Annotated in this window: 116 protein-coding genes, 5 tRNA genes, 1 rRNA gene and 1 other annotated feature; of the genes, 104 read left to right on the forward strand and 18 right to left on the reverse strand. The window is 36.9% G+C overall.

Annotation, left to right across the window (positions count from 1 at the left end):
• Positions 1-105: ribosomal RNA gene (gene rrf, locus LQZ75_RS07350) — 5S ribosomal RNA — on the forward strand; the annotation flags it as partial.
• A 9-nt stretch (positions 106-114) separates the two neighbouring features.
• Positions 115-187: transfer RNA gene (locus LQZ75_RS07355), tRNA-Asn, on the forward strand.
• Between the two features lie 132 nt (positions 188-319).
• On the opposite strand, the gene LQZ75_RS07360 is transcribed toward LQZ75_RS07355, so the two are convergent.
• Positions 320-2,260 (reverse strand): ABC-F family ATP-binding cassette domain-containing protein, encoded by a 1,941-nt coding sequence (locus tag LQZ75_RS07360; RefSeq protein WP_230097183.1) that lies wholly within the window; start codon positions 2,258-2,260, stop codon positions 320-322.
• A gap of 167 nt (positions 2,261-2,427) precedes the next feature.
• Between LQZ75_RS07360 and LQZ75_RS07365 the strand changes: the two genes are divergently transcribed.
• The 13 genes from LQZ75_RS07365 (at position 2,428) to tsaD (ending at position 12,374) form a co-directional block, all read left to right on the forward strand.
• Positions 2,428-3,072 (forward strand): redox-sensing transcriptional repressor Rex, encoded by a 645-nt coding sequence (locus LQZ75_RS07365; protein ID WP_230097307.1) that lies wholly within the window; start codon positions 2,428-2,430, stop codon positions 3,070-3,072.
• 227 nt (positions 3,073-3,299) lie between these two features.
• Positions 3,300-3,584, forward strand: coding sequence for a co-chaperone GroES (gene groES, locus LQZ75_RS07370; protein WP_230097184.1), 285 nt, complete (start codon positions 3,300-3,302; stop codon positions 3,582-3,584).
• 27 nt (positions 3,585-3,611) lie between these two features.
• A complete protein-coding gene (groL, locus tag LQZ75_RS07375; RefSeq protein ID WP_230097185.1) occupies positions 3,612-5,234 on the forward strand; it encodes a chaperonin GroEL in 1,623 nt (540 codons plus the stop codon).
• A gap of 168 nt (positions 5,235-5,402) precedes the next feature.
• A complete protein-coding gene (tmk, locus tag LQZ75_RS07380; protein ID WP_230097186.1) occupies positions 5,403-6,044 on the forward strand; it encodes a dTMP kinase in 642 nt (213 codons plus the stop codon).
• A gap of 42 nt (positions 6,045-6,086) precedes the next feature.
• Positions 6,087-6,416 (forward strand): cyclic di-AMP receptor DarA, encoded by a 330-nt coding sequence (gene darA, locus LQZ75_RS07385; protein ID WP_230097187.1) that lies wholly within the window; start codon positions 6,087-6,089, stop codon positions 6,414-6,416.
• Positions 6,417-6,432: 16 nt separating this feature from the next.
• Positions 6,433-7,440 (forward strand): DNA polymerase III subunit delta', encoded by a 1,008-nt coding sequence (gene holB, locus LQZ75_RS07390; protein WP_230097188.1) that lies wholly within the window; start codon positions 6,433-6,435, stop codon positions 7,438-7,440.
• A gap of 29 nt (positions 7,441-7,469) precedes the next feature.
• Positions 7,470-7,796, forward strand: a complete 327-nt coding sequence (locus LQZ75_RS07395) for a DNA replication initiation control protein YabA (RefSeq protein ID WP_230097189.1) — start codon at positions 7,470-7,472, stop codon at positions 7,794-7,796.
• 9 nt (positions 7,797-7,805) lie between these two features.
• Positions 7,806-8,696 (forward strand): 16S rRNA (cytidine(1402)-2'-O)-methyltransferase, encoded by an 891-nt coding sequence (gene rsmI, locus LQZ75_RS07400; protein ID WP_230097190.1) that lies wholly within the window; start codon positions 7,806-7,808, stop codon positions 8,694-8,696.
• Positions 8,696-9,442: an acyl-[acyl-carrier-protein] thioesterase gene (locus LQZ75_RS07405; protein ID WP_230097191.1), complete on the forward strand. Its 747-nt coding sequence runs from the start codon at positions 8,696-8,698 to the stop codon at positions 9,440-9,442. Before rsmI ends, LQZ75_RS07405 begins: the two co-directional genes overlap by 1 nt.
• A gap of 196 nt (positions 9,443-9,638) precedes the next feature.
• On the forward strand, positions 9,639-10,352 hold the full coding sequence (gene tsaB, locus LQZ75_RS07410; protein ID WP_230097192.1) for a tRNA (adenosine(37)-N6)-threonylcarbamoyltransferase complex dimerization subunit type 1 TsaB: 714 nt from the start codon (positions 9,639-9,641) through the stop codon (positions 10,350-10,352).
• A complete protein-coding gene (rimI, locus tag LQZ75_RS07415) occupies positions 10,333-10,932 on the forward strand; it encodes a ribosomal protein S18-alanine N-acetyltransferase (protein ID WP_230097193.1) in 600 nt (199 codons plus the stop codon). The genes tsaB and rimI (LQZ75_RS07415) overlap by 20 nt, the downstream gene beginning before the upstream one ends.
• The gene (gene rimI / locus LQZ75_RS07420; protein ID WP_230097194.1) at positions 10,933-11,364 is read left to right on the forward strand and encodes a ribosomal protein S18-alanine N-acetyltransferase; all 432 of its coding nucleotides are present in this window, start codon (positions 10,933-10,935) and stop codon (positions 11,362-11,364) included.
• Positions 11,361-12,374, forward strand: coding sequence for a tRNA (adenosine(37)-N6)-threonylcarbamoyltransferase complex transferase subunit TsaD (tsaD, locus tag LQZ75_RS07425; protein ID WP_230097195.1), 1,014 nt, complete (start codon positions 11,361-11,363; stop codon positions 12,372-12,374). The genes rimI (LQZ75_RS07420) and tsaD overlap by 4 nt, the downstream gene beginning before the upstream one ends.
• A 120-nt stretch (positions 12,375-12,494) precedes the next feature.
• On the opposite strand, the gene LQZ75_RS07430 is transcribed toward tsaD, so the two are convergent.
• A complete protein-coding gene (locus tag LQZ75_RS07430) occupies positions 12,495-13,181 on the reverse strand; it encodes a carbonic anhydrase family protein (protein WP_230097196.1) in 687 nt (228 codons plus the stop codon).
• 133 nt (positions 13,182-13,314) lie between these two features.
• Between LQZ75_RS07430 and LQZ75_RS07435 the strand changes: the two genes are divergently transcribed.
• Both LQZ75_RS07435 and LQZ75_RS07440 read left to right on the forward strand, forming a co-directional pair.
• A tRNA-Arg gene (locus LQZ75_RS07435) sits at positions 13,315-13,386 on the forward strand.
• A gap of 1,202 nt (positions 13,387-14,588) precedes the next feature.
• Positions 14,589-14,906 carry a magnetosome magnetite crystal formation protein family gene (locus tag LQZ75_RS07440; protein ID WP_230097197.1) on the forward strand — a complete coding sequence of 106 codons (318 nt, stop codon included), beginning with the start codon at positions 14,589-14,591 and terminating at the stop codon, positions 14,904-14,906.
• 63 nt (positions 14,907-14,969) lie between these two features.
• Here the strand turns inward: LQZ75_RS07440 and LQZ75_RS07445 are convergent, their stop codons facing one another.
• Entirely contained in the window at positions 14,970-15,335 is a 366-nt protein-coding gene (locus LQZ75_RS07445; RefSeq protein ID WP_230097198.1) for a DUF1304 domain-containing protein, read from the reverse strand.
• A gap of 1,760 nt (positions 15,336-17,095) precedes the next feature.
• Positions 17,096-17,419, reverse strand: coding sequence for a hypothetical protein (locus LQZ75_RS07450; RefSeq protein ID WP_230097199.1), 324 nt, complete (start codon positions 17,417-17,419; stop codon positions 17,096-17,098).
• Between the two features lie 630 nt (positions 17,420-18,049).
• On the opposite strand from LQZ75_RS07450, the gene LQZ75_RS07455 reads away from it, so the two are divergent.
• On the forward strand, positions 18,050-19,129 hold the full coding sequence (locus LQZ75_RS07455) for an Abi family protein (RefSeq protein ID WP_230097200.1): 1,080 nt from the start codon (positions 18,050-18,052) through the stop codon (positions 19,127-19,129).
• Between the two features lie 63 nt (positions 19,130-19,192).
• Here LQZ75_RS07455 and LQZ75_RS07460 read toward each other — a convergent pair whose 3' ends face one another.
• From LQZ75_RS07460 to LQZ75_RS07490, 7 genes are all read right to left on the reverse strand, one after another.
• The gene (locus LQZ75_RS07460) at positions 19,193-19,381 is read right to left on the reverse strand and encodes a hypothetical protein (protein WP_230097201.1); all 189 of its coding nucleotides are present in this window, start codon (positions 19,379-19,381) and stop codon (positions 19,193-19,195) included.
• Between the two features lie 20 nt (positions 19,382-19,401).
• Positions 19,402-20,829, reverse strand: a complete 1,428-nt coding sequence (locus tag LQZ75_RS07465; protein ID WP_230097202.1) for a DNA primase family protein — start codon at positions 20,827-20,829, stop codon at positions 19,402-19,404.
• A complete protein-coding gene (locus LQZ75_RS07470) occupies positions 20,829-21,722 on the reverse strand; it encodes a primase alpha helix C-terminal domain-containing protein (RefSeq protein ID WP_230097203.1) in 894 nt (297 codons plus the stop codon). Before LQZ75_RS07470 ends, LQZ75_RS07465 begins: the two co-directional genes overlap by 1 nt.
• Before the next feature lie 180 nt (positions 21,723-21,902).
• A complete protein-coding gene (locus tag LQZ75_RS07475; RefSeq protein WP_230097204.1) occupies positions 21,903-22,253 on the reverse strand; it encodes an HTH domain-containing protein in 351 nt (116 codons plus the stop codon).
• A 70-nt stretch (positions 22,254-22,323) separates the two neighbouring features.
• On the reverse strand, positions 22,324-22,596 hold the full coding sequence (locus LQZ75_RS07480) for a hypothetical protein (RefSeq protein WP_230097205.1): 273 nt from the start codon (positions 22,594-22,596) through the stop codon (positions 22,324-22,326).
• Positions 22,597-22,609: 13 nt separating this feature from the next.
• Positions 22,610-22,885 carry a hypothetical protein gene (locus tag LQZ75_RS07485; protein ID WP_230097206.1) on the reverse strand — a complete coding sequence of 92 codons (276 nt, stop codon included), beginning with the start codon at positions 22,883-22,885 and terminating at the stop codon, positions 22,610-22,612.
• A gap of 16 nt (positions 22,886-22,901) precedes the next feature.
• Positions 22,902-23,093 (reverse strand): helix-turn-helix domain-containing protein, encoded by a 192-nt coding sequence (locus LQZ75_RS07490; protein WP_230097207.1) that lies wholly within the window; start codon positions 23,091-23,093, stop codon positions 22,902-22,904.
• 118 nt (positions 23,094-23,211) lie between these two features.
• Here LQZ75_RS07490 and LQZ75_RS07495 point away from each other — a divergent pair, with 118 nt between their 5' ends.
• The 8 genes from LQZ75_RS07495 to murB all read left to right on the forward strand — a co-directional run bounded on the left by LQZ75_RS07495 (position 23,212) and on the right by murB (position 30,288).
• Positions 23,212-23,745: a helix-turn-helix domain-containing protein gene (locus LQZ75_RS07495; protein ID WP_230097208.1), complete on the forward strand. Its 534-nt coding sequence runs from the start codon at positions 23,212-23,214 to the stop codon at positions 23,743-23,745.
• Positions 23,746-23,813: 68 nt separating this feature from the next.
• Positions 23,814-24,191, forward strand: a complete 378-nt coding sequence (locus LQZ75_RS07500; RefSeq protein WP_230097209.1) for an Arm DNA-binding domain-containing protein — start codon at positions 23,814-23,816, stop codon at positions 24,189-24,191.
• A 48-nt stretch (positions 24,192-24,239) separates the two neighbouring features.
• Positions 24,240-24,995 carry a site-specific integrase gene (locus LQZ75_RS07505; RefSeq protein ID WP_230097210.1) on the forward strand — a complete coding sequence of 252 codons (756 nt, stop codon included), beginning with the start codon at positions 24,240-24,242 and terminating at the stop codon, positions 24,993-24,995.
• 644 nt (positions 24,996-25,639) lie between these two features.
• Entirely contained in the window at positions 25,640-27,340 is a 1,701-nt protein-coding gene (locus tag LQZ75_RS07510; RefSeq protein ID WP_230097211.1) for a septation ring formation regulator EzrA, read from the forward strand.
• Positions 27,341-27,419: 79 nt separating this feature from the next.
• Entirely contained in the window at positions 27,420-28,655 is a 1,236-nt protein-coding gene (locus LQZ75_RS07515) for a nuclease-related domain-containing protein (RefSeq protein WP_230097212.1), read from the forward strand.
• 29 nt (positions 28,656-28,684) lie between these two features.
• Positions 28,685-29,122, forward strand: coding sequence for a hypothetical protein (locus LQZ75_RS07520; protein ID WP_230097213.1), 438 nt, complete (start codon positions 28,685-28,687; stop codon positions 29,120-29,122).
• A gap of 48 nt (positions 29,123-29,170) precedes the next feature.
• Positions 29,171-29,243, forward strand: a tRNA-Val gene (locus LQZ75_RS07525).
• A 148-nt stretch (positions 29,244-29,391) separates the two neighbouring features.
• Entirely contained in the window at positions 29,392-30,288 is an 897-nt protein-coding gene (gene murB, locus LQZ75_RS07530; RefSeq protein ID WP_230097214.1) for a UDP-N-acetylmuramate dehydrogenase, read from the forward strand.
• A gap of 296 nt (positions 30,289-30,584) precedes the next feature.
• On the opposite strand, the gene LQZ75_RS07535 is transcribed toward murB, so the two are convergent.
• Positions 30,585-33,224 carry a KxYKxGKxW signal peptide domain-containing protein gene (locus tag LQZ75_RS07535; protein WP_230097215.1) on the reverse strand — a complete coding sequence of 880 codons (2,640 nt, stop codon included), beginning with the start codon at positions 33,222-33,224 and terminating at the stop codon, positions 30,585-30,587.
• 441 nt (positions 33,225-33,665) lie between these two features.
• On the opposite strand from LQZ75_RS07535, the gene LQZ75_RS07540 reads away from it, so the two are divergent.
• Positions 33,666-35,786 (forward strand): cation:proton antiporter, encoded by a 2,121-nt coding sequence (locus tag LQZ75_RS07540; protein ID WP_230097216.1) that lies wholly within the window; start codon positions 33,666-33,668, stop codon positions 35,784-35,786.
• A gap of 145 nt (positions 35,787-35,931) precedes the next feature.
• Here the strand turns inward: LQZ75_RS07540 and LQZ75_RS07545 are convergent, their stop codons facing one another.
• The 4 genes from LQZ75_RS07545 to mscL all read right to left on the reverse strand — a co-directional run bounded on the left by LQZ75_RS07545 (position 35,932) and on the right by mscL (position 37,940).
• A complete protein-coding gene (locus tag LQZ75_RS07545) occupies positions 35,932-36,465 on the reverse strand; it encodes a 3'-5' exonuclease (protein WP_230097217.1) in 534 nt (177 codons plus the stop codon).
• Between the two features lie 24 nt (positions 36,466-36,489).
• Positions 36,490-36,999 carry a GNAT family N-acetyltransferase gene (locus LQZ75_RS07550; protein ID WP_230097218.1) on the reverse strand — a complete coding sequence of 170 codons (510 nt, stop codon included), beginning with the start codon at positions 36,997-36,999 and terminating at the stop codon, positions 36,490-36,492.
• Positions 36,996-37,457: a tRNA (adenosine(37)-N6)-threonylcarbamoyltransferase complex ATPase subunit type 1 TsaE gene (tsaE, locus tag LQZ75_RS07555; RefSeq protein ID WP_230097308.1), complete on the reverse strand. Its 462-nt coding sequence runs from the start codon at positions 37,455-37,457 to the stop codon at positions 36,996-36,998. The genes LQZ75_RS07550 and tsaE overlap by 4 nt, the downstream gene beginning before the upstream one ends.
• Positions 37,458-37,541: 84 nt before the next feature.
• A complete protein-coding gene (gene mscL, locus LQZ75_RS07560; RefSeq protein WP_230097219.1) occupies positions 37,542-37,940 on the reverse strand; it encodes a large-conductance mechanosensitive channel protein MscL in 399 nt (132 codons plus the stop codon).
• Between the two features lie 172 nt (positions 37,941-38,112).
• Here mscL and LQZ75_RS07565 point away from each other — a divergent pair, with 172 nt between their 5' ends.
• The 75 genes from LQZ75_RS07565 to LQZ75_RS07935 all read left to right on the forward strand — a co-directional run bounded on the left by LQZ75_RS07565 (position 38,113) and on the right by LQZ75_RS07935 (position 112,445).
• The gene (locus LQZ75_RS07565; protein WP_230097220.1) at positions 38,113-38,940 is read left to right on the forward strand and encodes a Cof-type HAD-IIB family hydrolase; all 828 of its coding nucleotides are present in this window, start codon (positions 38,113-38,115) and stop codon (positions 38,938-38,940) included.
• Between the two features lie 5 nt (positions 38,941-38,945).
• Positions 38,946-39,554 (forward strand): hypothetical protein, encoded by a 609-nt coding sequence (locus LQZ75_RS07570; RefSeq protein ID WP_230097221.1) that lies wholly within the window; start codon positions 38,946-38,948, stop codon positions 39,552-39,554.
• Positions 39,554-39,772, forward strand: a complete 219-nt coding sequence (locus LQZ75_RS07575; protein ID WP_230097222.1) for a hypothetical protein — start codon at positions 39,554-39,556, stop codon at positions 39,770-39,772. Before LQZ75_RS07570 ends, LQZ75_RS07575 begins: the two co-directional genes overlap by 1 nt.
• Positions 39,756-40,454, forward strand: coding sequence for a CPBP family intramembrane glutamic endopeptidase (locus LQZ75_RS07580; RefSeq protein ID WP_230097223.1), 699 nt, complete (start codon positions 39,756-39,758; stop codon positions 40,452-40,454). Before LQZ75_RS07575 ends, LQZ75_RS07580 begins: the two co-directional genes overlap by 17 nt.
• A gap of 9 nt (positions 40,455-40,463) precedes the next feature.
• Positions 40,464-43,280: a DUF3427 domain-containing protein gene (locus LQZ75_RS07585; RefSeq protein WP_230097224.1), complete on the forward strand. Its 2,817-nt coding sequence runs from the start codon at positions 40,464-40,466 to the stop codon at positions 43,278-43,280.
• Between the two features lie 82 nt (positions 43,281-43,362).
• Positions 43,363-45,588 (forward strand): DNA helicase PcrA, encoded by a 2,226-nt coding sequence (gene pcrA / locus LQZ75_RS07590; RefSeq protein ID WP_230097309.1) that lies wholly within the window; start codon positions 43,363-43,365, stop codon positions 45,586-45,588.
• A gap of 14 nt (positions 45,589-45,602) precedes the next feature.
• The gene (ligA, locus tag LQZ75_RS07595) at positions 45,603-47,636 is read left to right on the forward strand and encodes an NAD-dependent DNA ligase LigA (protein WP_230097225.1); all 2,034 of its coding nucleotides are present in this window, start codon (positions 45,603-45,605) and stop codon (positions 47,634-47,636) included.
• A 9-nt stretch (positions 47,637-47,645) separates the two neighbouring features.
• On the forward strand, positions 47,646-48,797 hold the full coding sequence (locus LQZ75_RS07600) for a CamS family sex pheromone protein (protein ID WP_230097226.1): 1,152 nt from the start codon (positions 47,646-47,648) through the stop codon (positions 48,795-48,797).
• 339 nt (positions 48,798-49,136) lie between these two features.
• Positions 49,137-50,483, forward strand: coding sequence for a glucose-6-phosphate isomerase (locus tag LQZ75_RS07605; protein WP_230097227.1), 1,347 nt, complete (start codon positions 49,137-49,139; stop codon positions 50,481-50,483).
• A gap of 81 nt (positions 50,484-50,564) precedes the next feature.
• A tRNA-Glu gene (locus LQZ75_RS07610) sits at positions 50,565-50,636 on the forward strand.
• Positions 50,637-50,768: 132 nt separating this feature from the next.
• Positions 50,769-52,688 carry an HAD family hydrolase gene (locus LQZ75_RS07615; RefSeq protein ID WP_230097228.1) on the forward strand — a complete coding sequence of 640 codons (1,920 nt, stop codon included), beginning with the start codon at positions 50,769-50,771 and terminating at the stop codon, positions 52,686-52,688.
• 20 nt (positions 52,689-52,708) lie between these two features.
• Positions 52,709-53,509, forward strand: a complete 801-nt coding sequence (recX, locus tag LQZ75_RS07620; RefSeq protein WP_230097229.1) for a recombination regulator RecX — start codon at positions 52,709-52,711, stop codon at positions 53,507-53,509.
• 105 nt (positions 53,510-53,614) lie between these two features.
• Positions 53,615-54,166, forward strand: a complete 552-nt coding sequence (ntdP, locus tag LQZ75_RS07625) for a nucleoside tri-diphosphate phosphatase (RefSeq protein WP_230097230.1) — start codon at positions 53,615-53,617, stop codon at positions 54,164-54,166.
• A gap of 122 nt (positions 54,167-54,288) precedes the next feature.
• Entirely contained in the window at positions 54,289-55,215 is a 927-nt protein-coding gene (locus LQZ75_RS07630) for a glycosyltransferase family 2 protein (protein ID WP_230097310.1), read from the forward strand.
• Positions 55,216-55,371: 156 nt separating this feature from the next.
• A complete protein-coding gene (locus tag LQZ75_RS07635) occupies positions 55,372-56,514 on the forward strand; it encodes a D-alanine--D-alanine ligase family protein (RefSeq protein WP_230097231.1) in 1,143 nt (380 codons plus the stop codon).
• Between the two features lie 112 nt (positions 56,515-56,626).
• Complete coding sequence (gene cls / locus LQZ75_RS07640; protein ID WP_230097232.1) at positions 56,627-58,084, forward strand: cardiolipin synthase; 1,458 nt, start codon at positions 56,627-56,629, stop codon at positions 58,082-58,084.
• 33 nt (positions 58,085-58,117) lie between these two features.
• On the forward strand, positions 58,118-59,383 hold the full coding sequence (gene yfmF / locus LQZ75_RS07645; RefSeq protein ID WP_230097233.1) for an EF-P 5-aminopentanol modification-associated protein YfmF: 1,266 nt from the start codon (positions 58,118-58,120) through the stop codon (positions 59,381-59,383).
• Positions 59,370-60,674: an EF-P 5-aminopentanol modification-associated protein YfmH gene (gene yfmH / locus LQZ75_RS07650; protein ID WP_230097234.1), complete on the forward strand. Its 1,305-nt coding sequence runs from the start codon at positions 59,370-59,372 to the stop codon at positions 60,672-60,674. Before yfmF ends, yfmH begins: the two co-directional genes overlap by 14 nt.
• A 100-nt stretch (positions 60,675-60,774) precedes the next feature.
• Positions 60,775-61,713, forward strand: coding sequence for a helix-turn-helix domain-containing protein (locus LQZ75_RS07655; RefSeq protein WP_230097235.1), 939 nt, complete (start codon positions 60,775-60,777; stop codon positions 61,711-61,713).
• A 1-nt stretch (position 61,714) separates the two neighbouring features.
• Positions 61,715-62,299 (forward strand): CDP-diacylglycerol--glycerol-3-phosphate 3-phosphatidyltransferase, encoded by a 585-nt coding sequence (pgsA, locus tag LQZ75_RS07660; protein ID WP_230097236.1) that lies wholly within the window; start codon positions 61,715-61,717, stop codon positions 62,297-62,299.
• A 136-nt stretch (positions 62,300-62,435) separates the two neighbouring features.
• The gene (locus tag LQZ75_RS07665; RefSeq protein ID WP_230097237.1) at positions 62,436-63,698 is read left to right on the forward strand and encodes a competence/damage-inducible protein A; all 1,263 of its coding nucleotides are present in this window, start codon (positions 62,436-62,438) and stop codon (positions 63,696-63,698) included.
• 86 nt (positions 63,699-63,784) lie between these two features.
• A complete protein-coding gene (recA, locus tag LQZ75_RS07670; protein ID WP_284707516.1) occupies positions 63,785-64,855 on the forward strand; it encodes a recombinase RecA in 1,071 nt (356 codons plus the stop codon).
• Between the two features lie 209 nt (positions 64,856-65,064).
• Positions 65,065-65,919: a bifunctional 5,10-methylenetetrahydrofolate dehydrogenase/5,10-methenyltetrahydrofolate cyclohydrolase gene (locus LQZ75_RS07675; protein ID WP_230097239.1), complete on the forward strand. Its 855-nt coding sequence runs from the start codon at positions 65,065-65,067 to the stop codon at positions 65,917-65,919.
• A gap of 16 nt (positions 65,920-65,935) precedes the next feature.
• A complete protein-coding gene (gene xseA, locus LQZ75_RS07680; protein ID WP_230097240.1) occupies positions 65,936-67,270 on the forward strand; it encodes an exodeoxyribonuclease VII large subunit in 1,335 nt (444 codons plus the stop codon).
• A gap of 1 nt (position 67,271) precedes the next feature.
• Positions 67,272-67,505, forward strand: coding sequence for an exodeoxyribonuclease VII small subunit (locus LQZ75_RS07685; RefSeq protein ID WP_230097241.1), 234 nt, complete (start codon positions 67,272-67,274; stop codon positions 67,503-67,505).
• Between the two features lie 12 nt (positions 67,506-67,517).
• Positions 67,518-68,378, forward strand: a complete 861-nt coding sequence (locus LQZ75_RS07690) for a polyprenyl synthetase family protein (RefSeq protein WP_230097242.1) — start codon at positions 67,518-67,520, stop codon at positions 68,376-68,378.
• A 2-nt stretch (positions 68,379-68,380) separates the two neighbouring features.
• Positions 68,381-69,226, forward strand: coding sequence for a TlyA family RNA methyltransferase (locus LQZ75_RS07695; RefSeq protein WP_230097243.1), 846 nt, complete (start codon positions 68,381-68,383; stop codon positions 69,224-69,226).
• Positions 69,226-69,678: an arginine repressor gene (locus tag LQZ75_RS07700; RefSeq protein WP_230097244.1), complete on the forward strand. Its 453-nt coding sequence runs from the start codon at positions 69,226-69,228 to the stop codon at positions 69,676-69,678. Before LQZ75_RS07695 ends, LQZ75_RS07700 begins: the two co-directional genes overlap by 1 nt.
• 22 nt (positions 69,679-69,700) lie before the next feature.
• Positions 69,701-71,401 carry a DNA repair protein RecN gene (gene recN, locus LQZ75_RS07705; RefSeq protein ID WP_230097245.1) on the forward strand — a complete coding sequence of 567 codons (1,701 nt, stop codon included), beginning with the start codon at positions 69,701-69,703 and terminating at the stop codon, positions 71,399-71,401.
• Positions 71,394-71,789: a hypothetical protein gene (locus LQZ75_RS07710; RefSeq protein ID WP_230097246.1), complete on the forward strand. Its 396-nt coding sequence runs from the start codon at positions 71,394-71,396 to the stop codon at positions 71,787-71,789. The genes recN and LQZ75_RS07710 overlap by 8 nt, the downstream gene beginning before the upstream one ends.
• Before the next feature lie 111 nt (positions 71,790-71,900).
• Positions 71,901-72,030 (forward strand) — a sequence feature (ribosomal protein L20 leader region).
• 56 nt (positions 72,031-72,086) lie between these two features.
• Positions 72,087-72,584: a translation initiation factor IF-3 gene (gene infC, locus LQZ75_RS07715; protein ID WP_168722164.1), complete on the forward strand. Its 498-nt coding sequence runs from the start codon at positions 72,087-72,089 to the stop codon at positions 72,582-72,584.
• 58 nt (positions 72,585-72,642) lie between these two features.
• Positions 72,643-72,840, forward strand: a complete 198-nt coding sequence (rpmI, locus tag LQZ75_RS07720; protein ID WP_168722109.1) for a 50S ribosomal protein L35 — start codon at positions 72,643-72,645, stop codon at positions 72,838-72,840.
• A 54-nt stretch (positions 72,841-72,894) separates the two neighbouring features.
• The gene (gene rplT, locus LQZ75_RS07725; protein ID WP_230097247.1) at positions 72,895-73,254 is read left to right on the forward strand and encodes a 50S ribosomal protein L20; all 360 of its coding nucleotides are present in this window, start codon (positions 72,895-72,897) and stop codon (positions 73,252-73,254) included.
• A gap of 92 nt (positions 73,255-73,346) precedes the next feature.
• Entirely contained in the window at positions 73,347-73,679 is a 333-nt protein-coding gene (locus LQZ75_RS07730; RefSeq protein ID WP_230097248.1) for a hypothetical protein, read from the forward strand.
• Positions 73,680-73,772: 93 nt separating this feature from the next.
• Positions 73,773-74,303 (forward strand): YqeG family HAD IIIA-type phosphatase, encoded by a 531-nt coding sequence (locus LQZ75_RS07735; RefSeq protein WP_230097249.1) that lies wholly within the window; start codon positions 73,773-73,775, stop codon positions 74,301-74,303.
• On the forward strand, positions 74,296-75,432 hold the full coding sequence (gene yqeH / locus LQZ75_RS07740; RefSeq protein ID WP_230097250.1) for a ribosome biogenesis GTPase YqeH: 1,137 nt from the start codon (positions 74,296-74,298) through the stop codon (positions 75,430-75,432). Before LQZ75_RS07735 ends, yqeH begins: the two co-directional genes overlap by 8 nt.
• A 16-nt stretch (positions 75,433-75,448) precedes the next feature.
• Positions 75,449-75,763, forward strand: a complete 315-nt coding sequence (gene yhbY, locus LQZ75_RS07745) for a ribosome assembly RNA-binding protein YhbY (RefSeq protein ID WP_230097251.1) — start codon at positions 75,449-75,451, stop codon at positions 75,761-75,763.
• A gap of 42 nt (positions 75,764-75,805) precedes the next feature.
• Positions 75,806-76,441 (forward strand): nicotinate-nucleotide adenylyltransferase, encoded by a 636-nt coding sequence (locus LQZ75_RS07750; protein WP_230097311.1) that lies wholly within the window; start codon positions 75,806-75,808, stop codon positions 76,439-76,441.
• The gene (gene yqeK / locus LQZ75_RS07755; RefSeq protein WP_230097252.1) at positions 76,428-77,030 is read left to right on the forward strand and encodes a bis(5'-nucleosyl)-tetraphosphatase (symmetrical) YqeK; all 603 of its coding nucleotides are present in this window, start codon (positions 76,428-76,430) and stop codon (positions 77,028-77,030) included. Before LQZ75_RS07750 ends, yqeK begins: the two co-directional genes overlap by 14 nt.
• Positions 77,031-77,072: 42 nt before the next feature.
• Complete coding sequence (gene rsfS, locus LQZ75_RS07760; protein ID WP_230097253.1) at positions 77,073-77,432, forward strand: ribosome silencing factor; 360 nt, start codon at positions 77,073-77,075, stop codon at positions 77,430-77,432.
• A 2-nt stretch (positions 77,433-77,434) separates the two neighbouring features.
• A complete protein-coding gene (locus tag LQZ75_RS07765; protein ID WP_230097254.1) occupies positions 77,435-78,178 on the forward strand; it encodes a class I SAM-dependent DNA methyltransferase in 744 nt (247 codons plus the stop codon).
• A gap of 60 nt (positions 78,179-78,238) precedes the next feature.
• Positions 78,239-78,775 carry a 3'-5' exonuclease gene (locus LQZ75_RS07770; RefSeq protein WP_230097255.1) on the forward strand — a complete coding sequence of 179 codons (537 nt, stop codon included), beginning with the start codon at positions 78,239-78,241 and terminating at the stop codon, positions 78,773-78,775.
• Positions 78,776-78,835: 60 nt separating this feature from the next.
• Positions 78,836-78,919 (forward strand) — tRNA-Leu (locus LQZ75_RS07775).
• 174 nt (positions 78,920-79,093) lie between these two features.
• Entirely contained in the window at positions 79,094-79,978 is an 885-nt protein-coding gene (locus LQZ75_RS07780; protein WP_230097256.1) for a 3-hydroxyacyl-CoA dehydrogenase, read from the forward strand.
• A 30-nt stretch (positions 79,979-80,008) separates the two neighbouring features.
• Positions 80,009-80,896: a 3-hydroxyacyl-CoA dehydrogenase gene (locus LQZ75_RS07785; protein WP_230097257.1), complete on the forward strand. Its 888-nt coding sequence runs from the start codon at positions 80,009-80,011 to the stop codon at positions 80,894-80,896.
• A 290-nt stretch (positions 80,897-81,186) separates the two neighbouring features.
• Positions 81,187-81,654: a hypothetical protein gene (locus LQZ75_RS07790; protein WP_230097258.1), complete on the forward strand. Its 468-nt coding sequence runs from the start codon at positions 81,187-81,189 to the stop codon at positions 81,652-81,654.
• Between the two features lie 181 nt (positions 81,655-81,835).
• Positions 81,836-84,469 (forward strand): DNA mismatch repair protein MutS, encoded by a 2,634-nt coding sequence (mutS, locus tag LQZ75_RS07795; RefSeq protein ID WP_230097259.1) that lies wholly within the window; start codon positions 81,836-81,838, stop codon positions 84,467-84,469.
• Between the two features lie 15 nt (positions 84,470-84,484).
• A complete protein-coding gene (gene mutL / locus LQZ75_RS07800) occupies positions 84,485-86,527 on the forward strand; it encodes a DNA mismatch repair endonuclease MutL (protein WP_230097260.1) in 2,043 nt (680 codons plus the stop codon).
• Positions 86,528-86,561: 34 nt separating this feature from the next.
• Positions 86,562-87,158 (forward strand): Holliday junction branch migration protein RuvA, encoded by a 597-nt coding sequence (gene ruvA, locus LQZ75_RS07805; RefSeq protein WP_230097261.1) that lies wholly within the window; start codon positions 86,562-86,564, stop codon positions 87,156-87,158.
• A gap of 30 nt (positions 87,159-87,188) precedes the next feature.
• The gene (gene ruvB / locus LQZ75_RS07810; protein WP_230097262.1) at positions 87,189-88,205 is read left to right on the forward strand and encodes a Holliday junction branch migration DNA helicase RuvB; all 1,017 of its coding nucleotides are present in this window, start codon (positions 87,189-87,191) and stop codon (positions 88,203-88,205) included.
• Between the two features lie 93 nt (positions 88,206-88,298).
• Positions 88,299-88,688, forward strand: coding sequence for a preprotein translocase subunit YajC (gene yajC / locus LQZ75_RS07815; RefSeq protein ID WP_230097263.1), 390 nt, complete (start codon positions 88,299-88,301; stop codon positions 88,686-88,688).
• Between the two features lie 112 nt (positions 88,689-88,800).
• Complete coding sequence (dinB, locus tag LQZ75_RS07820; protein WP_230097264.1) at positions 88,801-89,877, forward strand: DNA polymerase IV; 1,077 nt, start codon at positions 88,801-88,803, stop codon at positions 89,875-89,877.
• 90 nt (positions 89,878-89,967) lie between these two features.
• Entirely contained in the window at positions 89,968-90,924 is a 957-nt protein-coding gene (locus tag LQZ75_RS07825; protein WP_230097265.1) for a DHH family phosphoesterase, read from the forward strand.
• A 14-nt stretch (positions 90,925-90,938) separates the two neighbouring features.
• Positions 90,939-92,306 (forward strand): DEAD/DEAH box helicase, encoded by a 1,368-nt coding sequence (locus LQZ75_RS07830; protein WP_230097266.1) that lies wholly within the window; start codon positions 90,939-90,941, stop codon positions 92,304-92,306.
• Between the two features lie 70 nt (positions 92,307-92,376).
• Positions 92,377-92,943, forward strand: a complete 567-nt coding sequence (gene efp, locus LQZ75_RS07835; protein ID WP_230097267.1) for an elongation factor P — start codon at positions 92,377-92,379, stop codon at positions 92,941-92,943.
• A gap of 105 nt (positions 92,944-93,048) precedes the next feature.
• On the forward strand, positions 93,049-93,483 hold the full coding sequence (locus LQZ75_RS07840; protein WP_230097268.1) for an Asp23/Gls24 family envelope stress response protein: 435 nt from the start codon (positions 93,049-93,051) through the stop codon (positions 93,481-93,483).
• Positions 93,484-93,485: 2 nt separating this feature from the next.
• Entirely contained in the window at positions 93,486-93,905 is a 420-nt protein-coding gene (nusB, locus tag LQZ75_RS07845) for a transcription antitermination factor NusB (RefSeq protein ID WP_230097269.1), read from the forward strand.
• A gap of 80 nt (positions 93,906-93,985) precedes the next feature.
• Positions 93,986-94,558 (forward strand): xanthine phosphoribosyltransferase, encoded by a 573-nt coding sequence (locus LQZ75_RS07850; RefSeq protein WP_230097270.1) that lies wholly within the window; start codon positions 93,986-93,988, stop codon positions 94,556-94,558.
• Between the two features lie 117 nt (positions 94,559-94,675).
• On the forward strand, positions 94,676-95,113 hold the full coding sequence (locus LQZ75_RS07855) for a universal stress protein (RefSeq protein WP_230097271.1): 438 nt from the start codon (positions 94,676-94,678) through the stop codon (positions 95,111-95,113).
• A gap of 33 nt (positions 95,114-95,146) precedes the next feature.
• A complete protein-coding gene (gene lplA, locus LQZ75_RS07860; protein WP_230097272.1) occupies positions 95,147-96,157 on the forward strand; it encodes a lipoate--protein ligase in 1,011 nt (336 codons plus the stop codon).
• Positions 96,158-96,175: 18 nt separating this feature from the next.
• Positions 96,176-96,556 (forward strand): hypothetical protein, encoded by a 381-nt coding sequence (locus LQZ75_RS07865; RefSeq protein ID WP_230097273.1) that lies wholly within the window; start codon positions 96,176-96,178, stop codon positions 96,554-96,556.
• An 8-nt stretch (positions 96,557-96,564) separates the two neighbouring features.
• Positions 96,565-97,068, forward strand: coding sequence for a hypothetical protein (locus LQZ75_RS07870; protein ID WP_230097274.1), 504 nt, complete (start codon positions 96,565-96,567; stop codon positions 97,066-97,068).
• Positions 97,069-97,458: 390 nt separating this feature from the next.
• A complete protein-coding gene (locus LQZ75_RS07875) occupies positions 97,459-98,382 on the forward strand; it encodes an aspartate carbamoyltransferase catalytic subunit (RefSeq protein ID WP_230097275.1) in 924 nt (307 codons plus the stop codon).
• A 1-nt stretch (position 98,383) separates the two neighbouring features.
• Entirely contained in the window at positions 98,384-99,640 is a 1,257-nt protein-coding gene (locus LQZ75_RS07880; RefSeq protein WP_230097276.1) for a dihydroorotase, read from the forward strand.
• 10 nt (positions 99,641-99,650) lie between these two features.
• Positions 99,651-100,730, forward strand: a complete 1,080-nt coding sequence (locus tag LQZ75_RS07885) for a carbamoyl phosphate synthase small subunit (protein WP_230097277.1) — start codon at positions 99,651-99,653, stop codon at positions 100,728-100,730.
• Complete coding sequence (gene carB, locus LQZ75_RS07890; protein WP_230097278.1) at positions 100,730-103,903, forward strand: carbamoyl-phosphate synthase large subunit; 3,174 nt, start codon at positions 100,730-100,732, stop codon at positions 103,901-103,903. The genes LQZ75_RS07885 and carB overlap by 1 nt, the downstream gene beginning before the upstream one ends.
• Before the next feature lie 29 nt (positions 103,904-103,932).
• Positions 103,933-104,646: an orotidine-5'-phosphate decarboxylase gene (pyrF, locus tag LQZ75_RS07895; protein WP_230097279.1), complete on the forward strand. Its 714-nt coding sequence runs from the start codon at positions 103,933-103,935 to the stop codon at positions 104,644-104,646.
• Between the two features lies 1 nt (position 104,647).
• On the forward strand, positions 104,648-105,286 hold the full coding sequence (gene pyrE / locus LQZ75_RS07900) for an orotate phosphoribosyltransferase (RefSeq protein ID WP_230097280.1): 639 nt from the start codon (positions 104,648-104,650) through the stop codon (positions 105,284-105,286).
• A 20-nt stretch (positions 105,287-105,306) separates the two neighbouring features.
• Positions 105,307-106,242: a dihydroorotate oxidase gene (locus tag LQZ75_RS07905; RefSeq protein WP_230097281.1), complete on the forward strand. Its 936-nt coding sequence runs from the start codon at positions 105,307-105,309 to the stop codon at positions 106,240-106,242.
• A gap of 190 nt (positions 106,243-106,432) precedes the next feature.
• On the forward strand, positions 106,433-106,888 hold the full coding sequence (nrdR, locus tag LQZ75_RS07910; RefSeq protein ID WP_230097282.1) for a transcriptional regulator NrdR: 456 nt from the start codon (positions 106,433-106,435) through the stop codon (positions 106,886-106,888).
• A 17-nt stretch (positions 106,889-106,905) separates the two neighbouring features.
• Positions 106,906-108,306, forward strand: a complete 1,401-nt coding sequence (locus LQZ75_RS07915; RefSeq protein ID WP_230097283.1) for a DnaD domain protein — start codon at positions 106,906-106,908, stop codon at positions 108,304-108,306.
• Positions 108,306-109,241 (forward strand): primosomal protein DnaI, encoded by a 936-nt coding sequence (gene dnaI / locus LQZ75_RS07920; protein WP_230097284.1) that lies wholly within the window; start codon positions 108,306-108,308, stop codon positions 109,239-109,241. Before LQZ75_RS07915 ends, dnaI begins: the two co-directional genes overlap by 1 nt.
• A 119-nt stretch (positions 109,242-109,360) precedes the next feature.
• The gene (locus LQZ75_RS07925; protein WP_230097285.1) at positions 109,361-110,488 is read left to right on the forward strand and encodes a YibE/F family protein; all 1,128 of its coding nucleotides are present in this window, start codon (positions 109,361-109,363) and stop codon (positions 110,486-110,488) included.
• Positions 110,485-111,255 (forward strand): YibE/F family protein, encoded by a 771-nt coding sequence (locus LQZ75_RS07930; protein ID WP_230097286.1) that lies wholly within the window; start codon positions 110,485-110,487, stop codon positions 111,253-111,255. Before LQZ75_RS07925 ends, LQZ75_RS07930 begins: the two co-directional genes overlap by 4 nt.
• Positions 111,256-111,479: 224 nt before the next feature.
• Positions 111,480-112,445: a peptidylprolyl isomerase gene (locus LQZ75_RS07935; protein ID WP_230097287.1), complete on the forward strand. Its 966-nt coding sequence runs from the start codon at positions 111,480-111,482 to the stop codon at positions 112,443-112,445.
• A gap of 38 nt (positions 112,446-112,483) precedes the next feature.
• Here the strand turns inward: LQZ75_RS07935 and LQZ75_RS07940 are convergent, their stop codons facing one another.
• On the reverse strand, positions 112,484-112,771 hold the full coding sequence (locus tag LQZ75_RS07940; protein WP_230097288.1) for a hypothetical protein: 288 nt from the start codon (positions 112,769-112,771) through the stop codon (positions 112,484-112,486).
• Between the two features lie 10 nt (positions 112,772-112,781).
• Positions 112,782-113,210, reverse strand: a complete 429-nt coding sequence (locus LQZ75_RS07945; protein ID WP_230097289.1) for an HIT family protein — start codon at positions 113,208-113,210, stop codon at positions 112,782-112,784.
• Between the two features lie 188 nt (positions 113,211-113,398).
• Between LQZ75_RS07945 and LQZ75_RS07950 the strand changes: the two genes are divergently transcribed.
• Together LQZ75_RS07950 and LQZ75_RS07955 are read left to right on the forward strand one after the other, a co-directional pair.
• Positions 113,399-114,127: an ABC transporter ATP-binding protein gene (locus LQZ75_RS07950; RefSeq protein ID WP_230097290.1), complete on the forward strand. Its 729-nt coding sequence runs from the start codon at positions 113,399-113,401 to the stop codon at positions 114,125-114,127.
• A gap of 2 nt (positions 114,128-114,129) precedes the next feature.
• The gene (locus tag LQZ75_RS07955) at positions 114,130-115,335 is read left to right on the forward strand and encodes an ABC transporter permease (RefSeq protein WP_230097291.1); all 1,206 of its coding nucleotides are present in this window, start codon (positions 114,130-114,132) and stop codon (positions 115,333-115,335) included.
• Positions 115,336-115,343: the final 8 nt, after the last annotated feature.

Genomic DNA, 115,343 nt, shown 5'->3' on the forward strand with positions numbered 1-115,343 from the left:
GGCGCAGATGATACACCTGTTCCCATGCCGAACACAGAAGTTAAGCTCTGTAGCGCCGAAAGTAGTTGGGGGATCGCTCCCTGCGAGGATAGGACGTCGCCATGCTTATATTATTCCGGCATAGCTCAGTTGGTAGAGCACCTGACTGTTAATCAGGTTGTCGACGGTTCGAGCCCGCCTGCCGGAGTACTTAAGACTTACAGTATTGTAAGTCTTTTTTTGTATCTAAAATAGATATTATTAAAATAATACAAAAGGGCGCTGGATGTGATATAACATCCAGCGCCCTTTTGCTACTATTACGAAAATAATTTTTAGATTAAGAGTTAGCTTCTTCTAATGACATACTTTTAATTTCCCAGTCTTCAACTAAGGTTTCCAATTCTACATTAATTGAATCGAGTTCTTTTTGCCAATCAGTTAGTTTAGCAATATCATTACTGTATTCAGGATTATTCATTAATGTTTCAATTTCAGCTTGGCGATTTTCTAGAATGTGCATTTTAGTTTCAACTTCATCAACTTGGCGTTGTAACTTTCTAATTTCACGTTGCTGTTCTTTTGATTGGTGATAGGTTTGTTGTGAAGCAGTTTCAGTGGTTAGATTAGTATCAATTTGGCCGTCATTACTTTCAGTCGGTAATTGTTGGTCTTTCTTTTCCATGTAATAGTCATAATCACCCATATACATAGTTGAACCATTAGGAGTGATTTCAATGATTTCAGTAGCGACTTGGTTAATAAAGTAGCGGTCATGGGAAACAAATAAAACCGTACCATTAAATTCGTTAATAGCACTTTCAAGAACTTCACGTGAATCAATATCTAAGTGATTAGTTGGTTCATCAAGAATTAAGAAATTATCATGGTCCATTGATAATTTAGTAAGCATAACCCGTGCACGTTCACCACCAGAAAGGCTAGTAATTTTTTTATCAATATCACTACCACTAAATAGGAAACTTCCTAGCATTGAACGAATATCCTTTTCTGATGTCATAGGATGCTCATCCCATAATTCAGCCAAAACGGTTTTGTTTTCATGTAATGTTTGTTGTTCTTGATCGTAGTAACCAATTGAAACATTGGCACCAATTTTAGCAGTCCCAGCAAGAAAAGGGATAATGTCAAGAATACTTTTGAGTAGCGTTGACTTACCAACCCCGTTAGGTCCTACGATGGCGACGGCATGGTTTTTATCGACATCTAAATTAACGGGTTCAGCAAGAACTTTGCTTGCGTCATAACCAATACTTGCGTCACGAACACGTAAAACTTCGTTACCACTTTCAAGGTCAGTTGAAAACTGCATCTGAGCTCGCGTAGTATCATTAAGCGGCTTATTAATCTTTTCCATCCGCTCAAGTTGTTTACGGCGTGATTGTGCTCGTTTAGTCGTCGAGGCACGGACGATATTACGATTTACAAAATCTTCAAGTTTTTCAATTTCCTTTTGTTGCTTAGTATAGGCTCGCATTTCTGTTTTTAAGCGTTCAGCTTTGATTTCTAGAAATTTTGAGTAATTACCATGATAATGATCAAGGTGACCAAAATTCATATCGTATACTTCATTAACAACCCGGTCAAGAAAGTAGCGATCATGAGATACGAGTAAAAGGGCACCAGTATAGTTTTGTAAATATGTTTCTAACCATGCCAATGTATTCATATCTAAGTGGTTAGTTGGTTCATCTAAAATTAATAAGTCCGGTTTTTCAAGCAACGCCTTGGCTAAAGCTAAGCGAGTACGTTGTCCTCCACTTAATGAGCTAATCGGGCTATCAAAGCGTTCTGGTGCAAAATTAAACCCATGTAAAACACTCCGGATACTTGCTTCATAACCATAACCATTTAGCATACTAAAATCATGTTGTAGTTGATCATAACGCGTTAGTAGTTGATTATATTCGTCCTCTGAAAATGCACTAGGATCAGCAATTTGGGCTTCAAGAGTGTGCATTTGGGCCTCGATGCGTCGAACATTTTCAAAAACGCTTAGCATTTCTTCCCAAAGCGTCTTATTAGAATCCAGTCCAGAATTTTGGGCAAGATAACTTAAAGTTAATTCTTTTTTAGTTGTAACTGTTCCTTCATCAGGTGCCTCAAGATTAGCTAAAATTTTGAGTAACGTTGATTTACCAGCACCATTACGGCCAACTAAGGCGACGCGTGCATGTTCTTGGATTTCCAGTTGTACATTAGTAAACAGAACTTCAGCACCAAAGCGGCGCTCAATCTGTTGAGCTTGCAACAAAATCATTTTTTTACCTCGAATTATTATCTATTACTTAAATTTTACCATACGTTTTAGTAAAAGTTTGTGAAATCAAATTTGCTTTTTGTTTCACAAAATGAATATTTGTGCTATCATCTAGTATGAGTTTAAATTCACAATATCTAAAAGTTTGTGATGTGGAGGAATGTATGATGAATGACCCAATAATCCCTAAAGCAACGGCAAAACGTTTACCAATCTATTACCGTTACCTTAAATTTTTGCTTGATGCTGGTAAAACCCGGGTTTCATCAACTGAATTATCTGACGCTGTTAAGTTTGATGCTGCAACAATTCGCCGAGACTTTTCTTATTTTGGAGCCTTAGGTAAGCGTGGATATGGATATGATGTTGCCAGTTTACTAGATTTCTTTTCTAAAATTTTGAATCAAGATACGCTTACTAATGTAGCATTAGTTGGGTTAGGTAATCTTGGTCAAGCATTATTGAATTTTAATTTTCACAAGAATTCAAATATGCGTGTTTCGGCTGTGTTTGATATTGATAGTACGTTAATTAATACGATTCAAGCGGGCGTACCAGTCTATGATATCGCCGACTTGGTTAATCAAATTCATGATCAACGCATTGAAATTGCTATTTTAACAGTTCCACAAGCAAATGCGCAAGAAATTACCGACAAGCTTGTTGAAGCTGGTATTAAAGGTATTTTGAACTTTACACCATTACGGGTAACGGTACCAAGTAATGTACGAGTTCAAAATGTTGACCTAACTAATGAATTACAGACATTAATTTACTTCATTGAAAATTATACCGATAATGAAATTAAATAGGTTTACACCTAAGAATGACAAATGATACATATAGTAGCCTAATGGGTACGTGGAAAGTGAAAGAATTTTTTTCTTTCGCTTTTTTTGTTGCAACCATAATTATTTTGACTTTATTTGACCTTTAAGTGTTGCATTCTGGGGGCATCGTGATAGTATAGATATTGTGATTAGCACTTTGATAACCAGAGTGCTAAATAAAAAGAAAAGTCATTTTGGAGGTGTGTAACGTGTTAAAACCACTTGGAGATCGCGTTATTTTACAAGTTGAAAAAGAACAAGAAAAAAGTATTGGTGGCATTGTAATTGCAGGTGCTACTGAAGAAAAGCCTATGACTGCAAAAGTGATTGCAGTTGGGACAGGTTACTTGTTGCAAGATGGAACAATTACCCACCTCGCAGTTAACACAGGTGATACTGTTATCTTTGATAAGTTCGCTGGGAGCGAAGTTAAGTACGAAGGCAATGAATACTTAGTTGTTCACGAAAAAGATATTATCGCAATTGTCGATTAATTAACCAAAGTAGACGAGGTAAAAATAATGGCCAAAGATTTAAAATTTTCAGAAGACGCCCGTAGCGCAATGCTTCGTGGGGTTGATAAATTAGCAAATACAGTTAAGACAACAATTGGACCTAAGGGTCGTAATGTTGTGTTAGAAGAATCATATGGTGCACCGACAATTACTAATGATGGTGTCACTATTGCCAAAGCAATCGAACTTGAAGACCACTTTGAAAACATGGGAGCAAAGTTAGTTGCCGAAGTTGCATCTAAGACTAACGATATTGCTGGTGATGGAACAACAACGGCAACAGTATTAACGCAAGCAATTGTGAATGAAGGCCTTAAAAACGTTACAGCTGGTGCTAACCCAGTTGGTATTCGTCGCGGAATTGAATTGGCAACAAAAGCTGCCGTTGCGGAACTTCACAAGATGTCACATGAAGTAACAACTAAGGCTGATATTGCCCAAGTTGCCTCAATTTCAGCTGCCAATCCTGAAATTGGTGAATTGATTGCTGATGCCATGGAAAAAGTGGGCAATGACGGTGTGATCACCATTGAAGAATCAAAGGGAATCGATACCTCACTTGACGTTGTTGAAGGAATGCAATTTGATCGTGGTTACATGTCACAATACATGGTAACTGACAATGACAAGATGGAAGCTGCTTTGGACAATCCATTTATTTTAATTACGGATAAAAAAATTGGTAACATCCAAGACATTTTACCTTTGTTACAAGCAATTGTTGAACAAGGTCGCTCATTGTTAATCATTGCTGATGATATTACAGGTGAAGCGTTACCAACACTTGTGTTAAACAAGATGCGCGGAACATTTAATGTTGTTGCTGTTAAGGCACCTGGCTTTGGTGATCGTCGTAAAGCAATGCTTGAAGATATTGCAACGTTAACAGGTGGTCAAGTGATTGCTGAAGACCTTGGTTTAAATCTTAAAGACACAACAATTGCGCAATTAGGGCAAGCAGCCAAGATTACTGTTACTAAAGATAGCACAACAGTTGTTGAAGGCCACGGTGAAAAAGCGGCGATTGCTGAACGTGTTGAAAACATTAAACGCCAAATTGCAGAAACTACTTCTGAATTTGACCGCGATAAATTACAAGAACGTCTTGCTAAGTTAAGTGGAGGAGTTGCCGTAATTAATGTTGGGGCTGCTACTGAAACAGAACTAAAAGAACGTAAATACCGCATTGAAGATGCTTTGAATGCGACACGAGCAGCCGTTGAAGAAGGATTTGTTTCAGGGGGTGGTACGGCCCTTGTAAATGCGATTCCAGCCGTTGCAGCGCTTGAAGAAGCTGGTGACGTTCAGACTGGTATCAATATCGTTAAACGAGCTCTAGAAGCACCTGTTCGCCAAATTGCAATCAATGCTGGACTTGAAGGTTCAGTAATTGTCAACAAGTTGAAAGAACAAGAAGTTGGTATTGGGTACAATGCGGCTGATGACACATGGGTAGACATGGTTAAGGCCGGTATTGTTGATCCAACTAAGGTTACACGCTCTGCATTACAAAATGCAGCCTCAGTTTCAGCATTATTATTAACAACTGAAGCAGTGGTTGCTGAACAACCTAAACCAGCTGGTGTAGATGCAGCTGCACAAGCTGCCGCTATGGGCGGAATGATGTAATTAAGCTAATTTAGAATATAAAAAAATGTCGTGTGAAAATATTTTGCACGGCATTTTTTACTTACTACAATAAGTGTTTGTGAATAATTCCAACTGGTATTGCAATAGACAAGCTAACTAATTTCAAGTAAAATTAATCTATTAATAGTTGAACAGGAAGTGAAGTCATTGGCGGGTATATTTATAACATTCGAAGGTCCAGATGGTGCCGGGAAAACAAGCGTATTAAATGAAATAATAGAAAAAATTTCAAATAAATTGGGGCCAGAGCTAGTTGTTACTCGGGAACCAGGCGGCACACATATTGCCGAGGCAATTCGTAATGTGATTTTGGATACAAAAAATACGTCGATGGATGCACGGACTGAAGCACTATTATTTGCGGCAGCACGACGCCAACATCTAACAGAAATTATTAAACCGGCCTTGGCTGCTGATAAATTTGTTTTTTGTGATCGATTTGTAGATAGTTCCGTTGCTTATCAAGGGGCTGGTCGAGAAATTGGGGCTGCAGAAGTGTGGGAAATGAATAAATTTGCCACAGAAGGGCTAATGCCTAATTTAACACTGTATTTTGATGTGCCATCCGAGGTCGGTTTAGCACGTATTAAAAATTTTCGGGCCGATGAAATTAACCGTTTGGATCAAGCATCGTTAAGTTTTCACCGACGAGTACGCAATGCGTATTTAAATTTACAAGCGACTTATCCAGAACGAATTGTCTTAATTGATGCAACGCAACCATTTGAAGCCGTTGTTGCTGATGCAATTAAGGTAATTACTCAACGTTATCCAGTGTTAGATTTATAAAATTAAGTAATTTATTTATATTTCAGAAAGTAGGGTTAGACAATGAAGATGGTTATGGCAATTGTCCAAGATAAGGACAGTAATAAGGTTAGTAGTGAGTTAGCCAAAGCACGAGTACAAGCTACGCGGCTTAATTCAGCAGGTAGTTTTTTACGCTCAGGGAATACAACCTTTATGATAGGTGTTGAAGATGAACGGGTTGAGGAAGTAATTGAAATTGTTAAAACGTATTCACGTGCACGTAAACAATTTATGACACCACCATTGAGTATGGATTCAATTATTGACTCAGGTTCATCATTTCCAATCGAAGTTGAAGTTGGTGGAGCAACGGTATTTGTCCTTCCAATTGAAGGATTTTATCACTTTTAATTTATTGGAGTAGATTGTGGTCCAAAATATAGATGTCCAACAAACAATGCTAGATCATCAATCAATGATGGCGCATTTCAATAAAACCATTCTAAAACAACAGCTCGCCCATGCGTACCTGTTTAATGGTCCAAAAGGTGCAGGTCAGGAAGTCATGGCACAATGGCTTGCTATGCGCCTTTTTTGTCAGGAATTAAACGGTGACCAGCCATGCAATAATTGTCGTAACTGTCAACGAATTATTGCTGGTGAACATCCAGATGTTATTAACCTAAAATCTGAAAAAGCAACGATTAAAGTTGATGAAATTCGCTTGCTTAAGCAAGAATTTACTAAAAGTGCGGTTGAAGGAAATCATAAAGTGCTCATTATTCATCGAGCCGATACAATGACGGTGAGTGCGCAAAATAGTTTACTTAAATTTATTGAAGAACCAATGGGTAATGCCGTTATTATTTTATTGACGGAAAATCGAAGCTTACTGTTACCAACCATTATTTCACGAACACAAGTGGTTGAATTTGAGTTACCAAGTTTTATCAGTGCGGAAGAACAATTGCGGGTAGAGTATCCTTTAACTGAAATTCGACTTGCGTTACGCTTGAGTGGTAATGTAAACGAGGCAACGATGTGGTTAGCAAATGGGTCAGTGACTAAATTAAATAATTTAGTTTGGCGATGGTTTAATGTACTCTTACAAAGTGATGGTGCAGCTTTTGCGATGGTGCAAACAGGTTTTATACCGTTAATGCAAGACAATGGACTACCGTTTACGGCTACTCATATCTTAGATAGTTTAATGTTTATCTTCCGTGATTTACTCTTGATTGAAGATAACCGGCAATTAATCTTTGAAGATAAGCGTCAACCGCTAACAAATTTAGGATTGAACATTGCCTTAGATAAACGCATTAATTTTGTAGATATTGTTTTACAAGCTCGGCAAGATCAACAAATGAATGTTAATATTCAAAATAGTTTAGAAGCGATTACCTTAAAAATTTTAACTAATTTACATACATGAATTAGTTAATTAATTGGAGAATTCGAGCAATGGAAAAAAACCAAATTTATGATAAATTCTCGGACGTAATTACGGAATTACAAAGCGTAATTACGGAAACTACAGAAATGAAACAACTAATTAGTACGTTAATTGAAGAAAATGCGGAACTAACGATTGAAAATGAACATTTACGCAACCAAATAATGACAAAACAAAGCGCTAAGATGCAGCCACGTTTATCACGATCACGTGAAAATTTACGCAAATTATATGAATCTGGTTTTCACATTTGTAATGCTTCATATGGTCGTCGACTTGATGATGGTGAATCATGTCTGGAGTGTTTGGACATTATTTATGGTAGTAACTCATAAGGAGACATTATGCAGACTCAAGCAAGTTTTGCTAACCAAACAACTGGCGCATTATATTTGGTACCAACACCGATTGGTAATTTGGAAGATATGACCTTTCGTGCCATCAATATTTTAAATGATGTTGATTTAATTGCCGCAGAAGATACACGGCATACGCAACAATTATTAAATCATTTTGAAATTCAGACACGCCAAATTTCATTTCATGAACATAATACCCAAATGCGGATACCTGAATTAATTGATAAAATGTTAGCTGGTGACAAAATTGCCCAAGTTAGTGATGCTGGTATGCCCTCGATTTCTGATCCCGGTGCTGAACTAGTTGAAGCGGCAGTAAAAGTTGGTATCCCAGTTATTCCTTTACCCGGCGCTAATGCTGGCTTAACAGCGCTAATTGCATCAGGATTAGTACCCCAACCATTTTATTTTTATGGTTTCTTAGGACGTAAGGCGACAGAACAAAAAATTACCTTAGCCGCGTTAGCTAATCGGGAAGAAACGATGCTTTTCTATGAATCACCATATCGCTTGAAAAAGACCTTGGCAACGATGGTCAATGTGATTGGTCCTGACCGCCAAGTTGTGCTCGCCCGTGAGCTAACAAAACGATATGAAGAATTCATCCGAGGATCATTAGCTGAAGTTAGTCAATGGGCTCAAGAAAATGAGATTCGTGGTGAATTCGTAATGATTTTAGCTGGTAACGATCATCCGGAAGTGACGTCAGAAGTTAAAGCAACGGATGATTTATCAATTAAAGATTACGTAGATGACTTAATCAGTAAGGGTAATAAACCAAATGATGCGATTAAAGCAGTTGCTAAGGATCGCGGTTTGAAGAAACAACAAGTTTATAATATTTATCATGAACTTGATGGTGATGGAGAAGAATGATGAGTGGTGATATTTTTACGCAAGAACATACGATTGTTTATTATGAAACTGATCAAACAGGAAAATTATCCCTTCCGATGATTTTCAATCTAGCAATTTTAGCATCAGCTAATCATGGTGCAGCACTTGGACAAGGTGAAGAAGAGCTGCATGCTAATAATACCGGTTGGGTGGTCTTACAATATGATTTACATATTACAAAACGTCCACAAGCTGGGGATGTCGTAATTATTAAGACACAAGCCCAAGAGTACAATCCGTATTTTGCGGTGCGTAATTTTTGGCTTGAAACCCCCGCTGGTGATAAATTAGTTGCTATTAAATCAGTCTTTGCAATGATTGATATGGAACAACGTAAAATGGTTCGTATTCCACAAAGCCTGATGGATGCTTATGAAGCAACCAAAGTACGACATATTGAAAAAATTCCAGCACCACAAGCAATCGATATTAACCAACCAACTGTCAAAAAAGAATATCACGTCCGCTATTTGGATATTGACTCTAATAAGCATGTTAATAATGCGCAATATTTTGACTGGTTAATTGATCCATTAGGGGCCGAGTTTTTACAAACCCATGAATTAGTCAATTTAAATATCAAATATGCTACTGAAGTTCGGTATGGTCAAGAAGTTGAAAGCCATTATCAAATTAGTGACGATCAATTAGTAACTTGGCATCAAATTAAAACCGATGATACACTAAACACGCAAGCTGAACTTAAATGGCGCGCTAATAATTAACTTAAAAAGATACCTAAATTCAGTAAGTCGATGGATTTAGGTATTTTTTTATAAATAAACATTAGTAATCCATGATTGCTAGCTGACTTAAGAATAAATTTGGTTTTAAGTTAAAAGCAATTTAAAGTCACCTAGTATCGTGCTATTATATACACTGAAACGATAAATCGAATGGGCACTAGAGGAGATAAAAGAAGTGAAGATACTGGCAATTGATACATCTAACCAGCCCTTGGCCGTAGCGCTATACGCTGACGGCCAAGTGTTAAGTTATCGTGAAACTAATCAAAGTCGCAATCACAGTTTGCAATTACTACCATTTATTGCAGAAATGATGACCGAAGTTCAATGGCAACCCACTGAATTAGAACGGGTAGTTGTCGCACAAGGACCAGGTTCATATACTGGTGTTCGTATTGGGGTGACAACTGCTAAAACATTGGCCACAACGCTTGGGATTGAATTGGTGGGAGTGTCTAGTTTATTAACGTTAGCGGCTAATGTTGAAGATTCACAAACGTTGGTAGTTCCTATTTTTGACGCTCGTAATGATAATTTATATGGGGCTGTTTACCAAAATCAACAAGTAATTTGGCCTGATCAACATACTAATATTAATGAATTGGTCGCATTTTTAACAACTACCACAGCACCAATTTGCGTAGTTGGTGAATATACTAATTTTGTTGAACAATTAACCACCAATTTTGGGGCTCGTATTAGCTTTGGTCAAGATGGTGAAAATCAACCCCATGGTGCTAAATTAGCCCAATTAGGGGCTACGGCAATGCCAGTGGCACTCCCAGATGCATTCGTACCTAATTACTTACGTGTCTCACAAGCCGAAGCTGATTGGCAAGATGCACATCCTGATGAAGTAGGACAAAACTATGTTGAAGAAGTTAACTAAAGAGCAATTACATAAGAAATTTAAGCAGTTATTTAATAGTATTGTCGGTGTGGATGAACAGCAACAAGCTGCCTTAGCGATGAAAGCCTATCAAGTTAATATTAATGAGGTCAAGTACTATGTTGGCCGAGCTCAAGTATCTGATATTGATGAAATTTTAGATATTGAACGAGCAGTATATGACGGTGCGACACCTTGGAATAAACAAGCCTTTACGAGTGAACTACATCGAAAGCACGACCGACTATACTTAGTCATTCGAAAAAATGATCAACTATTGGCATTTATTGGTTCGAGTTATTCACGGGCCACACAAGATATGCATATTACAAACGTCGCTGTGTTACCTGCTTGGCAACGGCGTGGGATTGGGAGCTTTTTACTGAATGTGATTATTGATAAAGCCCGTCAAATTAATGCACAGCAAGTTTCACTAGAAGTTCGTGTTTCAAATACGCAAGCTCAACGAGTATATCATGAGTTAGGATTTGAATCACAAGGAATATCAGCAGGGTATTATTTTGGTGATCATGAAGATGCATTGAAGATGGCGTTGATATTTAATGAGGAAGAAAAATAGATGAAATGCCAATATCGTCAACCAGCTGGAGCAACAGAAGTATTTGCCATTGCGGATGCTGCCTATCATGGTTCGCCTTGGAGTAGTGAGATATTTAAGCATGATTTGGCGAATGAGCATGCCAATTATTTAGTTTTGACGATTGATGATCAAGCAGTTGGATTTGTTGCGGGGACCTTAATTATTGATGAGCTATCAATATCAAATGTCGCAATTTTACCAGCCTTTCAGCGCCAACATTATGCAGAACAGTTATTGGAGCACTGGTTTAATTTATTTGATAGTGAAACTCGAGTACTACTTGAAGTACGGGCCCAAAATAAAGCGGCACAAAAACTATATAGCAAACTGGGCTTTCAACAAATTGCGATACGGCAAGCATATTATCAACATCCGGTTGATGATGCCTTAATTATGGAGAAAATATTGTGAGTATTATATTAGCATTTGAATCAAGTGCAGATGAAACAAGTGTTGCGGTTGTTAAAAATGGAACAGAAATTTTAAGTAACGAAATCGCAACACAAATTAAATCGCACCAGCGTTTTGGCGGGATTGTGCCTGAAGTGGCTAGCCGTCACCATATTGAACAAATTACCATTTTAGTTGAAAAAGCTTTAGCTGATGCGCAAGTTAGTTATGAAGACTTAGATGCCGTTGCGGTGACATATGGACCAGGTTTAGTTGGATCATTACTAATTGGCTTAACAGCAGCGAAAACGATTGCTTGGGCCCATAATTTACCCCTTGTACCAACAAGCCATTTGGCTGGTCATATTATGGCAGCCCGATTTGTGAAACCAATTATTTATCCCGCCTTAGCATTATTAGTGAGTGGGGGTCATACGGAACTAGTTTATTTACCAGCGGAAGGTGAATTTAAAGTAATTGGTGAAACGCGTGATGATGCGGCTGGGGAATCTTATGATAAAGTTGGCCGTGTAATGGGTATTGCTTATCCAGCAGGGAAAACGATTGATGAGATGGCCCATTTAGGTCAAGATACTTTCCATTTTCCACGGGCAATGGAAAATGATGGAACGTATGACTTTAGTTTTTCTGGCTTAAAATCAGCTTTTATCAATACTTATCACAATGCAGAACAACGTAATGAAGTACTTGATAAAAATGATTTAGCAACGAGTTTTCAAGCCGCTGTTGTCGATGTATTGGTTGATAAAACAAAAACTGCTTTGCAACAATACACCGTTAAACAGTTATTACTCGGTGGTGGTGTGGCTGCAAACCAAGGTTTACGAGCTGCATTGACGGCGATGCTTAATGAATTTCCAGATACCGATTTTGTCCCTGTACCATTAAAATTAGCGGGTGATAATGCGGCCATGATTGGAGCTGCTGGTGAAATATTTTTCCGGCAAGGACGGCGTGGTGATTGGAGTCTGAATGCTGATCCATCACTTGAATTTGAGTATGAAGATTAAATAAAAAAGATCGTCGAAGAATGTTTCTTCGACGATCTTTTTATTTTATCAATGTGTAAAACGTTTACCAAAAAATAAGAAATCGCAGGTTAAATTTGATTAAACGTTTTCCCAAGACGATTAATAAGCATCAATATGCCGACCGTTGAGGGGTTGTGCGGGACGGTTGTTGTTGGCGCAAGGTAGTGCTTGGCGGATTGCATCTAACCATGTTGGTGCGGCAATTTGAATATCTTTTAGTAGTACCCAAGTGACAGGCCCATTAGTAGGTGGTGTAGTAAGTGAACCAGAATAGTTGAAATAATGGCTAGTTGCACCTAAAAAATCAGCGGGATTAAATGTAAGCGTGGTTCCTTTATGCCAGTTTAAATTTGGTAATGTTGGTCCGTTTGTGCCTGCCTTAACAAATAAGCCCATAACTAGTGGTTCTTGAGCGGCGTTACGGTGAACAAAGTGAATTTCAAGGGGTTGCATAACACCATCAATTACATGTTCGTTTGGCATATGGACATGAATATCTTGTAAAGTATACGTTTGCCCACTGAATACAAGTGAATTAGTAAAATCAGTTGGAACTAAATGGATACTTTGTGTGAAGGTATCAACAGTAAATTCTTGTGCTTGGTAATTAATTTCTAATGCAGTTAAGCTATTACCGGATAAACAATTAGCAGTATCAAAGGCAATGGGTGATTGGTATTGATATGCGGCTGCGGTTGTAAACTCTGGACAGATTGATGCCCATTGTTCTGGTCCGGCGGTTGTTGAATAATCCCAGAAAGGAACTGTCTCAATTTGGTTGCTCATGTAAAACTCCTTCTTAAATAAATTGGTAATATTATATACTATTATCAGTGAAAGTGTAATGGGAAATTTAAATTAAAATAACGTTGTACAATTATGTTAATTCCATGTATAATATACTATGTTGTTTAAATATGCGTCCGTAGTGTAATGGATATCACTCTAGATTCCGGTTCTAGCAATGGGGGTTCGACTCCCTCCGGACGCATTCTGATTTATCAAAATATATCAATACGTGTCAAAATGGTTGATATAGCAACGTTTTAGGGGATGTGTTTGTCAAAACGCGTCAATTGATGTCATTCTAGGGACAGCCAAAAGGACAGCAAGGGACAGCTAAAAGGACAGCCAAAATAACCTAAATTAATAATCATCGTTGCGCAATTGCTTATGTGGCATACCTATAAAGGTATGTCTTTTTTTGTGCCTAATTTTCTAGAAACAAAACTTTCCCGGATATTTTTGGAACAAATAGAACAAAAGTAGTCTAAACACTTGGTATAACTGACTTTGTAGGGTATTAAGAACGTGATTTTTTTGGAACATTTATGGAACAAACCCGTTTTTTTTGGAACACAAGTATATAAAAATGGAACACAAGCCATTAAATATAGCAAATTAGCATGATCTGGGGTACTAATTTGGTGTTTTAATAAAAGGTGTCGTGAGTTATAACTACCTTTAAACTTGTTATAGTGCTTGTATACTCGTTGCCATTTTTGGCAATGGCTAAGTGTCATCGATATAAGTTAAATTTAGGGCGTTTTCCGCCAAAAGTGGCGTACTTAGGTAAACTAATGGTGCGTGATTGAAAGCACGTACCAAATAATATAATCACCCCCGTACCTGTAAGTACATTGGTATAAATAGTTAAAGCTACTTAACATCCCCCGTGTATTTTGTGAAAGAATAGCAATCGTAACAATTAATTCTCGTGATTGACGGCGACAAATTGAAAATCTTTTTTGTAGGGGGGAGTATAAAATAGTGAATGAAACATACATAAAATTGATATTTTTTAACATTTCATTATGTAGTTATGCTATACTTATCAAGTCAATCATATAGCTCATGTATGACGTATAGTTTTAAACCACCTTAGTCGTTCATCTAAGGTGGTTTTTTATTATATATGTTTTTAGTAATATTTTGTGTCTGAAAGCACATAGTGGAAGTATAATTATACAACCGTGGTTAAGTCCACACTTGCAACCTCCGTGCTTATAAACACACTGGTATAAATGGCATAACAACCGTGCTTGTAAGCACACTTGTATGATCTAACAACGGTCGTACTTTCAGGTACACCCGTATATATTTCACTATAACCACAATATATATGTAATTGCTTTTTACGTGTAATTTGTTATCCTATAATGAATAAACTATACATTATAGGAGACAGATAATATGCAATCTAAATTTATTAACGCATTATCGTATTTTTCCATTCTATTTGCACCCGTACTTATACCAATTATAATTTGGTTCGCTGCTGGTGACTTTGATGTGAAAAGAAATGCTAAAAAAGCATTATTTTTACAAATTGTACCAACAGTAGCAGGTATTTTAGCTATTATTTTTATTGGAATAACAGGGCTATCAACTAATGATTCATCAGTTACGGGATGGATAGCAATTATAGTATTTGGTATTTTAGGATTAATTTCAGTAGTAACTTATATCTATGATTTAGTTTTAGGTGTTAAGGCATTATTAGCAGAGTAAAATAAAAAGGCTACCAGTAAATAAATACTGTGTAGCCTTTTTTAGTATGTTCTAAATGTCTTATTAAAAAAGAAGTAGTAATACTAAGGTAATTACTGATAAAGTAGCCTGTTTGAAAAAGATACTAATATTAGAACTAGAGTAAGCGCCGTAAATGGCTACTAAAATTATGTAGATCATACTACCAACTAACATAGCATTCCCATTTAGTGCAAAAAATGTGGCGTATAAAACTACCATACCAATAAGGCCATTATAGACACCTTGGTTTTTTAGTAATAGTTTAACTTTATCGTTAGTAAAATCTTCTTCTGTTAAATTAAATGTTTCTGCCGTCTTTTTTGACGTGGTAGCAAATGTTTCTAAATACATAATAAATATAAATTCAATTGCTACTAAGGTGCTCAATATTTTAATAAGTATGTCCATAAAATTTTCTCCTATCAATCAATATTGTTATTATATAACAACTTATTAGCTAGTGGGGATGATTCAAAAAATATCGAGGTCGTTTTGAACGACTACGGATATACAATACAATTCCCAACAATACGGGAAAGATAGCTAAAGCGTTTCGCTGTCCCGTTAAAGTATAGCGGATATGTGTAAGATAGAAAAAGTTTGAAGTCAATCAAATTGACCACGGTATTATAGCAATTTCGTTATCGATTTGAACGATAAGGACTTGTGGACACAAATTTAATTCCGTTATCATTTTGAGTGATAACGAATACATAATTTTGCCACTCATGACAAACATAAAAAAGATGTGGCACTTTTCGATAACTCCTTTATATTTCCTCACAAGTGCGGAATACACCAAGCTTGCTTATCCGCTGTCCTTTAGAGGGACAACGAATTAATTATAGTAATTAACGAAGTTCAGTAACGTGCTATGTATTTTTAATTCCTCCACAAAGGTCTTGATGGTGGTATATTTCATTAATTTAAAATTTCCCCACAAATGGAGAATATAAGGGCTATAACATTTATCTACGTCCTAATAATGCTGATTGTCCTATTATGGACAACTGTGTTTTAAGAACGGTTGTTATTAATTTTTTGAGAGTGTGCATACAAGCACGCCCTGAAAATACATACCAGTGTACCTGCAAGTCCACGCTTGTAACGTTTCGTTATAAGCATGGTAAGTCAAATGTACCTGCAAGTCCACAATTGCTAATGTATTAAGATTAATCGGGCTATGTTTAACATAGAGCGTCATATTCATATAATTAAACTAACGCTACTTTGTGAAATTCGTTAAGTTTCATCGGACTAGATTTAAACTAGGTCGTCATATAGTTAATAAAGCACCACTTTTGGCGCTTTATACCTGATTTTCGCAAGTAGTTGCGAATTTATGCTTTTACCCCTGATCACGATAGATTAACAACTAAAAAACATTAGGGTTTCATCCCCGCAATTGGGGATGTATTAATCTAGTTTTAGTCGGCTTGATTTTGGTTGCAGTGTGCAAAAAATGGACATAAAAAAGTGGCGTTTTTAAGTGATTTTATACCCATTTTTATTTGAACCCTTTGAGTCCCTTTTTGAGTCCTTTTGAACCCTTTTTTTGTAACCTTTTTTGCGTTGTCTCGTTGTCTCGTCGTGTCTTGTCTCGTTGTCGTGTTTTGTCTCGTCCTAAATGGCATATTTCGGGGCTTTAGTGCTGTTGTTAAGCGTACTTAAATCAATGTAAAGGAAGCTGTTTAAAAGGCGTTTAAGGCTAGTATTTGCAAGCTTGAAAGCATTGATAAATACTAGGAAATACCAGGTTGCAAAAGGGCTCTAATACCAACAAATACCAACATTTAAACGTGCTTTAACTCCTACATTAGCCATCATTTAAAAGTGCCCTAACCCCAACAAATCCCAACATTTAAAAAGGGGTAAAATGTTAATATTTGTTAACATACAAAAGCGTAAAAATCTCAACATTTCTCAACATGCAAAAAGCAAAAAATGTTAGGTTTTGTTAGGTTCAAAAAATAATTTTAGCCATAAAATACCATACAAATTTATAGCATGTAAAATGCAAAAAAGGTGAGGTTTGGTGAGGTTCAAAAAATAGTTTTGTCTAAAAAATGCAGTCATAAAACAGCGTGGAAACACACAAACTTTATAACTACGTATGTTAATTTTATTAGCTAGTGGTGTAATACCATTATTAAGTTTGACGATTATTATTAATCATCCCCTGATACAACTACTAATTTTACTTTTGCTAATTCTATGTATTCCTGAACTGTACTAATAAAAACGTATGAGTTTAATTTGTATTTATCAAAGTCATGTAATATGTAATTATCTAAAGAAGTAAGGCCGTATGTTACCCAATCATCGAATTGGTGTAGTAATAGGAATGGGTGTATTTCTTTTTCTTCTTTGTTAAGTATTACAGTTAAAAACTCGTTTGCTATGGTGACGTTAAAGCATAGCTGTTTTATCCACCAAGTTGTTACTTCTTTATTAAGTGGATCTTGTTCAATCATAGTAATAATATTATTCATGTCTAAACTCCGTGTTAATTTAAAAATATCTTTATATGATATATGAAAAGGTAGTAAAAAGTAGTAAAAATCACTATGTTAATTGTAATAAGCAGGTAACACCCAAGGGTTAAACGTTGCTCTTTTTATTACTTATTTGTGCTATTAGAATGCAACTTTTCGGCGATACTCTGGGTAGTTGTTTTAACGTTTAAGGGTAACAAAAGACAACATAAATCTTAGTATTTCTCAATATGAAAAAACAAAATATTAGCATGTTGTTGTCTGCGATCATAAAGCAAAATAGGGGGGCATACCATTGATTTTAGAAAGAACGGTGCAATAGTGTTGATTTACATGGGTATGTGTTTTCTTATGTGAGGGGGGCTATAAATAGTGGTAAATACGGGATGCTAGAAAGCATCAAGATGAGAGGACTTTGTAAAAGCTGGCAATAAAACATAACATGTAAGCAAGAATATTATTCCGTTTGTGAAGCATGGTATTTCTAAAATTAGAGAGTAAATATAATTTTAGAAAATGAGCATTTCTATTGCCAAAAAATAATAACTGTGTATATAATAATCTTACATAAATCAACACCCTGCTTAACGGATTCGTCCAATCGCAGGGTTTTTTTGTAGGTGAATGATGACAATAGAATTAGCACAATTAGATTTTAAAAGCCAATTGGAATTGTTTCGTGATCGAGGAATGGAAGGTATTAACGTGAACGAAGAGAGACAATTGAAGACAATATCTTCAATTGGATATTATTCGCTCAAAAGCTATGCATATCCATTTTATGATTCTGAAACAAAAACATACAATGGCATTACTTTTAGTCAAATAGTAGCAAGATATTATAGAGATAAACGATTTAAGCAAAATATATTACAAGCAATTGAAGATATTGAGGTTACATTAAATACTAAAATTTCATACTATATGGGTGAAAATTATGGACCATTTGGATACCAAAATTTTTACAAATGGTGTCAAAATTCAGGTAAAAACAGATATTTAAAAAATGTTCAAATAGATAAATTTTTTTTAGAAAATGAAAAATTAAAATTTCTTTCTAGTTTACAATCTGCTGTGAAAAAATCTTCTAACAAAGATATTAAGGCATTTAATTCACAAAGTAATGATGTATTTCCACCAATTTGGTTGTTGGTAAATACATTTACCTTAGGACAATCAATACATATATTAAAATTGATGAATAATGACAATAGGAAAAAAATAGCTGAAGATTTTAATTGTACGTTTAAAGAATTAATTAGTTGGTTAGATTGTATTAATTTAATTAGAAATATTTGTTGCCACAATGGAAATTTAATAGATCTAACAATTCGAACAAAACCTAAGGTGCCTAGTGGAGCTGAATCATTCATACAAATTAATGATAACGAAGCAACTAATAAAATTGCGTTGCCAATCGTTATCATAGTTTATTTAATTAAAGAGATTAATACTAAATATAAATTCACAGATTTAACGAGTTCTTTATTATCATTATTCAATGGTGTCAATGATGATGCTTATGGATTTAAAAATAAAGATGTGATTTTTGAGTTGTTCGGTGAAGAAAAGAAGACTAGTTCGCAAATTAAATTAGAAACAATAAAAGAATGTTTAAGTGTATGTAATTTTGAAGATTTAGAGGAGGTAGAGAAATTAATAGAAAAAAGACATAGACGACTCTTAGCACGGAAAAACAGAAAATAACAAATAAAAAGCCACCACCTAATGCAGGTAGTGGCTTTATTTATTGTTGTGGATAGTATGATCCTAGCTTCTAAGAATTGTTTCAAAAAGTTCAGGAATACTCATAGAATTAAGTTTTTCAATTGAAAGACCTTTTCGCTGTCCATACTGCCAAAGTAAAGAGCCTAATTTTTCCATTTCATAACTATCTAAGGAATATACAAAATTCTCGTATTTACGTTTTTTCCACTTTAAATATAATTCTTTAATCATATATTTTGTATACTCCTTTATTAATTATTCATTAATTCCAAACCATCAAAGCGATAGGTGGACTTGCCATCATCGCTAGAACCTTTACGTGACTTAATGCGGGGATGGCCACGCTGTTCTAATTCCTTGATGAAAGTATTTTTTTTAAATGATGATACGTTTAATCCCTCTTCGATAAGCCAATCTTGATAATGTTGCCATATATAAGTTGTGCTAATACCGCTACCATGTTCACAATTTGCGGTACATTCTTTTAAATACCGGCTTAATGGATCGCTGTAATACCATTCATTAGTGGCATTTATCATATTAGTGGTTTTTGAAAGTTTTCCCTCTAGTCTTGCTATGTTAAACAGTGTCATTGCCTTATAAGCAAAGGCTGGTAGCTCTTTTTTAATCTCGTTAGCTGGAAATAACCTTTCCCGCTTGGCTTTCTCTGCTGGGTTGTCTCGTACCAATGGGGCAATGGTTGGTAATATAACAGCTCTACTAAAGATACCAATATCATGTTTCATAATAGGCAGTTCATTAGCACCGTATAGCATGGTGGCATAGTTTACAAAGTTAAATGGTTGGCCATGTTTCTTTTGTGCAGTAACTCCATCATTACCGGTCAGGCTTTTAATGATGTCAGGAGATGATATATACATGGTTTTTAAGTCCATTGCTATATTGGCATACATACCAAGTAACTGGGCAGGATAGAATTTAGCTCCCTCGTCATTGGATGTTAATTGTTCTAAAGATAAATTACTAATGTTCGCTACTGATAGCAAGGGCTTAATAAGGGTATCTATTAATGTACTTTTACCATTACCCGCTATACCTTGTATAATCACAAATATGTTAAATGGTGCATAAGATTTGTAAAACATATAGCCGATATATTCAGTTAAAAATTTACTTTGTTCAGCACCAACCATATAATCAAGCATTGCATTAATATATGGTGTATCTCGGCCACTGGTATCTAATTCATAAGGTAAACCACCAAGTATATAGTCATCTGGTTTGTTTGGTCTCAATTCGTTTGTGTGGATGTCATAAGTACCATTTTTAAAACTAACTAACTGTGGTGTAGGTTCTAAAAAGGGAGAAAAAGTATTTTGGTAACTCATGCTTGTTATATAATCACTAACTTCATTCTTTTTACGTGAGCTATATTTATTCACTTGTACTAGTTTACGAGTTATAACACTACCTAATAATAATTTTAAAGAGTCTTTACTCGATAGTTCTTGCCAATTTTGGCCATTATAATATGCTCCGTTAGTTAGATCATTTGTTAATATTAAAGGTAATTCTTTAAGTATTTCATCCCCTAACAGTGTAGTGCTAATCCTTTTTACTCCATTTTCATCTACAAATAGCCAATCAGGGTTATTACTAGTGGGCGTTGTTTCGTCAATGGCTTGTATTTCGTCTTTTATATTGTCAGGTATGGCCATTATTTACCCCCTTTATAGCTTCTGTATGCTGATATAAATGTATTGTTTAATTCGATATCTTGTAATGGGGGATGTGACTGTAAGTTCATCATGGTAGCAAGTTCATAAACCAGTTCACTATCGCCACCTGTAATAAATAGAAAGTGCTTAATAAAGACAAATAGGCCGTTGTTACGTTCTCCCTCTGGTAAACCATTTAATAGTTCGGTTAAGTGCTGGGAGTTTTGTTTTTGCCATGTATTCCCACTGTTATTGCTAGTTGGTGTTAGTGTTTTAGTAGTAAGTTGTGCTTTGTGGATTGGTTTGTACATACTTAGTAACTTATCAACGTGTAATTTGTTGCCTTTATGGCGTATGATCATATTTGCTGTGTTATGCGGTGTTAGCAGGGGTAAACCATGCGCTTGACTCCATTTATTATTAGCATTGCTATCAACTTCTAAACCTATTATTTTACCCACAAGCTCGGTTAATGGTTGCCATTCCTCTTTACTGATATTTCTATCTAAGTCGATAACCAACCGCAGGCGTGAATTATCAGTAAAACCATTCTTTATTGTGGGATATGCTATATATGAAAGTTTATTAATGTCACTTTTGCCTAGTATGTCTATAACACTTTGATATGGCTTATTAGTATTATCTAGGTCAACAAATAACAGTGTACGGTATAACAAATTACTATCGTTACGCTTTAGTTCCTTGAAAGAACCCGCAAAAACATAGTTCGCTTTATTATGCTTAATATCCTTGTTATCTGGGTTAGATAATTGGGCATTACTGGCTTTTGAAAATGATTGTGGGTTATAATTCATCAAATAATCAAAGTCGCTTAAATCGCTTTTTATTGGCTTTATGTTGTTATTAACTAAACCATTTTGTACGTAAATCATCTCTAAGCCTCCTTTGTGCTTGTGGTATAATTAATACAGAAAACGGCAGTATTAACCGTTAGACTTGTATAGCTATTGTTTAACTCGTGGTAGGGGGAAACGATAGCTTTTTTATTTTGGGTATTATTATCATTGTCATTATGCAATCTTATTTATTCTTAGTCGGGGACATAATGGCTTTTATTGGTTCAAAGTTTCTTTAACATAATTACTACGCTGGTTTAATATTTGGTCTTTCCAATTGAGTAAATCGGCGTTTTTTATTGCAGTTGCAACTCTTAGAGATGTTAGTGCTTGGTTCTCTATGGCACTTGAATAGCGTTTTTGTTCGGCTGGGTTAGTAATAATGTAATAACCCGCTGGATTTGTCTTACTAGCTCCAATAGGGACACCCGCAAAGCGTAAACGCTGTATGTCGTTTTTAATTTCTCGTTCGCTTGCATTTAAAAGCGTTTGTAAAGTTTTACCTGTTACCGTTCGTTCTGTCCCCACTGGTATTAGGGTTAATAATTTTAAATTCAATGACTCCATAAACCATTTCCTTTGCTTTTTAGTTCATCCCCGATCACGTACATAGTCTATTGCGTAGCGTTGCACATATTTAATCTAAATTACTGGGGATGTCGTTATTCTTGATAAATTCATCTATTTCATTTCTTAAGTAATAGGTTTTACCATTTAGCTGGTGCTTTTTAAGTCCTTGACTAACTAGCTTTTTTAAACTGTTATAGCTACTTATTACACCGATGTACTCGATGGCTTGTTGGGGAGTTAGTCGGTGGGTAGTAATAACTGCCCTTTTACAAGCACTAGTAACCATATTTTGGATAAGGTCTTGTAACTCTGTTTGTTGCTCGGTCGTTAATAGTCCCATTCAATACCTCCAGTTATTTAGTTGCAATAGAGGTCATTAATGGCTCGTTGTCTAACTCGTCTACAATCTTGTTAGCTTGCTGTAACAACTCATATAGATCAACGGCATGCTCTAATATCATTGGGGCTAATAGTCTAGAAGCGTCATATACACCAAGCGCTTGTTTCTCTTGTGATATTGTCATATCTTCATTTGATAAGTTGTAGATGTACTTAATTGCATTTTTTAGGTTTTCAGCTTTTAACATGCCTTCAGTTGCTAAAGTTTGGATAGTTTGGTTTGTGTTCATCTTCGTATGTCCTCGATTAAATTTGTTTTGCAAGCCAATTATTTAGCTTTTCGTAGGTTGTAGGTCGTACATTGTTTGTTTTTCCGTTGAATAATTTATCTAAAGTCCATCGACTAATACCAGTTTGTCTAGAAAGTTCTAAAACAGATATATTTAATTCCCCTCGTAGCCGCTTTACAGCAATAACTGTTGTGCTAGATAGTTGCATTTCGTTCCCTCCTGTCAACATATTGTTGCTATTATTATATGCAACAAAGTGTTGCTCGTCAACATATTGTTGCACATTTTTGTAGATTAAAGTATTCTTTTAGCAAGGAGGAATGGCAATGCGATTAAAAGAATGTAGAGAAAAAGCTGGTCTATCACAACAACAATTAGCTACAGAACTAGGGATAACAAGGCAGGCCGTTTCTTTATACGAACAAGGGAAACGAGAACCTAAACTCGATGTAATAAGGAAGATGTCAGATATATTAAATGTCGGCGTTTTTTATTTATTAGGTGAACATGATCAAGATAATGATAATACGAATAAAACGTTTGATGATGTAGTAGCAGAGCCAACAGCACTAGCTGAAAGGGCATTTCCAACAGTTAAGTTTAATAATTTAGATGTTAAATTTGAAACAGGTTTACTATTGGAAACTATGCAAAGTGTTTTAGGAAAAACAAAAAAAATCGGTATGTCCGGGAAGTATAAAGAAAAAAATGTCATTATTTTTGAACTATTGACAGAATTAGTATGTTATTTAGATGATGAAGAATATGATGAAGAACATTATAGTGATCCAGTCATAGAAATGTTTGATGGTTTAGAGGATCTAGCAGTACACTGCAAAAAAATATATTTAGGTAAGTAATACCATTCATCCCCTCGATTAAGTACATAGTCTATTGCGTAGCGGTGATTAAGAGAGGACATGATGAAATGGCAACTTATCAACAATATACAAAAAACGGTGTAAAACTGTGGAAAGCACAAGTTTACTTAGGGTTAGACCCTTATACACATAAGAAAGTAACAACAAAACGGGCGGGATTTAAAACAAAAAAAGAAGCCCAGAAAGCTATTAATCAGCTAAAACTGGACTTTGAAAATAAGGGGAAAATTGAAAAATCAAATATTATAACCTTTAATGATTTATATGAGCAGTGGTTGCCTAGTTACACTAATACCGTATCACAAGCTACACTTAACAAGGTTACAGCGATGTTTAATAATCATGTATTTGTAAAGGGTGCATTAGATGGGGTACTAGTTGAAAAGGTAACATTACCATTTGCTCAAAAGCTAGTTAATAAGTGATCAGGGGAGTTAGTTTATTTTAATAAACTAGTTCAATATGTTAGCAAAGTGTTTGATTTTGCTATTGATATGGATGTTATCACTAAAAATCAATTTAAAAGCGTAACCTTGCCTAAGAAGAAAATAACTAGTAAGAATAATGTTAAATCGTCTGATAATTGGCTGGATAAAGACCAATTACAAGAGTTCTTTAGTGGTTTAGATAAATCGTATAATGGGGATGATAAAGAGCTGGTAAGCGTTTATTTTAGATTGCTGGCATTTACTGGTGCTCGTAAGTCAGAGTTATTGTCTCTAACATGGAGTGATATAGACTTAGCTAGCTCAACTATTTCAATTAATAAAACCATTACAAGAGGGTTAGATAATAAGTTGTTTGTAAGTAATACAACTAAAACACAAGCAGGTACTAGAACTCTTATTATTGATGAGAACACCATAACGATGTTAAAACGTTGGCGAATGCTACAAAGAAGTGTGATGTTTGAGTATGGCTTTAATATTGGAGCTAAGAGTGATCAACTTGTATTTAGTAGGTTTATAGATAACAGCCTAATAAATGTAATGACACCAAACCATTGGTTAAAGAAAATACTAACCAATACCAATTTACCAACTATAACAATACATGGGTTTCGTCACACATACGCCACATTAGCAATTGAAGCAGGGATGAACGTTAAGCAACTACAAAAACAGCTTGGTCATACCGATGTTAAGACCACACTAGATATATATGCAGCGGTAACAGAAAAGGGACAACATGAGTCTACTGAGTTATTTAGTAGTTATGTTGGTTTCTAACTATACCAATTTTTGATTTTTAGTAATAAAAGGTGTGAAAAATAGAGTTTGTTCCAAAAGTGTTCCAAAAATGATGGTGTTTGTTCCAAAAAAATAGCCGTTTTTAGCCAAATGTTCCATTTTTGGAACGTTTTACAAGTGTTGTAAACCTATATATACCAAGTGGTTAGATGGGTTTTGTTCTATTTGTTCCATTTTTTTTAGACATAGTTTTAAATAAAAAATATATAGAGGTATACCAATTGTGCTCGTGTAGTTTATACAAAATGGTGTCTAAGTATCTATATATTATAAATAGGAAGCTTTATTTTACTAAAGGACAGCAAAAGGGACAGCCAAACGGCATAAATAGTTAGTGAAAACCCTTCTAAACGTTGGTATGTCAGCATTTAGCTACCTGGTGTGTTCGACTCCCTCCGGACGCACTAATTAACACCTTGTAATTGATTAATTTCGGTTACAAGGTGTTTTTTAATGTTATTGTTTTTTTAAGAGACAAATAACTTGATAACTTGAATAAATGGGCCTATTTTATGTAAAATTGTTGAAGGTATTTTTAGTATAGAACGCTTGATGTGCTATACTTATTCAAAAGGTAACTTGGCAAAACAAGTTAGTAAAATTGGATTACGAAGGGATTATTTATGAATAGTGGACCTTTACGTGTAATTATAGGGATTGTAATCGTTGCAATCGTTGTATACGTGGTAATTTTTGTGATGCAACGCACCACAACGAAGCAAGTTAAAGCATTACAAGATAAAAAACAAAAATTAATGGAATTAGACACGAAGTTAAGTTTGGTTGAAGGTAAAAAACTTAGCCTAACGGGTCAATCTTTAAAACGCTTTGATGATTTACAAACAGAATATAAACAGATTGAAAAGGTTGATTTTAAAGCATTTGATCAGAAGGCCGAAGATGTGCTTTTTGAAAGTAAAGGTTGGAATGTCGTTAAAGCCAAGCAAAGTTTAAAAAATTTAAATGACTTACTTGATCAAATTGCAGGTCATATTGTTGATGTTCGTCAAGGAATTGAAGCCTTACAACGGATGGATGCTGAACACCGCGAGGCTGTTAAAAAATTAGAAGTTGAATACCAAACGCTGCGTAAAACATTGTTAACTCGTAATTTTGAATTTGGTGAATCAATTGATAAATTAGAAGAAATGTTAGCAAGTTTAGAAGATGATTTTGATGAATTTACACATTTAACAGAGCAAGGTGATCATACAGCCGCTTCGGATATTTATACGCAATTACATACGGAGACGGAACGGTTAGAACGTATAATTGATCAGATTCCGATTGTTGAAAAACAAATCCAAACTGATTTTCCAGCCCAAATTAAAGAATTAGAAGCGGCTTTTCAACAATTAACGGCGGATGGATACTTGTTCCCTAACAAACGTTTAGCCACAGAAATTGCAGGTGTTGAAACTAGTCGGGTAATTACTAATAATATGTTACGTGATTTAGCCATTGATGATGCAGCTGCTAATACTGAAGTTATCTCTCAACAAATTGATAACTTGTATGCACAATTTCAAGTTGAAATGGACGCTAAAAAAGAAGTCGGTCATACTAAAAAGCAGATTGAAACATTCATTAATCATGCCCGGCATCAAAATCATTTACTAATGATTGAACTTGATCGTATCGGCCAACGGTATATTTTAACTGATCATGAAGAGGCAAAAACACAAGAATTTGCGCAACAAATTAAACAAATTGAAACGGACTATCGTCAAACGGTGCTTGATATCCAATTTGGTAAAGCGATTTATAGTCAAATTGGTGAACAATTTGAAAAGTTTGAAGATGATTTAACTGATGTTGAAGAAAAACAACAAGACATTTGGGAAGCCCTTCAAGGACTTAAAGATCGTGAAAAAGATGCCCAAAAGCAATTTGAAAAAGCCGCTTTTTCCGTTCGTGATATCAAACGTGAAGTTGAACATTGGAATTTACCAGGGTTACCAAGTGATTACCGCCATCTTTATGAACGAATCATTAATCAAATTGATCGCCTTGATCGTGCTTTACAAAATTCACATATCAATATGAACGAAATAAAGACACAACTAGATAGCATTCAAGCGGATATTGTGACCTTGAAACATGCGACTGACCGGTTATACTATGATGCACGATTTGCTGAACAACTATTTCAATCATCAAATCGTTATCGAATGAATGACCGAGCAATTTCAGAGGCATACAATGAAGCTTTAATGGCTTATCAAAATCATTTTGATTTTGCACATGCTCGTGAAATTTTAGGTGCGGCACTTGAACAAGTCGAGCCGGGTATTCAAGAAAAAATTAGTGCACAATTAGATTAAATAATTTAAGTTATAACGTGACAAACGACTAAATTCGATGCAGAAGGTAGTCGTTTTCGTTTGTTTAAGAGGTTTTAAAATGGAATTTCATGGAAAGGTACGCGAAATTGTACCATACGATCATCGGCGACATACGGGTGGTTATGGGTTTATTAATAGTGATGATAATCAATCAATTTTTTTCTTACTTGCTTGGGCTAATTATCAACCAGTTCAAGTTGGTGATTGGGTTGAATTTGAAACAGAATACGATGAAAATCAGCGGATACATGCTAATCCAGTTGCCCGGGATGAAGATAAACTGATTAAGAATGTGAAACAAGCTTTAACGCGTGGCGGTTATAAAACAGCACGTAAAAAATTACCAGTTCCGGGAGTCACGGCAATTAATACTAACATGGCGACCGCATATGAAAATTTAAATGTGTTACAAAATAAATTTGGTGCCGATAATGATGTCCCACCTGCTTCAATGCTATCAACTATTAATGAATGGATTTCCTTAATAGTTGAATTAAGTAGTAAATTTGAAGATGAAAAGACGCTACAAGCAATTTTAATCAAACGGAATTTATTACCAAAACCACAACAACTTGAAGAACTGCAAAATTTACAAGTGATGATTCGTAAAATGAATTATGAGCAGCGTGGTCGCTATTATGGTGTTCGTGGTGAACAAATTGTACAAGCAAAACTTGAACAACACCATTTGGCATATATCAAAAATCCGACGCTACCAGAGTTTGATTCAAATGGGAATGTTGTGGGAGCAACGGAAATTGATTTTATTGTTATTTCAATGTTTGGTATTCATGTTTTAGAAGTAAAAAATTACGGTGCTAATAAAAATCAGGAACAAAAATTAACAATTAGTAGAGATGGTCAATGGCAACGAATTGGGGCGCCACAGGAAAATGTTACTAATCAAAATGATTTACATATTGCTGCAGTTGAAGGGGTATTGTTTGGCTCAAAGCAATTAAAAGATGTTGCACCAGTTAAGTTATTAACAACCCCTGTTTTTGTTATTCCCAATGAAAATGTCGAGATTGCCAATTACTCAGCTGAACATGTTGTACGGGTCGGATTATTATATGACACGCTTGTCCATGATGTTCGCAAGACACGCCAAGTGGTTTTAGAAAATGATGAAATTGCCAAGATTATTGGGGTTCTGAAAGAAGCCCTTGAAGAAAATCGTGAATTTCAATATTTTTTACCGAATGAAGCATTTTTAAGTGATGCATATGAACTAGAACGGCGGTATAATATTGCTCAATATATCTATGAGCAAAGGGAACAAATATATCAATAATATGATTGAATGTACGGAAGGTGAGAGAAATGATTTTTAAAAAGAAGACGGAAGAAACAACGTCTGGTGGACAAAATGATGAGTTACGCGATCTATATTTAGTTGAAGTACAACAAATGGTTACAGAAGCAATTGAAGAACGCTTTGGCACATCGGTTGTAGTATTTCCAACTTTTTCATGGACAGAAGGGGCTTTGACAGCTGATTTTATTGCTTACCGAAGCTTTGCTGCCCGAGTACAAGTTATCTTTAAGACTAAGGACCATCAAGAACAAGGCGAACTTAAAATTTTATTAGGGGTCGGTCCATTATGGGAAGAGTTAAGTGGCTTATTAGAAACCGAATTACGGCGTGAAGTTGGTAAGGAATTTACGCAAGCTAATTTAAATAAAACGCTTGAGTTAGCAGATCATTATTTTGAATGGCGCTTAACACCAGATCAAAAAACTAAATTTGGTAAAAATTAATTGTTGTAATAAATTTTGACTATGCTATAATTAATAGTATAGTCATTTGGAAGATTAGCTCAGTTGGGAGAGCATCTGCCTTACAAGCAGAGGGTCACAGGTTCGAGCCCTGTATCTTCCATCAAATAAAAGCATTTGCTTTACAAGTGAAGCTAGATTCGCAATGCGGGTCTAGCTTTTTTGTTTGCAATTACCTGATGAGTTATCAATACAAACCGTTAGGTAGTTTTAAAATGGTTATTTGGAATTAAAAATAAGAAGGTTAAGACATGACAACTGATTTAATGCAAAAGTTTCCAACAATTGAAATTTTAAAAGATGAAGCCTTAAATAAATATACGCATACTAAAATTGGTGGTCCGGCTGATTGGTTGGCGTTTCCAACGACGGTTGCTGAAACTAAACTTTTGGTTGATTATGCACGAGAAGTTCAATTACCATTAACCGTTTTAGGAAATTCATCAAATTTAATTATTAAAGATGGTGGTATTCGTGGCTTAGTGTTAATGATGACAAAACTCCTTGGAATTGAACGTCAAGGGGATGAAATTGCTGCCATGGCGGGTGAATTAACGATTGCAACATCCGAGTTTGCCTATCAAGAAGGGTTAACTGGTCTTGAATGGGCCGCAGGAATTCCTGGCTCAATTGGGGGGGCAATTTTTATGAATGCCGGTGCATATGGTGGTGAAACCAAAGATGTTATGAGTAAAGTCGATGTCTTAACGCGTGCTGGTGAATTTAAGACGTATACTCTTGATGAAGCTCAATTAGCTTATCGGGATAGTATTATGCAACATAATCATGATGTTGTTTTACGAGCTTACTTTGCTTTGCAACCAGGTGATAAAGTAGCAATTCGGGCTGTTATGGATGATTTTAATTTTCGCCGGGCCTCAAAACAACCATTAGAATTACCATCAGCAGGTTCAACATTTAAGCGGCCAGTTGGTTATTTTGCCGGTAAATTAATTATGGAAGCTGATTTACAAGGATTCCGGGTTGGTGGTGCTGAAGTATCTACAAAACATGCTGGGTTTGTCGTTAATATTGATAATGCTAGTGCTAATGACTTTTTAGCTGTAATTAGACACGTTCAGGTAACTGTGTGGGCAAAAGATCAAGTCCGTCTTGAAACGGAAGTCCGGATATTAGGTGACGATTAAAAAGTAAAAGACTAAAATGAACCGCCCCCATAAATTGGATGGTATGATTCTGGAATTCAACCAGAATCATGCCATCCAATTTTTCTTTAATCAGTTTATGGTTATAGTAATTTATAGATTCGATAATCCCTAATTCATCAAATGGTTGATATTGCTCTTAGTGAACTGTGCACACTTTTAATGTTCCAACTAAGAACGGTTTCACTTTTTGCTAAAAATATATAAAAAAACCTCGAGTGGATTTACTCCAACTCGAGGGTGCAGTGTACGCTAGAATTTTTACATTAGAATACTTTTTAATATTGGTTCCAAATCTGATTTCCATTCCAGTCCACTGCTTTGTAAGCAATGGCTTTGTAGGCATATTGCACTTTTTGCATGTTTGATAGTCCTTGTGCTAAGCCATTGTATGAACCAACGCCATGGTATGAATCTAAGACGTTGATATTGTCACCGTATCGGAAGTCTTGATCCATTGATAGTACAGTAACCGCGTGATCTGCGGAATCATTAGTACCGGCAGCACGCACCAGTAACGTTACAAAATAACCTTGGCTACGCCATTGTTGAATTTGATTAGCCACCATGACACCTTTATTATAACCTAAGCCGTAGCCAAAGTAAGTTGAGCCAACGGGAATGAAATTTTGTTGACCGCTAAATAAACCAAGTTGTTGATTAGTTTGGGCAATTACATTACTTACTTGACTCATACTAACGGCGGCGTAATCACCAACTGAACCTAATGATTGTTGATTGTAGCGCGTAACACCTTGTGATACATCTAAACCACCCGTTTGGATATTCCAAGCCTTAGCGGCCACATCGGATACTTTAAAACCATCAGGTAACAACCCGGCTAATTTCATGGCATTCGCTAACGCATTTTCAGTACAACCAGCTGCTACGAAGTTTGTTCTACCGTAACTGTGAGTGTTGGCTTGGTCGGTAATCTTAAAGTTATATGTTTTTCCACCAATGTTAAAACTATTTTGACGTGCCCCTGCTAAAAATTGAGCGGAGTAATCGTTATCGTGCCAACGGTTATACGCTAAAATCAAACTGTTAATCGCTTGTTTTAATTCAGCATTGTTTTGATTAACTGTTGCGTTATCGGCATCTTGATTGTGATAAACATCAACGGCTTTAGCTAATACATTATTCATATTTTGGTAGGTATAATTGCGATATAACCACCCATGAACCGCTTGAGCCTGACGAATGGTTGTTAGTAAATTGTTACGAGTTGTACTATCAGCACCAGTTGATTTAATGAGACGATTTTTAGCAGTTGTTAATTGATTGATAGCGTCTTGGTTTTGTGCATCACTGTGTCGGTCAGCATGATAAAAATCAACAATTTGGTATAACTTGTCATTGAAGGCGTCTCCGCTATCTTTTGTATAATGGTTTAAATCAATATTTTGTAATTGATGAATGTAATCAACTAATTGAATTTCAGAGGGAATAGTTACCAATGATGCTTGGGTATCACGCAAACGGTTAACCGCAGTTACTAAAGTACCTGAATCAGCTTTTTCTTCAGCTAACTTTTGTAAAGAATAGGCCGCATCTTTATAAGGTTGCGCGGTTACTTTGGTATATTGCCAAGTTTGTGCATCAATGGCTGTATTGTAATAATTGGCGAGTTTTTGACTATCCCAACGTAAGTTAGCAATACCATCATTGACTTGAGCGTAACTTTGGTTAATGTCATTCATACTTCGATTAATTGAATGATAAGTGTTAACCGCTTTATCGAGTTGTTTACTAAAATAACTAGCACTGTAATCAGTGTATACAGCTAAAACACGTTTTTGTTGCACGTGTAAGTAATCTTGAAGCTGCTGTGCTTGGTCAACAATAGTATGATCAATTGTCAAAGCTGCTTGAGCATCACGAACGGCATTTATTGCATTGAGTAATGTGACACTGTTTTGCGCATTTTTAGCTAAATTAGCTAATGTGTTTACTTTAGTAGTGAAATTATCGCGACTGGCTTGCGTGTAATTGCTCAAATCAACAGCTTTGGCCTGGTTAACATAATTTGCCAAGTTACTGGCATCAATTTGAAGTTGGCTAATACCATTGTTCAAAGCACCGTAGCCACTGTAAATTTGATCATCAGTTAAAGTTGGCTGTTGAGTTGTTTTAACGGCGGTGGCTAAGCCAGCTCTGAAAATATCAGCTGAGGCTTGTGTATAAACGGCCAAGACGCGCTTTTGATTAATGGTAACGTAATCCGTGAAGTCTTTTTTTAATTTGGGATCAGCCGTTGGTGTAGCTGGCTGAGTCGTTCGATGCGCTTGGTCAATTGTCAAAGCTGCTTGAGCATCACGAACGGCATTTATTGCATTGAGTAATGTGACACTGTTTTGCGCATTTTTAGCTAAATTAGCTAATGTGTTTACTTTAGTAGTGAAATTATCGCGACTGGCTTGCGTGTAATTGCTCAAATCAACAGCTTTGGCCTGGTTAACATAATTTGCCAAGTTACTGGCATCAATTTGAAGTTGGCTAATACCATTGTTCAAAGCACCGTAGCCACTGTAAATTTGATCATCAGTTAAAGTTGGCTGTTGAGTTGTTTTAACGGCGGTGGCTAAGCCAGCTCTGAAAATATCAGCTGAGGCTTGTGTATAAACGGCCAAGACGCGCTTTTGATTAATGGTAACGTAATCCGTGAAGGCTTGTTTTAATTTGGAATCAGCCGTTGATGTAGTGGTAGCTTTTTCTTTGGCTTGATTAGTTAATGCATTCTGAGATTGTTGTGTGTTTTGAGCCGGTTTGGTACTTTGAGCAGCCGGGATAGTTTGATCAGCGTGAACGTGATTGTTTGAACTGATACCTACGCCTAGAAAACTAAGAGCAAGTAAACCTGCCACTACCCATTGTTTGCCACTTTTGTACATTTTGAAGCGCTTTGAAGCATCCATACTATTTCCGCCTTTAATTTAAAATTTATAGTTAATTAATCTATTTAAATATAGCATACTTAAATAGCAATTACATTTAACTTTATTACAATAATTTTAACAAATAATATTTTTTATAGTTCGGGTACAAAAATAGCGAATGTAGATGATTAACATAATTTGATAATTATTTATCACGCTAATCCACTGAATAGAACCCTAATAAATTCAATACGTTACCTTAAAAAATTTAAGACGTTAAAAGACGATTAGCAAAAGCTTGAGAAAAAATGGGAATTTTACAAAAAATGTTTTGGGAAAGCAATTGATAATCTGTTGGGATTGTATAAAAAAGACTAAAATGAAGATGTCATTTTAGTCTTTTTTTGCGGCATATTTTAAATAAGCCTTAAGAATATGCTAAAATTAAGAAGTATAAATAAATTGACAGGGGGAAACTAAATGCCAATTTTGGAATTAGTATTACTACTAATTGTTCTTGTGATTAGTTCACATGTTATTGGTCAAGTGCTACCAAAAATTCCTGTAAGTATTATTCAAATTGCGTTAGGGATTTTAGTCGCGATGACTTTAAATGTTTCAATTAAGTTAGAAACAAGTTGGTTTTTACTGCTCTTCATTGCACCGTTATTGTTTAATGATGCATGGCGCTTTCCAAAGCGTGAATTATGGGAATTACGTGGTCCAATTTTTGGGAATGCGATTATATTAGTTTTAATCACGACTGGTGTTGGGGGGTATTTAATTAACCTCTTAATACCAGAAATGCCTTTAACAGCCGCAATTGCCTTGGCCGCAATTTTATCACCAACTGATCCAGTTGCGGTCCATGCGATTGCTAAATCGGTCCATTTACCAGAAAATATTATGCACTTAGTGGCTGGTGAAAGTTTGATTAATGACGCTAGTGGTTTGGTGGCGTTTAAATTTGCAATTGCCGCAACGGTTAGTGTTTCGTTTCATTTCACGCTAGGTTCAGCCGTTGATATTTTTAGTTCTATGTTTATTACTACCGCACTTGGAATTATTGTTGGTTTAGTCGTGATGCAGATTATTAATGCGGCGCGTGACTATTTATTGATGAAAGGGATTGACGATATTATCTTCCATGTCGTCTTACAATTGATTACACCATTTGTAGTTTTCTTTATTGCCGAAGAAGGTTTTCACGCTTCAGGAGTAATTGCTGTTGTGGCTGCCGGTATTTTAGCTAATCTCCACGATAGTAAAAAAATTGGTGATTCACCAGAGCTATCATTAATAACAATTAATTCTTGGAATATTATCTCTTACATATTAAACGGTTTATTGTTTGTTATTTTAGGGATTGAGTTACCATTAGCAACACAAATTAATACCAGTAAAAATGATTTTGATTTACTAACTGTCATTTTATATGCCTTTATTGTTTGGTTTATTATTTTTGCAATTCGGGTTCTTTGGGTGTACGGTGGCCAGATAATCCGGAAACTAGTAACTAAAGATACGGCTGCTGATGCGGAAGTTTCATTCAAAGTTGCTGTGCTATCCGGTTTAACTGGTGTGCGTGGTGCCATTACGATGGCTGGTATCTTATCAGTGCCGGTTGCTGTTCAGGGTGGTGAGCCGTTCCCTATGCGTGAATTAATGATTGGGATTGCAGCGCTAGCAATTTTGTTTAGTCTCATAATTGCAGTGGTAACGTTACCGTTTGTTGCCGATAAAATTGGTAAGGTAACGTTTGATGAAGATGATACAGATGACCTTGAGTTAGATGATGATCATGAAACAGAAGCCGTTACTAAAATGAAAGAAAGTGATGCCCGGATTTTTACGTTGCAAATGGCTATTCGAACATTAGAGAGTAAACGGCGTGAAAATAATCAAACAACGGTATATGATATTATTTTAAAATATCAATTTTTAATTCGGAAACTACAACTCCAAGCACATACTGATGCAGAAATTGCACCAGTTATAAAAGAGGAAATTGAAGTTCGAAAAGTTGGTTTTGATTTAGAGCAACAATGTCTAATGCGTTTATTGGCAGAAGAACAGATTGATCCGTTGGTATATCACTCAGAAATTCGCCAAATTGAACGTCAAGAAAGAGAATTGGAAAGTTATTTACAACAACATTTTGTATTCTCAAGTAAATGGATTGAACGGTCACTGCGTAGCTTTTTCCGTTTAGTCCGAATTTGGTTTAGTGATGGGCATACAGCTGAATTACAAGCACAATATGATTTAGCCCGTCATGAGATGGCCAAGGCCGCGATTAAAGGCTTGTCTGAGTATATCGAACAACATGGTCGTGAACATCAATATAAGCATCAAGCAGTTTATAATTTAATCATTCAATATCGAAATCGAATTGAAAAAATTAAGTTACGAAATCAAGATGATCCAATTGATACAAAGCAACAATACTCTGAATTAGCAATGATTGCGTTAAATACGCAACGTGAAGGGGTTAATTTATTACAAGAAACGCAGCAAATAACTAGTAAAACGGCGATGAATTTACGCCAAGCTATTAATTATTCTGAAAATGCAGTGCTCAACGAATTTTTAACGCACTAAATTTAGTAATAACAAAAATTGTGGCAGAGTAGTAATTTACTACTCAATACACTAAAAGCCTCCCTGAAGAAAAAAATCTTCAGGGAGGCTTTTTTAGTATATTTGGCGATATTGCCTGACTTCTGGCGCAGCTTTTTTAAACGACTTAAATCACTTTAATAAATGGTTGGACAATATTAGGTCCAAATTGTTGGTTAATGTTTAACAAAATATTGGCTGCTGCGACACTATCATCAAGCGCGTTGTGGTGATGATCAAGCGGAATCTGTAAGTAGTCAGCGACTGTATTAAGTTTGTGATTAGCTAAATTAGGGAATACTTTTTTAGCAACCCGAACAGTATCAAGTGATAAATAAGAAGGTATATGGATACTATTGGCAAGCAATGATGCCTTTAAAACACTATTATCAAACGCAGCATTATGCGCAATTACTAATTTATCCGGTGCAAAAAAGGGGGCAATTGTTGGCCAAAGTTCCGCAAAGGTCGGGGCATCGACAACGTCGGCCGCATGAATACCATGAATTTGTACATTACGCCAATGAAAATCAGTCTGCGGATTAAGCAGACTATAAAATTCATCAACAATTTGATCATTACGGACAACAGTTAGTGCTAAGGAAACGGCACTATTCCGGCTCGCATTAGCAGTTTCAAAATCAAAGGCAATAAAATCCAATCTAATTAATCCTCCAAAATATAGTTAACCAATCAGTGGGGCTAACTCGTATACCATTGTACGTACATTAGGGGTAGCCACTTGTTGGGGTGTATCTGTAAAACCTAATTTTTCATATATCTTAACAGCAGCAATATTATCTTGATAGACGGTTAAGCCTAATTCATCAAGAGTACTAAATGATTCTGCCCAGTAAATTAATTCATCAACTAGTGCGGTACCAAGGCCGTTATGGTAAACCTCTTTAAGAACAGCAACCCCGACTTCACTCGTGTTTGAATGATCATTGCGTTCAATGGCGGTTGCTAGTCCGATTAGTTCATCACCTAGGGCAGCAACTAAAATAATATTGGTTGTCGTTGCTTGAATAAGTTCAATTTGATGTGCTTCTTCAGTTACCGTTAATTCGTTTAAATTATTGGCAATTTCAAAGGTCGTACTTTCAGTTTGAAGTTGTTTAAGTAATGCTAACAAATTAGCAGAATCCTCGGGAGTGGCAGGACGAATACTTACTTCATGTTGTTCAGTTGTCATAGTTGATTCAAAATCCCTTCATAGTGGGTACCAATTGCAGTAATGCTAATTGTTCGATTGGTTGAGTCAAGGTTACTGTCATCACGTTTAAAGGCAATTTTTAAATAATTTTTAGGTAGTTCACTGGCCACAAATTGCGACCATTCAACGACGCAAACACCGTTACCATTGAAATATTCATCTAAACCTAGTTCATCCCCACCGCCATCTTCTAAACGATAAACGTCCATATGATAGAGGGGGAGCCGCCCAGTTTTGTATTCACGAATAATCGTAAAAGTGGGGCTTTTAATATTGCGTTCAATACCTAAACCAAGAGCGATGCCTTTGGTAAAAGTTGTCTTACCAGCACCCAGGTCACCATCTAACAAAATGACATCCCCGGCACTGACGATTTGGCCTAGTTGTTGACCTAAAGTTTGTGTAGTTGCTGCATCATTAATTTTAAAAGTTTTCATGTCCATATTATAACAAACTCCGTTAAATAAATTATCTTGATAATTAAAAAAATAAGGCTAGCCACTTAGTGACTAGCCTTATTTTTATTTCTTATCGAGACTTTGTGTGTTTTGTGCTTTTAATAAATCACGAATTTCTTGTAAAGTATCGAGTTCTTCATTAACCTTAACAGTTTCTTCTTCTTCGTCATCTTTCTTCATAAAGAAAGTATTAACAGTCTTAACCAAGATGAATAAGACAAAACCAGTAATGATAAATGAAATTACAGCTTCAAGCACTGGTCCGATTTGGAACGTTGCTTGACCAACGCTGAATTTTAACTTACTTAAGTCAATTTTGAACATGAATAAGTTAACTAAAGGCAAAATAATACCAGATGATAATGCTTTAACAATTGCAGTCAAAGCAGTCCCAATAATAACCCCAACGGCTAAATCAAGGACGTTTCCACGAAGGAGAAACGTTTTGAATTCTTTAAGCATGAAATGCCTCCCATGAAAATAAAAAATAATGTCAGACTATGAAATTTATTATATCATATAGCATTATTTTATGAAAAAATCTTGCCTAAAATGAATGTTAAAATTGCATGTATAGCCGAGATGAGTAACCTTTGTTAAAATAAGGATAATAAAATAAAAGTGAGGGTTAGTTATGTATAAAATGATGGTAAGTGATTTAGATGAAACACTCTTGAATGATGATGGTACAATCAATGCGCAAAATGTGACGCTAATTAAGCGGGCGATTGCTACGGGCTTTAAATTTGTTCCAAACACAGGCCGAAGTTTTAAATCAGTCCAACCATTGTTAAAACAATTAGCCTTGGATAATTGTCCAGCTCAATATGTTATTTCATATAATGGTGCAGCAATTGTCGAAAATTTGAATAACCAAATTATTAATACTCGGGGATTAGAATTTTCGTTAGCGCAACAAATTTTAGCTGCCGGTTTAATTGATCCAACAATTGATGCGCACATTTATACGGTTGATGAGCTCTATATTTATAATATTTCTGCTAGTGATAAGGCATATATGGCTGAACGTGGTGTAACGTATACATTACTTGATAAGCCAGATATTACTTTTTTACAATCAGAAAACATTATGAAAGTAATTTTTGAAACCAGTGATGATGACTTACGCGTAGGCATTAAAACAGCTGTATGTGCACAAGTTGGCAAGCAAGTTGAAGTAACATTTTCATCACAACGCTACGTTGAGTTCAATAAAATTGGAACAAATAAAGGTCAAGCAACCACTGATTTAGCAGACAAGCTAGGCTATAATATGGATGAAGTCATTGCAATTGGTGATAATAGTAATGATATTTCCATGATTAAAACGGCTGGCTTAGGGGTAGCGGTTGCTAATGCAATTCCAGACGTAAAAACAGTCGCTAAGCACATTACACAAAAAACGAATAATGAAGGAGCAGTTGCTGAGGTCTTACAAGAGTATGTTCTTAGTAAACAATAAAAATATTGATAGTTAACGCAGCTAATATAAAAAAATTTCAAACAACAAAACAATTAGTCGAAATTCATCATTTTATTAATCCGGATACGTATACAATTGGGGTTATTATGGCCTATGACCAACATTTTTGTATGGTTAAGTCAATTGACCCCAATGGTAAAATAAATGGCCTATTATTAGTTAATCAAGCCGATATTTATGCAATTGAGGAAGATACAGATTATTTGCGAGCACTTGCAATTAAATGTGACTTAGCTAAAAAAGAGGGCTACTATGATATCTGGCACGTTGAATCACTGATTGCACGTATTGATTTACAACAGATAAACTTTCTGTGGACCTTTTTACAGTCCGCCTACCAGAATCGGCGGGTCCTTACGATCGGTTTTACCGATGATGCTGATTTAGATGCAACCGTTACAGGCTATATTAAAGAGCTAAATCATGAAATTATACATATTAATTATGTGGATGACTATGACTTAAGTTCGTTATGGACCTTAAGTTGTCAGTTAGAGCAAATTAATTACGTCCGGTTAGTATCGTTTCAAACACATGAGTATGCGGCCTTAATGCGGACGATTTTTAACGAACAAGTACAAGGGGGATACTAGTGAGAGTTGCAATTCAAATTTTTGTTGGCCTCTTAATCATTAGTGTCTTTGTTGTGGCAACATTTTTTGGTATTAACTACCAATTAAGTTCAGGCCAATTAGTTATTATGTATGGAATTTTATTTATTTTGTTGAGTGGGTTAATGACATGGATTGTTTATCGCTTGCAAAAAGCAAAATTAGAAAGTGAGCGAAAACAAGATGAAAAAGACCGGTGATCAATTAGATATTATTGTTAAGATATTAATTTTAATTGGGATGTTTCTTTTAGTATTATTGGTGCCAACGATTTTACAAATCGGTGGGGCTTTTCCAAATGTAAGTTGGGCGATTTATGCAGCTGCTGTGTTATTTATTGTTGTATACATTGGAATTGCTTACTTAGGTTGGTGGATTTTAAAGCCTAATTTAACAAGGCCGCAATTTACTAAATTTACGAGTGAAGAAATTAATACGGTATTTAAAACATATGGATTAATCTTAATTTTAAATATGGTGTTTAATATAGTTATGAAAATGGTATTTCATAGTGATGCTACCGAAAATCAGAATAATATTAATGCGCTATTATCAAGTAATACTGTAACGTTAATTGTATTTGGATTTGCAGGCGCGTTTATTGCGCCATTTGTCGAGGAATTTATTTTTCGTGGTATTATCATTAGCTACTTTTTCAAACATCGCGCATGGTGGCTAAGTATTATTTTGAGTGGCGTAATATTTTCATTAGGGCATGCCAGCAGTAATCCAATTAGCTTTGCGCTATATGCAACAATGGGGATGATTTTAGCATATACCTTCAAAAAAAGTGGTCAAATTAAAATGTCGATTGCGGTTCATATGTTAAACAATACAGTAGCGATGATTTTAACCATTGTCGGCTTACTATTAACAAAATAGGAGATTATTATGCAAGAGGATTTAACAGCTAGCTTAGCTCACGGCATGGTCCGAGCACAAGCTAACTATCAAAGTCCTTTGACGCCAACTTTAATTACGAATACTGACTTGAATTTAGGCGACTGCTTAAATAATGAATTGGCAACAGCCAAGACATTTATTTTTGCAGTCGCCTTTATCACTGAAGGCGGGCTCTTAATGCTCAAAACAAAGTTAGCTGATTTGGCGTTACAAGGCATTAAAGGCAAAATTATTACATCAACATATCTAGGGTTTAATCAACCTAAAATGTTTGCTGAATTGTTGAAATTAACAAATGTTGATGTTGAAATTGTGACAGAAGGGGCTTTTCATACAAAGGCTTATTATATCGAACATGCAGATTATCATACGATTTTTGTGGGCAGTGGTAACTTAACAGCGACTGCTTTAAAAACTAATCTGGAATGGACCGTTAAACTAAATTCATTAACTGATGGTGCATTTACACATCAATTTCAAGAAGCGTTGGCACAACTAAGCGTACAAGCAATTCCGTTGACACCAGCATGGTTAGCTAGTTATGAAGCGCAATACCAAGCACCAACTCAAGCAATCACAACGGTAAGTCCTAGTTCGGTAATAATGCCTAATCAGATGCAAGTTGCCGCACTAAAAGCGTTGCAAGCCCACCGTGAAGCAGGTGCTAAGCGGTCTTTAGTTGTGTCTGCTACCGGTACGGGCAAGACCTATTTAGCCGCATTTGATATTCAACAAGTACAACCTAAGCGGGTCTTATTTATCGCCCACCGTGAACAGCTATTAAAGCAAGCTAAGGCAACATTTCAAAAAATTTTTACTGCCAAACAAGATACTTTTGGTATCTATAGTGGTAGTCAGCACAATGGCACAACGCGGTTTGTGTTTGCCTCGATTCAAACGCTAACTAAGCACTATACCGAATTTGATCCAACGGCATTTGATTATATTGTGATTGACGAAACGCACCGTGCTAAAGCCCCATCATATCAACTTTTGTTTGCATACTTTAAATCAGCTTTTATGCTAGGCATCACGGCTACACCAGAACGTACAGATGGTTTTAATGTGTATGAATTATTTGATTATAATTTAGCATATGAAATTTCATTGGCGGATGCCTTGGCTGCTGATATGTTAGTCCCTTTTAATTATATTGGGGTAGCTGATTACCAAGTTGACGATGAAGTGATTACAGATGTGACAGCCTTAAAATATTTAATTGCTGATGAGCGAGTGGAGCATTTAATTGCTAAAACTAATTATTACGGTTATGCCGGTCAACAATTACATGGGTTGATTTTTGTTAGTCGCATTGAAGAAGGCGAAATTTTAGCTGAAAAGTTAACGGCCCGTGGGCTGCCTAGTCAATTTTTAAGTGCGCAGTCAAGTAGTGTAGTCCGTGAAAAAGCAGTCACAGCTCTTGAGCAAGGAACTTTAAAATACTTGATAGCTGTGGATATCTTCAATGAAGGAATTGATATTCCAGCAGTTAATCAGATTGTTATGATGCGGAGTACGCAATCAAAAATCATTTTCTTACAACAGCTTGGCCGAGGATTGAGAAAGTTTGCGAATAAGGAATATTTAACGGTGATTGATTTTATTGGTAATTATCAAAATAATTATCTAATCCCACAAGCATTTGGCAATGGGACAGTTACTGATAAAGATCGCTTACGTATGCAAGTTATGCAACCACAAATTAGTGGTCTTTCAACAATTAATTTTGAAGCGATTGCAGCTCAACAAATTTTACAAGCGGTGACGGCAGTCAAATTTGATCGAATTGCTGAATTAAAACAACAATTTCAAATGCTATGTAATCGTTTTGGACGAGTACCAACTTTAGTGGAAGTGTATCAAAGTCAACAAATGGATGTTCGCCTAATTCTTAACAAATTCAAAATATATCCCGCCTTTGTTAGTAAAATGACAGGTGAAATTGGTCCTACTCTAGCAGCTGATTTTACAGCTTGGCTACAATTTGTTAGCCAGGAATTAGCATTTGGTCAGCGACGGCATGAGCTATTAATTTTAGAAGCGTTACTTAAACAGGGGAGTTTAACGACGATGGAAGTCTTAACGGTGCTTGATAACGAATATCATGATCAAGCTACGTTAGCTTCGATGCTCAAAGTGTTAGGTATTAAAGATTACTTTACCGCAATTGACCGTCGCAAATATGGCAATATAGGACTTGTTAATTTAGTTGGTGATACATGGGAATTGGCACGAAAATTTGATGATTTAGAACAAAAAATGTTATTAGATGTAATTGAAGCTGGTTTATTAATCATAAGTGCTAGTAATGATGGCCAAAATCAATTTACACTTTATCAAAAATATCGTCGCAAAGATGTTGTCCGTTTATTGAATTGGGCAAGTGATTTACCAAGTATTGATATTGGTGGCTACAAATATGATGTCGCCACACAAACTTTGCCAATTTTTATTACCCTTGAAAAAAATGGCCAAGCAGCAACTGCAATGACATATGATAATAGTTTCCGTTCACCTAATCGGATACCTTTTTATAGTAAAGCTAATCGGACGTTGAATTCACCGATTGAGGCTGCTTTATTTGATGCTGATAAACGAGATATTTTTGTACCTTTATTTGTCAAAAAATCAGACGATGAAGGAGCAGCATTTTATTATTTAGGTCCAGTAACCGTTGATCAAGTTGCAACGCAAACGACTGAGTTATTGAATCAACGCACGCAAAAAATGCAACCGGTGGTGCGGTTTGAATTAGTATTAAATACGGATGTACCAATTCATTTGTGGGAATATTTGGTACAATAATAACTGATATGCCAAATTAAATTTTGGTAAGACAAGTGGATGTGTGGAGGAACAATTCGTGGAAAAAAATTTTTTAGCTGGTATGAATGATCGGCAACAAGAAGCAGTTGTACAAACTAACGGGCCAGTATTGATTATGGCGGGGGCCGGTTCTGGGAAAACACGGGTCGTAACCCACCGGATTGCTTATTTAGTTGAAACAATGAATGTTGCTCCATGGCATATTTTAGCCATTACTTTTACGAATAAGGCCGCGCGTGAAATGAAGGAACGGGTAGGAAAACTACTTGATGAAAAGGAAGCAAATGAAGTTTGGATTTCAACTTTTCACAGTTTAGCTGTACGTATTTTACGCCGGGATATTGAGCGTTTAGGGTTTGATAGAAACTTTACAATTGCTGATCCATCAGCGCAACGCACCTTAATCAAACAAATATTAGCTGACTTTAATATTGATAGTAAACAATATGATCCCAAAGCCGTTTTAGGCACTATTTCAAATGCTAAAAATGATCTCGTTTATGCAAAGGAGTTCCAAGCAAAAGCATATAGTCCCTTTGAAAAAATTGTGGGTCAAGTTTATGTTGAATATCAACGCCGATTGAAATTAAGTCAAAGTGTTGATTTCGATGATTTAATTATGTTAACAATTGAATTATTCAAACAAGAACCAGAGGTATTAGCCTATTACCAAAATAAATTCCAATACGTACACGTTGATGAATATCAAGATACTAATGACGCCCAATACACAGTTGTTAATATGTTAGCTGGTGGTTACCGTAACCTATGTGTTGTTGGGGATGCCGATCAAAGTATTTATGGTTGGCGTGGGGCGAACATGAACAATATTTTGAATTTTGAAAAAGACTACCCAGATGCCCACACAGTTATGTTGGAGCAAAACTATCGTTCAACGAGTACTATTTTGAATGCTGCCAATGCGGTGATTGATAATAATACGGTGCGGCAACCTAAAAAATTGTGGACTGAAAATATGGGTGGGGATGCCATTACCTATTATCGTGCACAAACTGAAGCAGAAGAAGCATTGTATGTTGTATCAGAAATCAAAAAAGCGATTGAATCTAAGCAGGCAACCTTTAATGATTTTGCCGTTTTATATCGGACAAATGCCCAATCACGCTCAATTGAAGATAAGTTAGTTAAAGCCAATATTCCATATACAATGGTTGGTGGTAGTAAGTTCTACGACCGTAAAGAAATTAGGGATATTTTAGCTTATTTAACCTTGGTAACTAATCCGGCAGACAATATGAGTTTTGAACGAATTATTAATGAGCCAAAGCGTGGCATTGGCGCAACCTCGGTTGAAAAATTACGGACGTTTGCTAATGAAAATAGTATGGCGATGCTTGAAGCAGCACATAATGTTGATTTAGCCAATGAATTAAGTAATCGTGCTAAACAAAATTTTGCTGATTTTGCGTTATTAGTTGATAACTTCATTAAGCAACGCCAATTCTTAAGCATTACTGAAATGACCGAAGAAATCTTAGCTAAAACTGGTTATTTAGCATTTTTAGAAGCTCAAAAAAACTTGGAAGCAGAATCACGTATCGAAAACTTACAAGAATTTCTATCAGTAACTAAGCAATTTGATGAACGTTATGCAAGTGAAAATGAAGATGATACTAGTAACATGTTTGGTGATTTTTTAGCTGATTTAGCGTTAGTTTCCGACTTAGATAATGTTGAAGAAACGGCTGCTGAAGTAACGTTAATGACGTTACACGCTGCTAAGGGATTAGAGTTTCCAACAGTATTCCTAATTGGGATGGAAGAAGGCATTTTCCCGTTGTCACGGGCGATGATGGAAGAAGATGAGTTAGAAGAAGAACGACGATTAGCGTATGTCGGGATTACACGGGCTAAACAGAAACTATATTTAACGAATGCGTATTCACGTTTATTGTATGGCCGGACACAAAGTAATAAAGCATCTCGTTTTGTAAGTGAAATTCCAGATGAATTATTAGATCTTGTTGGTAATAATGCTGGGGCGATGGTAACTGGAACCGGTCGTTCACCATGGCAACAAGCTAGTCAACCAGCTAAACCAGTCTATAAACGACCAACAGCAACTGCGAAGAGTAATAGTGGCACCGGTGCTGATCGTCAAGCATGGATTCCTGGTGAAAAAGTACAACATAAAGCTTGGGGTGTCGGGACGGTTATTAAAGTTGATGGCCGTGGCGAAGATACCGAATTAGACATTGCTTTCCCAGAAAAGGGAATTAAACGTTTATTAGCCGCTTTTGCACCAATTACCAAAGTTGAGAAATAAATGAGGAATACAAGATGGATGAATTTGAAGGCGTTTTAGATGAAACCACAGCACAAAAGCACATTACTCAGCTACGCGATCAAATCAAACAATGGGGTAAGGAATATTATGAAAATGATGCGCCAACCGTTGAAGATTTCACATATGATGCCGCTTATGCTGCATTAGTTAGTTTGGAAGAACGCTTTCCGCAATTGATAACTAAAGATTCGCCAACGCAACAAGTCGGTGGATCTGTCCAAAAGTCCGCTTTACCGAAAGTGGAACATCCAGTCCCAATGTTGTCATTGGGGGATGTTTTTTCAATCGAGCAACTAACTGATTGGGCGCAACGAACTGAAAAAAATACTACGGCAAAATTAGCTTATAATTTAGAACTAAAAATTGACGGGTTAGCAATTGCGCTTGATTATCAAGATGGTAAATTAGTCCAAGCATCGACTCGTGGGAACGGAATTATTGGTGAAGATGTTACAGCCAATATTTTGACAATTGCAGCAATTCCTAAGCAACTAACCGAACCGTTGACTCTAGAAGTTCGTGGAGAAGTATATATGCCTAAAGCTGCCTTTGCGAACTTAAATAAGCAACGTGAAGCTGATGGATTAGCAACTTTTGCTAATCCGCGCAATGCTGCTGCTGGTTCGTTGCGCCAATTAGATGCTAGTGTCACCAAAGCCCGTCAATTAAGTGCGTTTATTTACTACACTGATCAGGCTGAAGTATTAGGTGTAACAACTCAAGCTGCAGCTTTAAATCGTTTTGCGCAATTAGGCTTACCGGTTAATTTAACCAATCAAGTTGTAACAGATTCGAGTCAATTTACAGCTATTATTGATGACTTTAGTACCCAACGTGAAACACTAGCCTATGGGATTGATGGGGTAGTAATAAAAGTTAACGATTTGAACCAACAAGCTGAACTTGGAAATACGGTTAAAGTACCACGATGGGCCATTGCTTACAAATTTCCACCTGAAGAAGAAGTTACACAAGTACTTAATGTTGAATGGACAGTTGGCCGGACAGGAGTGGTGACCCCAACTGCCATTATGACCCCCGTGCAACTAGCGGGAACAACTGTTAGCCGTGCATCATTACACAACCCAGATTATTTAGCTACTAAAGATCTATATACTAATGATTATGTTGATTTGCACAAAGCCGGTGATATTATTCCTGAAATTGGGCAAGTTTATGTTGAGCGGCGGGCGGCTGATGCCCGTAAATTTATGGTACCAACCCACTGTCCATCATGCGGGGCCGAATTAGTCCATGTTGATGGCGAGGTGGCTTTACGTTGTATTAATCCCGCTTGTCCCGCCCAATTACTTGAACAATTAACGCACTTTGCTAGTCGAAATGCTATGAATGTTGATGGCTTAGGCCCCCAAATTGTTAGCCAATTGCTTAATAAAGGTTTGGTAAAAGATGTTGCAGACCTTTATCAATTAACCTATGATGAACTTATTATGTTAGATAAGTTTGCGGAAACAGCGACTAACAATTTATTGGCGGCATTGGAAGTATCGAAAGGTAATTCTGCTGAACGCCTCTTATTTGGTTTAGGAATTCGTGGGGTGGGCGCCAAGGTTGCCAAACAAGTTATCAGTAACTTTGGTGACATGGCAACGTTGATGGATGCTACAACAGCCGAAATTGCGCAAATTGATGGAATCGGTTTAATTATTGCTGAAGCAATTACGCAATTTTTTGCTAATCCTCAAGTTAAGTTACTAATTGAACGTTTGACTGACTTAGGCCTCAATATGGCATATCTAGGTACACCAGTTGCCATTGATAACGATAGTGTTTTTAGTGGTCAAAAGGTTGTCTTAACTGGTAAACTTACTACATTAACACGTGATGGTGCAAAGGAATGGTTGGAGGCTCGTGGAGCTGATGTCGTTGGCAGTGTTTCCAAAAAGACTAATTTGGTGATTGCTGGGACCGATGCTGGTAGTAAACTAACCAAAGCCGAAGCTCTTGGAATTGAAATTTGGTCAGAAGAACGTTTCATTGCTACGATGAATGAACAAGGAGAATAATTTAGTTTAATGGTAAGATTAAAAAAAATTACGATGCTAATCGGTGGTGTTGCAATGGCGGCATTGTTGGCAGCGTGTGGAAATATTGGTAGTTCTACCGGTGGTGGCACGACAGGTACAACGACTAACCAATCAGGTGTCCAAACAACCGGACAAATTTCTAAAAGTGAATATGCCGGGGTTATTAAAAATGGGCATTACTTAACTAGTAATGCCCGTGGACTAACAGCGTCAACGATTAATAATAGTTTTAACTTAAATAGTTTTGAAGGTGGATTATTAAATATTTCAAAACAATTTTATAATCCAGCAAATTATGTTTTTCAAGAAGGCCAATATTTGAGTAGTAGTACGCTACGGAGTTGGTTAGGCCGTAAGTCAAAAAATAATCCCGAAGGTTTAAATCCTAAGGATAATGGTAAGAAGGACAATAGTCGCAAACCGATTTATGTGCAATCAATTGAAGAACAAGATTTCATGCAAAAAAATGGTGATAATTTATCATTAAAGGGAATTACAATCGGAATTGCCATGAATACAGTTGATTATTACCAAAAAGAACAATATGGTGCAACTTTCCAACAATCAATTAGTAAGACTGCCATGCAAGAATATGGTAACCAAGTTGCTGAACAAGTAGTCCAACGCTTACGTAAAACGCATGGTATTTCAAGCGATTTACCGATTGTGGTCGCAATGTATGTGCAATCACAAACTGATAACTTAGCAGGTGGAACTTTTTATGCCAATACACAAACAAAGACAGCATCAATTGATAAGTGGAATAAACTGGATATTGTCAATAAAGTCTTCCCACTAATCGGGGCAAGTAGTAAAGACTTTGCAAGTAATGATAGTAAAAGCTTCCAAAATTTCCAATCACAAGTTCAAAACTTTTTCCCAACGGTTGCAGATGTGACCGCACAAGCCCAATACCAAGATGAAAAAATTCAAGGTGAGCATGTGACGATTACCACACAATTCTACAGCCAAACTGAAATTAGTAGTTTTACGAATTTTGTTGCTCAAGTTGCGCCAAAATTCTTACCAAGTGGAGTACCGGTAGATATCACAATTAACTCAGCGAATGGAATTCAAGCATTCTTAAGTCGTGATAGTAATGATCGTAATTTCCAAAGTCACATTTTTACAAGCTATTAAGGTCAATTTTGATCATTTAATAGTTAGTTTTAAAAAGATAATGCTTAAGTCGAATGCTTGTAATAAACAAGGTTCGGCTTTTTATTATACGATTTTTAAATAATAAAATATAACAACGATTCGAAAATGTTGATATAAATGCAATTTGAGCCGTTTTTTTAAATTTTATCAAAAATATAATTTTAGTTTGATTAATCAAACTAATGGAAAAATGTGCTAGAATGAAGAAAATGTTGCAAAAGAGTGGATTTTTTCTTAAAAATTGGACTATACCACTAGTTTTGGAAGCGCTTTTACAATATAATATAAGTATCTTAATTATCTAGGAGGCTTCACATAATGGCACGAATTAAATTTGATTATTCTAACGTTAAGAATTTTGTTAACGATCACGAACTTGCACAAATGCAAACAATGGTTAACGCGGTTGACCGTGATTTGCGCGCAGGAACAGGTGTAGGTTCTGATTTTACTGGATGGGTAACTTTACCAACTGATTACGATAAGGACGAATTTGCTCGCATCCAAGCAGCCGCTAAGAAGATTCAAAGCGACTCTAAGGTCTTGGTTGTTATCGGAATCGGTGGTTCATACCTTGGTTCACGTGCAGCGATTGATTTCTTGCACGAATTCTACAACAACTACTTACCAGATGATCAACGTGAATTCCCACAAGTATTGTTTGCTGGTAACTCAATTAGCCCAGCTTACCTTAATGATTTAATCAAAGTAATTGGTGACCGTGACTTCTCAGTTAACGTCATCTCAAAATCAGGAACAACTACTGAACCAGCGATTGCGTTCCGTGTGTTCAAAGACTTACTTGAAAAGAAATATGGCCAAGAAGGTGCCAAGAGCCGGATTTACGCTACAACTGATGCCAAGCGTGGTGCGTTGAAGGGTGAAGCTACTACTGAAGGATACGAAACTTTCGTTGTACCTGATGCCGTTGGTGGACGTTTCACAGTCTTAACTGCATGTGGATTACTTCCAATTGCTGCTTCTGGTGCTGATATTGAACAATTGATGGCCGGTGCTCGTCAAGCACAAGCTGATTATGCTGATCCTGACTTGGCTACTAATGGTGCTTACCAATATGCAGCAATGCGTAATATCTTATATCGTAAGGGTTACACCACTGAAATCCTTGCTAACTGGGAACCAACATTACAATACCTTGCAGAATGGTGGAAACAATTACAAGGTGAATCAGAAGGTAAAGACCACAAGGGAATTTACCCATCATCAGCTAACTACTCAACTGACTTACACTCATTAGGTCAATACATCCAAGATGGTCGTCGTGATTTGATGGAAACAGTTATCAAAGTGGCCACACCAGTTAGTGATTACGTAGTACCAGTGACTGATGAAGACCTTGATGGCTTAGGTTACTTACAAGGTAAGAACATGTCTTATGTTAACGATACTGCGATGCAAGGGGTTGTTTTAGCTCACGTTGATGGTGGTGTACCTAACATGATTGTTGAAATTGAAAAGCAAGATGAATTCTCACTTGGTTACTTATTCTACTTCTTCGAAATCGCTGTTGGTATTTCAGGTTACTTGAACGGAATTAATCCATTTGACCAACCTGGTGTTGAAGCATACAAAACTAACATGTTTGCCTTATTAGGTAAGCCTGGTTACGAAGATAAGACTAAGGAATTACGTGCCCGTCTTTAATTCTAAATTATAAAACGATAAATTTAACTGCAATTATGCATTGACTAGTAATTTAAAAAGACTATAATTTAATAGTGAAATGGCCTGTTGGTCAAGTGGTCAAGACGTCGCGTTCTCAGCGCGGAATCCTGAGTTCGATCCTCAGACAGGCTATCTTATTACTAGATGTTAGTCTAATATTACTGAAATATTGTATAGTAGTTATCAAATCTAGCGTTATAAAATCCTTATGGTGATTACTCATCATAAGGATTTTTTTGTAGGAAATATTAAATAGGGAGAAGCATGATGTTAACACAAATTAAGCATAAGATAGCAACCTATCCGCTGATTGATTATGATCAATTATGGGAGCAATTAATTGAAGCTGAAGTGGTTTGCTTTGATGTATTTAATACTTTACTTAAACAAAATACCCCAAATAATTCTGATATATTTACGTTAGTGGCTGAATTATGGCAACAAAAACATGCACAACCACTTGTAGATTTTAAGCAACACCGCCTTGCTGCACAACAGCAAGCACGTGCTAAGTATGGAGCAGCATATACGTTAGCTAATGTGTATGAATTCTTAGCGGTACCACCGGCAGTTATGGATTTGGAATTTCAGTTAGTTTATCAAGTCCAGCAAGCCAATACCCCCATTCAGACATTGTATAATGCGTTACGCCAAGCTGGTAAACGGATTGTGATCATTGCTGACACTAATGCTGATAAGGTAACTGTGGCTAGTTTATTAGCACAAACGGGCTATATAGGTTATGAAAAGCTGTATGTATCGCAAGAATATGGTGAATCGTTTAAAAACGGGCGCTTATTTAAAAAAATATTGCAAGAATTAGCTTTAGCACCACAACAAGTATTACATGTTGGTGACGATTGGTACCATGATTATTTAGCTAGTAAGGAAGCCCATATCAGATGCTATCGCATCCCCAAAGTTGTTAACAATAGTTATCAACCTGTAATTAAAAATGATGTGATCTTGAAGACGATGCAATTGTTTTGCAATAATACGTTGGCACAGTATGAATTTGATAGCTATCAAGAATTTGGCTATAGTGTTTTTGGTCCAGTAATTTTAGGATTTAGCCAATGGTTGCAACATAACGTAGCCGCGGATGAAAAACTTTTTTTCTTAGCTCGTGATGGGTTTATTCTACAAGAAGCTTATCAAACATTATTTCCCAATCAAGTAACGAGTTATTTACATGTGTCTCGGCAAGCACTGCAAGTTCCCTTATTGAAGGATGCATTATCAATTGAGGAAGTTTTGGAAATCATAAATTTACCAACAGAGTTTACCGCTAACCAATTTTTAGCAGCGTGTGGATTAGGCTTTAAAACACAAATCATGGATAGTGATATCAAATATAGGAATGAACCCCAGTTTTATCAACATCTTGAACAATTGTATCAACAACATCAAACCGCTATTATAGCCAATGCCCAAGAAGAATTTATGTATTTAGCCCAGTATTTAAAGACCATGAATTTTACGGGCAAAGTGGCAATTATTGATATTGGTTGGCATGGTAATAAACAACGTGCCTTACAGCAATTTTGTCATATGGCCGGAATTTCGGTTGAAATAACGGGATATTATTTTGGCTTGGCAAAATCTACTAATCCGTCATTAAAAGCTCGTGGTTTTTGGTTTGATCAACTTGCTCAACCTGCGGCTCTAAATTTAGCCCAATCAGTACATGGAATTATTGAATTTTTGTTCTCAGCTAACCATGGATCAACAAGACATTATCGTCAACTAAATGGAGAAGTAGTACCCGTGCTGGCCCATTATGAATTTACCGGGTCGCATAGTTTAGTTATTCAAGGTCAGTTACTCAAAACAATTCGTCAAGCAGCATTGCAATTTGTCGCCGATTTTGGGACATCTAATTTACAATCAATAATTGAATTAACACCACAACAGGCGATGAAGTTATTTGAATTAAAAACATTTAAACCTGATAAAGAATTTATGTGTCGATTTGGTCATTTTGAATTTATTGATCGTAATGTAAAATATTTGGTAATGCCTAAAGGTAATTGGTATTATGTTTTTCATCCCGCCAAATTTAAATATGATTTTTTTAATTCACGGTGGCCAATCGGTTTTTTAAAACGTATTTTTAAACTACCCATTAATTACTTGGCAGTCTATGAACGGCTAGTAAAACAATTTGATACCTCAAATAATTAACTTGAAAGGAAGTAGCTTTAATGCAGACGATAAGTAAAGTTGAGCAACAGAAACGTGCTGGGCGGTTTAATATTTATATTGCTGATGAATTTGCTTTTGCCGTTGCGGAGACCGTACTAATTCGGTTTAATTTATTCAAAGGTCGGGCGTTAACACCAACTTTAATTGAAGAAATTAAACAAGCTGACCAACAAGCTAAGGCTTTACAAACGGCATATGTTTATTTAAGTCAGCAACTGCGGTCACGTTATGAAGTTCAACAAAAACTGCAACAAGCTGAGATTAATCCGGTAACGATTGAGATGACGTTGGCGCGTTTAACGACGGAACGATTAATTGATGATCTCGCATATGCCCAAAGTTTAGTTCGAACGGTTGCTAATACTAGTGTTAAAGGGCCACAAGTTATAAAACAACTGTTATATCAAAAGCATATTGCAGCTGATATTAGTGAACAAGCGTTGACTGAATATTCACAAGAATTACAAATTGAAAACGCAACTAAGTTATATTTTCAATTGGCAAAACGGTATCACAAATTATCTAATTTTGCTAAGCAACAGAAAATATATCAAACTTTAATGCAAAAAGGTTATAGTGCAACGATTATTGAAAGGGTAAAAACTGACAATGAGTTAACTACTGATGATGACGAGGAACAACAAAATTTACGCCATTTAGCAGAAAAAGTTTGGCATCGTAACCGTAATATTGAAACGGTAAAACGGATTTTAAAGACTAAGCAAGCCCTATATAATAAAGGATTTCAAGGCGATGATATTAACGAAATTATGGCTGGCTTAGTCACAGAAGTTGACTAAATTTATGTATTCTTGGCGGATATATATATAATTTTTACACAATATCTGATATTCCGTGTATAATAAATAATGAAATTCGATGTTTAGTCAGAAAGTTGGTCTGGTATGGTCAAGGAACGCGGACCGCGTGAGGGCGACTTTATTACCATTAAAAGCTATAAGCATGACGGGAGTTTACATCGAACTTGGCGCGATACCATGGTGTTAAAAACCAGTGAGAATGCAATTATTGGGGTTAATGATCACACACTAGTAACGGAAGATGACGGCCGGCGGTGGGTGACTCGTGAACCGGCAATTGTCTATTTTCATAAACATTATTGGTTCAATATTATCGCAATGATTCGAGATAATGGTGTTTCGTATTACTGTAATTTGGCATCGCCATATACATTAGATAAAGAAGCATTGAAATACATTGATTATGATTTGGATGTTAAGGTCTATCCAGATGGTGAAAAAAGGTTATTAGATGCAGACGAATACGAGGCCCATGGTAATCAATGGCATTACTCCAAAGAAGTCGATCGGATTTTGAAGGAGAATGTAAAGATATTAGTAGATTGGATTAATAACGAGAAGGGCCCTTTTTCAAAGGAATACGTTAGCCTTTGGTATAGTAGATATCAAGAGTTGTCTCGTCGTGCAGACAGCTAGTCGCTGTAGGTAAATAAAAGGATGGGGAGTGGTTAGTGCTTCTCATCCTTTTATTTGTTTATTTGTAAAAATAAGATAAAATAAGCGTATAAGTATTTTACTAGGAAAGAAGTAGGGGTTAAATTTTGAAATTATCAATTATTGTACCTGTATATAATGAAGAGGAAACCATAGCCTTATTCTATGATGCGGTCCAAGCAGTTCATGCAGAGCTGAATGATATTGAATACGAATACTGGTTCATTGATGATGGTTCTTCTGATCATACAATGGTTGAGGTTCGTAAATTACAGGAAAAAGATGCTGCTGTCCACTACGTTACTTTTGCCCGTAATTTTGGTAAAGAAGCAGCGCTATATGCAGGCTTAAAAAATGCAACCGGGGATTTAGTAACTGTTATGGATGTTGATTTACAAGATCCACCAGCCTTATTGCCGGAAATGATTGCGGGTGTTGTGTCTGGCGAATGGGATTGTATCGGAACCCGGCGGATTAGCCGGGATGGTGAATCTAAAATTCGAACGATGTTTGCGAATACCTTTTATTGGTTAATTAACAAAATTTCACCAGTTGAAATGGTACCTGGTGCCCGTGATTTTCGGGTTATGACTCGTCAAATGGTTGATTCAATTTTAGAATTAGGTGAATACAATCGTTTTTCAAAAGGTATTTTTAGCTGGGTTGGTTTTAAAACAAAATATCTTGAATACAAAAATATTGAACGGGTTGCGGGGACTACATCATGGTCATTTTGGGGATTATTTCGCTATGCAATTGAAGGTATTGTGACGTTCTCTGAAGCGCCATTAATTTTTGCTTCTGGGCTCGGAGCTACCATGGCCGGAGTTGCTAGCGTTTCTTTGATTTTTGTCGTTATTCGCGCATTGCTTACTAATACGAGTGTTGCTGGTTGGGCTTCAACAATTTCAATTGTTTTATTCATTGGTGGTATTCAACTACTGGTCCTAGGAATTATTGGCCGTTATATTGGTAATATTTATATGGAAGTAAAACATCGGCCAATTTATGTAGCACGTGAAATTAAATAATTAAGACAAAATGGCATTCAAATTTTGGATGTCATTTTTAGTTTAAAAAGTGGCAGATATTTTTAAAATGATGTAAATTAAAAAAGGTTACAGTTATCGTAAATATGATATAATAATGTGTCAATGGTATGGACAAAGATAAGGATGGAATATTTAATGGCAACTAAAAAAATACACGTAGCATTACTTTTTGGCGGAAATTCTTCTGAACATGATGTTTCAAAGCGTTCAGCGCGTAATGTTTACGATGCTCTTGATAAAGAGAAATATGAGATTAGTATTTTTATGTTCTCAAAAGACGGTATTTTGATGGGCACAGAAGTATCAAACAAAATTTTGGACGGCGCAGCTGAAGATGAATTAGTTGCCGCTGAAATGGCCAAGATGGATACTAAAAATCCACTTGCACCAATTACCGCATTGAGCGAAGTAAGTGATATTGATATTTTTTGGCCAGTAATTCACGGTAACTTAGGTGAAGATGGTACAATTCAAGCACTTTTCAAATTACTCAATAAACCATTTATTGGAGCACCTCAAACTGCTTCAGGAATGGCCTTTGATAAAGAATTAACAAAACGTATCTTGAACCAAGCCGGTGTTCGTAATACAAAATATGTATTGGTTACACCAGAAAATAAGGATCAACATACGTATGAATCATTAGCTGCTGAACTTGGTGAAACTTTGTTTGTTAAGCCAGCTAAACAAGGATCATCTGTTGGAATGCAAATGGCACATAATGCAGCTGAATATGAAGTTGCATTAAACAATGCCTTGCAATATGACTACAAGGTCTTAGTTGAACAAACAATCAACCACCCACGTGAACTTGAAATTTCATTATTAGGTAATGAAGAACCTAAGATTTCTAAACTTGGTGAAATTATTGTGCCTGAAAACGAAGAGTTTTACGATTACAATAATAAGTTTGTTGATGCGTCTGGAGTTGTTTTTGACTTGCCAGCCATTATTGAACCAGCATTAGCAAAAGAAATCGAAGAAATGTCATTGAAGGCTTATGAAGCACTTGAACTAAAAGGTTTAACGCGGATTGACTTCTTGGTTGATGAAAATGGGGTGCCTTACTTAGGTGAACCAAATACATTACCAGGGATGACTAATATTTCATTGTACCCACAAATGTGGCAAGTTTCAGGAATTGGCTACACGGAACTATTGGATGAAATCATTAACTATGGTTTTGCCGAATTTGAACGTAATTCAAAAATTAGTTACGCCTTCCAAGAACTTGGTGAAGAACGAGTTGGGGAAAAGCGCTACACTGAAGAAGTTTAATAATCATAAATATGGGGAGGTTGACATTTTTTATGTCAACCTCTTTGCCTTTTTACGGCTAATCGAGTAGAGTAGTTCTGATAAAGGTTTATTAAATTTTAGGGGGATTATTATGGATGAACTGGTAATTTTGGAAGTGACCGCCTTAATTGTCTTGATCAATACGATTGTTGCGATAATAACTGTGTTTCACGAAAAGCGTGATATCTCAGCAATTTGGGCATGGCTACTTGTTTTAATTGTTTTTCCAATTATTGGCTTTTTAGTCTATGCCGTTTTTGGTCGTAAAATTACGGATAAAAAAATATTTAATATGAAATCGCAAATCCGGCTAGGAATTGATAAGATTGTTACTAATCAGGAAGAACGATTAAGTACTAATCAATTCACTGGGGCTAAAGAAATTACCAATAGTGCCAAAGAATTAGTGAATATGTTTTTACGAACTGATAAAGCAATTTTAACGGAACAAAATCATGTTGAAATTTTTACAGATGGTAAGAAGAAATTTGCTAGTTTGTTTAATGATCTCCAACAGGCCCAACATCATATCAATATTGAATATTTCACTATTCGCGATGATAGTACGGGCCGTGAGTTAGTACAAATTCTTGAAGAACGGGCCGCAGCTGGTATACGAGTACGGGTGATTTATGACCAATTTGGTTCACATGGGCGTAATAAAAAATTATTTAAAAAATTAATTGAGCTCGGTGGTGAAGTCGAACCATTTTTAGCTAGTCGCTTTCAAATTTTAACTTTCCGAGTTAATTTTCGAGATCACCGGAAATTAGTAGTTATTGATGGCAAAGTAGGTTATATCGGTGGCTTTAACGTTTCTGATCAATATATTGAACCATCTAAAAAATTCGGTTATTGGCGTGATACGCATTTACGAATTCAAGGTGATGGCGTATTAGCGTTACAGTCACGGTTCTTCCTCGATTGGAATGCAACGCATAAATCAACCCGAGTTGAATTTGATGATAGCTACTTTCCAAAAACGACAGTAACTAATGGCTCAACCGCGATGCAAATTGTTTCTTCAGGACCAGATAGTGATTTACAACAAATTAAGCGTGGTTATATGCAAATGATTGCGACCGCTCGAAAATCAATATTAATTCAAACCCCCTATTTTATTCCTGATAGTGGGATGTTAGAAGTTATTCAAAATGCAGCCTTGTCAGGAATTGATGTTCATTTGATGATTCCAAGTATGCCTGATCATCCATTTGTGTATCAGGCCACTAAATATTATGCTAACGAAATTTTGCAATGTGGTGCAAGTGTATCAACTTATAATGGTGGCTTCTTGCATGCCAAAGTGTTAGTTATCGATGGTAAAATGGCATCAGTTGGGTCAGCTAATTTTGATATTCGGTCATTTAGGCTCAACTTTGAGGGTAATGCGTTTATGTATGATAAGAAAGTAGCGCAAGAATTACAAAATATTTTTAACGAAGATTTGAAGAAATGTACTGCATTGACATTACAAGATTTTTTAAATCAATCATTGTGGCAAAGCTTTAAACAACGCTTTAGTCGGTTATTAAGTCCGATTTTATAAATTATTCTAAATTAAGAAACCGAGGATTCAGTATTGGATTTTGTATTACACGAAGGGGTTCGGCTCCATGTTTTGCCGAATCAACAATTTAAAACAACACAAATAGTAGTGAATTTAACAACTAAACATCAACAGGCAACCATAACAAAACGCTCATTACTAGCTAATATTTTAGAATTAGGTACGGAAAAATATCCTGATCAAACTAAAATTGCCCAAAAATTAGCCAGTATGTATGGTGCGACTTTTGGAACTGATTTACAAAAATACGGTCAATTACATAGCTTTCGCTTTATGATGCGTATTGTGAATGAAAAATTTTTGCAATCACCTGATAATTTAATGGATGATGCAGTGGCTTTTTTACAGGAAGCAATTTTTAATCCGCGAACCGTTAATGATCAATTTGTTGAAGATGTCTTCACACGCGAGAAAGAAAATATGCAAGCCGATTTTGAAGCATTGATTGATGACAAGCAAAGTTATGCCAATAATCAATTAGCGCAATTATATTTTCAAAATGAAATGGCGATTCCTAGTTATGGTCAAATTAGTGACTTAGAGCCACTAACGGCATCAAGTTTATATCAATATTATCAAACGATGTTAGCTGAGGATTTAATCGATATTTTTGTGATAGGGGATGTTGATGAGCAAACAGTCAAACAATTATTTGAACAATTACCATTTACACCACGACCAGTGATTGATATTCAATTAAATTATCAACAACCTTTAAAAACTAGTATTACTGAAAAAATAGAACATCAAGCAATTAAGCAAGCAAAGTTGAACATGGCTTTTCAAATTCCACATCAAAATGCACAAGTTGAACGTTATGCAGCAATTGTCCTAAATGCCTTATTGGGTGGTTATCCGTTATCTAAGTTATTTGTTAATGTACGAGAAAAAGCAAGTTTAGCCTACTATGCCCAAAGCGGTGTTAGTTTAGCAACACAAACGTTAACGGTGCAAACAGGGATTAAAAGTACCGATCTTTCTCGAGTAATTGCGCTTGTTAAGGCACAAATCGAGGCGATTCAAGCAGGAGATTTCACAGATGATGAACTTGCGCAAATTATTGCTTATTTGACTAATTCTTTTGAGGCCTCATTAGATTCACCACGTTCAATTGTTGAACGTGCTACGGTTCAAGCGCTAAGTAATAAAGTGACAGAACCAGCCCAATGGGTGGCTAATTTAGAAGAAGTAACACGCACAGATGTAATTGCTTTGGCTAAAAAAATCAAGTTACAAGCGATATTTGCATTGGTGGAGGAAAACTATGAAGCAAATTAATTATCCAAATTTGGAAGAGACGCTCTATACTAAACAATTGACCAATGGGTTAACGGTTAATTTGTTACCTAAAAAGGGCTTTCACAAAACCTATGCTGTTATTACAACTGATTTTGGCGCGTTAGACTTGAACTTTGTACCAATCGATAGTGATAAGATGCAAACTATGCCTGCCGGAATCGCCCACTTTTTAGAACATAAGTTATTTGAAAAGGCTGATTACGATGCGTTTGCCTTGTTTGGAAAATATGGTGCAAATGCGAATGCTTATACAAGTTTTACACGGACAAGCTATTTATTTTCAACAACGCGCCGTTTACATGATAATCTTGATGTTTTATTGGATTTTGTCCAAGACCCATATTTCTCAGCAGAATCCGTTGCTAAAGAGCAAGGTATTATTGGTCAAGAGATTCAAATGTATGCTGATGAACCAAATTGGCAAGTTTATACTAATTTATTAGGGGCAATGTATCCACAACAAGCTTTAAGTGAAGATATTGCTGGGACAGTACCTTCAATTAGTGAAATTACAGCTGAAATGCTTTATACAAATTATCGGACATTTTATCAACCTAGTAATATGAATTTATTTATTGTTGGTAATTTTGATGTAACTGAAACACTGGCTTGGATTGAAGCTAATCAAGACCGAAAATCTTTTGCGTCTAGTCAACCAATTCAACGTGGTGCGAATGTAATTGAAAATGATGTTGTTCCCGAGGTGGTATTAGAATTGAATGTACAACGACCAAAAGTGGCAATTGGGATTCGTGGCTATGATCAATTACCTGCGGGGGTTGCGGGATTAAAATATAGTTTAGCGATTAGTTTGGCCTTTGATTTATTATTTGGTGATACTGGTAATTATTACCAACAGTTGTACAATGATGGCGTGATTGATGATAGTTTTAGCTATGATTTTGAAGCCCAACGTGATTTTCACTTTGCAACAATTAGTAGTGAAACTCAGCAAGCTGAACGTTTTAAAGATACTATGCTGGATATTTTAGCGCATGCGATACCAGAATTAACAGCGGTTGCGGATAATTTTGAATTGATAAAAAAAGAAGCGCTGGGGAGTAATTTAGGGATGCTAAATTCATTAGAAGCGATTGCAAACCAATATGATGGTGACTTGTTTGATGGGGCTAATTTATTAGATGAAGTTGGTTTACTTGAAGATTTGACATTTACTGATATCCTTAATTACTTTAAAATATTCATTGATGCGAGTCAGGTTACAACCGTTACGGTTCAACCAAAGCAAGCATTAGCTGAGGACGAATAAATTAGTTGGTCAAAGTATAAAATCGCCACTAAATGAATAAAAAAATTATGCTATACTAAATTGTATATATAAGTAGATCAGTATGGAGAAATGTGTAGACATGAGTGAAGAACGCAATATTGAAATCGGGGAAAAGCTACGGGCAGCCCGTTTGGCAAAAGGATTTACATTGGATGATATCCAAAAAAGTACCAAAATTCAAAAACGGTATTTAAATGCTATTGAAAATGGTGATTTTGAGCAATTACCTGGAGATTTTTATGTCCGCGCTTTTACAAAGCAATTTGCCCAAGCGGTGGGAATTGATGCGGACGAACTTTTAGTTAATGCACCCAAAGAAGTTATTGAACCAACGACAGATCTAAGTAATTCACGCACTGATTTGGATAATGTAACGCGTACAGGGATGGACACTGAGCCTTCCAAGGCGGATAAAATTCAATCATTTGTTCCAAAGGTAATTATTGGGTTATTAGTTGTGGTTGTTTTAGTAGTAATTTGGGTAATTGCTAATTCCCTTTCAACTAAAACTAATAGTCAACAAAATGCAGATAACTCATCAGTTTCTGTCTCAAGTTCGAAAGTAAATAAAGCAGACAAAATTGCTGATAGTTCATCAAAAGCATCATCTAAGAAAAAGGCAGCGCCTAAGGACAAAGATAAAGATAAGTCAGCTGATAAGGATAAAGAACTTAAAATTGCTGATGGTCAAGTTAATGGCTCAGCAACCAGCTTTGCTGTTAGTGGTGCTGATGCAGTAAGTAAAGCACACACAATTGTTATCAGTACAAAGAATCGCACATGGCTTACAGTTTTAGTTAACGGATCAAATGTCTATAACCAAATTTTAGAAGCCGGCGATTCAAAATCAGTCGATTTACCAGCTAATACAACCGATGTAAAAGTAACGTCTGGATTTGCAACTGGTACTAGTATTCAATTAGATAAGCAAGATGTTAATATTCCTGCCAACTCTAGTTTAACACGTAACTACAATTTCACTTTTGCCGCTGGCAGTGACTCAAAGGGTGATAATTAATATGAATTTACCAAATAAATTAACTGTTTTTCGAATTTTTTTAATTCCTATTTTTATTTTATTGCTTGTGATACCATCACTTGGAACCATTAATTTTCTTGGTGCGCCGGCGACATCGGTTAATCAAGTGATTGCTGGTCTGGTCTTTATCGTGGCCTCATTAACTGATTTACTCGATGGAAAAATTGCGCGTGCACGGAAATTGGTCACTAACTTTGGTAAGTTTGCTGATCCATTAGCGGATAAGTTACTTGTGATGACGGCGTTGATTTTTTTAGTTCAATTTGGCAAAGCAAGTGCTTGGATGATTTCGATTATTGTTATTCGGGAATTAGCAGTAACTGGGCTACGCTTGTTAATTGTTGAAAATAACGGCCAAGTAATGGCTGCTGCTTACCCAGGTAAAATTAAGACAACTACGCAAATGATCGCAATTATCTTATTTTACTTTAATAACGCATTTTTCAATCCAATGGGTGTACCAATGGCGGAAATTATGCTTTGGATTGCCTTATTCTTTACGGTATATTCTGGATTAGATTACTTCATCCAAAACCGTAGTGTTTTTAGCGATGGCTTTAAATAATTAAATAAAAAACGTTAGCATCCTTGAATTATTCAATTATGCTAACGTTTTTTTATGTTTTTAGTTACATTTTTTGCTAAAATTAAGAGCATAATATAGATGGAATTCGTAGAGTATTCCATGAAGGAGGTCAAAGATGCAGGCAGAAATAATTGCAGTAGGAACAGAGATTCTATTGGGACAAATTACTGACACTAACAGTCCCCTAGTTGCACGCTTATTGGCAACTTTGGACATTGATACGTATTATCAAACCGTTGTTGGTGACAACCGTGAGCGTTTATTATCCGCATTAGAGATTGCTAGTGAACGGGCTGATTTAATTATTACGATTGGTGGTTTAGGACCAACTCCTGATGATTTAACAAAGCAAACAGTATCAGAGTTTGTTAAGCAAACATTGATTGAAGATCAACCAGCTTTGGACAAAATCCTGGATTACCATCAACGAACGCAACGGCCAATGTCAATTAATAATCGACTACAAGCATTATATATGGCTGATGGCCAACCGCTGCTCAATGAAACTGGTTTTGCCGTGGGGTGCTTTTATCAAAATCCCAATGGGCCTGATGTCTTGTTATTACCCGGACCTCCTTGGGAATTAGAGCCAATGCTAGTTAAACACGCTTTACCGGTACTTGCAGAAAATTATCAACAATCTGGCGTATTATTCTCTAGAGTGTTACGTTTTTATGGAATTGGTGAATCACGTTTAGTAACGCAATTAGCAAATTTAATTGAAAATCAAACGAACCCAACAGTGGCCCCGTATGCCAAAGCACATGAAGTAACCTTACGGATTACCGCACAAGCTAAAACTACGGATGCAGCTATTAAATTAATCGATGAGATGGAAGCAGACATTATGGCTGAGGTGGGCGACTACTTTTATGGGTATGGTGATGATTTTTCATTAGAAGAGTGTGTAGGTGATTTGTTGATTAATAGTAATTTACATATTACTGCAGCAGAAAGTATGACCTCTGGATTGTTTCAAAGTACGCTTGGAAAAGTTGCCGGTATTTCACAAGTATTTGATGGTGGTTTAGTAACATACTCCCCAGCAACTAAAATAGCTTTACTTGATGTTGACCCAGAAGTTATTGAAGAACATGGGGTTGTTAGTGAAGCAACAGCTTGTGCAATGGCGGTAGGTGCTCAAAAAAAATTAGGTGCCGATATTGCAATTAGCTTTACTGGTGTTGCCTCTGGTGAATTAGAAGGCCATGAAGCCGGGACGGTTTGGATTGGTATTGCATTTGAAGATGATCCCGTCCAAGCTTTCTTATACCATTTTGGAACGGAACGGCAAAAAAATCGTGAACGGGCTGTGATGGCTGGTCTGGATTTAATTCGGCGCACAATTCTAGGTTTACCAAGCGTGGAATATAAATAAAAACATTTGTTCGTTTTAACTTGCGTTTTGCCGAACATAACGGTAAGATAACTATATTGAAAAAGTAGTGAATGGAGGAACCACTTTTGGCTGATGAACGTAAAGCAGCGCTTGATGCTGCACTTAAGAAAATCGAAAAGAACTTTGGGAAAGGTTCAATTATGCGTTTGGGTGAAAATGCACAAACACAGATTTCTACAGTACCATCTGGTTCATTGAAACTTGATATTGCTTTGGGAGTCGGTGGCTATCCAAAGGGGCGAATTATTGAAATATACGGGCCAGAATCATCTGGTAAGACAACATTGGCTTTACACGCTGTTGCTGAAATTCAAAAAGCCGGTGGTACAGCAGCATATATTGATGCTGAAAATGCCTTGGATTCAAAGTACGCTGAAAATTTAGGTGTAAAGATTGATGACTTACTACTATCACAACCAGATACAGGTGAACAAGGGCTTGAAATTGCTGATGCTCTAGTTTCTTCTGGAGCAATTGACATTTTAGTTGTCGATTCAGTGGCAGCCTTAGTACCACGTGCCGAAATTGAAGGTGAAATGGGTGACGCACACGTTGGGTTACAAGCACGTTTGATGTCACAAGCATTGCGGAAACTTTCTGGTTCAATTAACAAAACTGGAACGATTGCGATTTTTATTAATCAAATTCGTGAAAAAGTTGGAGTTATGTTTGGTAATCCAGAAACGACCCCAGGTGGACGAGCACTTAAATTCTATTCAACGGTTCGTTTAGAAGTTCGTCGTTCTGCTCAAATTAAAGATGGTACAGACATTATTGGGAACAACACTAAAATTAAAGTTGTTAAAAATAAAGTTGCGCCACCATTTAAAGTCGCCGAAGTAGACATTATGTATGGAGAAGGGGTATCACAAACAGGTGAATTGATTGATTTGGCTGTTGAAAAAGATATCGTGGATAAATCCGGTTCATGGTTTGCTTATAACGGTGAACGAGTTGGTCAAGGACGTGAAAACGTTAAAAAATATCTTGATGCAGAAGAGCATGCCGCAATGCGTTTAGAAATTTACAATCGTGTCCGTGCAGCGTATGGAATTGGTGATGATGTGGAAGAAACATACACAGAAACGCCAGCTGTGGATGATGCAAAAACGGATATTTTAAACGATGAAGATTAATAAATAAAGTAAAAAAGTTCATACTAGGATGTATGAACTTTTTTTGTTTAAAAACGGATTTTTGTTCTAAATTTAAGCTAATCAATTTAAAAATTTAATTGAATACCGAATATTTAGGTTATATTCAAGATAAATTATCCAATATAGCCGCAATCAATATCCTAAAAATGTTATAATTAAGCACTATTATTTGTGAAAGGGATTTTAAAATGACGAAACTAATTGACGGAAAACAGGTTGCCAATGACCTTAAAGTACAAATTGCTAGTAGTGTAAAAAAATTGATAGCATTAGGCATTACGCCAGGAATTGCAGTAATTCTAGTCGGCGATGATCCAGCCTCACAAATCTACGTTCGAAATAAGCAACGCGCCGCTGAAAAGTTAGGAATTGATTCAGAAGTGATTCACTTGCCAGCAACAACAAGTGAAGAAAAGGTACTGGCAAAAATTGCGGCATTAAATGCTAACCCAGCCATTGATGCGATTTTAGTACAGTCACCAATGCCAGCTCAGATTGATGAAAATCGGATTCAAAGTGCGATTGTACCAGAAAAAGATGTCGATGGGTTTCACCCACAAAATGTGGGAGCATTATTTAATAATGCCCAGGATTACTACCCAATGGCTAATACACCACGTGGTATTATGACATTACTTAATGAATACATGCCTAATTTAGTTGGTAAAAAAGCGCTCGTGATAGGTCGTTCAATTTTAGTTGGTCGGCCAATGATGGCTATGTTGAATAATGCGGATGCAACCGTTACTTTAGCCCACCGCCATACTACTAATTTAGAACAATTAATTGCCGATGCCGATGTAATTGTGGTGGCTGTTGGTAAACCACATTTTCTTAAAATGAGTGATGTTAAAGCGGATGCGGTAGTAATTGATGTGGGTATTAATCGCTTGGCAGACGGGACTTTAGTTGGTGATGTTTTGGATGATATGCCGGATTCAGAGCAACTATTAACACCTGTACCCGGTGGTGTTGGTCCGATGACAATTGCAACGTTAATGCAAACGACAGTTGAATTAGCGCGTCAACACAGTACGATATAATTAATAGGCGTATATTATGGAAAAACAACAGTATTTATCAATTAGTGCATTAACTAATTATTTAAAACGGAAGTTTGATGCTGATCCTTATTTGGAAAAGGTATTTTTAACTGGTGAAATTTCAAATTGGCGATTACGACCTACGCACCAATATTTTAGTTTAAAAGATGATAATGCAAAAATTAATGCCACGATGTTTCAAGGCAATTTTAAAAAAATAAAATTTCAACCAGAAGAAGGGATGAAAGTCTTAGTTACTGGGCGAATTTCTTTATATGGACCATCAGGTTCGTATCAAATAATTGTTGATTCCATGCAACCAGATGGAGTTGGTGCGTTATATCAAGCTTATGAACAACTAAAGAAAAAACTGCAAAGTGAAGGCTTATTTGATCGTCCTAAACGATCACTACAGCGGTTTCCAAAACGAATTGCCGTTATTACCTCACCAAGTGGGGCGGTAATTAGAGATATTATAACGACCACCCAACGCCGCTATCCGATTGCACAATTAGTATTATATCCGGCAGTTGTTCAAGGTGATAATGCTGTCACTAGCTTAGTTACTTGTCTTCAACAGGTTGCGCAAGGCGATTATGATGCAGTTATTATCGGCCGTGGTGGTGGTTCAATTGAAGATTTATGGCCGTTTAATGAAGAAGCGGTTGCTCGAGCGATTGTGGCAATGCCCATGCCAGTTGTGAGTTCAGTAGGACATGAAACTGATACGACAATTGCGGATTTGGTCGCTGATGTCCGGGCGGCAACGCCAACAGCTGCTGCCGAATTAGTGACACCGCGGCTAGATGAAGAATTGATTAACCTACAACAACTTGAAAATCGGTTACAAACGGCAATGCTTAATCGGGTTAAATTTGCGAAACAACAAGTTGCCCGACAAATGCAATCCGTTGTTTTTAGTAATCCACAACGCCTATATGATGGTTATATGCAACGCGCTGATTTAGCAGCGGAACGGTTGACTAATGCGATGCAACAGCGCGTGACAAGTGCAAATAACCGTTATCAACTAGCAGCTCGTGGGCTACCATTACTACAATATCGACAACAAGTATTGCAACTTGAAAAGCATATCAATGTGACACAACGGCAATTGATGCAAGCAACCTCGCAGATTGTTAAAGATAAACAACAGCAAGTTGCCAAACAAATGCAAGCCTTGGATTTAGTATCACCATTAAATATCTTGAGCCGGGGATATGCATTAGCGACAAAAGATAACCAGGTTATTAAAAGTATTAGTAATATTAATGTGGATGATGAAATTACATTACGGATTAATGATGGAATATTAAGTGCCAAAGTAACAGATATTAGAAAGGAATCTTAAAATGCCAGCTACTGATAAAAAAACATTTGAAGAGAATTTAACCGATCTTGAAGCGATTGTGACTCGTTTGGAACGTGGCGATGTACCACTTGAAGAAGCTTTAACTCAATTCCAAGCTGGAGTCGCCTTGAGTCAAGAACTACAAAAAACATTGAGCGAAGCAGAAAAAACACTAACTAAAATGATTAACAATCAAGGGCAAGAAGTTACCTTTGATGCAAGTAGTGCACAGTAAGGAATATTGAAGATGCAAAAATATCAAGACTTCTATCAGGAGTATGTACCCCAAATCGAACAAGTCATGGATCAAGCATTATTGGAACTTAATGGCCCAGCCACGTTGATTGAAGCAATGCGTTATTCTGTTAATGCTGGGGGTAAACGCTTGCGGCCAATTATGACTTTAGTCGTTTATCAGGGTTTTGGTGGCATTATTACCGATGATGTTATCCGAGTAGCTTGCGCAATTGAATTAATTCATACGTATTCATTAATTCATGATGACCTACCTGCGATGGACAACGATGATTTACGCCGCGGCAAACCAACAAGTCATAAAAAATTTGGTGAAGCCCAAGCAATTTTGGCTGGAGATGCGTTATTAACATTAGCCTTTAGCTGGATTGCAGATAGTAATATTAACGCAATTAGTAAAGTTGCATTAATTGCAAAATTAGCCCAAAATGCAGGCCCAGTAGGGATGGTTGGTGGTCAAGTTGCTGACATGCTTGGTAACGAATTAACCTATTCACATGCAGAATTAGTTTCAGTGCATAATTTGAAAACAGGTGCATTACTTAGTTATGCTGCTGCTGCCGGTGGGATTTTAGCGCAAGTTTCAAACGAGCTTGTGCAAGACTTAAGTGAGTTTGGTTTGAAGTATGGGTTAGCATTCCAGATTGAAGATGATATTTTAGATGTGAACGATAGTGTCGATATCGAGAAAAATACGTATCCACACTTATTAGGATTAGTAGGTGCAAAACAAGAACTAGCTAGTGTAGTTGATGCTACTCAGGCAAAATTAGCAGGCATTGCTAGTAAACAAGCATTTGATTTGGAATTAGTGGCAGGATTATTGAGTTATTTTGAAAGGAAAAATGATTAAGGATGGCGGATAAGGAACGCGTTGATATTTTATTAGTACAACAGGGAGTGTTTCCCACTCGGGAACAAGCTAAACGTGCCATTATGGCGGGACTTGTACTAGGTGAAAATGAAGAACGATTAGATAAACCCGGTGTTAAAATACCAGTAACGACAGAATTGCACTTAAAAGGAACACCAATGCCTTATGTTTCACGGGGGGGCTTTAAATTAGCCAAAGCCTTAACAGCATTTGAAATTGATGTTACTGATCGAATTGTGTTAGATATTGGATCATCAACTGGTGGTTTTACTGATGTGGTCCTTCAAAATGGTGCTAATAAGTCGTATGCCTTAGATGTAGGAACTAATCAATTAGCCTGGAAGTTACGCTCTGACGAACGAGTTATCGTTATGGAAAATACTAATTTCCGCTATTCAAAATTAGCTGATTTTACACACGGCCAACCTAATTTTGCCACGATTGATGTTTCATTTATTTCGTTGCATCTAATTTTGCCACCATTACGTGATATTCTCGCTGAGAATGGTGAAGTTGTTGCGTTGATTAAGCCACAATTTGAAGCTGGGCGTGAAAACGTTGGGAAACATGGTATTGTACGTGATCCAGCCGTGCATAAAGCAGTCCTAGAAGATATCGTTAAATTTGCGGTTTCGGTAGGCTTTACTGTTGAAAACTTAGACTTTTCACCCATTAAAGGTGGCGAAGGAAATATTGAATTCTTAGCACACTTAAGAGCAACAGCGACTCCAGAAGTGGCGGCAAATGTCGATGTTGATGCTGTGCAAGCACGTGCTTATGAACAATTAAACCGTAAAGATGAAAATCCTGAAAAGGGGGCTTCTTAATGAGAAAGCAAGAACGACACGAACTGATTCGACGATTAGTACAATCGCAATCGTTTGAGCGTCAAGATCAATTAGTTTATGCAATTGAAGAACAAATTGGAAAAAAAGTTACCCAGGCAACAATTAGTCGGGATTTACGGGAGCTTAATTTAATCAAAGTTCGGAATACTAACGGGAATTTTAATTATCAATTTGCACCGAATGAATTCTCATTAGATCGTAGTCGGTTAGCACGCTTGCTAGGGCGTAATGTTGAAGCTTTGGCAATTCAAGATACGATGATTTTATTAAAAGTAATTCCGGGTACTGGTGAAGTTATCGGTAATTTAATTGAAGCAATGGAAATTGATGAAATTTTTGCGGTGATGGTCAATGACGCTAAAGTAATGTTATTTATTAAAGATCAATGCAATAGTAAGTTAGTTGCTAATAAAATTCGAGATTTACTATAATAAAATGTGAGGAGATGATGGCATGTTACAAGAATTATCAATTGATAATTTTGCGATTATCCCCCATCTGCAAATTGATTTCAACCAAGGTATGACGGTCCTTTCAGGTGAAACGGGTGCCGGTAAATCAATTATAATTGATGCGGTTGGTTTACTTGCTGGTGGTCGTGGTTCGCAAGAGTTTATTCGTACAGGTAGTCAAAAAGCGGTCTTACAAGCAGCCTTTATCATTGATACGACAAATCAACATTTTATGACGGTCTTAGCTGATTTAGGAATTGAAGTTACTGATGAGCAGTTAATTATTCAACGGGAAATTCATCGTAGTGGGCGTAATGTTATCCGGGTCAATGGGATGTTACTTAACTTAACCACTTTAAAACAAGTTGGGGAGTTTTTAGTTGATATTCATGGTCAAAATGAACATCAAGAGTTAATGCAACCTGAAAAACATTTAGCAATGCTGGATGAATATATTGGGGATGAATTAATTGAATTAAAGCAACAGTATCAAGCGATGTTTACACAGTATCGCCAAGTCCAAAAAGCGGTTAAAGAAAAACAACAAAATCAACAAGCATGGGCACAACGCTTTGATATGTTGAAATTTCAAGTTGAAGAGTTAGAAGATGCAGCTTTACAGATTGATGAAGAGGAACTTCTGCTAGCAGAACGAGGCAGGTTAAATAATTTTCAAAAGATTATGAGTGCCTTAGAGTTAGTTAGTGTTAAATTAAGCGGTGCTGAAGAACCTGGTGCCGTGGATAGCCTAGGTGAAGCGATGCAAGCAATGCAAAGTATTGAGAGCATTGATGAAAGTTTTCATGAAATTAGTGAAACCATTGATAGTAGCTTTTATGCTTTGCAAGAAATTGTCAAAGATGTTAGTAATCAAATGGATTTACTGGAATATGATGAAGAACGCTTGAATCAAATCGAACAGCGCTTAGATTTAATTCATCAGTTGGAACGTAAATACGGGCCAGATGTAGCAGCCATGCTAACGTATTTAAAAAATATTAAAATTGAATTTAACCAAATGGAAAGCGTGAGTGCCAATAGTGATCAACTTGAAGAACAGTTAAGTAAGATTACGACACAGCTGACCGACTTGGGAGCAAAGCTTTCAGCAATACGGCAAACCAATGCGCTGACATTAGCGGAAAAGATTCATCAACAACTACAAGATTTGTATATGGAAAAAGCCCGCTTTAGCGTTAATTTTAAGCAACGGGCAACTTATCAATTCGATGGAGTAGATGAGGTTGAATTTTATATTCAAACCAATCCAGGTGAAGCGGCTAAACCACTTGCTAAAATTGCATCTGGTGGTGAGCTTTCACGGATGATGTTAGCGATGAAGACTATTTTTGCACAAAATCAAGGTGTCACATCGATTGTCTTTGACGAAGTGGATACTGGTGTTTCTGGCCGAGTCGCTCAAGCGATTGCGGAAAAAATTGCCACAATTGCTGCTCATTCACAAGTGTTAACAATTACGCATTTACCACAAGTAGCAGCAATGGCGGATCAACATTACTTGATACAAAAAACGGTTATTAATGACCGTACCGAAACATCAATTCAATTGCTTGATGAACAACAACGGGCGCGTGAGTTAGCGAGAATGATTAGTGGTACGGAAGTAACTGATTTATCGTTGGCGAATGCCACTGAGTTATTAGGATTAGCTAGCCGTAAGAAAAAGGAGTCCCATGAATAGAATACTTGGAATGTTTCGGTTGGAGCCGCTAGTTAAATTAGATGATTTATGGCGGGCTGCCTACCGTAATGGTTATGATAAACCCCGATTATTACACCGTCTGGGGATGTATGAGATGTTATGGTTTTTGATTTGGGCCATTTTTACGTATCGGACCATTCACGCTAAAATCGCTTTTTTAGGATTAGTAATGTTAATTGGCTGGTTATTTTGGATGGCATTTGGCCCGATTGTTTCAATTATTGATGCGGATACGAATCGGATTCGCCGATTAAAACGGGCTGATTATCGCCGTTATCGGCAACAAATGCGCGGGCAAATACCTTTTCCAGCCCCATCAGAAGTTGGAATTAGTAAAAAAGAACAATTACCGGCTCAAAAAAAGTAAAATCATAGTGTCGATAATTAAAAAATATGATACAATCAATATTGTTAGTCCAAAACAAGTTATAAATACTTGACTTTGATTTGGACTTACGGTAAGATATATTTTGTTGAGAAAACAGAGTAGGAGCACCCGCTTCTCGCCTCAGTGATAATTACGTTGCTAGGCTAGATATTTTTAAAACCATGATGAATGATTTTATAAGCGGGTTTGCGTATTTATACGCGAACCCTCTTTTGTTTTCACGCAAAATAAAATTTGGAGGACAAAACCATAGCACAAGCTCGACCACAACAAGATTTGATTAATGATAAAATTCGCGCACGTGAAGTTCGCTTGATTACAGATGCAGGTGACAAGGGAATTATGCCTACGTCAGAAGCTTTGAAACTCGCTGAAGATCAAGATTTGGACTTAGTATTAGTACAAGCTAACGCTAAGCCACCGGTCGCTAAAATCATGGATTACGGTAAGTTTAAGTTTGACGCCCAAAAGCGTCAACGTGAAGCTCGTAAGAATCAAAAAATCGTAACTGTTAAGGAAGTTCGGCTTTCACCAGTTATTGATGAAAATGATTTTAACACCCGTTTGAAAGCAGCGCTTAAGTTCTTGGGTCAAGGTAACAAAGTTAAAGCGTCAATTCGTTTTAAGGGACGTGCCATTACGCACAAGGAAATTGGACGTGCTGTCTTAGATCGTTTAGCTGAAGCAACTGCTGAAGTTGCTAAAGTAGAACAACGTGCAAAGATGGACGGTCGTAGCATGTTCTTGGTTCTTGCGCCAAAAGATAGCAAGTAGAGTCGCGTCTACGAGTTAATAAAAGAAAGCTACTAAATTATTCGGAGGAATTGTAATTATGCCTAAGCAAAAGACACACCGCGCTTCAGCAAAGCGTTTCAAGAAGACTGCCAACGGTGGTTTGAAGTCAGGTAACGCCTTTACTTCACACCGTTTCCACGGTAAGACTAAGAAGCAACGTCGTCAACTTCGTGGTACTTCAATGATGAACCACACTACTTTGAAGACTTACAACAAGCTTCTTTCAACTATCTAATTTTAAATTTAAACGTAAACATAAAAAAACAAGTATTTTTAGGAGGACTTTCCCATGCGTGTTAAGGGTGGAACAGTGACGCGTGCTCGTCGCAAGAAAATGATTAAGTTGGCTAAGGGTTACCGTGGTCAACGTCACATCAACTTTAAGGTTGCTAAGCAATCAGTTATGCAATCTTACTACTACGCATTCCGTGACCGTCGTAAGACTAAGAGCAACTTCCGTAAATTATGGATTGCTCGTATCAATGCGGCTGCTCGTATCAACGGTTTGTCATACAGCAAGTTTATGCACGGTTTGGCACTTTCAGGTTCAACTTTGAACCGTAAGATGTTAGCTGACATCGCAGTTACTGACGAAGCATCATTTGCTAAGTTAGCTGAAGCTGCTAAGAAAGCACTTGAAACTAAGTAATTAAAAAAGAGTTGTGGGTTGAATTCTCTGCAACTCTTTTTTGTTTGCATGCTAAAATAGAAGTGAAATGACTTTTATGGAGGCAAATATAAATGAGTAAAGAATCTGTATTTTCAGCATTACAAAGTTTTAGTAGTCGTGATTCGCGGGTGCGGGCTTTTGGTCAAACAGCGACAAATGAATTTGATTTGAGTATTACATTATTTGTGACGCAAATGTCATTATTTAACAATATAACATGGCTAGAGTTCTTACCACCGTTTGAGTTAATTGAAACTCGTCTGACAAATGATGCAACGACACCAAGTTTAATAAGATTAAAATTTGATGGAAATATTGAAGTTGCATTAGTTGTGGCACCGGTATTTACCAAAGCTAGTTTCTTACTTAGTCCCGAAAATAAAATAATTGCGGATAAAGATTAATGGCCAGCTTGTAAACTAGTTTTTAGTAGTAAAATACTCTATAATATAGTAATTGCATAAAAACGAAAAGTGATAAATAAAAAGGATAATTGAATGATAAATAAATTTGCACCGACTTGGATGGTTGATGTTATTTATAATGTCACGCCAGCACAATTAAAGGCGCAAGGCATTAAAGCTGTGTTAACCGATTTAGATAACACGTTAATTGCATGGAATAATCCCGAAGGAACCAACGAATTACGACAATGGTTACGTGATTTGGAGCAAGCTGGAATTCCATTGATTGTGGTTTCAAATAACTCAGAAGAACGAATTAGCAAAGCAGTAGCCCCATTAGGAGCACAATACGTTTCGCGGGCATTAAAGCCATTAACGCGTGGAATTAAGCAAGCAATTCGGCAACTAGATTTGAAACCAAGTGAAGTTGTTATGGTAGGTGATCAATTGATGACTGATGTTTGGGCGGCAAATAATGCAGGAGTCCGGAGTATTTTGGTAAAACCACTGATTGAAACTGATCAATGGAACACGCGCATTAATCGATTTATTGAAAAACCTGTTAAGCGTTCAATGTTGAAAAAATTTCCGAACTTGAAATGGATGGATAAAATTAATGACTGATGAAGAATTAAAAGTAGCACTAGTAGAAGGCATCAATTGTGTCGGCTGTGGTGTGCAATTACAAACTGAACATAAAGGTGAGTTAGGGTTTACCCCAATGAGTGCCTTGAAAAAAGGCTTAGAAACGGATGAAGTTTATTGTCAACGGTGTTTCCGTTTACGGCACTACAACGAAATTCAACCAGTTTCATTGACTGATGATGATTTCCGTCGTTTACTTGGCCAAATTGCAGACACTAAATCATTGATTGTTTACGTAGTAGATATTTTTGATTTTACCGGTTCATTAATTCCTGGATTACACCGTTTTGTTGGTGATAATCCGGTTTTATTAGTTGGAAATAAAGCAGATGTGATGCCTAGTTCATTAAAACGGACAAAGTTAACTGACTGGATGCGTCAACAAGCTAATATCAATGGAATTCGTCCAATTGATGTTGCTTTAGTTTCAGCTGCTAAAAATCATTCAATTGATCAATTATTAGCGAAAATTGATAAGTACCGTGATGGCCGTGATGTGTACGTTGTTGGGGTGACAAATGTTGGTAAATCAACACTTATCAATGCAATTATTAAACAACAAACAGGTATTCAAGACTTGATTACTACGTCACGTTTCCCAGGGACAACATTGGATAAGATTGAAATTCCATTTGATGATAACACTAGTTTGATTGATACCCCAGGAATCATTCACCAAGATCAAATGGCACATTACCTTGGTGCTAAGGAATTAAAATATGTATCACCACAAAAGGAATTGAAACCGGTTGTGTTCCAATTGAATGCTGAACAAACATTATTCTTTGGTGGCTTAGCTCGATTGGATTTTGTCCAAGGTGAACGGAGTCCTTTTGTAGCCTACTTTGAAAATAATTTAATGATTCACCGTACGAAACTAGCAAATGCGGATAACTTTTATGAAAAGCATGCTGGTGAGCTACTTGTACCACCAACGAGCGATGAAATGACTAATTTTCCGGCCTTACAACGCCATGAATTTCGGACTAAAGTTAAGTCAGATATCGTGATTAACGGCTTAGGTTGGGTTACTGTACCAGCCAATGTTACTGTTGCAGGGTGGGCACCAAAGGGCGTTTCAGTCCTTGTACGTGCTGCCATGATTTAAGAATAGAGAGATAAAAATGAGTACTTTACGTGGAAAACAAAAGCGTTACCTTCGGGCGCAAGCACATTCAATGCACCCATTGGTAAATGTTGGCAAAAATGGTCTATCAAAAATCTGGTTAGACCAAGTTGAAGACGCAATTGAAAAACGTGAATTGGTTAAAATTGCTATCTTGCAAAATGCAGATGTGGATGTAACTGATGTAAAAACATACATCGAGGAAAATTCACGAATCGAAATTGTGCAAACAATTGGCCGGATTCTTGTTGTTTACAAGCGGTCTGACAATCCTGATAATCGTGATTTTTCAAATGAAGTTGATGCAATCTAATTGATATTTTCTAAATACAATGGTGAGGTAAACGAAGTGGTAATGACGGTTTTTACACCAGACGTAGCGCTGGCACTTGAAAGTGAAACGGTGGAAATTAAGCGCCGCGTTGGAATCATGGGTGGGACTTTTAATCCGATTCATAATGGGCACTTAATTATGGCTGAACAAGTCCGGTCTCAATTAGGCTTAGATGAAATTTTATTTATTCCTAATAACATTCCACCACATATTGATACTAAAACGGCAATTGATGGTACTACCCGGGCTAAATTAATTGAATTAGCGATTGAAGATAATTCAGATTTTAACTTAGAACGGATTGAGTTAATCAAGGGTGGTGTTAGTTATTCGATTGATACTATTGCGGAATTAAAACGCCAACATCCAGATACGGAGTATTATTTTATTATTGGGGCTGATGAGGTAGCATATTTACCTAAGTGGTACCGAATTGATGAATTAATTACGATGGTGACGTTTGTGGCAATTAAGCGGGTAGGTTTTACACAGACAAGTGAATATCCTGTTATTTGGATTGATACGCCGATTGTTGAAATTTCATCAACAGATGTCCGGCAAAGAATTGAGCAACAACGCTCAATTCGCTATCTAGTACCACTAAAGGTTGCTGACTATATTGTAAAGAATGGACTATATCAAGATGACAAACATTGATTATCAGAAACATTACTATCCCGGCTCTCGTGACCAGTTGGTGGCAATTTTAGCGGATACCTTATCTGATTTCCGCTACCAACATGTTTTACGGGTGGAGGCTAAAGCCTTAGAATTAGCCCAAAATTTTGCGGTTGCTGATTTAGAAAAAGTTTCCGTTGCGGCGCTAGTTCATGATTATGCTAAAGAACGTTCAGATGCTGATTTTAAAGCAGTTATTAAAGCCAAGCATCTTGATCGTAATTTAATGCAATGGGGCAATTATGTGTGGCATGGGCTTGTTGGAGCAGAAATGATCCATGATGAATTAGCCATCACAGATGAAGATATTTTAAATGCAGTCCGTTACCATACAACTGGGGCGGCATATATGACGATATATGATAAATTAATTTTTATGGCTGACTATATTGAGGACGGTCGTGACTTTCCTGGAGTTGATGATTGTCGAACAACAACGTTTGCTGATTTGGATGCGGGAGTTGCTTGGCAACTTAAGCACACATTAGGCTATCTTTTAGCTAAACAAACACCCATTCATCCCCAAACAGTATTGACATATAACGCATTTGTTGCAAATAACAAATAAACGCACGGTTAGTCACAACTAACCACAATAAAGAGGTATAAAATGAATTCAGAAAAAATGTTAGAAATTGCCGTTAAAGCTGCTGATAGCAAGCGCGCCGAAGATATTGTTGCTCTTGATGTTCAATCAGTATCATTACTTGCAGATTACTTTGTAATTATGAATGCAGGTTCAAAGCGTCAAGTTAAGGCCATCGTTGATGAAATTGAAGATCAATTAAACGAAAATGGTGTCTTTGCTAAACAAATCGAAGGTAAGGCTGAAGGTAGTTGGGTATTACTTGATTTCACTGATATCATCGTGCACGTCTTTGATGACGAAACACGTTCACACTACAACTTAGAAAAGCTATGGGGAGACGCTCCATACGTTGACTTGACTGATTACATTGCTGAGGATTAATTATGGCCAATTATCAAACTTTTGCTCAATTATATGATAATTTGTTTGATGGAGAGTTATATTTACAATGGCGTGATTACGTTGCTGCCAATGTGCCAGACAAGAATGGTAAGTTGCTAGATTTAGCTGGTGGAGCGGGCCGCTTAGCTGTTTTATTAGCTCAAGCTGGTTATCAAGATGTGAGTGTCTTTGATTTATCACCAGAAATGTTATCATTAGCAATGAAGCATGCTGAAGAAGCTAATGTAACGATTCCGTTAATTGAAGGTGATATGACAGAGTGGTCAGATTTATCAACTCAGTATCAAACAATTACTTCATTTGCAGATTCTTTTAACTATTTAGGTAAAAAGGATCAGTTGAAAGAAACCTTCACCCAAGTTTATCAACATTTACTGGCTGATGGGCAGTTCTTATTTGATATGATTACACCATATCAAATAAATGAAGTATATCCAGGTTACATGTATAATTGGCATGATGAAGAAACAGCTTTCCTATGGAGTTCATATGAAGGTGAACGTGCTAACTCAGTTGAACATGAGTTAACATTCTTCGTGTATCAAGAAGAAATTGATGGTTATCAACAACTTCAAGAATTACACTATGAATATGCTTATACGCTAACTGAGATTAAGGCCCTCTTAGCAGAAGTTGGCTTTAAAGATATCGAAGTACATGCTGATTTTGGGCAAGCACCTGTATCTGAAACGACAACTCGATGGTTCTTTAAAGCACATAAATAATAAAAAAGTTTAAAACGGCCTGTACTTATTAAAGTGCGGCCGTTTTTTTGAGGGAATTAAATGTTAGATTTTGTTGCATTAGATTTTGAATTTGACTTGCACATGGCAAATCGAATTTCTATTGTTGAAATTGGAATGCAAAAAGTAATGGGGGGCAAACTTGTGGATAACTGGCAAACGCTTGTTAATCCTGAATCACAATTGGATGCCTATGCATCTGATAATATTCATCATATTTACGCAAGTGATGTTTTATTTGCGCCGACTTTTGCCACAATTTGGCCACAAATTATCGCTTTTGTGGGTGATTTACCGGTTGTGGTCCATGGCGTTAAAAACGAGCAACAAGCGATAATTACCAATTGTCAGTTTTATGATTTACCCATCCAAGCATTTAAATATATTGATACGTTAACATTAGCTAAAAAATTATTGCCAGATTTACCCAAATATAATGTGAACTATTTGGCAGATTATTTTAAATTACCAATGACCGCTGATCACGCGGCGTTAGATGATGCACAGTTAACAGCTCAAGTATTAGTATCGATGCAAACTAAGTACGGTATTGATGTTATTAATAAAATAATTAAATGATAATGAAAAGCTTTAAAAAGATGGTAAAAGCGAGTACACTTAAGTAGTTAGTGATACTATGCCTATATGGCGGAATTGGCAGACGCGCTGCGTTCAGGTCGCAGTGAGGGCAACCTCGTGCAGGTTCGACTCCTGTTATAGGCAGTAAAACGATAATAGTATAAAAAAGGTTCGCACAGCATAATATGCCGTGGGAATCTTTTTTGTTACAAGAAAGTGGTTGTTATTAAGCGCTAATTCAATAATTTGACCCTGATAATTTGATAATGCTATTATCATGGCAGTTACTACTTTAGATTCAAGAATAGGAGAATCCAGATGTTTAAAAATATTTTAATCGCCGGTGGTGGTGTTTTAGGAAGTCAAATTGCCTTACAAAATGCAGTACATGGTAAAGCAGTAACGATTTATGATATTTCAGCCGAGGCGGTTGCTACGGCTAAAAAGTGGGTCGCTAGTTTTAAAGATTTGCTAGTAGCAGATATTAAAGAAATTAGTGATGAACAAGCGCAAGCCGATATTGCTAAAATTACGTATACTTCAGATTTAGCAAGTGCGCTTAAAGGAATTGATTTAGTAATTGAAGCCGTCCCAGAAAGTTTAGATATTAAAAAAGATTTCTGGGAAAAAGCCTCTGATGCAGCCGATAAAGAAACGGTTTTTGCAACTAATTCATCGACATTATTACCAAGTAAGATTGCGACTTTTGTTGATCGACCTGATAAATTCATTTCGCTACACTTCGCTAATATTGTGTGGTCACATAATACCGCGGAAATCATGGCCCAACCTAAAACTGAATCAGATTTACCAACTCAAATGGAAAATTTTGCCCGTGAAATTGGCATGGTGCCGATTTTAGTTAAAAAAGAACAGCCAGGTTATGTGCTAAATACATTGTTGGTCCCATTGTTAAGTGCCGGGATGTATCTTTGGTACCATGATATTGCTGATGCCGATACGGTTGATAAAACATGGATGATTGCAACTGGGGCACCTTATGGACCATTTGGAATTATCGATATGGTTGGTTTACGAACGGTAAGTAATATCTTACAAGCTGGAACAAATCCTGATGCACAAGGAATGGCTAAAAAATTAAAAACAGAATATGTGGATCAAGGTAAGTTAGGAACCGAAAGCGGTGAAGGGTTCTACAAGTATCCAGATCCAACATTCAAACAAGCTGACTTTTTGAAATAAAAATACACTATTAATTTGGGGGAAATTAAAATGTTAGAAAAAGTATTAGTTGCCAGTGGTGGTGTCTTAGGGAGTCAAATTGCGCTCCAAAATGCGGTCCATGGTAAAACGGTTACCATTTATGATATTTCAGCCGAGGCCCTTGCTGGTGCTAAAAAGCATATTGCTGCATTCAAAGAGCAATTAATTAAAGATACTGGTAAAGACGCCAATGAAGTCCAACAGCAAGTTGACGCTATTAAATATGAAGCTGATTTAGCGGCTGCTGTTAAAGGAGTAGATTTAGTTATTGAAGCGGTTCCGGAAAGCTTTGAAATTAAAAAAGATATTTGGACGAAACTTTCAGCGGCTGCCGATGCACAAACGATTTTTGTTACGAATACTTCAACGATGCTACCAAGTAAAATTGCGGCAGTTGTTGATCGACCAGCTAAATTTATTGCGATGCACTTTGCTAACTTAGTGTGGGCACACAATACAGCTGAAATTATGGCACATGCCGGCACAGATCCTGAACTGCCAGCCCAAATCCATGATTTTGCTAAAAGTATTGGCCTGGTACCAATTATGATTAAAAAGGAACATGCGTCATACTTGCTTAATAACATGTTTAATCCATTCTTAACAGATGGTTTAAGTTTATGGTATAACGGCATTGCTGATTACCAAACAATTGATAAAGTATGGATGATTGATTTAGAATCTCAAGCTGGTCCATTTGGCTTAATTGATATTGTTGGTTTACGAACAATGATCAATGTCTTAAAAGCTACCGGAGCAGAAGAAGATGCCAAAATTGCCGAAAAATTACAAACGGAATTTGTTGACCAAGGTAAGACCGGTGCCGTTGGTGGTGAAGGCTTCTATAAGTATCCACAACCAGCATTTTTAGATCCTGATTTTTTGAAGGTTGATTAAGCATAAAAAGAGTTGTGATATAAATAAAATTTAGTATTAATTTGATGTTAGAACGTATTTCAAAAGGCAGATACTAGCATCAAATACGAAAACCTCCGACCGAATTTTTAAATTCAGTCGGAGGTTTCTACTTTAATACCGTATTTAAACGCCTTTTACTACACGCCCGTTTATTTTTGCTAAGCATTCAATACCAGTTAAGTCGCTTTTTAGGCATCTTATCTGTAATTACAACATCAATTTGTACCAAGTGCTACAATACCTAAGAAATATAATTAGAGGTGAAAGAAATGTTTAACTTAAGTGACTATATCGGTCCTATTATTATCTTCTTACTTATTGCTTCAAGATTAGTTAAAACGCAACCAGTAAAAGATTCATTTAAAGGTGTAATTATTTTAATTGTCATTGGAGCAGTGTCAGTCTACCATGCTTTGCCGGATTTAACCCTTAATTTTGCAACCATTGTAATCATCGCATGGTCATGTATTACGGGCTTGGTTTTTGGAGCCATTCGGGGGACAACTGTTAAAGTCTACTTGGATCGGCAAACTAATACATGGATGCGGAGTGGCTCAATTATGACAATTATTGTCTTTGTGATTGGGGTTGCTGTTAATGAAGGGGTGGCCCATTTGTTACTATCCAACGCTAGCTCAATTTCAGGGGTAACAGAAATGTTGCACATGGGTTTATCAATTTTAGCTGGCCGGATTGTTCACTTGAACAAACGCGCAATCGCCCAAGGTCGCCGCTAAGCGTGTCGCTATCAAATATATCTGGAAAAACATCTTAGTTTACTAAGGTGTTTTTTATTGTTTAGAATGTTTCACATGAAACAGTAGCGTAAAACATGTTTTTAGTACGGTCGCTTAATGCCATCACTGCTAAAAAATGCTAAAATATTAAAGACAATAACAATAGAAAAGGGCAAATAGCATGGCAAAAACTGCAAAAGAAACTCCAATGATGCAGCAATATAATGCAATCAAAGAGCAATATCCAGATGCATTTTTATTTTATCGACTTGGTGACTTTTACGAGTTATTTAATGATGATGCGATTAAAGGTGCCCAAATTTTGGAACTAACCTTAACAACGCGCAATAAAAATGCAGAAAATCCAATTCCAATGTGTGGCGTACCACATCACGCAGCACAAAATTATATCGATATCCTAGTTGATAAAGGCTACAAGGTAGCTATTGTTGAGCAGATGGAAGACCCTAAGCAAGCGGAGGGCATGGTTAAACGTGATGTCGTCCAATTAGTGACACCTGGGACTAAGTTTGGGACCCAAGCAGACGCTAAAGAAAATAACTATATTACGGCTTTGACCCAAACACCCCAGTGTTTTGGCTTAGCCTATGCGGATTTATCAACCGGTGAAGAAAAAGTAACCACCTTGATGGAAAGTGAAGAAGTCTTCAATGAAATCCTTAATTTACAAACTAAAGAAGTCGTTGTTGATTCCAGTGTGGATTCTGAAATTACAGAAAAGTTAGCTAAGCTAGGGATTTTAATTTCGCATCAAGCAGCAGCTATCACACCTCAGGCTGAGGTGAGTTTTTTAACTCAGACAATCACTGATACGACACAATTACAAGTCGCTAGTCAGTTAGTTAGTTATTTAACTTTAACGCAAAAGCGTTCATTAGCCCATTTACAAGAATTTGTGGTTTATGAACCAATGCGGTTTTTAAAGATGGATCATAATAGCCGCTACAACTTGGAGTTAACCCAAAATATCCGAACGGGTAAAAAGCAAGGAACGCTATTATGGTTATTAGATGAAACCAAAACCGCTATGGGTGGTCGGATGTTAAAACAATGGCTTGATCGGCCACTTTTAACGCAAAGTAGTATTGTGAAACGCCAAATGATTGTTGCTGGATTGTTGGAAAATTACTTTGAACGAACAGCAATCCAAAATGATTTAGTTAAAGTTTATGATTTGGAACGTTTAGTTGGGCGGGTGGCATTCGGGTCTGTAAATGGCCGAGACCTAATTCAATTAAAAACGAGTCTCGAACAAGTACCTAAGTTACGGGCCACTTTAAAAACATTACCTGGGGATGTTTTTGGACCATTAGTCGAATTACTTGATCCAGTTCATGAAGTTACAGAATTGATTGCAACGGCAATTAATGAGGAACCACCACTTTCAATTACCGAAGGTGGGATCATTGCCGATGGTTATTCTGAACAACTTGATCAATATCGTGACGTAATGAAAAACGGGAAACAATGGTTAGCAGAATTGGAAGCCCATGAACGTGAAGTAACAGGGATTAACGGCTTAAAAATTGGCTATAACCGTGTCTTTGGTTACTTTATTGAAGTTACGAAGGCTAATATTGCCAAGCTTGATGCCGACCGCTATGAGCGTAAACAAACGTTAACCAATGCAGAACGCTTTAGCACACCAGAATTAAAAGAACGTGAAGCACTGATTTTGGAAGCCCAAGATAAGTCCACAGAGCTTGAATACCGCTTATTTGTGGAAGTGCGTGAAGTTATTAAAACGATGATTAGTCGTTTACAGGCACTAGCTCAAGGAATTGCCGAATTGGACGTTTTACAAAGCTTTGCGGTTGTTGCCGAAACGTATCATTTTGTACAACCAACATTTACGACGGACGCTAACTTAGCAATTATTGATGGCCGGCACCCCGTAGTTGAAAAAGTTTTAGGACGCCAAGACTATGTTCCTAATGATATTTTGATGAGTCCTGACAATAGTATTATGTTAATCACCGGACCAAATATGTCAGGTAAATCAACATATATGCGGCAATTAGCATTAATTGTAATATTGGCGCAAGTTGGCTCGTTTGTACCGGCAACTGCAGCAACGTTACCAATTTTTGATCAAATTTTTACCCGGATTGGGGCTGCTGATGATTTGATTTCAGGTGATTCAACGTTCATGGTTGAGATGGGTGAAGCTAATAATGCGTTAAAACATGCCACACCGGCTTCATTAATTTTATTTGATGAACTTGGCCGAGGAACCGCAACATATGATGGGATGGCATTAGCGCAAGCAATTATTGAATATGTGCATCAAAACGTCCATGCAAAGACATTATTTAGTACGCACTACCACGAATTAACGGAGTTGGCTGAAGAGCTTCCAGGCTTAAAAAATATGCACGTTGGGGCCATTGAACAAGATGGTGACCTAGTCTTTGTTCACAAGATGGAAGACGGGCCTGCTGACCAAAGTTATGGGATTAATGTAGCCAAACTTGCCGGCATGCCAGATGCTTTGTTAACACGGGCAGAAGTGATTCTCAAGCACCTTGAACAACAAGGCTCTGCCACGACGTTGATGCAAGTTACAAACCATGATGAGGTGGTTGTTGAGAAACCGGTTGTTGCAGAATCGATAGCAACGACAGTGCAACAGCCAGATGATAACGCGACGGATTTACAGCTGGATTTATTTGCTGATACAACGGTTGATCCCAAACAACAAGCCATCATTGATGAGCTAAAAGAAATGAATTTAGCGATGATGACCCCTTTGGATGCCTTGAATAAATTATTTGCACTCCAACAAAAACTTTAACTATTAGGAGGATGTATGGCAAAAGTACATGAATTATCAGTCAATTTGGCCAACCAAATTGCCGCTGGGGAAGTAATTGAGCGACCTGCATCCGTGGTTAAAGAATTACTTGAAAACGCCCTGGATGCGCATGCTACCCAAATTGATATTTTAATTGAAGCTGCCGGGACAAAATTAATTGAAATTGTTGATAATGGCGATGGAATTGATGATGACGATGTTGAGATTGCTTTTCGACGGCATGCGACATCTAAAATTATTGATCGACAGGATTTATTTAAAGTGCGAACACTTGGTTTTCGGGGTGAAGCATTACCAAGTATTGCGTCAATTGCGGATGTTGAATTAACGACAAGTACGGGGCAACAAGCTGGGACAGCAGTCCATATTAAAGGTGGGGATATCTTAGCGAAAAAAGCGGCTAGTGCCCGCCGTGGAACACGAATTAAAGTCACAGAATTGTTTTTTAATACACCGGCACGTTTAAAGTATTTGAAGTCACAACAAACGGAATTAGCTAAAATAGTTGATATTGTTAATCGTTTGGCATTAAGTTATCCAGCGGTGACGTTTCACTTAGTGCATAACGATAAACAATTATTACGCACAGCGGGTAATGGGGATGTTAAACGTGTAATTGCCGAGATATATGGCCCAAGTACCGCCCAAAAGATGCTCCCAGTAACAACCGAAGATAATGATTTTCAAGTGGAAGGCTTTGTTTCATTGCCAGAATTAACCCGTGCATCACGTGATTATATTTCGGTATTAATTAATGGGCGCTATATTAAAAATTTTCAGATTACTAAAGCGATTATTAAAGGCTATGGTAGTAAGTTAATGGTGGGACGGTATCCGTTTGCAGTAATTAACATTAAGATGGATCCATTGTTGGTCGACGTCAATGTCCACCCTACCAAACAAGAAGTTCGTTTGAGTCAAGAGGAGACACTGGTAGCGTTAATTACAACAGCCGTGCAAGATGTCTTTACTCGGGTGAATCTTATTCCGGATGGTTATCAAAATCTAACGGGTTCGATTGTTACAACGCTTTCAGAACAAGCAAAGGAACCGGTGACACCAGTCACACCGGGGTCCGATTTCATTAGCCAGTTAAACCAAACATCAATGAAATACCAGTTAGATAATCCGGTTATAACTGATGAAACACCAGCTGAAGCGGTCAGTGCAACAGATGGTCTTAAAGTACCGGCTAAAATAACACCACCGGCAATTGTACCGATTAATGTGTTAACGAAAGCTGATCTTTCAAGTCAAGCAGTTCAAACATTTCAGGCTAAGTATGCACCAGAGATGCCAACAGCACCGACGCCGAAGGTAACGCAACCAAGCGATTTAAAGCAAAAGGACACGCAAACGTCATTAGAAGTTGACCATGAACAAGTTATCGGAAATGATAATCCAGCAGTAAGTCCGTGGCCTGAACTACGTTATATGGGCCAAATGTTTGGAACTTTTTTATTTGCTGAGGGGCCTAAAGGGTTATATTTAATTGACCAACACGCTGCTCAAGAACGAATTAATTATGAATATTATCGGGAAGAAATTGGGAAGGTTGGTACGGCGTGGCAACAATTATTAATTCCACTAGTCTTAGACTATCCGTTAGTTGATGCCGTTAAAATTAATGATAAATTAGCAATGCTCAATGCAGTCGGTTTAGATTTAGAACCATTTGGTGAGAATAGTTTTATCTTGCATCATCATCCAAGTTGGTTTGTTACAGAACAAGTTGAAGCAACAACTCGTGAAATGATTGACTGGGTGCTACGTGAAGGCCAAATTACAACGGCTGAGTTTCGTGAAAAAACGGCGATTATGATGAGCTGTAAACGGGCAATTAAAGCTAATCAGCACTTAAGTGACCTGGAAGCTAAAGCATTAATAACACGCCTTGGTACCACTAAAAATCCGTATAATTGTCCGCATGGGCGACCAGTATTAATTACCTTATCATTAACGGATATGGAAAAAATGTTTAAACGAATTCAAGACGTACATGGCTCTTGGATTGATTATGATGGCCATCCTTATTAATTATGGTGCCACAGAAAGAGAATGGTTTTATCAGATGTATGAATATTTAACTGGTAAGGTAACCCTTATTTTACCAACTCATGTTGTAGTAGAAGTAGCGGGCATGGGCTATAAGTTATTAACCGCTAATCCATTTATTTACCAAGAAAATCAAACAGTGACAATTTATGTTGAACAAATTGTGCGTGAAAATGAAATTTCATTATATGGCTTTGCTGATATGACAGCGAAAATGCTATTTAATAAACTTTTGAGCGTTTCAGGGATTGGCCCTAAATCAGCTTTGGCTATTTTAGCTAATGCTGATCAAAGTGCGTTAATCGGTGCCGTTGAAAGCCAAAATGTAGAATACTTAGTTAAGTTTCCCGGAATTGGTAAAAAAACGGCGCAACAAATTGTGCTTGATTTAAAAGGCAAACTCGCCGATATTCCAGGTGTGGCATTAGACTTGTTTACTGAACCAGTTGCAGTTGCAAATGTGAATAAGGAATTAAGTGATGCAATCTTAGCGCTAGAATCATTGGGCTATGGTAAGACGGATATTAAACGCGTTGAAAAACATTTAGCTAAAGCTGCTACCACGGATACCCAAACTTATTTAAGTTTAGGATTAAAATATTTGATGGGTTAGGAGCACATAACGATATGAAAGGAGGCTATGATGGCAGAATTTGAAGAGCCACTTTATAATCAAGCTGTCCAAGACGAACAAGAAAATTCACTTGAGAAATCGTTACGGCCACAAAAATTTGCGGAATATATTGGTCAAGAAGCAGTTAAAAATGAACTACAAGTGTATATTAAAGCTGCCCGTAGTCGAGAAGAAGCATTAGATCATGTGCTTTTGTATGGTCCGCCTGGATTAGGTAAAACCACCTTAGCAATGGTAATAGCCAATGAAATGCAAGTTGGCTTGAAGACGACGTCAGGGCCAGCAATTGAAAAAACGGGTGATTTATTAGCACTACTCAATGAGCTACAACCAGGTGATATTTTATTTATCGATGAAATTCATCGCTTGCCAACCGCCGTGGAAGAAATGTTATATTCTGCAATGGAAGATTATTTTGTCGATATTGTTATTGGCCAAGGGCCGACCGCTCATCCAGTACACTTTCCATTACCGCCATTTACCTTAATTGGAGCTACTACCCGAGCTGGTATGCTATCAGCACCATTGCGTGACCGTTTTGGGATTGTTGAGCATATGAGCTATTATAATGTTGCGGAGTTAGAAGAAATTGTCAAGCGGACGGCTGACATCTTTCATAGTTCAATTGCCGCATCAGGGGCCCATGAAATTGGCCGCCGATCACGAGGGACACCACGGATTGCCAATCGATTATTAAAACGGGTTCGCGATTTTGCTTTGGTGGCGGGTAAAGAAGCCATTGATGTTGAAATTGTCAATCACGCTTTACAGATTTTAAACGTTGATCAGATGGGATTAGATCAGACGGATGTCAAGTTATTGACAACGATGATTACACAATACGGTGGTGGACCGGTTGGGATTAGCGCACTGGCTGCAAATATTGGTGAAGAAGTTGATACGTTAGAATCAATGTATGAACCTTATTTATTACAAATTGGGTTTGTACAACGAACACCACGTGGACGGGTTGCAACGGTGAAAGCATATGATCATTTAGGCTATATGCGGCCGGCTGAAAGCTAATATACTGATTATTGAATGTAAGGTACCAAAGTTTGTTAATTTACGTTACAATAAACTTAATGTTTTCTAAAATAGGATAAAGGAGTATTACAAATGGGACCAGTTAATATTTTAATTTTAGTTGTGTTAATCGGGGGAATGTTGTTTATGACAACGCGCTCACAAAAGAAGCAACGGGACATGCGTGATGCAATGATGTCTAAACTTCAAAAAGGTGCGCATGTGGTAACAATTGGCCGCTTACATGGGGTTGTTGACTCATTAAATGAAGCCGATAAGACAGTTACTTTGGATTGTGATGGTATTTATTTAGTATTTGATACTGATGCCATTGCTAAAGTTATTGATCAACCAGCAGTTGTCGAAGCTACTCCAGCTGAAACGACAACTCCTTCTGACGTAACTGCAGAACCTAAGTCAGTTGAAGAATCAACAATTACAGAAGCTACAACAGAAGCTAAAGAAGTAACAACTGATAAATAATCAATGTTGCTAATTAAATAACTAATAAAGAAATCCTTATGGTGTTAATGCGCCATAAGGATTTCTTTGTTAGTATGATATAGGAGCGTTATTTTGTAGTATGGGGGGAATTATGCGAAAAATAATTCATGTTGATATGGATGCTTTTTATGCCCAAGTCGAAATGCGAGATAATCCTGCTTTACGCCATGTTCCATTAATTTTGGCCAAAGATCCGGCCAAAACTGGTGGTCATGGAGTAGTCGCAACGGCTAATTATGTTGCTCGTCAATTAGGGGTTCATTCTGCAATGAGTGCGATGGAAGCTAAAAAATTAGCTCCTAAAGGCGTCTTTTTAACACCTGATTTTACAAAATATCGAGCAGTTTCGGCGCAAGTTCATGAGATTTTTCATGAATACACCGACATGATTGAACCAATTGCCTTTGATGAAGCATATTTGGATGTTACGGAAAATAAATTAGATATTTCTGATCCCGTAGTTTTAGCTCACCGAATGCAACAAGAAATATGGGAACGTCTACATCTAACTTGTTCAACTGGAATTAGCTATAACAAGTTTATTGCCAAGCTAGCTTCGGAATATAATAAGCCAGTTGGTGTGACTATTGTTGGACAAGCGGATGCTGTTGATTTTTTAATTCATCAACCAATTGGTGCTTTTCGCGGAATTGGTAAAAAAACATTACCGCAAATGGAGGCTTTAGGGATTCTAACTGGAGCAGATTTATTTGAACAAACAGAAAGTTTTTTAATACGACATTTTGGAAAGTTAGGCTATGACTTATTTCGACGGGTTCGGGGGATTGATGACCGACCAGTACAATGGCAACAAGAACGCAAATCAATTGGTAAGGAATCAACTTATTTACCACCACTAGCATTACCAGTTCAAATTAATAAGGCTTTGACCAGTCTAGCAACGGAATTAGTAGCGGCGTTACAACGTAATCAACGGCATGGTCGAACAGTGGTACTAAAAATTCGCTATCGTGATTTTACGACACTAACTAAACGAGTAACGCAAACTGATTTTTATCCCAATGATGTTGGGACATTTGTGACCACTGCCGAAGAAATTATGGCTAGTTTACCCAATACGACCCAGGAGATTCGTTTGCTAGGAATTACGGTCACCAGTTTAGCCCCGCTAACATTTGAAAATATTAATTTACCACTTTTTGAATGATTAGTAGGTAAAATAAGGTATACTAAAATGTTAGGTAAATTTTAGAGATTAAGTATTATTCAGATAATAAAAAATGAAAAGAGTAGACGCATGACGATTCAAGAGCAAATTATTGCAAAAATTGAGGAATACGACACGATTATTATTCATCGCCACCAACGGCCTGATCCAGATGCTTTTGGATCACAATCCGGGTTAGCAACTATCATTCGCAATTCGTACCCAGATAAAAAGGTATATATTGTCGGTAAGACAGTTCCTGGTTTAGCGTGGATTGCTGAAATGGATACAATCGAAGATTCAATTTACGATAATGCTTTAGTGATTGTGACAGATACTGCCAATGCGCCCCGAATCGATGATCAACGTTACCCAACTGGGAAAGAAATGATTAAAATTGATCATCACCCAAATGATGAGCCATATGGTGATTTGCAATGGGTAGTTGCTGATGCTAGTTCAACTTCTAGCTTAATTTACGAACTAGCAGAGCAATCACATGGTAAAATGACCTTGAATGCGGAAGCAGCTCGTGTATTATATGCCGGAATTGTTGGTGACACGGGACGATTCTTGTATTCGGTAGATAGTGAAACAATGCGAGTTGTTTCGCAGTTGTTTAAATTTGATTTTGATATTATTAAGGTTAATCAAAAAATGGATGCAATTAGTCCGGAAGCGGCTAAATTATCCGGCTATGTATTGCAAAACCTAAATATTGTAGAAGATGGCCTCGCTTACATGGTCTTAAGTAATGAACTAGTAAGTTCATTTGATTTAGGTGAAAGTGGCACGGCATTTGTAGTGCCGTTACCTGGTCGGGTTGATAGTGTTCGCACTTGGGTGGTCTTTGAAGAACAAGATGACCATAGTTACCGCGTTCGATTACGTTCAAAAGATATGGTAATTAATACTATTGCACGTAATCATGCTGGTGGTGGTCATCCCTTAGCATCAGGAGCGCGCGCCCGTGATATGGATGAGGTCAATGATATTATTGATGAATTAGCGCGTGCCCGTAAAAGATATAACGATCGTTTAATATAGAAAGGAATTATTTAATGACGAAACAATTTACTGATTTTAATTTAAAACCAGCAATTATGGCAGCTTTGGCCGAAATTAATTTTAATACGCCAACCGCCGTGCAAGAACGTTTAATTCCCACAGTTATTAGTGGGCGTTCAGTAGTCGGGCAATCACAAACTGGATCAGGGAAAACGCACACATTCTTACTACCAATTTTCCAAAATCTTGATGTCAATTTTAATCAAGTTCAAGCAGTGATTACGACTCCTTCACGGGAATTAGCACAACAAATTTATAATGCTGCCAAGCAAATTGCTAAGCACTTTGATACCGAAATTCGAATTGCAAACTACGTTGGTGGAACTGATAAAGAACGACAATTAAAGCAATTAGCGACTGCGCAACCACATATCGTGATTGGAACACCTGGTCGGATTGCTGACTTATTAAAAACGCAAGCACTTGATGTGCACTTTAGTAAGACATTGGTTGTCGATGAAGCCGATATGACGCTTGACTTAGGGTTCTTACCTGAAGTTGATGCCGTTGCGGGGGCAATGCCAGAAGATTTACAAATGTTAGTTTTCTCAGCTACAATTCCGCAAAAATTACAACCATTCTTGCGTAAATACATGAGTAACCCAGTCGTGGAAGAAATTCCTGTAACAACAGTGATTTCGCCAACGATTGAAAACTGGTTAATTTCAACTAAGAGTGCTTCAAAGAATGAAGTTATTTTGAAATTATTGACAATTGGGCAACCATATTTGGCCTTAATCTTTACTAATACTAAAGAACGAGCTGATGAATTGAGTCACTTTTTACGTGCCCAAAACTTGAAAGTTGCAACAGTTCATGGTGGGATTGCACCGCGTGAACGTAAACGGGTTATGAAGCAAGTGCAAAATCTTGACTTCCAATATGTGGTTGCGACTGATTTGGCAGCTCGTGGAATTGACATTGAAGGGGTTTCACACGTAATTAATGATGATATCCCAACTGATTTAGACTTCTTTATTCACCGGGTTGGTCGGACTGGGCGTAACGGAATGAGTGGAATTGCGATCACGCTTTACACACCTGAAAATGATGATCAAGTTGCGGAATTAGAAAACTTAGGTGTTAAATTCCAACCAAAAGCGATTAAAGGTGATGAAATTACGGATACCTTTGACCGTAAGCGCCGTGAAAAACGTAATAAAACACAAAAGAAACTTGATCCAACGATGATTGGTTTAATCAAGAAGAAGAAAAAGAAGATTAAGCCTGGTTACAAACACCAAATTAATCAAGCGATTAAGCGCAAGGCACAGATGGACCGTCGAATTGAACAACGAATGGAACAACGTGCAACGCGTAAAGCTAATAAAGTAGCGGCTGATAAGGCTCGTGGTAAATAATTTTACTTGTAGAATCATATTTTGACTGGTAAAATAGGAAAGAATTACGTATTTTAAGGAGATAATTACAATGGCAATTACACCAAATGATTTAAAAACTGGTTTGACTATTGAATATAACAACGCTATCTGGCGTGTGCTTGAATTCCAACACGTTAAACCTGGTAAAGGTTCAGCCTTCGTGCGTTCAAAGTTGAAGAACTTGCGTACTGGTGCAGTTAACGAAATTACTTTCAGTAACACTTCTGAAAAATTAGTTCCTGCTGAAATCTTGACACAAAAAGCTACTTACTTGTACGCTGAAGGTGACCAACATGTCTTCATGAACGTTGAAACTTACGACCAATTTGCTTTGAACGAAGAAAACATTAAAGATGCTTTGAAATTCATGCTTGAAGGTATGGAAGTTTCTGTTACTACTTTTGGTAACGAAGTTCTTGGTGTTGAAGTTCCTAAGGTTGTAACACTTGAAGTTACAGAAACTCAACCTGCTATCAAGGGTGCTACTGCCAATGGTGGTGGTAAGCCAGCAACTATGGAAACTGGTTTAGTTATCCAAGTGCCTGACTTTATCAATGCTGGTGACAAGCTTGTTATCAACACTGATGACAACGGTACTTACAAATCACGTGCCTAATTTTTAACGATTTAAAAAGTCTCTCGTGAAAGCGGGGGGCTTTTTTGATATAATTAAAGCTGTATATCTAGACTAGTTAAACTAGGACCCATGGAGGAGACTGAAATGGCAGAAGAGACAAATATTACACTTGTAAATGACGGCAAGGTATTAGGACACACCGAAGTAAACCCGAGTGTTTTAGAAGTAATTGCCGGCATCGCAGCGAGTGAAATCGACGGTGTTATTAAAATGCAAAGTTCAATTGGTAACCAAGTATCTGAATTATTTGGACACGTTGAACATGGTAAAGGCGTTAAAGTAAGCATGAACGATGATGTTATTATCTTTGATGTTTATGTCTATCTTGAATATGGTGTAAGTGTGCCAAAAGTGAGCTTGAAACTACAAGAACACATTAAATCGCAAATTAGTGCCATGACCGATTTAACAGTAGCAGAAATTAATATCCACGTTGAAGGGATTGTGCCACAAAAGGCCGACCAACAACTTGATCCCAATAATTTATTTGGGGATGATGAAGAAGAAAAAGGTGAATAATTGTGACTATTAGTCGACATCAAATACGTGAAAAAGCATTTCAAACTCTCTTTGCATTAGCTGGTAACCCAGAAGCAGACCTCGATACGCTCTACGATGATGTATTAGAAGATATCGAGCCAAAACCAGCCGTACCTGCATACTTAAAAGAACTCGTAACTGGTGTTTTAAGTAAGCGTGAAATGCTTGAACAAGATATCACGCCATTTCTTGCTAATGGCTGGACATTTGATCGTTTGGCACGTGCTGACCGAATTATTTTAGAATTGGCAATTTTTGAACATAAATATGTTGATGCTGATAACGTGGTCCCAACTAAAGTTGTCATTGATGAAGCATTAAACTTGGCTAAAACGTTTAGTGATGAACGTTCACGCAAGTTTATTAATGGTGTTTTAGACCATGCTTTTAAGCAACAATAATACAAATAGCTAAACTGTAAAAAACGACGTCGCAATTTTGCCCGTCGTTTTTTAGCACATTATAATTTAGGAGAAATGAAATGGAAGCATTGAAACATAAAATTTTGGAAGCTGGGCGTGTATTACCAGGGAATGTATTAAAGGTTGATTCGTTTATTAATCAACAAATTGATGTTGAATTGATGACGGCAATTGGTCAAGAATTTGCCGACCGATTTGCTGATCAACAAATTGACCGGATTTTGACAATTGAATCTTCTGGGATTGCCCCAGCCATTATGGCTGCCCAAGCATTGAAAGTTCCTTTGGTATTTGCACGTAAGCGTAAATCATTGACGTTATCAGCTGATATTTATGCGACAAAATTATTTTCATATACAACGCAACAATATACGGATGTAATGGTTGATAAGCGCTTTATTCAGCCTGGTGAAAAAGTATTGGTGATTGATGATTTCTTGGCAAATGGTCAAGCAGTGGAAGGCTTGATTGATATTTTAAATCAAGCCCAAGCAACATTAGCAGGTGTTGGTATCGTTATTGAGAAAAGTTTTCAACCTGGTCGACAAGCAATTGAAGCAAAAGGGTTCCGTGTTGAATCATTAGTAAAAATTGCAAGTCTTGATGATAATCAAGTTCAATTTAGTGAGTAGGCCTTCTTTTTTATAAAAATTACCCAATAATTAGATTTACGTAAAGGAATCGCTTACATTCTAGGGAATCAAGTGTATAATTGAGCTAGATTCAAACTACTCAAGGAGTGTAAGACTATGCAAGAATATAAGAACATTTTAGCGCCAGTTGATGGATCAAAGATTACCGAAAAAGTTTTGGCAACCGCGATTCAAGTTGCAAAACGGAATAATACCCGATTGGATATTTTGAACGTTTTAGAAATTAACCAATTTGCCGATGGATATGGCGGTGCCGTTTCTGGTGATGTGGTTTATCGAATGGTTGATGAAGTTGAAAAACGTTTGAAAGTTTACCAACAGCAAGCCCTTGATGCGGGGGTGAAAGAAGTTGAAATTCACGTCCGTTTCGGTAACCCTAAAGAAGTTCTTGCAAAAGACTTTCCAGCTGATCATGATACTGGTTTGATTGTCATGGGGACAACTGGGATGAATGCAGTTGAACGGTTGGTAGTCGGTTCAGTAACCAACTTTGTTACACGCACTGCACCTTGTGATGTCATCATCGTTAAATAAAACAATTAAATTATTCGGGGGAGATAAACTAATATGTTTTACTATGTGATGCCTAGTGACGATATTCGTCGTAATTTAGCTACTGAAGAATATTTGATGTATAATCGTGAATTCGATGAACCATTGGTCCTTTTCTATTATGAAAAACCATCAATTATTGTCGGTCATAACCAAAACACCCAAGAAGAAGTTAACCAAAAGTATATTGATGACAATAAAATTGTGGTTACACGTCGCCGTAGTGGCGGTGGGGCTGTTTATCATGATTTAGGTAATTTATGTTTTAGCTTTGTATTAGATACAAAGAGTGCCGAATTTGGAGATTTTAAGACCTTTGTCGCCCCAATTATTACTGCTTTACATGAAATGGGCGCCACAACGGCTGAAGTTTCTGGGCGTAATGATATGATTGTCGATGGTAAAAAATTCTCGGGAAGCGCGATGTTTAAGCATGGTTCAAAAATCTATGCCCATGGAACTTTAATGTTAGATGTTGATTTAGACGTTGTTACTAAAGCGTTAAATGTGCCAGCTGATAAGATTGCCTCAAAAGGGATTAAATCAGTACGCTCGCGGGTAACTAATTTGAAACCATATTTGGCAGCTCAATATCAAAATTTAGATGTTGCAGGCTTCCGCGATGCACTGTTAAAACAGCTCTTTGCAGTTGATGATTTAGCAACAATCAAAGATAAAGAAGTTAAAATTTCAGCTGAAGAAGAAAAGAAAATTGCAGAAATTTATGATAATGTCTACAATAACTGGGATTGGGTTTATGGAACCTCACCTGAATTTACTGTTCAAAAACGCCAACATTTTACGGCAGGGACAATTGATGCCCGTTTGAATGTAAAAGATGGTATCATTGATAAAGTTACTTTTTTTGGTGACTTCTTTGGGACGAGTGATGTTTCAGAACTTGAAGCCAAGTTTGTTGGTGTTAAGTATAACCGTGAAGAATTAGAAAAAATTCTTGCGAGTGTTGAATTGGGAAACTATTTCCTTGGAATTGATCACGCCCAAATTTTAGATTTATTAGCATAGTTTAAATTTGAGGTAGATATGGTAAACAAAGTAAAACAAGTCGTGGGATATGGTATTTTAAACTTTATTTTATTTGCCATCATTAGTTTAATTTTTTCTGGTAAAGGTACTTCTGAGTGGCATTCAATGGTTATCGTATTGTTACTTACGTTGCTAGCATCGGCCTTGTTATATCGTAATCATCCAATGGCCATCTATTTAATGGCTTTAGAAATGTTGTTTGTCGGGATTACGGTAGTAACAGCAATTATCCAATTAAGTCAGGGCAAGCTAGCGCTGAGTGGGTTGATGTTGGGAGTAAGTTGGGTAATTGTTTTAGTCAATCTTGCTGTTTTTGTTCTTTGGATTAAAACAGCCATTCAATATCGGCGAGCAGCTGGTGTATATTTTCGGAAATAAAGGATTAAATGATGGAAATTTTAGGTAGTGAGTTTTTAGAAATTGTCAAAAATGAGCAAGTCCTTGAAGCCAAGACGACACTTGCTAATTTTAATGAACTTAATTTTACAGCGGCGTTTGCCATTTTAGATCAAAATATAACCAAACAAACAGTAACGCGAGTACAAATTGATGTATCCGAGTTAGTTGAAGGGGAACCATTGATATTGAGTCTTGAAACATCAGTGATTAACTTACCATTGCGGTATACGAATGCGTTAACGAAATTAGTTGATGAAGAAACGATGTATCCGGTTAATGTATATATGATTGTTGAACACCCAATGGTTTCGCAGTCAAGTTTGTTTATCCAAAAAGCGGCATCAGTCGCAGCATATTTAGATGATCCAACCAGTGTGCAAGAGCGCGTTAAGACGTTTTTTGCTGATCAAGTAGCTTTAATTAAAGCTGGTGGTTGGGAAAGCTTAGTTGAGCCAACGACTGATGAACCAGTGCAAGAACCAACTGAATAAGTAATAGCAGAAACTACACAGTTCATAGGTGGGGTTTCTGCTTTTTTTATGTAATATACGTAAATAAAATTAATTTAAAATGATTATTGCAACGCAAAAATAATTCTGATATAATAATTTCTAATGTAAATGTCCTTTAAAGGTCGACCAGAGAGTCACTAAGGTAAGTTAAAAATAGCAGTAGGGATATACTGTAACTTTATTTAAGCTAACCTGTAAACTCTTTGGAAATTCCAAAGAGTTTTTTTGTATTTACAGTGCACAATTAAAATCACATAACGTCTATTTAAGAAACTCCAGAGAGAGCACAACAGGCAAGCAAATGTTACGATAAAAATCGGAAACTGCCCTCTCTTTGGAGAAGGCAGTTTTTTTTGAAAGGAAGCCCAGATGGTACAATTTGCAAATTTCTTAAACATCAATGATCTCTCAGATAGTGAATTACATGACTTACTGACTAGTGCATATGCATTTCGTGATGGTAAGCAAGTAACGTTGAAGCGGCCTGTTTATACCGCAAATTTATTTTTTGAAAATAGTACGCGGACTCACAGCTCATTTCAAATGGCTGAGCAACGTTTAGGAGTAAAGTTAATTGATATTAATCCATCAACTAGCTCAGTTACTAAGGGGGAATCATTAGGAGATACGCTAAAGACCTTACAGGCAATTGGCGTTGACTTTGTTGTGATACGCCACCGCTTGAATAACTGGTATGGTCCAATGGTTGAAGATCAAAATATTGAATTAGGACTTGTGAATGCTGGTGACGGTAGTGGTCAACACCCATCACAAAGTTTACTTGACTTAATGACGATTCATGATGAATTTAATTCATTTGCGGGTTTGAATGTTGGAATCATCGGTGATATTGCACACTCACGAGTAGCCCGTTCAAATGCTGAAATTTTGAATCGCCTCGGTGCTAATGTTTTCTTCAGTGGTCCTAAAGAATGGTTTAATGAAGATTTTGCAAGCTTTGGGACGTATGTTGAAATCGATGAATTACTTCCTAAATTAGATGTTGTGATGTTGTTGCGTGTGCAAACTGAACGGCTTCAAAAAGATGACCTAAATGCGTTTACGGCCGTTGAATATCACCAACAATATGGATTAAATAAAGCTCGTTATGATAGTTTAAAAGCCAGTGCAATTATTATGCACCCAGCACCAGTTAATCGAGATGTTGAAATTTCATCCGAATTAGTTGAAGCACCAAAATCAAAAATTTTCACCCAAATGCATAATGGCGTTTTTGCTCGCATGGCAATTTTAAATGCTGTTTTAGCAAGTAAAGGGTTAGTGGAGGAATAACATGCAACACTTAATTAAAAATGGACGCATCGACGGCCAATTACAAGATATCTTGATTGAAGATGGAAAAGTAATTGCAATCGAAGCTGACATTCAAGCACCTGATAGTGAAATTTTTGACGCACAAGGTAAGGATGTGCTACCAGGGCTTGTTGATGTGCACGTACATTTTCGGGAACCGGGATTTGAATATAAAGAAACAATTGCATCAGGGAGTAAAGCGTCAGCACGGGGTGGTTTTACCACAGTAATTGCGATGCCTAACTTGAACCCTGTACCAGATACGGCAGATAAATTTGCGGCGCAAGTTAAGCGCAATACTGAAAATTCGGTTATTAAAACTTATCAATTTGCTCCCATTTCAGGTGGTTTAATTGATGATCACGTAACCAACATGGCAGAAATCGCACAGTATCAACCAGCTGGTTTTACTAACGATGGTCATGGTGTGCAAACTTCAATGACGATGCTCCAAGCGATGCGACAAGCAAAAAATTTAAACTTACCCATCGTAGCACACATTGAAGATGACAGTTTGGTAAATGGTGGTGCAATGAACGCCGGTGCGGTTGCCGATCGATTAGGCTTACCAGGGATGGAAAGCTTGAGTGAATCAACCCAATTAGCACGTGACTTAGTAATGGTTAAGCAAACGGGTGTCCATTATCATGTGGCTCATATTTCAACTAAAGAATCAGTTGAAATGGTTCGCCAAGCTAAGCGTGAAGGGTTAAATGTAACTGCAGAAGTTTCACCACACCACGTCTTACTAGACGAAACAATGGTTGAGTTTGATAATCCATTTATGAAAATGAATCCACCATTACGTGCAACTGCCGACCGGTTAGCATGTATTGCTGGTTTAATGGATGGCACGATTGACATGGTTGCGACTGACCATGCACCACATAGTGTTGAAGAAAAAAGTGGCTCAATGAAAACCGCAGCCTTTGGGATTGTAGGAATTGAAACATCCCTTGCCTTGATGTACACCCACTTTGTTAAGAGTGGCTTAGTTAATCTAGCAACTTTACTTGAGTGGATGGCAGTTAAACCAGCCCAAGCGTTTAACTTATCAGCGGGTAAGTTAGCAGTCGGGACAGCTGCTGACTTCACAATCGTTGATTTTGATGAAGAATATGAAATTAAAGCTGAAGACTTTATTTCAAAAGGTACTAACTCACCATTCCTTGGTGAAAAAGTATTCGGACAAGTATTAGCAACCTTTGTAGATGGACAAATGGTATATAGCAAATAGGAGAGAAGATATGGGATTACGATATTTAGTACTAAAAAATGGTTCAGTTTACCCTGGTGAAGGATTTGGTTCACCTAAAACTGTGCACGGCGAAATTGTATTTAGCACCGGTATGAGTGGTTACCAAGAAACAATGACAGATGCCAGTTACCTTGGTCAAATGATTACATTTACTTATCCAATGATTGGTAACTATGGTATTAACAAGGATGACTTTGAAAGTTTAAAACCAACAGCGGATGCAATTATTACCCACGAAATTGCCCGCCGCCCAAGTAACTTCCGTTCACAAATGAGCCTTGCTGAATTTGCTGAAAAAAAGGATTTACCAGGAATTACGGGAATTGATACGCGCGCTTTGACCAAAGAAATTCGGGACTCAGGTGCCATGGAAGCTGTGATTGTTGATTCATTAGATGAAGCAGTTGTTAAGGCAGCCTTTGAGATGGAACTTGCATCAACTCAAGTTGCTGAAGTTTCAACTAAAACGATTTACCAAGCTCCAACTGATGGAATTGGCATTGCGGTGATTGATTTTGGGATTAAAAATTCAATCCTCCGTGCACTTGCTAAACGTGGGGTAAATGTAACAGTTTTCCCAGCCACAGTTGATGCTGAAACTGTTTTATCTGCTAATCCAGATGGAATTCTCCTTTCAAACGGTCCTGGAGATCCTAAAGATGCAGCTTACGCAATTCCAATGATTCAAGAATTGCAAGCGCAATTACCATTAATGGGAATTTGTTTAGGCCACCAATTGTTCTCATTGGCCAATGGAGCAACAACTTACAAAATGAAATTCGGACACCGTGGTTTTAACCACGCAGTTCGTGACTTACGTAAAGCACATGCTGATTTTACATCACAAAACCACGGTTACGCTGTTGATGCCGACTCACTTGTTGGAACTGATTTAGAAGTAACCCACGTTGAAGTAAATGATAAAACAGTTGAAGGGGTACGTTTGAAGAGTCGTCCAGCCTTTTCAGTCCAATTCCACCCAGATGCTGCACCTGGTCCACACGATGCTGAATACATCTTTGACGATTTTATTGCTATGATTCAAGAAGTTAACAAGGGAGATAAATAATGCCAAAACGTACTGACATCAAGAAAATTTTAGTTATCGGTTCTGGTCCAATTGTGATTGGACAAGCCGCTGAGTTTGATTACTCAGGTGCGCAAGCATGTATTTCACTTCGAGAAGAAGGTTATGAAGTTATTTTAATTAACTCTAACCCAGCTACTATTATGACTGACGTTGAAATTGCTGATAAGGTTTTCATTGAACCAATTACTTTAGATTTCGTTTCAAAAATTATTCGTCAAGAATTACCAGATGCAATCTTACCAACACTTGGTGGTCAAACTGGTTTGAACATGGCCAAGCAATTATCTGAATCAGGAATTTTAGCTGAGTTTGACGTTGAATTACTTGGTACTAAGCTTGAAGCGATTGAAGAAGCTGAAGACCGTGAAGAATTTAAAATGTTGATGGAACGCTTAAATGAACCAGTTCCTGAATCAACGATTGCTGTAACAACTCAAGAAGCACTTGATTTTGCTAATGAAATTGGTTATCCAGTTGTTGTCCGTCCTGCTTATACATTAGGTGGTTTTGGTGGTGGATTTGCTAATAATGAACAAGAATTAGCTGAAACAGCTGCTAATGGTTTGGAATTATCACCTGTAACCCAAGTCTTGATTGAAAAATCAATTGCTGGTTATAAAGAAATTGAATTTGAAGTTATGCGCGATGCGGTTGACAATGCTTTAATCGTTGCTTCAATGGAAAACTTCGATCCAGTTGGAGTCCACACTGGGGATTCAATCGTGGTGTCACCTGTACAAACACTTTCAGATCGTGAATACCAAATGATGCGTGATGTTGCCCTAAAGATTATCCGTGCCTTGAAGATTGAGGGTGGAGTTAATATCCAAATGGCCTTAAATCCACTTAGCATGCAATACTACATCATCGAAGTTAACCCACGGGTTTCACGTTCATCAGCTTTGGCGTCTAAAGCAACTGGTTACCCAATTGCTAAGATGGCAGCTAAGATTGCGGTTGGTTTGAACTTAGATGAAATTACTAATCCTGTTACTGGAACAACATTAGCTGAATTTGAACCAGCCTTGGACTACGTTGTTGCTAAAATCCCACGTTGGCCATTTGATAAATTTACCGCTGCTGATCGTTCACTTGGAACACAAATGAAGGCAACTGGTGAAGTTATGGCAATTGGTCGTAACATGGAAGAAGCTTTGCTCAAAGCCGTACGTTCGCTTGAAATTGGTGTTATCCACGGTAACGAATTAAAATACGCTGACTTTTCAGACCAAGAACTTAAAGATGCACTTGTACCAGCCCGTGACGATCGTTTATTCATGCTCTTTGAACTAATTCGTCGGGGAGTAACCATTGAAGAAATTCATGATATTACTAAGATTGATATTTGGTTCTTGGATAAATTACTTCACATTGTTGAAATTGAAGCCCTTTTAGTAAATGATCAATCAGTTGCTGCTTTGACTTTAGCAAAGAAAAACGGATTCAGTGATGAAGCTATTGCTGGTTTCTGGAACAAGACTGCTAAAGAAGTACGTGATATCCGTAAGGCTGAAAAAGTACAACCAGTTTACAAAATGGTGGATACTGTGGCCGCTGAATTTAAATCAAAGACACCATACTACTATGGTACGTATGAACAAGAAAATGATGTCATTGTTAATGACAAGCCATCAGTACTTGTTCTTGGTTCAGGCCCAATTCGGATTGGACAAGGGGTTGAATTTGATTATGCGACTGTGCACTCAGTACGTGCAATCCAAGATGCTGGTTACGAAGCCATTATCATGAACTCAAACCCAGAAACAGTCTCAACAGACTTCTCAATTTCAGATAAGCTTTACTTCGAACCATTAACAATTGAAGATGTTTTAAATGTGATTGATTTAGAACAACCAATTGGAGTGGTTGTACAATTTGGTGGTCAAACAGCGATTAACTTAGCTAAGCCATTAGTTGAAAATGGTGTTAAGGTTCTTGGTACCAGTGTTGAAGCGCTTGACCGTGCGGAAGACCGGGAACTATTTGATCAAGTTATTAAGAAGCTTGATTTACCACAACCAGTAGGAGCGACCGCAACTACAGTTGAACATGCCGTTGAAGTTGCCCAACAAATTGGTTACCCAGTCTTGGTACGCCCATCATATGTTCTTGGTGGTCGCGCAATGGAAATTGTTGCTTCAGATGATGACTTACGCGATTACATGCAACGGGCCGTACAAGTTTCTAATGAACACCCAGTATTGATTGATTCATACTTAGTTGGTTCTGAAGCCGAAGTTGATGTTATCAGTGATGGTGAGACTGTTGTTATTCCAGGAATTTTGGAACACATTGAACGTGCCGGAGTTCACTCAGGTGACTCAATGGGAGTATACCCACCACAAACAATGTCAGCTAACGTGAAAGACCAAATTATTAAGGCATCAATTGCTTTAGCTAAAGAATTACAAACATTTGGTTTGATGAACATTCAGTTTGTTATTCACGACGACGTTGCTTATGTGATTGAAGTTAACCCACGTGCCTCACGGACAGTACCATTTATGTCTAAAGTTACTAAAATTCCAATGGCTCAAATTGCATCTAAGATTATGTTAGGTACTAAATTAGCTGATCTTGGTTTTGAAACTGGGTTGTACCCAGAAACTGAAGGCGTCCACGTGAAAGCACCAATCTTTAGTTTCAATAAATTACCAATGGTTGATAGTACTTTAGGACCTGAAATGAAATCAACAGGGGAAGTTATGGGTTCAGACGTCACATTCCCTAAAGCTTTATATAAGGCGTTCTTAGCTGCGAATGTATCAGTACCAAAACATGGTAACATTATGTTTACAGTTGCTGATGCGGATAAACAAGAAGCAATGGGCTTAGCTAAGCGCTTCCGTGCTCTTGGCTTCCAAATATATGCAACACAAAATACCGCTAATGTCTTTGAAGACGGTGGTGTTAAGACACGCGTAATGGGTAAGTTAACAGAATCAGATAATAATGCTGTTTCTGCACTTAAAGATCGCAAATTACAAATTGTTGTTAACACAATGGATAACAGTCGCCGGACAACTAATGATGGTGCTGAAATTCGTGAAGCAGCGATTGAAAATGCTGTTCCATTATTTACTTCGCTTGACACTGTTGCTGCCTTCCTAGATGTATTAGAAGATCAAGCTTTAAGTTTGATTGCGCTTTAAGAAATAAGTTAAGACGAGGAAAAATATTCATGAAACCGGTTATTGTAGCCCTAGATTTTGATAATAAAGCCGCTGCCTTTGCGTGCGTTGAACAACTTGCCAATTACGAAAATGTCTTTGTTAAAGTTGGAATGGAAATGTTTTATGCATATGGTCCTGAATTCATAAAGGAATTAAAACAACTTAATGTGAAAATTTTCCTTGATGTCAAAATGTATGACATTCCAAACACAGTTGAACATGCGGCTTTCCAAATTGGTAAGTTAGGCGTTGATATTGTGACCGTTCACGCAGCTGGAGGGCCAGCAATGATTGAAGCGGCTAAGCGTGGTTTACAAGCCGGTACTGCTGAAATTGGTAAAGCAACCCCGATGTTACTTGCTATTACGCAATTAACATCATTTTCTGAAGCCGATGTGCAGTATACACAAGGAATTAGTATGTCATTACAAGATTCTGTGATTCACTTAGCACGTCTAGCAGCTGCTTCAGGTGCTGATGGGGTTGTCGCTTCAGCTTATGAAGCCCAACTTATTCATGATAATGTTAACCCCGAGTTTAAAGTTATTACCCCTGGAATTCGTTTAGCTGGGGATGATGCATCTGATCAAAAGCGAGTGGTTACGCCTAAACGTGCCGCTGAATTTAGTAGCGATGGAATCGTAGTTGGTCGTTCAATTACGCAAGCTCACGATATGCGTCAAGCCTATCAACAAGTATTAACAGAATTTGAGGAGAAGTAAGATGAGTAATGTTGATTTACATGCAATTGCCACTGAAATTTCAGCTGGCTTATTAGAAATTGGAGCCGTTAAGTTACAACCAAATGACCCATTTACTTGGGCATCTGGTATTAAGAGTCCCATTTACACTGATAATCGCCAAACAATTGGATATCCAAAAGTTCGCTCAATTATTGCTCAAGGACTTGCAACGTTAATTAAAACTAAATTTCCTGATGTTGAAGTAATTGGTGGTGTCGCAACAGCCGGAATTCCACATGCTGCACTAGTAGCAGATATTTTGGAACTACCAATGATTTATGTTCGGGCCCAACCTAAAGATCACGGTGCTAAAAAGCAACTCGAAGGTTATGATGTCACGGGGAAAAAAGTAGTATTAATTGATGATTTAATCTCAACAGGTGGTTCTGTATTGGGTGCTGCTAAGGCGGTTACTGCTGAAGGTGGTCAGATGCTTGGGGTTGCTGCAATCTTCACATATGAGTTACCTAAAGCAGATCAAAATTTTGCTGCACAAGAGTTAGAATATTTTGCAGTAACAAACTACTCAAACTTGATTCAGACAGCAGCTAATGAAAATTATGTCTCACATGATGACGTGGAAATGTTAACTAACTGGCGCAACGAATTAGCAAAATAATATTAAAATTGGGAGATTTAATGATGGCAATTGATTTTAAGACAACGATGGCGAATGCAGAATTTCCAAGTATTTTCTTGAATGCATCTGGAGTTAACTGTATGACAGTTACTGAGATGGATGAAATGATTAACGCAGCATGTACCGGTGGTGTGGTTACTAAAAGTGCAACCCCACAACAACGTGAGGGGAATCCTCAACCACGGTATTACCAATTAGAACATGGTTCAATTAATTCTATGGGCTTACCAAATGAAGGTTTTCCATATTATTTGGATTATGTAACTAAAGAACATGCCAAGCCAACTATTTTATCAGTTGCCGGATTAAAAATGTCTGATAATATTGAATTGCTCCACAAAATTCAAGCAAGTGACTATACTGGGTTAACAGAACTTAACTTATCATGCCCTAACGTGATTGGTAAGCCACAAGTTGCCTATGATTTTGAAGAAACTGATGCCTTATTAGCTGAAATCTTTAGCTTTTACACAAAGCCATTGGGGGTTAAATTACCACCATACTTTGATTTAGTTCACTTTGATCAAATGGCGACAATTCTAAATAAATATCCATTAACCCACATTAATACTGTTAATTCAGTTGGAAATGGTTTGTGGATTGATATTGATACGGAAAAAGTGGTTATTAAACCTAAACAAGGTTTTGGTGGTTTAGGTGGAACGATGATCTTACCTACTGCGCTTGCTAATGTGCGCGCATTTCGTCAACGCCTTAACCCAAGTATCAAAATTATTGGTACCGGTGGGGTAACTAGCGGGGCGGACGTATTTATGCATCTCCTATGTGGTGCAGATATGGTTAGTGTTGGGACAGCTTTACTCCATGAAGGCGTGGGAATCTTCCAACGTTTAACGGATGAATTAACAACTATCATGGCGGAAAAAGGTTACACTTCAATCGAAGACTTCCGTGGTAAAGTACAAGATTTCTAAATAAGAAAGCGAGACGGGGTATCCAGTCTCGCTTTTTTGTTGGTTAAATTTAAAGTTAGTTTTTTTAAAATTAACAAAAGAGCCCACCAAGCGTGGTATTTAGATATATCGCTATCTTAATTTCTGTTATAATTTAGTAAATGTGGCGTTTAAAAGCCTCAATATTTTCTTAAAAGAAAGGTAATAACGCATGCAATGTCCTAATTGTCATTTTAATGATTCCCGGGTAGTGGATAGTCGACCAGCTGATGAAGGTCGGGCAATTCGCCGTCGTCGTGAATGTCCAAATTGTGGGACGCGATTTACAACTTTTGAACGCCTCGAAATGACGCGGTTATTTGTAATTAAAAATGATGGTACTCGTGAAGAATTTAACGGTGATAAACTTTTACGTGGTTTAATTCGGGCGGCTGAAAAGCGTCCAATTAAGAGTGATCAATTAATGCAAGTTGTTGCACAAGTTGAAAAGGATTTACGTAAACTAGGTGAAAGTGAAGTCACAAGCCAAATTATTGGTGAATATGCACTAAAATATTTAAAAGATATTGATAAAGTAGCGTATATTCGCTTTTCGAGTGTCTATAAACACTTTGATAGTATCGAAGTGTTTTTGCATGAGTTACATGATATTATTGACGAGAAATAATGGTTTAAGGAGTATCAATGACTGATTTAAAACAACAGCTCAATCCGATGAGTGGCTTTATTTTATCTGAAGGTGCTAAGTTGACGGACTATGATCAGTCAATTATTACAGCCCTTTATCAACCAATTATTGGTCCAGATGCGTTAGTTTTACTAAATACTTTCTGGAACTTAATTGATCAACAGCCGTTAATTTCGGAACGTATTTTACATACTACTTTGATGAATATTGTTAATCTTTCACCGCAAGCGATTGTTGCTTCACGTGGACGCTTAGAAGCAGTTAATTTAATGCAAACATGGCACAATACAGATACGCTTGGTGAATATTATGTGTATGAATTACATGCACCATTACAACCGCAGCAGTTTTTTACTGATGAATTGATGAGTGTATTATTATTGAGTGCAGTTGAAAGTAGTTATTATCAAAAACTACAACAACGGTTTCAACTCCGTCAGTTACGGCAAATTGATGGCGATAATATTTCTCAAAAAATTACAGATGTCTTTAATGTTAGTTCAGACGCATTTCAAAAAGTCGCCAGTCTAACCCCAAAAAGCTCACAACGGCAAAATAAAGCAACGATTGCATATGATGAAATTGTTGCTGAAAATGCCGCTGATTTTGATTTTGAGCTATTAGTTGATAGTCTCCAAAATACGGGAATTAATCGGCAAACATTGGAATTAAAACGAAATATGCTATTTGCGCTACATCAAACAGTCGGGATTAATGAATTAGAATTGAGTAAATATATTCGTAAAACAATGACTTTTGATACTTTTGAAATCAATGATGATTTACTTAAACAACAAGTGATTGATGCTTATCGGCCTCGTAATAAGCAAATGGCGCCCAAGGTGGCGGACACATCGGCAACACTAAATACGAAAGTAGCAGATAATGAGGTGACAACATTACCAGTAGCCGTCCAAACGGTATTACGGAATGCAGCCGAATTAAAGCCCCGCGAATTTTTACAAAGTGTTAAAGAAGAAAAAAATGGTTTTCCTACTGCTAATGAGGTGAAAACAATTACAGATGTTATTGAAGCGAATGTTTTACCACTAGAAGTTGTAAATATCTTAATTTTTTATGTATTAATTACGCTAGGGCGTGACAATATTAATCGGGCATATTTTAATAGTATTGCTAATACTTTAAGTCAAAATCATATTAGTGATGCGTTGAATGCGTTAAAGTTTTTAGGTAAATTTCAGCGTGAACAACAAACTAAGGTGACGAAAAAATATGCAACCGGTCGCTCAAGTAAAAAAGTCGAAACAAAACCAACATATGCCAAAGAGCCAACCCCAGAAGTATCGGCAAGTGAGTTAGCAGCGACTAAGGCTAGTCTTGAACGTCTTAAACAAAGTCGTTTGCAACAAGATAAAGCGCAAGGAGGGCAAGCATAATGGAAGATTTAGGTGCCAAGATGCGGACCTATTTGGATACGCATAAAGAACATGGAGCGCTGGTCCAAGCTACTTTACAGGAAGCGTTTAATAATCCGGAAGTCCAGGCTTTTTTAGCAGCACAAGCAGTTGCATTACCTGATGATTTTTTTGAAAAGTCAGCCGCTAAAATATTTGAATTTGTTAAACAAAAAAATAATTTAGCCCAAGGAAAACCAACGATTGCGCCCGGATATGTGCCAGAATTACGTTTAGAGCAAGGTTATGCAGCGGTAGTTTATCGGCCAACGCAACAAGCAATTATGGCTGAAAAAATGCGGAAACGGCAGGCTCGAATTCGGGCAATTAATATGCCTAAAACAATTCGGGAAGCTAGTTTTGACAATTTAGATTTGGATGCAACGCGCCAACCAATTGTTGGCCAGCTAATTGCCTGGTTTGATGCGTATGTTACACAGCCTAATGATTATCATCAGGGGATGTACCTTTATGGTAAGTATGGCATTGGTAAGACATACTTAATGGGGGCTTTGGCTAATGAACTAGCTGATCACGGAATTGCCGTCACAATGGTTCATTTCCCAACATTTGCCGTTGAGATGCGTAATTCGATTGCCAGTAAGGAAACAAATACCTTAGAGCAGATTCAAACCATTAAAGAGAGCCCAATTTTAATTATTGATGACATTGGTGCTGAATCAATGAGTTCATGGATTCGAGATGATATCTTAGGGGTTATTTTGGAATATCGGATGCAAAATGAATTAGCTACTTTCTTCACTTCAAATTTTGACTTAAAGCAATTAGAACATGAACACTTGGCCGAAACGAAACAAGCGATTGAACCAGTTAAAGCGGCACGTTTAATGCAGCGTATTCGCTTTTTAGCTAAAGAAGTCTTTATGAATGGCCATAATCGACGGCCAGGGGTTTAAATATTGTAATATAAGTAAGATGAAGATGGTGGTGTATTAGTTGCTATTTTTTAGCGAAAAAATAGCAGTAAAAGCTAGGATTAATACAATCATTTTTCTCGATCTATTAAGGGGATCAGATGTTTAAACAGAATTTACGTAATTATTTACGTCCGAAATCACTGCGCCAAATTTTGATGTATGTCTTTATTGGTATTATGGGGTTGGGCGTGTTTTTAACACGTTATGATGCACCGCTTTATCAGCAACATATTGTCGGGGTTGTTGAAAGTGCAAAACAGCAACGACAACAAAAAACAACTGATCAATTCAATAACGTTGACTACTCAATTAATCAGATTTTAGAAATTAAAATTTTGAATGGTAGTCGGCGTGGTGAAGAAGTTAAGGTGCAAAATAATTATTTTAAAAGTGGTGCTTTAAATCAGGCATATCGTCCAGGTCAACAATTATTTTTAAATCATGAAGCAGGAAATGATATTAGTATCATTGGCCAAAAGCGTGATACCTTAGTCGCCTTAATGGCCTGGATTACGGTGACATTACTGTTAGTCTTGATGCAGTTACCTGGATTATTAACACTAGTGAGTGTTCTTATTAACATTGGTTTATTATATATTGCAATTAAATTGAATCTAAACGTTACTAATATCAATGTTGTTTTGTTATTTAGTGGTGTAGGTGTCTTAATGGCCTTTGTAACTTTAAGTCTGGCATTAGGTTGGAATAAAAAAATGGCAATTACTTTAAGTGCGACTTTACTGAGCAGTATTATTGCACTAATTATAGCCAATGTTGTTATGACTTTAACTCATCAACGTGGTTTGGAATTTGAGTTAATGGATTATATTACACAATTACCACAACCAATTTTCTTAGCAGAGGCATTTTTAGCGGCACTAGGGGCGATTATGGATGCTTCAACCGATATTGTGGCGACACAATTTGAAGTTCAAGAAGCCCACCCTGAAATCTCACGGCGGAAGCTATTTGCTGCTGGCCTAGGAGTTGGCCGCTCTATTATGGGGGCTTTAACGAGTGTTTTATTCTTGATTTTTATCTCTGAAACATTTGCAATGAGTTTACTGTATTTGCGCAATGGTAATACATGGGGCTACACAATTGAAATTAATATGGTATTGGGGATGGTCCAAACGATAATTGCCGGTATTGGAATTGTATTAGCAGTCCCAATTGCAAGTGGTTTGGCGGCTTGGTTTGCACATAATAAGGAGGTTGCTCAATGAGTACAATGACAGCCTTATTTATTATTTTAGCGCTCTTGTTATTAATCGTTGGTGGCAAGATGGGAATTCAAACAATTGTTAGTTTAGTATTTAACTTTTTCTGGTTGTTTTTAACGATTACATTAATCGCGTGGGGCTTTTCACCATTAATAGTAGTAACGATTACAGGAATTATTATTTTAGCGATGACAATTTTTTTGAGTGATGATAATGATCAAGTAACACGGGTGGCGTTTGCAACCGGGGTCGTCATTATGCTCATTTTGATTGCAATAATTGTCCCAGTTGAACATTATGCGGCAGTACAAGGCTTTGCGAATGAAGATTCGGATGCTCTTGAAGGGTTATCATTAAATATCGGCGTCAATTTTTTACAAATAACGATGGTCGCTACAATTCTTAGTACGTTGGGTGCTATTGCTGAAGCTGCAATGGCGGTAGCTGCTGGGATGCAAGAATTAATTAGCGATAACCCTGATATTCCAACTAATAAATTATTTGGTCATGGGATGCATATTGGCCAACAAATTATTTCAACAGCGATTAATACGTTGTTTTTTGGATTTATGGGTAGTTTCCTAGGGTTAAGTATTTGGTTTATTCGTTTGAATTATGGCTTTGCTGATATGATTAATGCCAAAATTTTTGTATCAGAATTTCTATTATTGATTTTCTCAATGATTGCGGTCATTTTAGCGGTTCCATGTACAGCTTGGTTTATGAAATTAGACTTACAGCGCCAAAATAATAGTAACCATTCTGATTAATGTCGATATTAGTATTTAAAGCGTGAATATGATAGAGTAAAAGGGTGTTAAACATGCGTGTGACGCAGTTTATGCCCTTTTTTATTTGTGAATAATGTTGTTAAAAAGGGTGTAAGAAATATTTAATCTTCAATTAATTTTCTTATCATAAAATCTAATATCGTGATGGAAATATGGTATTATTAGAACATATTGAATAATTTAGAAAAGGATGTGCTGTCAGAATGAAATTTAAAAAAGCGGTTTTAGGGGTTGCAGCTGTTGCAACAGCTATGTTACTTGCTGCTTGTGGTGATAAAACTATCGCTACAATCAATGGAGGTCAAAAGATTACTGAGAGTGAATACTACTCAAGTTTGAAGTCAACTACTTCAGGTAAGCAAGTACTCTCAACAATGATTATTAATAATGCGTTGGATGCTCAATTTGGTAAGAAAGTTTCAGCTAAAGATGTTGACGCTGAATTTAATACTTACAAAAAGCAATATGGTAGTCAATTCTCTCAACAATTAGCAGCGTCTGGTTTGACAGTTGCTTCATTGAAGGAAAATATCCGGACTCAAAAGTTATTGAACTTGGCAATGCAAGATTACTCACCAGTATCAAAGAGTCAACTTGACAAGCAATTCAAATCTTACCAACCAAAAGTAACCGTTCGTTACATCTTGTTGAAAAACAACGATGATGGTAAGAAGCAAGCTGCAGATGTTATTAATGATTTGAACGATGCAAAGGGTGATAAGCAAGATGCATTTATTAAATTAGCTAAGAAGTACTCAACTGATCCATCAACAGCTAATAACGGTGGTTTATACACACCATTTGATAACACAGATACTAATACTGATCCAGCTTTCAAAGCAGCCGCATTCAAGCTTAAAAAGGGTGAATACACTAAGGAAGCCGTTTACTCAAAACAATTTGGTTACTTTGTCATCTACATGAAGAGTGCTAATGATAAGCCATCAAAGATTACACCAGCTATCAAGAAAGATTTGGAAAAACAAATTACTACTTCTAACTTGAATGATCAAACTAAGGTTTCAGCAGTTATCAAGAAAGTTATCCAAAAAGCCGATCCACAAATTAAAGACAACGATTTAAAGAATGTTTTACAAGCATACTTACAACCTAATTCAGCTGCTGCACAACAACAGCAACAAGCATCTGAAAACCCAGTTGGTAACTAATAAATAAAAAAACACTGAAAATTCAGTGTTTTTTTTATTTATTTTTTTGGTTGATATTTATTAAGCTCTGCTTGGATATGGTCAAGATGTTGTTGAATTCGTTCTAAGCGTGGTTGTGTTTTGAACTCAAATTTAGCAACAGAACGTTCAATGTCATCTTGCAAGGATTCTAGTTGTGGTAAGCTTGCTTGAAGCTGACTACTTGACGCTTTAAGGCTTGCAATGGCTTGTTTAAGTTGACTAATTTGATTGATAAGTTGACGAAAATTTAATTCAATTTGTTTAAAAAAATGTCGCCAATAGGCTGTTAATTGTTTAAACATCATCCAACCTCCTTTATTTAGCTAAGTGGTTAGTAATTGCCTTTTGAACATCGCTATATTGTTCCGCTGAGTATAAATCAGAATTATCAGCAAACTTAATACTGATATCATCTTCAGAGGTATAACGTGGAATTAAATGAATGTGGGAGTGAAATACTGATTGATAAGCGATTTGACCGTTATTGTTAACGATATTAAGGCCTTTAATGTCACTATTGATGGCCTTAATTGCACGGGCTAGCTCGGGGAGCTTAGCAAATACTTTAGTTGCTAAGTCAGCGTCATATTCAAAAATATCTGCGACGTGCTTTTTAGGAACTAATAGTGTGTGTCCAGGGGTAACTTGGGTGATATCAAGAAACGCAAGAACATCATCATCTTCATAGACTTTATAACTTGGAATATCACCGTTGATGATTTTACAAAAAATACAATCTTCCATTAGAAAACTCCTTCAAATATATTGTTGTTGGTTAATTTAATTCTAGCTCATTTATAAAGCGATTGGTAATACTTTAGCGCATTAATTCTAACATATCTTAGATAATTGAGTATGGTATACTGATTCAATAGGATTATTATAGACAATAGAAATTCAAAATTATTTAAAATGAGAGGCAAGTTACGGTAATGACATTAACAATTAATCATTTAGTTGGTGGATATTCACAAGTTCCAGTAATTAAAGATGTGAACTTTGAAGTTGCAGATCAAGAATTGGTCGCTTTGATCGGTCTTAATGGTGCCGGAAAGTCAACCACGATTAATCATATCATTGGCTTACTAACACCCCAACATGGTGATGTCACAATTGATGGAACATCATTAATGGCTAATCCGGCTTTATATAAGCAAAAAATTGCTTATGTGCCTGAACAGCCAGTGTTATATGATGAGTTAACGCTTAAAGAGCATTTAGAATTAACGATTATGGCGTATCAATTAGATGATGCAGTTGCGTGGAATCACGCTAATAAGTTATTGAAAATTTTTCGTTTAGATAATAAGTTAAGTTGGTTTCCGGCTAATTTTTCTAAGGGAATGAAACAAAAAGTCATGTTGGTTAATGCATTTATGACAGAAGCAGACGTATTTATTATTGATGAACCATTTATTGGATTAGATCCATTAGCAGTTCATGATTTACTTGGCTTAATTGCGGATGTTAAAGCCCGTGGAGCAGCAGTTTTAATGTCAACTCACGTTCTTGATACCGCAGAAAAAATCGCCGATCGCTTCGTACTTTTACACAACGGTGAAGTACGTGCAGATGGTACTTTGGCGCATTTACGGGCCCAATTCCCTGAAGCTGGTGAATCCTTAAATGATATCTATTTGACACTTGCGAAAGAGGTCTAAAGATGGATAAATTATTTCAACAACGCCGCCAAAAACACATGCAACGCATGTTTCGTTATTTACGGTTAGTATTTAATGATCAATTTACAATTGCGTTTGTGTTTTTGATTGGTGGGTTAGGATATTGGTATGCAGGGTTTCTGCAAACGTTACAATATGCATGGTGGGAAAAATTCATTGCCATGTTTTTAATGATTGGGCTATTACAATTCGGTAATCTGGCGACATTGTTAAAACCAGCGGATAAAGTTTTTTTATTACCACAAGAAATTAATATGGAGCGCTATTTAAAGGCAGCTTTACGCCATAGTTTGTGGCTAAGCCTTTTAGTCCAAGTTGTTGGTGTTGTTTGCTTACTTCCATTCATAGAAGTTGCTTTTCAAGCTAATTTTATTGAAACGCTATGGTTAATTCCAACATTTATTGTGTTTAAAGTTTTGATATTATATGATCAAATGCAAAGCTACTATAGCCACCATAATTTATTATGGTTACGCTTGGCCTTACCATTACTAACATTTGCGCTGTTTGGGGTACGACTAGATATGGCATGGGCCTTTATTTTTATCTTAATTGCTGCTGCAGCACGTTTTGGTGTTCGTGATAAATTTTGGAATGGTATTTTTGACTGGAATGAAGCGATTGCTATTGAAAGTGGTCGGCAGTTGAATATGTTACGTTTCTTTAACTTATTCACCGATGTCCCTCAAATTGGTGGGCAAACAAAACGCCGAATATGGTTAAATTTCTGGTTTGAGCGGCTACCCAAAGATTCTCAACATGTGTATACTAATTTATACTGGCGGGGACTATTACGGAGTAGTGAATATTTTGGCTTAATTGTCCGCTTAACGGCGATAGGGGCCTTGATTGCCTATTTTGTGCATAATGAAATTGTGACCCCAGTCATTTTAGCGCTAATATTATATTTAATTGGTATTCAGTTGTTGCCACTTTATCATAAATATGATGAAATAGTATTTACGCACTTGTACCCAATTGATCCAAAAATTAGGCAAAACAACTTTAAACAAGTTATGGTTAAAGTGTTAAGTGTGATTGGTATTATCTTACTCCTAGCTAATTTAGTAGGTAGTGCACCATGGTCGACATTTTTTATTAGCTTAGGAATTATTATTGTTGAAATTGTGCTTTTTAGTTATTGGTTAGTACCAAAACGGATTGCACGTAAAGAATTATTGAAATAAGAATTGAG

This window comes from Periweissella fabaria (genome assembly GCF_918814575.1).
GTDB lineage: Bacteria > Bacillota > Bacilli > Lactobacillales > Lactobacillaceae > Periweissella > Periweissella fabaria.

Excerpts from the sequence above, each read along its gene's own strand:
- efp (WP_230097267.1), top strand. The coding sequence starts at position 92,377 with ATGGCAATTACACCAAATGATTTAAAAACTGGTTTGACTATTGAATAT.
- LQZ75_RS07930 (WP_230097286.1), top strand. The coding sequence starts at position 110,485 with ATGAGTACAATGACAGCCTTATTTATTATTTTAGCGCTCTTGTTATTA.
- LQZ75_RS07540 (WP_230097216.1), top strand. The coding sequence starts at position 33,666 with ATGCCAATTTTGGAATTAGTATTACTACTAATTGTTCTTGTGATTAGT.
- rsmI (WP_230097190.1), top strand. The coding sequence starts at position 7,806 with ATGCAGACTCAAGCAAGTTTTGCTAACCAAACAACTGGCGCATTATAT.
- LQZ75_RS07460 (WP_230097201.1), bottom strand. The coding sequence starts at position 19,381 with ATGATTAAAGAATTATATTTAAAGTGGAAAAAACGTAAATACGAGAAT.
- lplA (WP_230097272.1), top strand. The coding sequence starts at position 95,147 with ATGTTTTACTATGTGATGCCTAGTGACGATATTCGTCGTAATTTAGCT.
- recN (WP_230097245.1), top strand. The coding sequence starts at position 69,701 with ATGTTACAAGAATTATCAATTGATAATTTTGCGATTATCCCCCATCTG.
- LQZ75_RS07535 (WP_230097215.1), bottom strand. The coding sequence starts at position 33,224 with ATGGATGCTTCAAAGCGCTTCAAAATGTACAAAAGTGGCAAACAATGG.
- LQZ75_RS07585 (WP_230097224.1), top strand. The coding sequence starts at position 40,464 with ATGCAAGAGGATTTAACAGCTAGCTTAGCTCACGGCATGGTCCGAGCA.
- LQZ75_RS07695 (WP_230097243.1), top strand. The coding sequence starts at position 68,381 with ATGGCGGATAAGGAACGCGTTGATATTTTATTAGTACAACAGGGAGTG.
- LQZ75_RS07480 (WP_230097205.1), bottom strand. The coding sequence starts at position 22,596 with ATGGGACTATTAACGACCGAGCAACAAACAGAGTTACAAGACCTTATC.
- cls (WP_230097232.1), top strand. The coding sequence starts at position 56,627 with ATGGATGAACTGGTAATTTTGGAAGTGACCGCCTTAATTGTCTTGATC.
- LQZ75_RS07605 (WP_230097227.1), top strand. The coding sequence starts at position 49,137 with ATGGCACGAATTAAATTTGATTATTCTAACGTTAAGAATTTTGTTAAC.
- rimI (WP_230097193.1), top strand. The coding sequence starts at position 10,333 with ATGTTGAAGAAGTTAACTAAAGAGCAATTACATAAGAAATTTAAGCAG.
- LQZ75_RS07450 (WP_230097199.1), bottom strand. The coding sequence starts at position 17,419 with ATGAATAATATTATTACTATGATTGAACAAGATCCACTTAATAAAGAA.
- carB (WP_230097278.1), top strand. The coding sequence starts at position 100,730 with ATGCCAAAACGTACTGACATCAAGAAAATTTTAGTTATCGGTTCTGGT.
- groL (WP_230097185.1), top strand. The coding sequence starts at position 3,612 with ATGGCCAAAGATTTAAAATTTTCAGAAGACGCCCGTAGCGCAATGCTT.
- rsfS (WP_230097253.1), top strand. The coding sequence starts at position 77,073 with ATGAATTCAGAAAAAATGTTAGAAATTGCCGTTAAAGCTGCTGATAGC.
- LQZ75_RS07685 (WP_230097241.1), top strand. The coding sequence starts at position 67,272 with ATGCCAGCTACTGATAAAAAAACATTTGAAGAGAATTTAACCGATCTT.
- LQZ75_RS07750 (WP_230097311.1), top strand. The coding sequence starts at position 75,806 with ATGACGGTTTTTACACCAGACGTAGCGCTGGCACTTGAAAGTGAAACG.
- LQZ75_RS07465 (WP_230097202.1), bottom strand. The coding sequence starts at position 20,829 with ATGGCCATACCTGACAATATAAAAGACGAAATACAAGCCATTGACGAA.
- rimI (WP_230097194.1), top strand. The coding sequence starts at position 10,933 with ATGAAATGCCAATATCGTCAACCAGCTGGAGCAACAGAAGTATTTGCC.
- xseA (WP_230097240.1), top strand. The coding sequence starts at position 65,936 with ATGGAAAAACAACAGTATTTATCAATTAGTGCATTAACTAATTATTTA.
- LQZ75_RS07655 (WP_230097235.1), top strand. The coding sequence starts at position 60,775 with ATGAGTGAAGAACGCAATATTGAAATCGGGGAAAAGCTACGGGCAGCC.
- LQZ75_RS07580 (WP_230097223.1), top strand. The coding sequence starts at position 39,756 with ATGAAAAAGACCGGTGATCAATTAGATATTATTGTTAAGATATTAATT.
- dnaI (WP_230097284.1), top strand. The coding sequence starts at position 108,306 with ATGGAAGATTTAGGTGCCAAGATGCGGACCTATTTGGATACGCATAAA.
- LQZ75_RS07905 (WP_230097281.1), top strand. The coding sequence starts at position 105,307 with ATGATGGCAATTGATTTTAAGACAACGATGGCGAATGCAGAATTTCCA.
- murB (WP_230097214.1), top strand. The coding sequence starts at position 29,392 with ATGACAACTGATTTAATGCAAAAGTTTCCAACAATTGAAATTTTAAAA.
- LQZ75_RS07405 (WP_230097191.1), top strand. The coding sequence starts at position 8,696 with ATGAGTGGTGATATTTTTACGCAAGAACATACGATTGTTTATTATGAA.
- LQZ75_RS07770 (WP_230097255.1), top strand. The coding sequence starts at position 78,239 with ATGTTAGATTTTGTTGCATTAGATTTTGAATTTGACTTGCACATGGCA.
- LQZ75_RS07875 (WP_230097275.1), top strand. The coding sequence starts at position 97,459 with ATGGTACAATTTGCAAATTTCTTAAACATCAATGATCTCTCAGATAGT.
- LQZ75_RS07730 (WP_230097248.1), top strand. The coding sequence starts at position 73,347 with ATGAGTAAAGAATCTGTATTTTCAGCATTACAAAGTTTTAGTAGTCGT.
- pyrE (WP_230097280.1), top strand. The coding sequence starts at position 104,648 with ATGAGTAATGTTGATTTACATGCAATTGCCACTGAAATTTCAGCTGGC.
- LQZ75_RS07485 (WP_230097206.1), bottom strand. The coding sequence starts at position 22,885 with ATGAACACAAACCAAACTATCCAAACTTTAGCAACTGAAGGCATGTTA.
- LQZ75_RS07870 (WP_230097274.1), top strand. The coding sequence starts at position 96,565 with ATGATGGAAATTTTAGGTAGTGAGTTTTTAGAAATTGTCAAAAATGAG.
- LQZ75_RS07520 (WP_230097213.1), top strand. The coding sequence starts at position 28,685 with ATGATTTTTAAAAAGAAGACGGAAGAAACAACGTCTGGTGGACAAAAT.
- LQZ75_RS07925 (WP_230097285.1), top strand. The coding sequence starts at position 109,361 with ATGTTTAAACAGAATTTACGTAATTATTTACGTCCGAAATCACTGCGC.
- LQZ75_RS07475 (WP_230097204.1), bottom strand. The coding sequence starts at position 22,253 with ATGGAGTCATTGAATTTAAAATTATTAACCCTAATACCAGTGGGGACA.
- LQZ75_RS07840 (WP_230097268.1), top strand. The coding sequence starts at position 93,049 with ATGGCAGAAGAGACAAATATTACACTTGTAAATGACGGCAAGGTATTA.
- LQZ75_RS07445 (WP_230097198.1), bottom strand. The coding sequence starts at position 15,335 with ATGGACATACTTATTAAAATATTGAGCACCTTAGTAGCAATTGAATTT.
- LQZ75_RS07850 (WP_230097270.1), top strand. The coding sequence starts at position 93,986 with ATGGAAGCATTGAAACATAAAATTTTGGAAGCTGGGCGTGTATTACCA.
- LQZ75_RS07665 (WP_230097237.1), top strand. The coding sequence starts at position 62,436 with ATGCAGGCAGAAATAATTGCAGTAGGAACAGAGATTCTATTGGGACAA.
- LQZ75_RS07565 (WP_230097220.1), top strand. The coding sequence starts at position 38,113 with ATGTATAAAATGATGGTAAGTGATTTAGATGAAACACTCTTGAATGAT.
- LQZ75_RS07440 (WP_230097197.1), top strand. The coding sequence starts at position 14,589 with ATGCAATCTAAATTTATTAACGCATTATCGTATTTTTCCATTCTATTT.
- LQZ75_RS07490 (WP_230097207.1), bottom strand. The coding sequence starts at position 23,093 with ATGCAACTATCTAGCACAACAGTTATTGCTGTAAAGCGGCTACGAGGG.
- LQZ75_RS07790 (WP_230097258.1), top strand. The coding sequence starts at position 81,187 with ATGTTTAACTTAAGTGACTATATCGGTCCTATTATTATCTTCTTACTT.
- LQZ75_RS07550 (WP_230097218.1), bottom strand. The coding sequence starts at position 36,999 with ATGACAACTGAACAACATGAAGTAAGTATTCGTCCTGCCACTCCCGAG.
- LQZ75_RS07955 (WP_230097291.1), top strand. The coding sequence starts at position 114,130 with ATGGATAAATTATTTCAACAACGCCGCCAAAAACACATGCAACGCATG.
- LQZ75_RS07950 (WP_230097290.1), top strand. The coding sequence starts at position 113,399 with ATGACATTAACAATTAATCATTTAGTTGGTGGATATTCACAAGTTCCA.
- LQZ75_RS07365 (WP_230097307.1), top strand. The coding sequence starts at position 2,428 with ATGAATGACCCAATAATCCCTAAAGCAACGGCAAAACGTTTACCAATC.
- yfmH (WP_230097234.1), top strand. The coding sequence starts at position 59,370 with ATGAAGCAAATTAATTATCCAAATTTGGAAGAGACGCTCTATACTAAA.
- pgsA (WP_230097236.1), top strand. The coding sequence starts at position 61,715 with ATGAATTTACCAAATAAATTAACTGTTTTTCGAATTTTTTTAATTCCT.
- yqeH (WP_230097250.1), top strand. The coding sequence starts at position 74,296 with ATGACTGATGAAGAATTAAAAGTAGCACTAGTAGAAGGCATCAATTGT.
- pcrA (WP_230097309.1), top strand. The coding sequence starts at position 43,363 with ATGAATGATCGGCAACAAGAAGCAGTTGTACAAACTAACGGGCCAGTA.
- yhbY (WP_230097251.1), top strand. The coding sequence starts at position 75,449 with ATGAGTACTTTACGTGGAAAACAAAAGCGTTACCTTCGGGCGCAAGCA.
- LQZ75_RS07940 (WP_230097288.1), bottom strand. The coding sequence starts at position 112,771 with ATGATGTTTAAACAATTAACAGCCTATTGGCGACATTTTTTTAAACAA.
- LQZ75_RS07635 (WP_230097231.1), top strand. The coding sequence starts at position 55,372 with ATGGCAACTAAAAAAATACACGTAGCATTACTTTTTGGCGGAAATTCT.
- LQZ75_RS07885 (WP_230097277.1), top strand. The coding sequence starts at position 99,651 with ATGGGATTACGATATTTAGTACTAAAAAATGGTTCAGTTTACCCTGGT.
- LQZ75_RS07395 (WP_230097189.1), top strand. The coding sequence starts at position 7,470 with ATGGAAAAAAACCAAATTTATGATAAATTCTCGGACGTAATTACGGAA.
- LQZ75_RS07880 (WP_230097276.1), top strand. The coding sequence starts at position 98,384 with ATGCAACACTTAATTAAAAATGGACGCATCGACGGCCAATTACAAGAT.
- LQZ75_RS07785 (WP_230097257.1), top strand. The coding sequence starts at position 80,009 with ATGTTAGAAAAAGTATTAGTTGCCAGTGGTGGTGTCTTAGGGAGTCAA.
- LQZ75_RS07735 (WP_230097249.1), top strand. The coding sequence starts at position 73,773 with ATGATAAATAAATTTGCACCGACTTGGATGGTTGATGTTATTTATAAT.
- LQZ75_RS07710 (WP_230097246.1), top strand. The coding sequence starts at position 71,394 with ATGAATAGAATACTTGGAATGTTTCGGTTGGAGCCGCTAGTTAAATTA.
- dinB (WP_230097264.1), top strand. The coding sequence starts at position 88,801 with ATGCGAAAAATAATTCATGTTGATATGGATGCTTTTTATGCCCAAGTC.
- tsaE (WP_230097308.1), bottom strand. The coding sequence starts at position 37,457 with ATGAAAACTTTTAAAATTAATGATGCAGCAACTACACAAACTTTAGGT.
- ligA (WP_230097225.1), top strand. The coding sequence starts at position 45,603 with ATGGATGAATTTGAAGGCGTTTTAGATGAAACCACAGCACAAAAGCAC.
- LQZ75_RS07600 (WP_230097226.1), top strand. The coding sequence starts at position 47,646 with ATGGTAAGATTAAAAAAAATTACGATGCTAATCGGTGGTGTTGCAATG.
- nrdR (WP_230097282.1), top strand. The coding sequence starts at position 106,433 with ATGCAATGTCCTAATTGTCATTTTAATGATTCCCGGGTAGTGGATAGT.
- LQZ75_RS07825 (WP_230097265.1), top strand. The coding sequence starts at position 89,968 with ATGACGATTCAAGAGCAAATTATTGCAAAAATTGAGGAATACGACACG.
- ruvA (WP_230097261.1), top strand. The coding sequence starts at position 86,562 with ATGTATGAATATTTAACTGGTAAGGTAACCCTTATTTTACCAACTCAT.
- ruvB (WP_230097262.1), top strand. The coding sequence starts at position 87,189 with ATGGCAGAATTTGAAGAGCCACTTTATAATCAAGCTGTCCAAGACGAA.
- pyrF (WP_230097279.1), top strand. The coding sequence starts at position 103,933 with ATGAAACCGGTTATTGTAGCCCTAGATTTTGATAATAAAGCCGCTGCC.
- LQZ75_RS07510 (WP_230097211.1), top strand. The coding sequence starts at position 25,640 with ATGAATAGTGGACCTTTACGTGTAATTATAGGGATTGTAATCGTTGCA.
- LQZ75_RS07865 (WP_230097273.1), top strand. The coding sequence starts at position 96,176 with ATGGTAAACAAAGTAAAACAAGTCGTGGGATATGGTATTTTAAACTTT.
- ntdP (WP_230097230.1), top strand. The coding sequence starts at position 53,615 with ATGGTCAAGGAACGCGGACCGCGTGAGGGCGACTTTATTACCATTAAA.
- LQZ75_RS07675 (WP_230097239.1), top strand. The coding sequence starts at position 65,065 with ATGACGAAACTAATTGACGGAAAACAGGTTGCCAATGACCTTAAAGTA.
- LQZ75_RS07430 (WP_230097196.1), bottom strand. The coding sequence starts at position 13,181 with ATGAGCAACCAAATTGAGACAGTTCCTTTCTGGGATTATTCAACAACC.
- LQZ75_RS07855 (WP_230097271.1), top strand. The coding sequence starts at position 94,676 with ATGCAAGAATATAAGAACATTTTAGCGCCAGTTGATGGATCAAAGATT.
- LQZ75_RS07700 (WP_230097244.1), top strand. The coding sequence starts at position 69,226 with ATGAGAAAGCAAGAACGACACGAACTGATTCGACGATTAGTACAATCG.
- LQZ75_RS07470 (WP_230097203.1), bottom strand. The coding sequence starts at position 21,722 with ATGATTTACGTACAAAATGGTTTAGTTAATAACAACATAAAGCCAATA.
- LQZ75_RS07765 (WP_230097254.1), top strand. The coding sequence starts at position 77,435 with ATGGCCAATTATCAAACTTTTGCTCAATTATATGATAATTTGTTTGAT.
- LQZ75_RS07690 (WP_230097242.1), top strand. The coding sequence starts at position 67,518 with ATGCAAAAATATCAAGACTTCTATCAGGAGTATGTACCCCAAATCGAA.
- LQZ75_RS07935 (WP_230097287.1), top strand. The coding sequence starts at position 111,480 with ATGAAATTTAAAAAAGCGGTTTTAGGGGTTGCAGCTGTTGCAACAGCT.
- LQZ75_RS07915 (WP_230097283.1), top strand. The coding sequence starts at position 106,906 with ATGACTGATTTAAAACAACAGCTCAATCCGATGAGTGGCTTTATTTTA.
- mutS (WP_230097259.1), top strand. The coding sequence starts at position 81,836 with ATGGCAAAAACTGCAAAAGAAACTCCAATGATGCAGCAATATAATGCA.
- rpmI (WP_168722109.1), top strand. The coding sequence starts at position 72,643 with ATGCCTAAGCAAAAGACACACCGCGCTTCAGCAAAGCGTTTCAAGAAG.
- mutL (WP_230097260.1), top strand. The coding sequence starts at position 84,485 with ATGGCAAAAGTACATGAATTATCAGTCAATTTGGCCAACCAAATTGCC.
- LQZ75_RS07615 (WP_230097228.1), top strand. The coding sequence starts at position 50,769 with ATGATGTTAACACAAATTAAGCATAAGATAGCAACCTATCCGCTGATT.
- yqeK (WP_230097252.1), top strand. The coding sequence starts at position 76,428 with ATGACAAACATTGATTATCAGAAACATTACTATCCCGGCTCTCGTGAC.
- LQZ75_RS07780 (WP_230097256.1), top strand. The coding sequence starts at position 79,094 with ATGTTTAAAAATATTTTAATCGCCGGTGGTGGTGTTTTAGGAAGTCAA.
- LQZ75_RS07455 (WP_230097200.1), top strand. The coding sequence starts at position 18,050 with ATGACAATAGAATTAGCACAATTAGATTTTAAAAGCCAATTGGAATTG.
- LQZ75_RS07945 (WP_230097289.1), bottom strand. The coding sequence starts at position 113,210 with ATGGAAGATTGTATTTTTTGTAAAATCATCAACGGTGATATTCCAAGT.
- mscL (WP_230097219.1), bottom strand. The coding sequence starts at position 37,940 with ATGCTTAAAGAATTCAAAACGTTTCTCCTTCGTGGAAACGTCCTTGAT.
- yajC (WP_230097263.1), top strand. The coding sequence starts at position 88,299 with ATGGGACCAGTTAATATTTTAATTTTAGTTGTGTTAATCGGGGGAATG.
- LQZ75_RS07830 (WP_230097266.1), top strand. The coding sequence starts at position 90,939 with ATGACGAAACAATTTACTGATTTTAATTTAAAACCAGCAATTATGGCA.
- darA (WP_230097187.1), top strand. The coding sequence starts at position 6,087 with ATGAAGATGGTTATGGCAATTGTCCAAGATAAGGACAGTAATAAGGTT.
- LQZ75_RS07495 (WP_230097208.1), top strand. The coding sequence starts at position 23,212 with ATGCGATTAAAAGAATGTAGAGAAAAAGCTGGTCTATCACAACAACAA.
- LQZ75_RS07500 (WP_230097209.1), top strand. The coding sequence starts at position 23,814 with ATGGCAACTTATCAACAATATACAAAAAACGGTGTAAAACTGTGGAAA.
- recX (WP_230097229.1), top strand. The coding sequence starts at position 52,709 with ATGCAGACGATAAGTAAAGTTGAGCAACAGAAACGTGCTGGGCGGTTT.
- LQZ75_RS07515 (WP_230097212.1), top strand. The coding sequence starts at position 27,420 with ATGGAATTTCATGGAAAGGTACGCGAAATTGTACCATACGATCATCGG.
- LQZ75_RS07360 (WP_230097183.1), bottom strand. The coding sequence starts at position 2,260 with ATGATTTTGTTGCAAGCTCAACAGATTGAGCGCCGCTTTGGTGCTGAA.
- rplT (WP_230097247.1), top strand. The coding sequence starts at position 72,895 with ATGCGTGTTAAGGGTGGAACAGTGACGCGTGCTCGTCGCAAGAAAATG.